The organism is Vibrio methylphosphonaticus, assembly GCF_023634655.1.
GTDB lineage: Bacteria > Pseudomonadota > Gammaproteobacteria > Enterobacterales > Vibrionaceae > Vibrio > Vibrio methylphosphonaticus.
The window spans coordinates 57,672-173,014 of record NZ_JAMKMS010000009.1 but is presented as its reverse complement, the minus strand read 5'-3'; the positions used below and the strand labels follow the sequence as shown (position 1 = coordinate 173,014).

The window sequence follows — 115,343 nt, the reverse complement described above, 5'->3', positions numbered from 1 at the left end:
TCGAAGACTGTTCGAGTAGTACCTCAGGTGACCCTTTCACCTCACCACCCGACTCGTTAATGTTGAAGCTTTCTTTACGCAGGTAGTCATTCACCTCCGTCACCTCGGCAAAACGAGTAAGTTGATTCACACTCACGGTAAAATGGTTAGCACCAAAGCCATGCGCTGCAAGCCATGACGCATATTCACTCTCTTTGGCTAATGTTTGGTAATCTTCAGAGCTTAACGTCCACATACGGCCGCCAAACAAGAAATCATCAACCACCAATTGCGAACTCTCTACTTGGCTTACCAACTTCGTCACGATAGCTTGCAGCTTCGCTGAGCACTGTTCAACGCGAAGCTCACTGATGAATACTTTTGGCAATCTCTCGTCACGGTGTTGTAGATGAATCGCAGACAGCTTTTTCGCTGCAAAGTCATACTCACCCGCTTGTTGATAACCAAGCTTAAGAAACGGTTTTGCTAATGTCTCAATACCCACAGGCGAGAGGTTGAAGGTACGCAACGCAATATGATCATTGATCAGCGCCTCTCCCTCTTTTAACAACGCCTGCACTTTTGCCGCTGATGGGCATAATCGCTGAGTGTAGTCTTGCCACAACTGTGAAAATAACTGTTCTGCCGTCATCTTTCGCTCCTTAAAGATCGAGACCAGGGCTTAATGTCGCAGGCAGCACGGTTTGCTCCCCTTCCATCGACGCCATTGGGTAAGCGCAATAATCTGCCGCATAGTAGGCGCTTGGTCGTAGGTTCCCCGAAGCACCCGGACCACCAAATGGTGCATCACCACTTGCTCCCGTCAGCTGACGGTTGCGGTTTACAATCCCTGCGCGAATATGGTCCACAAAATACAACCACTCATCGTCATTGGTTGAAATCAAACCTGCCGATAAACCAAATCGAGTGTCATTCGCCAGCTCAACGGCTTGCGGTAGCGTTTCGTAACGCACAAGCTGTAATAACGGCCCAAAGTATTCCTCATCCGGTAACGTCGCTATTGCCGTAGCATCTATCAAGCCCGGCGTCACAAACGCGGCCTGTAACTGCTTCGATTCTACTAAACTCTTACCACCTAGCGATTGCAGTGTCGCTTGAGCCTGCATAATGTGCTGGGCGGCCTGTATCGAGATTTGCGGCCCCATGAAAGGTGCTGGAGTAGCAAAGGGTTCATCAATTCGAATCTTGGCTATCGCGGCCACCAACGCATCAACGAGTTGGTCTCCATTATCGCCAAACGGCACATACAAGCGACGAGCACAGGTACAGCGCTGCCCAGCACTGATGTAGGCAGATTGGAGAATAGTGTAGACCGTCGCATCAAGCTCACCATAGGCATCACTCACGACCAACGGGTTATTTCCGCCCATTTCCAGCGCCAACATTTTGTCTGGCTGACCAGCAAATTGACGATGCAATACATGACCCGTATTCGCGCTACCGGTAAACAACACCCCATCAATACCTTTGGCGTCAGCCAAAGCAATGCCGGTTTCTTTGCCGCCTTGTACAAGATTAATCACGCCATCTGGTAACCCGGCTTCTTGCCAGAGTTGCATGGCAAGCTCGCCCACTAATGGGGTTTGTTCTGAAGGCTTAAACACCACCGTGTTGCCAGCCAATAGTGCCGGAACAATATGTCCGTTAGGCAAATGCCCCGGAAAGTTATAGGGACCAAAGACCGCCATGACACCCAATGGACGGTGGCGCAGTACGATTTGGTTGCCCGCCGCCTCACGCTGCGAACTGCCCGTTCTGTCATGGTACGCGCGAATTGAGATGGCAATTTTACCAGCCATTGCTCCCGCTTCCGTTCGGGTTTCCCACAATGGTTTGCCCGTTTCTTTGGCAATCGCGACCGCAATGTCTTCACTACGCGCTTTTAGTTTTTCCGCAAACGCGAGAACCACAGCTTCACGCTCTTCAAATGAACGCTTTTTCCAGCTCACAAACGCTTTTCTAGCTGATGAGACGGCTAACTCTACCTGTACTGGCGTCGCCGATTTCCCCTGCCATATCACCTCATTGTTATACGGTGACAGCGAGTCAAATTGCTCACCAAGTCCTGCGATCCATTGTCCTGCGATCCATTGCGTCATCGAAAGTTCCTTAACATAGTAATTAGTGAAGAGCCTGCACCTCAGAGGTTACATCGTGATAAATACGACAAGAGATGCAGTAACGCGCGTTATTGAGCCAACATGCGAACCATATCGCCTTCAGAAAGGTTCAAGGCGTCAGCGACATCCGGTGCTAGCAATACATGCTGACTTTCAGCGTCATAAGCCGCTTTTGCCGCGGTCGCTCTAAAGTGTTCAAAAGACGTATTAGCAATAAGGTAATCTTGCGAACTGGCATGCTCAGCAATGGTGACCTTGGCGCGGAATGAGTTCCGAATCGCCTGAATGTTCTGTAAGTCACACTCAACCGTCGGACCTGCGTCAAAAATATCGACATAGTTACGACACGTGAAGCCTTCTCTTTCCAGTAACTTCAAAGCAGGTCTAGTATTGTCATGCACTTGACCAATCACCGCTTGCGCCTCTTTGCTTAACAGATTGACGTAAATGGGTAGCTTCGGCATTAAATCTGCGATGAAGCCTTTCTTACCGATACCCGTTAAGTAATCTGCCATGGTAAAATCAATGGAGAAAAAGTGCTCTTGCAGCCATTGCCAAAATGGTGAGTTACCTTCGGCATCAGACACACCGCGCATCTCGGCAAAAATGGTTTTTGAGAAACGATGTGGGTGTTCAGCCATCATTAAAAAACGAGATTTAGACATTAATCGTCCATTCAGTCCCGCTCGATAATCCGGTCGTAAAAATAACGTACAGATCTCACTACAACCGGTGTAGTTATTGCCAAATGTCAGCAATTTCACCACGTTATTCACGCCTAGCTTAGGAGAAGAGTGCACGACCGTGCTGATGTGATAAGAATAGAATGGCACATCCCAACCTATCGCCCCTTCAATTCCCGTGGTACCAGCCACCTCGCCAGTGTCACGATCATAGCCCACCATCAAGTAACCTTCGTCCGTCGGTTCTGAGACATCCGGTTTACTAAAACTGTACTCTGAGTGAGTAATTCGATTGGTAAGAAGCTCTTCATTAACAGGAAGAGAAGTAAAGCCGTGACCAGACTCAACCGCACAAGTGTGCAAGGCATCGTAGTCAGATATCGTAATAGGACGAACAACAAGCATCAATAATCCCTCCGACGCAAACTCTCTTGGTACATCCACACCCAAGAGAGCCATTTAAATACAAGTTAAGCTAACGATTGTTTAGAGTAAGGTACTAATCGCCTTATCTAACTTCGCTAGACCTGCTTCAACTTCTTGTTTGCTGATGACAAGTGATGGCGTAAAACGAACCACATTCATTCCCGCAACCAGTACCATCAAACCTTGAGCACCTGCCGCCACTAATACATCACGAGCGCGGCCTTGCCACTGTTCATTGAGCGCAGCACCAAGCAATAGCCCCTTGCCACGAATTTCGCTAAAGATATCGTATTTTGCATTAATGGCTTCTAATCCTTCACGGAACCACGCCTCACGCTCAGCAACACCGGCGAGCACGTCAGGGGAAGACACCACATCTACCACAGCTTCAGCCACGGCACACGCTAACGGGTTGCCGCCATAAGTTGAACCGTGCGTACCCACTTTCATATGCGCCGCTAACGCTTTTGTCGTTAACATGGCACCAATAGGGAAACCGCCTCCTAGCGACTTCGCCGTGCTAAGAATATCAGGCGTGATACCTAGACCTTGATACGCGTAAAATTGCCCGGTACGACCGTTGCCCGTTTGTACTTCATCAAAAATAAGCAGCGCGTTGTATTTATCACAGAGCTCACGAACCGCCTGTACGAATTCAGGTTGTGGCGAAATAATCCCACCCTCACCTTGCAACGGCTCCATCATAATGGCGCAGGTCTTATCCGACATCTGTGCTTCTAGCGCGGCAATATCATTGTAAGGAACATGCTGTATATCACCGGGTTTAGGACCAAAGCCATCGGAATACGCGGCTTGTCCACCTACGGTAACGGTAAAAAACGTTCGGCCGTGAAACCCTTGGTTAAACGCAATGATCTCTGATTTTTCCGGACCATGAACATCCACAGCCCAACGACGCGCCAGTTTTAATGCTGCTTCATTGGCTTCCGCGCCAGAGTTAGCAAAAAACACACGCTCAGCAAAACTGACTTCGGTTAATTTTTTGGCTAGGCGCAGTGCCGGCTCATTCGTCATGACATTACTTAAGTGCCAAATTTTATTCGCCTGCTCCGTCACGGCATTGACCATCGCTGGGTGACAATGCCCCAAACAACTCACCGCGATCCCACCAGCAAAATCAATATACTCATTACCTTGCTGATCCCATACGCGTGCACCCTCACCCTTAACCGGGATCATTTCCATTGGGTTATAACAAGGCACCATGACCTCATCAAACCATTCACGGGATACTGTTTTTTCCATTGTCATAACACGTTCCTTTTAATTACTGCGCATGAGAAAAGGGGGCATCATATTCACGTAAGGTCTATTACAAATATAGAACGAACCTTCACGCTTTCTAGTGAAGAAAAAACTTCTCACCACTCCTCATAGATGCAGCATTGTATTTACAATTATTTAACCAACACAATAGCAGAAAATGCTTTTCCACCATCACTCGACTCAATCAAGGCATAATCCATTGCGTATTTATGCGTTATTTTTGAATTTAAATGAAGTGTTTTTTCATGATTTATCAAATAAATGAACAGGGAGGGCTCTGTCACGACTTTGTATCAGAATTAGCGAATAGTTTTGCATCTTCATAAGTAAAACTGATGAAGGATAAGAAAAGATGAAAGGGTGATCTTGATCGGAAACTAAGCGTGTAAGAAATTACTCAGTAGCTCATGACCTTGTTCTGTTTTGATGGATTCAGGGTGAAATTGTACGGCATGAATGTTTAGCGTTCGATGTTGGTAGCCCATAATTTCATCAAAATCACCATTGGGAAGCTCAGTCCACGCGGTAACATCAAAACAATCTGGAAGCGTATCTCGCTTCACAATAAGTGAATGGTAGCGGGTGACGGTCAGCGGATTATTAAGCCCGGCAAACACACTGCGGTTGTTGTGCTTAATTGGCGACGTTTTACCGTGCATCACCTGACGAGCACGAACAACATCGCCGCCAAAAACTTGCGCAATCGCTTGATGACCTAAACACACCCCAAGAAGTGGCAACTTTCCAGCAAAATGTCGGATAGCATCCAGTGAGATCCCGGCTTCATTAGGCGTACAAGGGCCCGGTGAAATGACAAGGTGAGACGGGTTAAGTGCTTCAATTCCAGCAATATCAATGTCGTCATTGCGCACGACTTTAACGTCTACACCCAATTCACAGAAGTACTGGAATAGGTTGTAAGTAAAAGAGTCGTAGTTATCAATGATGAGTAGCATAGCGCTCGCTGTAAAATCGAATTTGCCAAAAATAAGGCGGTATTTTGCAACAAGATGGCAGAAAGGCAAGTAAAAAGAGGAAGAAAGGCAGCAGTAAAGCCTATAACAACTTTACCGCTGGTTGGTGCTAATGTCGTATACGTCCTTGTCGATATCGTTTACATCGATATTAACGCTGTTTCGATAGATATTAAGGAGGTTACTGTTATCGCTATGGGCGAGTTACGAAACCCACCGCTTTGTAAGCGTTTGCCAACGTCACCGCTGCGCGCTCTGACGCCTTCTCGGCGCCTTGACGCATTACGTCATCCATATACGCGCGATCAGCACGAATACGCTTATATTCGCTCTGGATTGGCTCTAACATCGCCACCAAGGCTTCGCCTACGTCTTTCTTAAATGGACCATACATTTCCACGCCAGCATATTGCGCTTCAATTTCAGCAAAAGACTTACCCGTCGCGGCCGAATACAAACCCATTAGGTTAGAGATACCGGCTTTGCTTTCCCAATCGTGAGCGATGCGAGGTGGCGTTTCTGCATCGGTTTGTGCCTTGTTGATCTTCTTCAGAATCGACTTAGGCTCTTCTAGCAAGGTAATCACGTTCTTACGGTTATCATCCGACTTCGACATTTTCTTCGTCGCGTCTTGCAAGCTCATCACTCGTGCATTCACCGTTGGGATATACGGTTCTGGAACCGTAAACAGTGGCGCTTCTGGCGTATAAATATTATTGAAGCGCGTTGCGATATCTCGCGCTAACTCAAGGTGCTGCTTTTGGTCACTTCCTACTGGCACTTGGTGCGCGCCGTAAAGAAGGATATCGGCAGCCATCAATACCGGGTAATCATAAAGGCCAACGTTAACATCATTCGCGTAGCGTTGTGACTTGTCCTTAAACTGAGTCATACGATTCAGCTCACCCATTTGGGTATAACAGTTAAGAAGCCAACCAAGCTGAGCATGTTCCGGTACGTGAGACTGGACAAATAGCGTGCTCTTCTTAGGATCAACACCAACCGCGAGACAAATTGCCAATGCATCTAACGTCGCTTCATGCAGTGCTTTAGGGTCCTGACGAACCGTAATCGCATGTAGATCGACCACGCAGTACTGACAATCATAATCGTCTTGCATCTGTTGCCATTGACGTAGAGCACCCAAGTAGTTACCGATACTTAGTTCACCTGATGGTTGAACACCACTCAATACAATGGGTTTGCTCATAACTATGATTCCTTCGACTTCTTAATGAGATAATTCGGATAATGAAAAACCGCGTAATATCTTACGCGGTTTTAGCAGTGTACCCATTAGCCAATTTTTTGCTATAGCCATGAGGACTTTTTTATTGCTCTGGAAGGGAATTAGGCCCGAGCACCGTCTTCGACGCTAATTTACCGCGCTTAGCACGCCATGATTGACCGCATTTAGGACGTCAGCAACATCATCGGCGACAAAGTCTGGTTTCGCATTGGCAATAGGTTCACCGTGGTTATAGCCATACGTAAGACCAAATGCCAAGCAACCAGCATTGCGCGCAGCCAAAATGTCATTTTGTGAATCGCCAACCATCAACACTTCACCTGGTGACACTTGCTCTTGCTCCATCAGCCAGTTCAATGCCACTGGGTCAGGTTTTTTCTTAGGGAACGCATCGCCACCTAATACATACTTGAAGTATTTTTCAAGCTGATGCTGCTCAAGTAACTCTGGAACAAATTTAGACGGTTTATTGGTCAGCAAAGCCACGGTGTAACCGTTCGCCACTAAGGTATCCAATGTGCTTTGAACATTGGCATACAGATGACTCAGCTTATGGCCACTGGCGTGATAGAAATCGTCAAACAATACGCGCGCTTTCTCGCACAACTCTGCCGGAAGTTCAGGATTAACGCTAACACTCTGACTTAATGAGCGAGCAATCAGCACATCCGCGCCGTTGCCAACATAATCACGAACTTGCTCTTCGGTCACGCTTGGATAACCCAATGCTTGTACCGCTTGATCAGCCGCCAGGGCAAGATCAGGCACACTGTCGAGTAGCGTACCATCGAGATCGAAAACAACTAATTTGATAGACTGCATGACATACTTCTCTTAATTACTGCTTTACTTTCGCAAGCTCTGCGCGCATTTCATCAATAACTTCTTTGTAATCAGGACGATTGAAAATTGCAGAACCTGCAACAAACATATCCGCACCTGCTTCTGCGATTTCACGAATGTTATCCACTTTAACACCGCCATCAATTTCAAGACGAATGTCACGACCAGACTCGTCGATCAGACGACGAACCGCACGCAGCTTATCAAGTGTTGAAGGAATAAAAGATTGACCACCGAAACCAGGGTTCACTGACATCAACAAAATCATATCGACTTTATCAAGAATGTAGTCAAGGCAAGTTAATGGCGTTGCTGGATTAAGAACCACGCCCGCTTTACAGCCATGTTCTTTGATAAGTTGTAGCGTGCGATCGACATGCTCTGTTGCTTCAACATGGAAAGTAATCATCGATGCGCCCGCTTTCGCGAACTCTGGCACTAGGCTATCAACAGGTTTCACCATCAAGTGCACATCGATCGGCGCGGTAATACCGTAATCACGCAAGGCTTTACAGATAGGCGCGCCAAAACTGAGGTTAGGCACGTAGTGGTTATCCATCACATCAAAATGGACAACATCTGCGCCAGCGGCAAGGACTTTCTCTACGTCTTCACCAAGACGAGCAAAATCAGCGGATAAAATGGATGGCGCAATTAGAAAATCTGTCATACCTGACCTCAATAGAATGGATTAGCGAGCAATATTTGCGCGCAATTCTACCGAAGCCAGTGACTAAATCCTAGCGCTTATCCAAATCCGATATCATTTTTGCTGCAATCTCGGCGTTAGGATCAGGTTTGATTTTCGCTTCAGGCTGGGCTTTAGCTTCAAATAACGCTAGCAGCTCATCCACTTTATTACGTCCCGAGCCGTTACGACTAATGGTTCGTTTCACTTTCACCACGTTCAACTGCGCACCATGATAAAGGCGACGTGTGAGCGTAGTATCGTGATTCGAAATCAATACCGGAATGTGACGATCAAAGGCAGTATGTTCGGCAATATCCGCGAGCGCGGCTTGGTCATCTAATGAAAAGCCATTGCCCGCATACGAGGTAAAGTTGGCGGTATTAGATAACGGCGCATAAGGTGGATCGCAATATACGACGCTGCCTTTACGAGCACGACGAAAGGTTTCAGGATAGCCTTCACAAACAAACGTGGCCTTCTTGGCTTTTTCCGCAAAGAAAATCAGTTCTTTTTCAGGGAAGTAGGGCTTTTTATAAGAACCAAATGGAACGTTGAATCCGCCCTTCTTGTTGTAACGACATAAGCCGTTAAAACCGAAGCGGTTCATATACAAAAAGGCAACAGAACGAAATAGCACATCATCGCTTTGATTGAAATCAGCACGAACCCCAAGATACACCTCTTTTTGGTTATGCTCAGGTGTGAAGAAGCGTCTTGCCTCTTCAATGTACTTTTCCGGCTCAGTTTTAAGCAGGTTGTAGAGATTAATGAGATCAGGGTTGATATCAGCAAGTAGGTACTGGTCATAGTCGGTATTCAAAAATACCGAGCCGGCGCCAACAAAAGGCTCCACCAACTTTCTTGCGTCTGGCAAATGCTTTTGAATATCTTCGACTAAGCCATATTTTCCACCAGCCCACTTTAGAAAGGCGCGTTGCTTTTTCATTGCTTGCTCTATTTACTGCCACCCAAAATTTAAGGGAGGGGAATATATCATAATTCAATCTGTTATGTTGACCTTTCTCGCATCAACACCAGCTCTGATGGACGGCCGTTTTTACTCTTGCCAACGATCAATTTCACGATGAACCTGACTGAGCGATTTCGCCCAGGCGCCTAATGAGCGCAGCTCGTTAGGCATCGCTTCCGCCGCATCACGAGCCGCCTGAATACTCGTATATTGATCGTAAGTCACGATATACCATTTTTCATCATTACGAATGGTTGGGTAAACGCGTACTGGTTTGTCAAAAGTATGCTTATTCAGGAACTGTTGCACATCATCAAGATCGGTCATCGCGGAGATCTGTAGCGTATAAGTATTAGCGGCCATCGCCTTGAGCTCATCACGAGCAAACGAAAAAGTAATGGGCGTTTGCAACTCTGGAGAACTCTCTACATCCACAACCGTATTTTGCGGTAACACTACGGCTTGAATCTCTGCAGCATTGGCCACGGCTACCGCGGTATTATCCTCTAGCAGCGCATCAACGACATCAGAAGTAATCACCACTCGCTCTCCCGTTTCAGACACACCAACACTGGCTGTCTCAGAGGTCACTTGTGGCGGCAAGGCCATCGAATCATCCGTTGTCGCTTCTACCACGGGCATTTCTTTATTAGCGTTCGCAATTTGCTCTGCGGATGAAGCGTCGACCTCAGTGTCATTGGTTGAATGTTCCGTTTCTTCAACAACATCAATAGGCGTTGAATCATGCGCTGTGTCTGGCGATGTCAATAAGCTACGATAGCCCATAAAAATTATAATCATCAATACCACAACTAATGCGGCAATCTTAGTCGGCGAGCCAACCAGCGAACGAATTATCACTTTCTTTTCCATTGTTTGCTCCCCGAGCGCCAATATATCCCCTGGAATGGGCTTCGTCTTAGTAAACGCAGTTTTGATTCTTTTTTCAACACTTTCATCAAGGTAGCGCAGTACTAATGTCTCAAAAAACTGTGTCGCTTCCGAATCAGAGAGTTCATCGACTTCGAGTTCTATGGGTTTAATATCCAAACCATGGCTGAGACGGGACACTCGACTGTGCGTGGTATGGCTGGCGCTAAAGAGCACGACACTCACATTTTGCTGTCCGATAGTGTGAGTAGTCAGCACTAATAACCAAAGCTCTGCCAATAATGCCTGAGACAAATGCTGCGCTTCGTCGACAACAATAACAATGTCACACGCCTCACCTTCTAGAATACGCTCAATACTGTCTTGTAAGGTATCCGTCTCGCTGTACAGCTTATGTGGAAAGAGCTGGCGTAGAATATTACCGCGGATCACTTGATCATCTTGATGCGGGAAACATGTCACCAAAGACTGGTTCTTGCCATAAGCCCATGACTCCAAATAGCGATGGGCTAACCATGTTTTCCCCATCCCCAATTCGCCTATCACTGAGACAAAGTTAGACGAAAACTGAGTCAATAATTGCAGCCTTTCTAATAAATGGGTTTGCGAGTCTAATTCCATCACCCGCATTTCATAAGACAAACTCATTCGCGATCACTCTTAGCTTACAAAGCAAATTAGCCTCAAAACTAATGGCATAAAACCATCCAGTTCTAACATCAAGATTCGTACCTCTCTTGAGAGGTTAGGCTTTGATTAGCCCAAGATCTAAAAAAGGCTCCAAATAGGAGCCTTTTGTCGATTAATACCGCACACACTTCTAATATAAACTATTAGACGCGACAGAGATCAATCGCTTTTTCAATCAACTCATTGGGTACATCAGAAGCCACTTGCGCATCGCCTATTGTCGTCGGTAATACCAAGCGCAATTGACCAGACAGTACTTTTTTATCTCGCATCATATGACGCATGAAATCATCAAATGTCATTGACTCTGGCGTATGAACTGGCAATTTAGCTCGCTTAAGTATGGCAATGATACGCGACACTTGCTGCTCTGAAATATCACCGAGCAAATGAGCAGTATGAGCTGCCATTACGGTTCCCGATGACACCGCTTCTCCATGTAGCCATTTACCATACCCTAGTTCCGTTTCAATGGCATGACCAAATGTATGACCTAGGTTCAATAATGCTCGAATACCGGACTCTTTTTCATCTTGCGCCACGACTTCCGCTTTGATTGCGCAACAACGTGCAATCGCGTACGTCAACGCCGTTTGATCCAATTGGTATAGGCTATCTAAGTTTTCTTCAAGCCAATCAAAGAATTCAGCATCATAGATAATTCCATACTTAATCACCTCTGCCATTCCTGCAGCAAACTCGCGCTCAGGCAAAGTTTTCAAACAATCAATATCAATAATCACTGACTGAGGCTGATAAAAAGCCCCAACCATATTCTTACCTAAACTATGATTAACTGCTGTTTTCCCCCCAACAGAGGAGTCCACTTGAGAAAGTAATGTGGTAGGAATTTGAATGAAGTCAACACCGCGCTGATAGCACGCCGCAGAAAATCCAACAAGATCACCAATCACACCACCGCCTAACGCGACAACAACCACATCTCGGCCATAGTTGCCAGACAGTAGATGCGTCATGATGGTGTTAAAGGTATCGAGGGTTTTGTATTGCTCACCATCTGGAAGCTCTAGCAAAGAGGTTTGACAACCCTTGCTATCCAGTTGAGTGAGAATAGATTGACTATAAAGAGGGGAAACCGTGGTATTGGTAATCAGTACCACCGATTTTCCGTCTGGAATTTTAGAAAATTGCGCCGAGTCATTAAATAACCCGGCACCAATTGAAATAGGGTAGCTACGCTCACCAAGATTAACCGTAATCCGTTCCATGGTTTGCTCTCCTGTTCAAAGAAGGTTGTAATTAACCTTCTTCTAGCATTTTTACGATTTGGTTGGCTACCACTTTTGCACTTTGGTCATCAGTGCGAACAGTGTAGTCGGCCACATCTTTGTACAAGTTGTTGCGTTCATCCGCTAGCGATTCCAATACTTCGCGCGGATCATCCGTTTGCAGTAATGGGCGCTTTTTATCGCGGTTTGTGCGAGCAAGCTGCTTTTCAATTGTGGTTTCAAGATATACAACGATTCCGCGTGCAGAGAGACGGTTACGGTTTTCTTTACTCTTAACCGAACCACCACCAGTCGCAAGGACAATGCCTTGTTCCTCAGTCAGATCATTAATCACTGACTCTTCACGAATGCGGAAGCCTTCTTCGCCCTCGACGTCAAACACCCAAGAGATGTCTGCACCAGTGCGTTCTTCAATAACGGTATCAGAATCAACAAACTCCATATGAAGTTGTTGAGCTAGGTGTCTACCGATAGTGCTTTTGCCGGCGCCCATAGGGCCAACAAGGAAAATATTACGTTTTTCAGCCATGTTTAGCAGTAATTTACAACGTTAATTCAATGACATCGCCACAAGAAAATACCGAAAAAAAGCATCGGGAAAAGGGCTTGTGACACCGATTCCTCACAGACAAGACGTGATAAGACCCGAAATTATCAAGGTTAGGTGCCCCGAATGCAACTTTATTTTTCACTATTTTCAATAAAACCTATCTTTACAACAACTTAGTTAACAATTATTTCTGGCGTAACAAAGATCAGTAATTCACTTTTCCCCACTTTCTCATAGGTACGCCTAAATAACGCCCCTAAACCGGGAATATCCCCTAACAACGGCACTTTATCTACGCTATTGGTAATATTATGTTGAAATATTCCTCCCAGTACGACCGTCTCTCCATTATTGACCAACACTTGCGTTCCTATCCGCTGAGTATCAATAGCAACCGCCTCGCCTTCCCCTGTTTTCACCACCTGACTCGGTCTATCCTGTGTTACATTTAGATCGAGGACAAGTCTATTATCGGGCGTAATCTGAGGGGTAACCGTAAGCGATAACACCGCTTTTTTAAACTCAACCGACGTTGCGCCACTCGACGCTGCTTTTAAGTAAGGTATCTCAGTACCTTGTTCAATGTACGCCGACTTTTTATTGGTAGTAATCAGCCTGGGGCTCGAAATAATTTCTGCTTTTGATTCTTGCTGCAGCGCAGATAACTCCAAATCAAGCAAAACGTTAGAACCCAGACTTGCCACTTGGAATGCCAGACGCGCTGCGCTGTCCGACGTCGCGCCCAAATTAACATTAAGAAAGTCATCAACAAATGCATCGCCATCTTGTGGATCGTACAAACCTATCGTCCCTAGGTTGTTTTCAATCGAACCACCAATGGTGGTATCGCCACTCACTTTCGTTACCCCCCAACGAATGCCGAGTTCATCCATATTGCCCTCATTAATGGTGACAATACGCGCTTCAATTTGGACTTGCTTAACCGGCACATCTAAGGACGCGATAATGTCACGAATCACGGTAATATTGTCTGGTAACTCACGGAGCAACAATGAATTAGTTCGCTCATCAATCGCAATGGATCCGCGTTCCGATAACATGCTCACTTCCCCTTCTCCGCCCAGCATTGCTGCCACGTCTGAAGCCTTAGCGTAACTAATTTTAATAATCTCCGATCTAAGCTGCCCAATCTGTTGTGTCAGCTGGTTTTTCTCTAGCGCCATTTTTTCTTGCTGATCAAGCTCCGCTGTTGGCGCGACTAGCACCACATTGCCATTAATCCGCTTATCTAGCCCTTTCACGCGCAAAATAATATCTAACACTTCAGTCCATGGCACATCATCTAACCTAAGAGTGAGATTGCCTTGAACACTATCTGACACCACAAGATTGAAGTCATTGTAGTCCGCGAGCAACTGCAAGACATTCCTAACTGGGATATCTTGAAAGTTAATAGACGTTAGTTTTCCTTGATGTGCGAGCTGCCATTTTTTCTCATCGGTTTTCTCTTTAGACATCGGCAACAGCGTCACTCTTAACCGCCTGTTGTTCATTTCGTATGAGTAGTCCACATTACTTTTGGTTTCAACCAATAACCGTACATCCGGAGTATCATCAAACAGTTCTAACTGGTTCACTTCACTAGCAAAGTCTTTAACATCGATAATAGACAGTTGCTCAGGACGTATCTTGGTTTGTTTCAAGATAATGCTGACCCCATTGGCCATCGTTTCCACGTCGATTACGCTGCCAATTTTCTCTAAATTGACAATCACAACTCCCTGCTTTAGCTCATTGAGCTCAAAAAACACACCGTCAATCGCGTTCATTGGTTCGGCAACGACATTACCAACTGACCACCACACGATAGCCATCATCAGTAGCCCTTTGATTACATTACCCACAGTCCTTCGCACTACCACTTCTCCATTAATTCAACGCGAGCTTAACTTGCCTTTGAAACCAACACCCTAAACCGTCTGATAAGGTCTCATTAATAATGAGACCTTCTGAGGTCACTTGTTTTATTTGCCCATTATTTTCGCCAATATATTGCCCAGCAGTTACCTTCACCAATTGGCGATTCGGCAATTGCAGTAGACCCGTTAAGCCTTTTCCTTTACTCATAACCCCTTTGAGCGTGAGTTCCTCCAAACGGTATTGTTCTAAGTTACCTTTCCCCCTAGTTTTAGGCTGCCAACACGCTTGATTATTGGCAGGTCTTTGAGCTTGAGCCAGCTTGGGTAAATCAAAAGGCGTCCCCTGTTTAGCGTAGGTAAATGGCACGGCATCAAAAGAATAACGAGGCTGAAGCTGCGCGACTTCAATGACAATTTCTGCCTCCGTCTTTGCGACAAAGTCTGCTAAAGAGTCATCATTGGCCTGACAGCCGAGTAACCCCAAAGACAGTAGCACCCACCGACTAGTTCTCATGCTTTTGCTCCTGATTCAGCTCGCCCTGTTTAAACTGATAGGTATAAGCCCTAACCCGAAAGTGCAACGTACTGCTCTCTTGGCTCACCCTCTGCCACTCCGCATTTTCAAGCAATATAATTCTCGGCAGTTGAGCAATGGCCTGCGCGTAATCGCCGATGTTGTTGTAACTACCGGTCAATTCAATATCGAGAGGCAACTTCAATAAAAAATCCTGAGAAACACGCTTCCCCCAATCAATTCGAGTAAACGTTAAATCGTGATTCAATCCTTCTTCATTCATCGCCGCCAATAAACTGGCTAGCTCTTTTTGCTCGGGCAGTTGTTGCAGTAAAAAATCATAGTGGCTATTAAGCTCATTAAGTTGCGCTTGCATCAGCGGCAGCAACGCGGCTTTTTTAGCAACCCGACCCAGTGTTTGCTTCAACTCCTGCTCTTGCTGTTTATAATGTTCCAGTTCGTCTAGCGCTGGTTTCACTATAAAAAATGCCCCTGCAATGAGCACCATTAACAGCAATAGCAGAGCAACCAGCATTTGGGGAACCCAAGGCCAATCAGGCATTTCATCCAATTCCAAGTCGGCAACGTTCATCTCAACCCTCCCCATCAATCATCCGAGCCTCTAAAGCCTTGTCGGTTAACGCACCCGAATCGAGCTGAAAAGAAATACTGAAAGACTGATAACGTTGCCCAAAGCGTTGATTACCATGGACAATGGAATGCATGTCGACGTTGAGTAGTAAACCTGAAGTTTCAAATCGCTCCAACATTTGGGCGAGCTTAGCCGTACTGCTGCTAATACCACTAAGCTTGAAGCTCGTTCCCTCCATACGAACTTTGTCGACATACACACCGTTCGGTACTAACGTCGGTAACGCATTCATCACTAATGTGGTTTTATTACGCTGTATTTGCAGCGTTTCCACATAACCAAGGCGCTGCTCTAATGCGGTATGCGATTGGGTCACTTTCGCCAATGACGCAATGTCTTTTTGGTAATCCGACACTTTTTGCTGAAGATAACGCTGCCTCGTTTGCTGAGTCTCAATTTGCATCGACACATACCACATAGCCGCTTGCACCGCCGCAGCAGCGATAGCCACCGCAACAATGAGTGCTACGACAAATCGCTGGCGATGTTGGTGGCGCTTTTTCTCACGCCAAGGAAGCAGGTTAACCATCTCCATTTAATGCGTCTCCATCCATTGACTGGCGTTGTAAGCCACCCCTAGCGCGACCGCAAACGAACCACTTAACAATGTGGTTTCCTTGCTACTCACCGCCACCGCATTGTGCAGCGCTAAAGGTCGTACTGGCATCCCTAACTTACGTTCAATGAAATCAACAAATTGTGGCGCATTAGCATGCCCACCACACACCAATAACCCCTCCATTCCCTGACCGCCCGGTAAAGAACGATACAGCTGAATTTGTGACATCACTTTGCTGGCGACCTGCTCAAATGCCTGCTCTGCTTCGCTTTTTTGCTTCACGACGTTCGCGAGTTGGTCATGCTGACGAGTGGTGTCATAAAGCCATTGCTTTGCCATCTCTAGCGGCATCGTTTTTGGTGGACATAACGCAGCTTGTTGCCTCCCGATGTCCAATATCCCCCAGCCATCGAATACGTCTTGTTGATGGCTCAACATACCCTGTAGACCACGAAGTGCGTTGATATTGGTGTCCATGTACTGCGGTTGATAACCCAGTTTATTGATAGTCTTACTCCAATTATCAACAAGAGACTGTTTCACCACATACACTCGATAGGCTTCGGTATGTCCTTCTGATATCGGTGATGCCTTATAAAAATCGAGCGCCAACTCCTCAAGTGGATAAGGCGTTTGGTGGCTCATCGCTTGCAACACGGCAAACTCTTGTTCTTGCCCCACCAATCCCTTTTCAATTGAAATGATTTTGCTGATTACCGCGCTATCAGGAATGGCGAGCGCCGCTTTTTTCCTAAAAATAGGCGGCAGTTTCTTAAAGTTTTTGAGATTTTTTACAGTTTCTTGATGCTTTAATGTGTGAGAATCGGAGAAAATAGCGTCAGAGCCTGCTAATTCGAGATGATTGATGACGGTCAACGTGGCACCATCCACCATCAGCACAACGGCTTTGGCACTGTAATGTCCAATATCAATGCCTGTAATCCATTTCTTAGTCATAAGAAATAACCTCAACAAATACAATAACCATGTGAAAAGGTTGAGATTGACGCCCAAATAAGCGTTAATTAACCCTATAGGTAGTTTTTTGGACTAGAGTACAAGTAACGGCCTACCCATAACCTTAATCAATCAGGGAATCTCCGGTGAAGTTCATAAAGAGACTGTTGGTATTTGCATTTATTTGCATACTCTTTGGAGTGAGTACAATTTTTGGGTTTTACTATTACGTAAAACCAGAACTGCCTGACGTCGCAACACTGAAAGACGTTCAGCTCCAAACCCCCATGCAGGTATATAGCCAAGACGGGAAGTTGATCGCGCAATTTGGCGAAAAACGACGCATCCCGCTTTCCTATGACGAAATCCCACAGGATTTAATCCATGCATTGATCGCAACGGAAGATAGCCGTTACTACGACCACTTTGGCTTTGATCCCATTGGTATTACGCGAGCCGCTATAGCGGTTATTGCTTCCGGCAGCGCTTCACAAGGCGCGAGCACGATTACTCAACAGCTAGCCCGTAATTTCTTCTTATCCAATGAGAAGAAAATCATGCGTAAAGTGAAAGAAATCTTCATTGCCGTGCATATTGAGCAGCTGCTAAGTAAACAAGAGATCATGGAGCTGTACGTTAACAAGATATTTCTTGGCTACCGTTCCTACGGGTTTGGCGCCGCAGCCCAAGCGTATTTTGGTCGTAATCTTGACCAATTGACGCTGAGTGAAGTTGCCGTGCTAGCTGGGCTGCCAAAAGCACCCTCGACCATGAACCCAATCTACTCAATTGAGCGTGCCACTCATCGCAGAAATGTGGTCCTTGCTCGAATGCTAAGCGAAAAATACATCACGCAAGCACAGTTCGATGAAGCCAGAGAAGCGCCTATTATTTCACAATACCATGGTGCTGAAATCGAACTTAGAGCGCCATACGTGGCTGAAATCGCTCGAGCTTGGATGGTCAACCGTTACGGTGAAGATGCCTATGAATCCGGCATGCGTATCACCATGACCGTCGATTCTAAATTACAGAAAGCCGCGCACACTGCTGCCATCAACAACCTTTTGGCCTACGATGAGCGACACGGTTATCGCGGCGCAGAAAAAGTCGTTTGGAAAGCAGATCAGCCAGCAATGTCACCTGAAGATATGACCAAGTATCTACGCAGACAGACAACGTATGGTGAACTGCGTCCTGCTATTGTCACCGAAGTTAACGCCAAATCTATTAAGGTTTGGGTGAAGGGTTACCAAGAACAAAGCATAGATTGGGATAACATCAAATGGGCGCGTAAGTTCAGAACTGACGATCGTCAAGGTGCGGCACCGAAATCAGCGGGTGACGTAACCGCAGTCGGCGAGCAAATCTGGGTACGCGCAAGTCACATTGATGATGCGGCTGAAGACGTCACGGATGTTGAAGCAACAGAAAACGCAGAAGCGATCCCAGACAAAGCCATTACATGGCGTTTGAGCCAAGTCCCTAATGCCAATACGGCTTTCGTGGCAATCAATCCAGAGAACGGCGCCGTCCTTTCTCTAGTGGGTGGCTTCAACTTTGTTCACAGCAAATTTAACCGTGCGACACAATCTGTCCGTCAGGTCGGCTCAAGTATCAAACCATTTATCTACGCTGCGGCGCTTGATAAAGGCATGACTCTGGCAAGCTTGGTGAACGATGCGCCAATTAACAAATGGGACAAGAGCGCCGGCACCGCATGGCGTCCAAAGAATTCACCCCCGACTTATACCGGTCCAACTCGACTTCGTATCGGCCTAGCCCAGTCTAAAAACGTTATGGCTGTCCGTGTGTTGCGTGAAGTGGGGCTGGATGATAGTCGTGAATACTTAACTCGTTTCGGATTTGATAAAACGAAGGTGCCACGTTCAGAGACAATCGCTCTGGGTGCAGGAAGCTTAACGCCGATTCAAATGGCGCAAGGTTTCTCGGTCTTTGCTAATGGGGGCTACTATGTTGAGCCTTACTACATCAGCCGAGTAGAAGACCCATTTGGTAAAGTCGAGTTTGAAGCACACCCTAACGTCATTTGCCAAACCGACTGCTCTCAAGTACCAACTCCAGAGACATTCTCATCAAACAGTGATGACGAAGCCCCGAGTATTGAAGAAGCGACCAACGCCACGGCCCTTGAGCCTATCGACATGGCTAGCTTCAATGAAGAAGATGTCAATGCAAGCGAACCTAATTACGCACCACAGGTTCTGTCCGAGCAAACAGCATTCCTCACTCGTGAAATGCTATACAGTAACGTATGGGGGGGAGGAAACTGGCGCGAGGGTACGGGTTGGAACGGAACCGGTTGGCGAGCTCAAGTGTTAAAACGTCGTGATATTGGTGGGAAAACCGGTACCACAAACGATTCTAAAGATGCGTGGTACAACGGTTATGGCCCAGGTATTGTGGCCACGGCTTGGGTTGGTTTTGATGACCACCAAAGAAAGCTTGGTCGAACAACCACCAACAGCAACCTAGGCAAAGAGCAAATTTCCGGCGCGGAAGCGGGAGCGAAAACGGCACAGCCAGCTTGGGTCGATTTCATGCGCATTGCTTTAAATGATAAACCACAAGCCTCCAAAGCTATCCCTAATGGGATATCACGAGTGCGCATTGATCGTGACTCTGGGTTGTTATCAAACAAAACCGATTCATCATCTATGTTTGAGTACTTTGAGATTGGCACTGAACCAAAAGAATACGTTCAAGAAAGTCTCACGGATACCTTGTATTCCAGTGATACCTCGGAAGGGGAAAGCCTGTTTTAGCGATAATATGTTTCATCAAACACCGCCAAAACTAGTGCTTAAAAAACAATCATTAAAGCCCTCATTCTGAGGGCTTTTTTTATGCGATATCCTGCCCCGTTAACGGGCAGAACCGAGTTGGCGTACCATGAAAGTTCAGCCTATCGTGCTGAATCAGGCTGGTTATAAATAGCTGGCGATCGCCGCCGCTATTTTTTCAAAACGAACCCGTAACGGTGAACCAGGGCGATAAGCCAATACTAAACTTCTTGAAGGCGTTGGGTTAACCGCCTTAACGTAGCACACACCATCCTTCTCACGCTCTTTAGGCAGTGAGAGGTCAGGAAGCAACGTAATGCCAGCGCCAGCTGCCACCATGTTTCTGAGCGTCTCTAGGCTGGTTGCTTTAAAGCGTTCATCATCTTTTGCTCCCGCCGCAAAGCAAAATCCAAGAGCATGATCTCGCAAACAATGTCCGTCCCCTAACGCCAATACTGTACGTCCCTCTAGGTCATGCATATCCACTTCAAGTTGCTGAGCCCATTCATGGCCACAAGGTACCGCTACGCTCAGAGGCTCGTTATACACTTCAATTTCTTTAAAGTGTGCCGTTTCAGCAACCGAGGCCAAAACAAGGCAATCTAACTTGCCTTCTTCCAACTGCCTAACTAGCTGATGGGTTTGCGCCTCATGAAGAAAAAGCTCGAGTTCGGGATAGGCTTCTTTGAGTTGTGGCACAATTTTCGGTAATAAATAGGGACCGACGGTCGGAATAAATCCTATGTGCATCGGTCCGGTCATTTCACCGCTTTGACCCGCCGCCATTTCTTTGAAGGTTTTGACTTCCTTCAATATACGCTTGGCTTGCTCAACTAACTGCAAACCAGAATCGGTGAATAACACCCGTCGGCTACTACGTTCTAACAATGACGTACCAATTTCGTCTTCCAGTTTGCGTATCTGCCCACTTAATGTGGGCTGGCTAACAAAGCACGCCTCTGCCGCTTTTCGAAAATGCTTATGCTCAGCCAATGCTACCAAGTATTCAAAGTCTCGAATGTTCATTGCAGTCCTAGATAGAAAATAACTATCAATACCATAACAATAAACGATTGGAGCTATCAACGTATTTTTTTGATAATGGTCTCAACGAAACAGAGCAGTACAAGCTAAGCTCTCTAAGAATTATAAACAAATTCAAATTCACGAATTTTTAAGGACATCATTATGTTTGCATCAAAAGAAGGTCAAGCGGTTCCACAAGTTACCTTTCCAACTCGCCAAGGCGATGCATGGGTTAACGTGACAAGCGACGAGCTATTTAAAGATAAAACCGTGATTGTATTCAGCCTACCGGGCGCATTCACTCCAACATGTTCATCAAGCCATCTACCTCGCTACAACGAGTTGTTTTCAGTATTTAAAGAACATGGCGTAGACGAAGTGGTGTGTGTCTCTGTCAACGACACCTTTGTGATGAATGCATGGAAAGCCGACCAAGAAGCAGAGAACATCACTTTCATCCCAGATGGTAATGGCGATTTTACCGATGGTATGGGTATGTTGGTTGAGAAAAACGACATTGGGTTTGGCAAGCGTTCATGGCGCTATAGCATGTTGGTTAAAAACGGCGTCGTCGAAAAAATGTTCATCGAACCAAATGAGCCAGGCGACCCGTTCAAAGTGTCAGATGCAGACACCATGCTTAAGTACATTGCTCCAGCCTACAAAACGCAAGAATCCATCACGGTTTTCTCTAAGCCTGGTTGCCCATTCTGTGCGAAAGCGAAACAAAACCTCATTGATCACGGTCTTCAATATGAAGAAGTGATTCTAGGAAAAGACGCTACTACAGTAAGTCTACGTGCCATTAGTGGTCGTACAACGGTTCCTCAAGTCTTCATCGGTGGTAAACACATCGGTGGTAGCGAAGAATTAGAAGCTTACCTAGGGTAATCCTTGCGACCCACTCAAAGGCCTTGCGCACACGAGTGGGTCAGCTTCCATCTGTTATTTTATTGGCGCTAATACTGTGCTCCACCACTTCTGCTCAGTCTACTAATGTTACTAAGTCTACCTATGTCACTTACTCTAGCTATGCGACTTAGTCTGCCTATATTACTCAGTCTACCTATATTGCTTGGTCTGCTACGTTGCTTAAAGGGATACCGTTATGAAACAGTTAAATGTCAATGTCGCGATTATTGGTGGCGGCACCGCCGGTTTAGGCGCTTATCGCGCGGCTAAAGCCCATACCGATAATGTTGTCCTAATCGAGGGTGGCCCTTACGGCACAACCTGCGCACGTGTTGGTTGCATGCCCTCTAAACTGTTAATTGCTGCGGCGGAAAGCGTACATCAGATCGAAAAAGCACCAGGGTTTGGGATCTACCCGCAAGGTGAAACCCTAATCAACGGCAAAGAAGTCATGGCTCGCATAAAAAGCGAACGAGACCGATTTGTTGGCTTTGTGCTCGAAGGCGTCGATGAGATCCCAGCAGAAGACAAAATTTCGGGTTATGCCAATTTCATTGATGACCACACACTAGTGGTTGACGATCACACTACCATTACTGCAGATCGCATTGTTATTGCGACAGGGTCTCGCCCTGCCTACCCGGCGATCTGGAACGATCTTGGTGATCGACTTATCGTGAACGATGACGTGTTTGATTGGGACGATCTTCCAGATTCAATCGCCGTCTTTGGTCCAGGCGTGATTGGGCTGGAGTTAGGACAAGCATTACATCGCCTAGGAGTAAGAACCAAAGTATTTGGACTTGGTGGACAGGTCGGCCCGTTGACCGACCCCGATATTATGAGTTACGCCAAGCAGGCATTCCAAGAAGAGTTTTACCTTGATGCAGACGTCAAAGTCGACAGCATGAAGCGAATCGACGGTGACAAGGTTGAAATTCAATTCATTAACCTGGATGGCCAACCTGACACCTTTGTTGTCGATTATGTATTAGCGGCAACAGGCCGTCGCCCCAATGTGGATAAATTATCACTAGAGAATACTAGCGTTATTCTAGATGAACGTGGCGTGCCAACCGCTGACCATTACACGCTTCAGACATCGGCAAATACGATTTTCATTGCTGGAGATGCCAGCAACCAAATCCCGTTACTGCATGAAGCAGCCGATCAAGGACGTATCGCCGGCGATAACGCGGGTCGCTTCCCTGATATTCGAGCAGGGCTCCGAAGAAGTGTTATTTCCGCGGTATTTTCCGACCCACAAATTGCCATGGTTGGGGAAACCTTCAAGCAACTAGAAAAACGCTTCGGTGGTTGTGGCTGCTTTGCAACAGGTGAAGTATCGTTTGAAAGCCAAGGGCGCTCTCGCGTGATGCTGCGAAACAAAGGCATACTGCATGTCTATGGCGAGCAAGGCACAGGACGATTCTTAGGGGCCGAAATGATAGGGCCAAATGCCGAACATTTAGCTCACTTACTGGCTTGGGCGCATCAAAATAAAATGACGGTATCAGAAATGTTAGACATGCCATTTTATCACCCAGTGATTGAAGAAGGTGTACGTACCGCATTACGAGATCTCAATGCTAAGCTGCACCTGGGTCCAGAAATGATTAAGCATTGCTTAGATTGCGGTCCTGGTTGTTAGGCAGCCTTTCACGGCGAGTGAGGTCGCATCACTTCCTCGTAGGATAAGCAGACCTTTGGCATAAGATTTACCACTGCATACGATTCAAAATGAAATTTTCAGAACGCTAAAAAGAAAAAAGCCCCAAAGTCAAATCTGACTTGGGGCCTTCTTAGATTCTTCTAAGAAAAAGCAGTGGTACTTTAATAGACCGGGCTTTTTCTCATTTGTTCCCATAAAAATGATCTTTTTTTAAAACTTTTTCGATCTTTTTATTAAAACTCTATTTTTCAATTACTTAAGCAACATTCATTTTTGCGATAATTTGCTCAGCAAGGTTCACTTCTAACGCCACTTCATCACACGCATGTTGTCTTGGACATTGATCGCAGTCTTTCAGCACTTTCTCAGGCAATAATGTTTTCGACGTTGGTATGAAGTCATGCTTCATAAAGAACTCCGGAGTACGAGTCAGTACGAAGACTTTCTTAATGGCCATCTTTCGGGCTTTCTCAACTAAGTGCTGAACAATCGCGGTACCTTGACCTTGACCCTGCCAGCCTGCTTCCACCCCTAAGGAACGCACTTCCGCTAAGCCTGAATCATAGACATACAAGGACGCACAACCCGTGACCTCTCCATGATGCTCTGCAACTGCAAAGGAACCAATATCGCGCACTAATTCGTTGCGGTTTCTCGGTAAATTTTCACCTTGATTCGCCCAATACGCCACCATACTTTCTAGCGCATCAATATCAGTGAGACGAGCCGAACGAACTTTCACCGCTGAGTTATCTCGAGAGCTTAGACGTTTCTCTGCTTGGTCAACGGCGTACGCAACTTGTTGAGGGGCTACCCCACCCAAAGCGTTACGCTTCTCAAGACAACTTTCAATGGTCAGAATATCGTAAACATCTTGCTCAATAACTGGCGAGAACTCTTGCAGTTCAGCAATGGAGAGCTCTTCTAGTGCACAGCCTTTGGCAATAGCGCTGACAACCGCGACACCGACAATGTGGTGAGCTTCACGGAAAGGAATGCCTTTTGCTACTAAGTAGTCAGCCAGCTCTGTCGAGTTCGCGTAGCCTTGCTTTGCCGCTTCTAACGTACGCTCACCATTCACTTTAATGCCATCGAAACAAAGTGCCGCCATTTCCATGCAATCGTTCCATGTATCGAGTGCATCAAACAGACCTTCTTTGTCCTCTTGCATATCCTTGTTGTAAGCCAATGGTAACGCCTTCACCGTCATCATCATCGCTGCAAGTGAGCCGTAAACACGCCCCGTTTTACCACGAATCAGTTCCAGTGCATCTGGGTTTTTCTTTTGTGGCATCAACGATGAACCAGAGGTCACCGTATCCGCTAATTCGATGAAGTTGGATTCACCAGAATTATAAAAAATCATATCTTCAGCTAGACGAGAAAGGTGCAACATCGAAATAGAGGCGATCGACATCAACTCCATAACATGGTCACGATCAGAAACAGAGTCTAGACTGTTGCGCGTGGCACGACGAAAGCCTAAGTTATGTGCAAGCTCTTCACGATCCATCGGATAAGCAGTACCGGCAAGCGCCCCTGATCCCAGCGGACAAGTATCCAAGCGTTTAATCGCATCCTCTAAACGAGAATAATCCCGTTCAAACATTTCTACGTATGCCATACACCAGTGCGCGAATGTCACCGGCTGAGCACGCTGAAGGTGAGTATAACCGGGCAGCACGGTATCTTGATGTGCTCTCGCCACATCCACCATTTGCGTTTGCAGTCTATCCAAACCAAGCAGCAGTTGTTGCCCCTGCTGGCGACACCATAATTTAAGGTCAGTCGCGACTTGATCGTTACGTGAACGACCAGTGTGCAGCTTTTTGCCTAAATCGCCGACTTTGCTGATCAGTTGCTGCTCAACCCAACTATGAATGTCTTCCGCATCGGAGCGTAAAATCTGCTCAGGATCTTCCATCACTTCAAGTTTCAGCTCGTTCAACGCCAATTCCAGCTTTTGCTGCTCATCAACGGTTAACACATCCACTGAAACCAGTGCCTTAGACCAAGCAATTGAGCCGACAATGTCTTGCTCAGCTAATCGATAATCAAAGCGTAATGAGTCATTAAAGTCTTTGAATCTCGTATCTGCTGCTTGGGTAAATCTTCCGCCCCATAATGCCATTGTCACTCTCCTAACTGCTCGGTATTCACTGCTTGTCTAACGATGGAATCTAATCAAAGTCAGTTTGTTTTTTTGATAGGTTCAACTTACGGCAAATTAAAAAGAAAATAAAGTAAAAATTCACTTATTTCACATAATTATTCACAAGCTGATGTGTTGTTGTTTTTTATTCCTTATAAAACAAGAAACCCACTTGCACTGCAAGTGGGTTTACCTTAATCCAAATAGCCTATATTGGCATTATTTGTTTTTTTACTTCATTATTTATTTTTCTTAACTTCATTCAATGCACGGATACGGCTTGAAAGTGAGTAAAGGCGGATGAAGCCTTCTGCATGACTTTGGTCATACACTTCATCTTCTCCAAAGGTAGCAAACTCTTCACAATACAAGCTGTTATCTGAACGCTTCTGAGTCACTGTCGCTTGACCTTTGTAAAGCTTGATAACGACTTCGCCATTTACGTCTTGCGCTAGCTCTTCCGTTGCAGCAAGAATCGACTTACAAAGTGGGGTAAACCAACGGCCATCGTAAACAAGGTGAGACGCTTTCACGCCCAGCTCTTCACGGAATTCGAACGCCGCTTTATCAAGAACCAACTGCTCAACTGCACGCAATGCTTCCATCATGATGGTGCCACCTGGAGTTTCGTAACAGCCACGAGACTTCATGCCCACTAAACGGTTCTCAACGATATCAATTCGACCCACACCGTGCTTCGCACCCTTTTCATTAAGATAAACCAATGCGTTATACGGCGTCATCACTTCACCATCAACTGCAACCACTTCACCTTTAGCGACTTGTAGTGTCACTGTTTCAGATTCATTAGGTGCTTGCTCTGGGTCAACTGTCCACGCCCAGCAATCATCATTTGGTGCATTCCAAGTATCTTCTAAAACGCCACCTTCTGTTGAAATATGCCATGCGTTAGCATCACGAGAATAGATCTTAGTCAGTGAAGCGCTACAAGGGATATTACGCTCAGCTAGGTAATCTAAACACTCTTCACGGCTAACCAGATCCCACTCACGCCATGGCGCAATAACATGCAAATCAGGGGCAAGAGCCGCAAACGCACCTTCAAAACGTACTTGGTCATTTCCTTTACCCGTACAACCATGACACAACGCATCCGCGCCCACTTTACGCGCCACTTCCACTTGCGCTTTAGCAATAATCGGACGAGCCATTGACGTACCTAGCAGGTACTTACCTTCATAGTACGCGCCCGTTTTTAGTGTTGGGTAAATGTACTCCGCAACCATCTCTTCTTTTAGGTCAGCGATGTAACACTCTGAAGCGCCTGATGCCTTGGCTTTTTCTTCGATGCCATTCAGCTCTTCTTCACCTTGACCCACATCAGCGACAAACGCCACGACCTCACAGTCATAGTTCTCTTTTAGCCACGGAATGATCACAGAAGTATCAAGACCGCCAGAATAGGCTACAACAACTTTCTTTACGCTTTTCTTGCTCATGGTTCTTTCTCCTAGTGTCCGAGCCTGAATTGGCGGTCAGTATCTCGGGTTTTAAATATAGTTTTATCTTTATTCATGTTACTGCGCGGCGAATGGCCACTCAGTCTTAATTCGGGACGAATTGTGTGCCGATGCTTTTACCAGCAAACAAATCATTTAATTTTTCTGGGTAACGCCAAGTTGCGACTTCGATAGGACGACCTAATTCACTGGCTGCCTGCAACGCCGCCTGAACTTTCACAATCATGCCGTCAGTAATGACATGCCCAGAGATTAGGGCGTCAGCTTGGTCTTGAGTCAGGCTTGGTAATAAATGTCCCTTGCCATCCAACACGCCGCTCACATCGGAAAGTAATACCAACTCAGCGTCTAACGCACCAGCAACTGCTACCGCCGCTTGGTCGGCATTCACATTCATTAATTGACCATGATTGTCTAAGCCGATCGAACTAATAATAGGCAGCGCACCGGTTTTTAAGATGGCTTGCAATACCGCAGGGTTTCCTGGTTTGGCATTGCCAACGGCACCAAGTTCAGGATCGAGTTCGGCTACTTCACATAGGCCGCCATCTGCAAGACTTAAACCCACTGCATTTAAACCCGCTTTAATCGCATCACCTTGCAGCAATTTGTTCGCGGTACCCGCAAGGGCGCCAGCAATCAGAGGAATTTGATCATAAGGGGTCACGCGCAATCCTTGTTTCTTCTCTGTCGGCAGATTCAGTTTCTGCATCAGTTCGTCAACAAGATAACCTCCACCATGCACAATCACGATGTCGCGTTGAGCTTGTTTTTTATAGTTTGAAATCGCGACAAACAGTTGATTCAACGTCTTGGTACACGAAAGTGCCGCACCGCCTAATTTAATCACCAATGGTAATGGCGTAGATTGTTGTTCCATCATACTCATGCTTCTCTCCTCGCCCTATACCAGCGACGTCAGCTGGGAAAATTGGTTTTTAATATTTAGGCACTGCATCGCTTGGCTTGAAGCACCTTTAAGCAGATTATCGATCGCCGATACGACAATAATATGTTGACCTTGTACCTTCCAGCCAATATCACAAAACGGAGTATTCTCCACGTCTTGAACTCTCGGAATCGTGTCACCTTTAAGGCGCACGCATGGTTGGTCGGCATACGCGGCGTCAAATGCTTGTTGAACTTGTTCAGCCTTAACGCCATCCGCGAGCTTCATGGTAATCGTGGCCAAAATACCACGTTTAAAATTGCCTAAATGAGGATTAAAAATCACCTCGCAACCCAAATGCGTCGCCATTTCAGGCTGGTGTCTATGAGTAAACAATCCATAAGGCTGCAAGCTCACTTCACAAAAGCTATTGCCCGTTGTCGCCTTACGACCCGCTCCAGTCACACCACTTGTGGCATTAATCACCGGCCACACTTGCGTATCAATTAGTGTCGACTCAACCAAGGGCTTAATCGCCAACTGTGACGCGGTTGGGTAACAGCCTGGCACTGCCACCAGTTGCGCCGCTTGAATCTCGACAGCATTCCACTCTGCAAGACCGTAAGCCGCTTTATCAAGCCACTGCGCATGCTGGTGTTCAAAACCATAATACGTGGTATAGAAGTCATCCCCTTTTACACGGTACGCACCAGATAAGTCGAACACCTGGCAACCTTGCTCAAGAAAGACTGGTGCCAAATCATGACTGACTTCATGAGCCGTTGCTAAAAACACCACATCACATTCATTGGCCACTTTTTCTACGTCAACAAGTGGCTGGATACGGTCATCCACAATGCCCGCTAATTTGCCATGGACCTGTGAAACCAATTTACCTGCATCGACACTATTGGCGGACACGTATAAACCTGATAGCGTAAGCTCCGGGTGTTTAGTGACCATCAGAGCCAGTTCTGCTCCTGTGTAACCGGTGGCGCCAATAATGGTGGTTTTTAGCATCTATCTACATCCGTTTCAGTTAGACTTGAACATATCAATCATTGACTATAAATCTAAAAAAACAGTCAATAAATGATTTTTTATTCATTAATTTTGATTTAATATGTGTTTTACCGTCTTATAGTTAATCTGTCAACAGTAGAAGTGAAGATAATATGCAATTGCCAACGTTCCTAGAGGTCTACAAAGGCCTAATCAGCACCCCTTCTATCAGCTCGACTGACCCAAGCTGGGATCACGGCAACGAAAAAGTGATAGAGAAACTGGCCACCTGGATGAAAGATCTCGGCTTTCAAGTTGAAGTAGAAGAAGTTGAACCAAACAAATTCAATATGATTGCCAAAAAGGGTCAAGGCGAAGGGGGGCTGCTGCTAGCTGGTCACAGCGATACCGTACCTTTTGATGAAGGGCGCTGGAGCTTTAATCCCCACGATCTAACCGAAAAAGACAATCGCTTCTACGGCTTAGGCACGGCGGACATGAAAGGCTTCTTTGCCTTTATCTACGAAGCGGTGAAAAAGATCGATTGGAGCAAACAAACCAAGCCTCTCTATGTTCTCGCAACGTGCGACGAAGAAACCACCATGCTTGGTGCACGTCACTTTACCGACACCGCCCCTTTCAAACCAGATTATTGCATCATTGGTGAGCCCACTAACCTTGTGCCTATCCGAGGACACAAAGGGCATGTCGCCAACGCCATTAGAGTAACGGGTAAATCGGGTCACTCATCTGATCCTGCGCTAGGCGTCAACGCCATCGAAATCATGCACGAAGTGATGTACGCCATGATGAAGCTGCGCGATAAATTGGTCAAAGAGTACCATCACCCTGGGTTTGCTATCCCTAGCCCGACTCTAAACCTCGGTCACATCCATGGTGGTGATAGCGCGAATAGAATCTGTGGTTGCTGCGAATTGCATTACGATGTCCGCCCACTGCCGGGAATCAGCCTAGATGGCTTAGACAACATGTTAAGAGGCGCGCTAAAAGAGGTCGAAGCGAAATGGCCAGGGCGTCTAACCATCACCGCCCTCCACGAGCCAATACCTGGCTATGAGTGCGATCACCAACACCCTTTCGTGGGTGGGATGGAGCGCTTATGCGACACCCCGTCAGATACGGTGAATTACTGCACTGAAGCGCCATTTTTACAAACGCTGTGTCCAACGTTGGTACTAGGCCCCGGCTCGATTGATCAAGCACACCAACCCGATGAGTTTCTTAGCTTAGACTTTGTTGACCCAACCATCGAGATTCTCGCTAAAGCCATTAACCAATACTGTTTTGAGTAGCGATATTTTGGCTACACAAAAATAATATGTAATAAATTTTCATTATTACTGATTAAGTGAGTGTTGTTGTACGATTATTCAACAGCGCTCATTTTCAACAAAAACAATCAAACTTATCGCAATATGATAACCACAACCTTAGTGGGAAAAGTCGCACAGTATTAACAGGTTAAAGGTTAGTGTGCGCTTTTCATTCCAATACGATTATTGCAAACATGGATTACTTTATTTGACTACGCCTAGCATTTTTCGCTAGATTGTTAAGCTGAAACGGAATAATGGATGTAGTTAAATTACAAGGCAGGATGACTATGAACGAAAAATACGCCCCATTGAAAAGCAATGTTAGGATGCTTGGGCACTTGTTGGGAAATACCATCAAGGAAGCACACGGAGAGGCGATTTTAGAGAAGGTTGAGAAAATTCGTCAACTTTCCAAATCCGTTGTACGAGCAGGCAATGAGGCCGATCGTGAGGTGTTAATCGATGAGATTAAAAACCTGCCTAACGAGCAACTAACGCCAGTCGCTCGTGCATTTAACCAATTCCTCAATCTCACCAACATCGCGGATCAATACCACACGATCTCACGAAGCTGTGAAGCCGATGTCTGTGAACCCGACCCTATCTATACGTTGTTTTCAAAATTAAGCCAAGAGAACATCAGCAAGCTCGATACGGCACAAGCCGTTCGTGACCTTAATATCGAGCTCGTACTCACAGCGCACCCAACAGAAATCACTCGTCGCACCATGATCAATAAACTGGTGAAAATCAACGAGTGTCTTTCTAGGCTTGAACTCAGTGAGATTTCAGATAAAGAACGAAACAAAATCGAACGCCGCTTAGAGCAACTTATCGCACAAAGCTGGCACTCTGATGTCATTCGTCAACAACGCCCTACCCCATTAGATGAAGCGAAGTGGGGCTTTGCCGTCGTCGAAAACTCACTATGGGAAGCCATTCCTGAGTTCCTACGTGAAATGGATGACCGCCTGAAGAATTATTTAGGTGAAGGACTGCCGATTGATGCTCGTCCTGTTCATATCTCATCATGGATGGGCGGTGACCGCGACGGAAATCCGTTCGTGACGCACAAGATTACCCGTGAAGTCATGCTACTCTCTCGCTGGAAAGCCGCGGAACTGTACCTTCAAGACTTCCAAGAGCTCATTACTGAGCTGTCTATGGTGAAATGTAACGACCACGTCAGAGATCTCGCGGGTGAGCAACATGAACCTTACCGTGCGATTTTAAAACCAGTGCGTAAGCTACTGGTCAATACACTGGAAGTGTTAGAAGCACAAATCAATCACCAAGAAGTGCCAAACAAGCCCATTCTTGAAGACAGTGCGCAACTATGGGAACCCCTAATAGCGTGCTACCAATCACTGCGTGAAAGCGGTATGGCCATTATTGCTGACGGCTCACTTCTTGATACAATCCGCCGCGTTAAAGCGTTCGGCGTTCACCTGGTCCGCTTAGATATTCGTCAAGAAAGCACCCGTCATTCAGACGTCATTTCTGAGTTGACTCGTCACTTAGGTCTGGGTGATTACGACCAGTGGAGTGAACAAGATAAGGTTTCTTTCCTTATCAACGAACTCAGCTCTAAACGTCCACTGCTACCTCGTGACTGGGAACCGTCAGAGCCTGTGCAAGAAGTGTTAGATACGTGTCGCGTTGTTGCCTCCCAATCACGTGATGCTTTTGGTGCCTACGTTATTTCGATGGCACGCACAGCGTCAGATGTTCTGGCAGTACACCTTATTCTGCAAGAGTGTGGCTGTAAATTCCGTATGGATGTGTGCCCACTGTTTGAAACGCTTGAAGATTTGAACAACTCAGAAGCCGTAATGAAGCAGTTGTTTGAGATTGATTGGTATCGCGGTTACATCCAAAATCACCAAATGGTGATGATTGGCTACTCCGACTCAGCGAAAGACGCGGGCGTAATGGCCGCTGGTTGGGCGCAATACAGCGCGATGGAATCATTGGTGGAAGTCAGTGAAAATGCGGGCATTGAGATCACCCTCTTCCATGGTCGTGGTGGTTCTATTGGTCGTGGTGGTGCACCTGCGCACGCTGCACTATTGTCCCAACCGCCTAAGAGTCTAAAGCGCGGTCTACGAGTCACCGAGCAAGGCGAGATGATCCGCTTTAAACTCGGACTCCCTGAAATTGCCATTAACAGCTTCAACCTTTATGCCAGCGCGATTCTAGAGGCAAACTTACTGCCGCCACCAAAGCCTAAACAAGATTGGCGTGACCTAATGGAAGTGCTATCGCAAGTGTCTTGCGACGCTTACCGTCGTGTTGTTCGTGATGAGCCAGATTTTGTCCCATACTTCCGTCAAGCAACACCAGAGTTGGAGTTAGGTAAACTTCCGCTGGGTTCTCGTCCGGCAAAACGTAACCCTAATGGCGGCGTAGAAAGCTTACGTGCTATCCCTTGGATTTTCTCTTGGAGCCAAAACCGTCTCGTACTCCCAGCTTGGTTAGGCGCGGGTGAAGCGATTCAATACTCTATTGATAAAGGTCATCAAGCCCTATTAGAAGAAATGTGTCGCGAATGGCCATTCTTCTCTACGCGCTTAGGGATGTTGGAGATGGTGTACACCAAGTGCAACATGGAAATATCACGTTACTATGATCAACGATTAGCTAACCCAGAGTTATTACCATTGGGCGATAAGCTACGCGCACAATTACAGCAAGATATTAAAGCCGTATTGAACGTAGAAAATAACGATCACCTCATGCAAAGTGACCCTTGGGGACAAGAGTCTATTCGTCTGCGTAACACCTATGTTGAACCTCTCAACATGCTGCAAGCGGAACTGCTCTATCGCACGCGCCAGAGCGAAGAGACAGAAACTGAGTTAGAAGAAGCACTCATGGTTACTATTGCCGGCATCGCAGCAGGCATGCGAAACACCGGTTAAGCAGTGTAATATTTCAAAAGAAAGACAAAAGGTCGCATCTTGCGGCCTTTTATTTTGTTAAAGCATCTTATTGAGTCTTTTGTTAGTTCTTTTCTAGTGACACTAGCCTCTATTCCACTTAATGCTTATAAAGTTCTATATAATTAAATTTCGTTGTCCGATAAAAATAATAAAAGTATCTATCGACAACATAGGTTGTGTGTTCATACAACCTTCTAGGTGACAAAGGCTTATATAAGGCGACTGTGTTAACCACACAGACCATGCTTTTTACACAAGACCATTCTAACTTTTCAACCAATGAACGTTAGCTTTGGACGCGTCACAATTTAGATGACAGTAACAAGCGCCATAATTACTATTAAGTTATTGATCTGGATTTTTATCATGTCACTACCACACGTTATCCTTACTGTATTAAGCACTCGCGACGCGACTGGCTACGATATTACTAAGGAATTTTCTGCAAGCATCGGATATTTTTGGAAAGCGAGCCACCAACAGGTGTACCGTGAATTAAACAAAATGGCAGACAAAGGTCTTGTGACTTGCAAATTAGAGCCACAAGACGGCAAACCCGATCGCAAGGTGTACTCCATTACCGAATCTGGACGTGGCACACTCAGTGACTGGTTTGAACAACCCACCGTTCACCCTACTGTTCGCGACGAGTTTTCAGCGAAACTTGCCGCTTGTGCAGTTCAACCTTCAGCGGCATTTCGCCTGCAACTAGAAGAGCTTATTGAAGACTCCAAAAAGCTAGTGGCACACTATCGTGAAATCGAAGCGGCGTACTACGCAACGCCGAGCACGCTAGACACGCACGCGCGTTTAGAGCGTCTAACATTGCGTCGTAACCTGTTCTCGCGTCAAGCTTGGTTAGACTGGGCGGAAGAGACGTTGGTCGAGCTTGAAGCCATCGCCTAACGCCATATCTGAAACGAGAGCTTGGCCGGTTCAATACGTTCCAGCTTAAGCCAGTAAAAAATTAAGCCCACAAAAACAAAAAAGCGCCGGATTTTCATCCCGCGCTTTTTTTAATGTTTCGATCTCACGACGTTAGCAATGCGTGTGCACTTACCAAGCCATGTATGGGCACTATCCAAACCAAGTATGGGTACTATACCCCTTGTGGGCGCACACCTAGTGTGTGGCAAAGTGCGTACGTCATCTCTGAGCGGTTAAGCGTGTAGAAGTGGAAATCTTTTACCCCTTCTCGGCTCAGCGTTCTAACCATATCGATGGCCTGACTTGCTCCTACTAACTGGCGCGTCGTGGGATCATCATCTAAACCTTCAAACTGCTTTTGCATCCAGCCTGGCACTTTCACTTTATTCATTGCTGCAAAACGAGACGCCTGCTTGAAGTTCGACACCGGCAAGATACCCGGAACGATTTCGGCATCAATACCTGCCGCCACACAGCGATCACGGAATCGAAGATAGCTTTCGACATCAAAGAAAAATTGAGTAATCGCGCGGTTCGCACCAGCATCAATTTTTCGCTTTAGATTCAGCAGATCAGACTGAGCACTTTTTGCTTCAGGGTGCACTTCCGGAAAAGCGGCTACCGAAATATCAAAATCATGACGCGACTTTAGTAGCTCTACCAAATCAGACGCATACATGTCTGGCTGACCACCGCCTTCAGGGATGTCACCACGCAACGCGACAATGCTCTGAATACCATTCGCCCAGTAGTCATCGGCAATATCAATCAGCTCGCTACGAGAAGCATCAATACACGTTAAGTGAGGCGCAGCAATTAAGCCTGTTTCATTCTTGATTTCTTTAATGATGGAGTGCGTACGATCTCGCTCACCCGAGTTAGCACCATAAGTCACAGAAACAAACTTAGGCTTAAGTGCTTTCAAACGATGGACAGACTTCCAAAGGGTCTCTTCCATATTCGGTGTGCTTGGCGGAAAGAATTCAAAAGAAACATTAATATTGTCCGAAAGCTCAGCAATATTTTGGTTTAAGGCATCAATGTGCCCAGCATGCGTGTATCCCATGGTTTTCTCCCTAAATTGCCAAAGTTGGTTATCCCAGCCAACCTTAGACTAAAACTTGTCTGTCATTAAAAGTGATAAATCTAAATCTGTAATTCTTTTTGACGTTTAGACGTCTATATGTCTGTAGAATGAAATGAATGGCATTTAAAGTCAATAGCATCACAATGAATTTTTTTCATGTTGAACGTTAGAGAAATTGAAGAAGCGTGGCATTAGAAACAAAATCCCCCCTGTCTATAAAAATAAAAGGGGGATTGAACAGAGACAGCAATGAAATGAACAAACGCAGCAATTAATTTAGCGCAAGCCGGTTAATTTAGCGCAAGCCGTTAATTTAGGTAAGCAACGACCGATTTCGAACACGCTACAATCGATTTAGAAGAAGCTCGATATTAAGTTTAAGTCCGATTGAATCGCTCCCGCCGTTACTTCTCGTCCTGCGCCAGGGCCGCGGATCACCAGTGGGTTGTCTTTATACCACTTGCTTTCAATCGCGAAGATGTTGTCACAGGGGAGGAGGTTTGCGAGCGCATGCTCTTTGGATAGTGCTTCAATGCCCACACGAGCCTTACCAAAGCGATCTAAGCGCGCCACATAACGCAACACCTTATCTTCTCTCTGTGCTTTCTCTAGGCGCTCTTGAAGCAATTCACTCAGCAACCCAGACTGCTCAAAGAAGCCATCCAGTGTCAGATCTCGTAATGCCTCTGGAACTAAGGATTCAACCACGACACTATCAGGTTCAATATCCAGACCTGATTCTCGAGCCAAGATAACCAGTTTTCGCATCACATCTGAGCCATCTAAATCTGAGCGCGGATCGGGTTCAGTCAACCCTTGTTGCCACGCTAAATCGACCAACTCAGCAAACGGAATCGTGCCATCAAATTGCTGGAATAACCATGACAACGTACCAGAGAAGATACCCGATAGCGCCACAATATCATCACCACTTTCGCGTAAATCACGCACCGTATGATTAATCGGTAAACCGGCCCCTACCGTCGCATTATACAGCCAGTGACGGCTGGTTTTTGCGAAAGCATCTTGTACACGATGATAGTCAGCACTTGGTGCCGAACCCGCCACTTTGTTTGCAGAAATCAGATGAACACCATGCTCCGCGATGGAGACGTATTTTTGTGCCAACACCGGACTTGCCGTGACATCCAGCACAACGGCTTCATCGTAGCCATGCAATGCCGCTATTTGCTTAAGCCAGCGATCCCCTTCATGGGCAATCGCTTCATCTTTGTAACGCTCGAGTACTGTCAGTTCATCGAGACCGTTTTCATCAAACCAATAGCTTTGACTGTCGACCACCGCCACAAGATCAAAGCTCATACCACGACGTTTTTCGAGTTCAGGTTTTTGCTGTTTAAACAGCTCCAACCAAGAAGAACCGATATTACCTTTGCCACATAAGGCGACAGCAACACGCTTCTGAGCTTGAAAGAGTTGAGTATGAACCGATTTTACCATCGGCATCACATCGGATTTACGCAGTACTGCGGCTAAACTCAAGCCTGAGTCTGCTTCACAGAAAAACTCCACCGGAGCATGTTTCAACTGCTGGTAAAACCCAAAACAGTGATTGGCATTCTTCGTGACACCTGCACCTACTGCCGCAAGCATGGCAAAGCCTTCTTTCAGCTTAATTTCCGCTTCAATCGCGAGATCTTGCAATTCATTGAGCGTCCCAGAAGCAATCTCTGGGGTATACGCTAGACGCAAGCGTGATTGATCGGCTTGCGCTTCAAATGCCAATGGTTCAAGTTGCGCTCGTTTCAAGCCATTTAAGACTTCCGCTTTGGCACGTTCGAAATCATGGCCATTCCCAAATGACAACTCAATGAGTAACACTTCTTCAAGCGAGGTTATGATTTTCGCCCCGCGTCCAGAGGCTAAAACTCGCTCTATTCGCGTAGAACCTGATTCCGGTAAGTAACTGCAACGCAAGTTCAAATCCATGGTGCTTTGCGCCACGGGTTGAAGCGTACGACTGTGCAATACAGGCGCGGCTAAGCGTGCTAATTCGCTCGCTTCATCTAAACGTAGTAACGGCAATAAACATGCGTCAGACACAACTCGAGGGTCGGCGCTGTAAACACCCGCCACGTCACTCCAAATCGTCACGCTCGCCACTTCCGCTAACGCTCCAATCACAGTCGCGGAATAATCCGACCCATTACGACCAAGCAAGACCGTTTCGCCTTCACTATTTTGCGCCATAAAGCCGGTAATGACGACGCGATGATGCGCATGCTGAGCCAGTGTACTTTTTATCAATGGGTAAGATTGCGCGCGATCCACCTCAGGTTGAGCGCCAAACTCTGCACGCAAAAAGGCACGAGCGTCTTGCGCAACGGCTGGTAAATCGTGCTGTCGCAGCAATGCCGCCAGCAATCGAGACGACCACACCTCGCCGTGACCTAACACGGCGGCTTTCTGAGCTTCGGTTAGAGGCGCAACGTGTTCGCCTAGCACACTAAATTCATCCGCTAGCTGCGCGCGTAGTACCTCGGCATCTTCACCTTCAATTAACGCCTCAACCAATTCCAACTGAAATTGTCGTAGCGCTTGCAGATGTTCATGAGCGACGCGACCATCTTTGTTTAAGGCATCTAAAAAATCGATTAAGCGATTGGTCGTTTTTCCCGCCGCGGACACGACGATAAGGTCGTCTGAGTGAGAGTAATCTTTTAGAATCGATACCACACGACGATAGCACTCAGGGTCAGCAAGGCTGCTGCCACCAAATTTATGTAATTGCTTCGTTGTTGGTACGTTAGTATTGCTCATCGCCGTCTTTACCCTTCAAACGTTCTTGCTTTATCAAAAGCTTGTTGTAAGTCTTCAATTAGATCTTGCGCATCTTCTAAGCCGACAGACAAGCGTAATAATTGTTGTGACACACCTGCTTCTGCAAGCGCCTCTTCACCCATTGCACGATGCGTCATAGAAGCTGGGTGGCAAATCAAACTTTCCACGCCGCCTAATGACTCAGCAAGAGAGAAGAGCCCAAGTTGGCCAACAAAGTATTTTAGCTGCTCAAAGCTACCGGCAAACTCAAAGCTCAGCATGGAGCCAAAACCCGATTGCTGCTTTTTAGCAATCTCATGGCCTGGGTGCTCTGGTAGGCTTGGGTGATAAATAACGTTGACCAAAGCTTCATTTTGCAGGAACTCGAGAATCACTTGTGAACTCTCTTCATGAACACGCATACGCGCGCCCAACGTACGAATACCACGCAGCGTCATATAACTATCAAACGGTGTGCCCGTGGCACCAATGCAGTTACCCCACCATGCCAACTCTTCAGCATGCGCTTCGGTTTTAGTAATCACCACACCACCAATCACATCTGAGTGACCATTGATGTATTTGGTGGTTGAATGAATAACAAAGTCTGCACCCAACTCTAAAGGCTTTTGGTATACCGGTGTCAAAAAGGTGTTATCAACGGCCACCAGCGCGCCAACTTGTTTGGCTTTTTCACAAACTCGAGCAATATCCACTACACGAACTAGCGGGTTAGAAGGGGTCTCAAGTAAAATAAGCTTGGGCTTTTTAGCTATCGCGGCATCTAATGCTGCTTCATCACCTTGGTCGACAAATTGAACCTTGAAATCGCCTTTTTGAGCGCGAGTATTAAATAAGCGATAAGAACCGCCATAGCAGTCATGTGGCGCAACAATAAGATCGTCTGGTCCAAGGAATGCCGATGCCCATAAATTCAGTGCGGATGTCCCACAGTTGGTCACCACCGCCCCTTTGCCTGACTCCAATTCAAATAACGCTTGCTCGAGCAAGCCTCGGTTGGGGTTACCAGAACGGGTATAATCGTACTTAGGCACGTCGCCGAAAGCGGGAAAGCCATAATTGGTAGAAAGGTAAATAGGGGGTACGACAGCGTGGTGCTGAGTATCTGACTCGATACCCGTTCGTACCGCGATGGTCGCTGGCTTCCGATTGCTCATAGAAACATCCTTTATTAACGCGCGCAAGGTGAAGACTAAATAGGGTTTTAATCATGCTTGAACCAACAGGGAAAAGCATCAATCTTTGAAAAAATTAACAGTCCGTTAAACTAAGCTCCACTTTACTGTCCATTTTGTGAGACGTCAACACTTCTAGACGTCTATATGTCTTTGCTTATGGCAGTAAATGCCGCTAAAATTGCACCTTTCTTATTAAACAAATTTACGATCAATAAACGAAGGTGTGCAATGGCAGATTGGAATGGCGAATACATTAGCCCTTACGCGGAGCACGGCAAGAAAAGTGAGCAGGTTAAGAAGATCACGGTATCCATTCCGTTAAAAGTGCTAAAGATACTGACGGATGAAAGAACTCGCCGCCAAATCAATAATCTACGCCACGCTACCAATAGCGAATTATTATGCGAAGCGTTTCTGCATGCCTATACCGGTCAGCCGCTTCCGACTGATGAAGACCTGAGAAAAGACCGCCCAGATGATATCCCTACGGAAGTAAAAGCGATGATGACGGCGATGGGAATTGAGTTCGAAGCGTTTGATGAAGAATAAAATCTAGAAACTGGGTCCTAGGTCCTAGGTCCTAGGTCCTGGGAAAAATAAAAAAACGTTGCCCTCTCGAGCAACGTTTTTTTTGAAGTAAATTCCAGGAACTAGGCACCTTTTATTCTAAAAGCCCTAATATCCCCAAAACCCTACTATCTCCAAGGCCTCGCCGACCTACTCTGCCATATAATTTTCAGGCATTTCAATTCTTGCCACGCCGGACTCCACTGCCGCGACCGCGACCGCTCTTGCTACTCGCGGTAACAAACGTGGATCCATTGGTTTTGGAATGATGTAATCTTTGCTAAATGACAACGCCGAGACGCCAGCGGCATCTAATACTTCTTGTGGCACCGGCTCTTTAGCGATTTGGCGAATCGCTTCCACAGCGGCAAGTTTCATCGCATCATTAATTTCGCTGGCTCGTACATCAAGTGCGCCACGGAAAATGAACGGGAAACACAACACGTTATTGACTTGGTTCGGGTAGTCCGAACGACCAGTCCCCATAATGAGATCATCGCGAACTTCATGGGCCAGTTCTGGCTTAATTTCAGGATCAGGGTTTGAACATGCAAAGACAACTGGCTTTTCTGCCATGAGTGTCAATGCTTCTGCGGGCAGTAGATCGGGACCGGATACACCTAGGAAAAGATCGGCACCTTCAATCACATCTTCAAGAGTACGCTTATCGGTGTTATTAGCGAACATCTGTTTATATTCGTTTAAACCTTCACGGCGCGTGTGAATCACACCTTTACGATCCAGCATGTAGATCTTTTCACGCATCGCACCACATTTGATCAACAGCTCCATACACGCAGTAGCGGCCGCGCCCGCACCCAAACATACGATCGTGGCTTCATTCAACTCTTTGCCTTGCAGTTCAATCGCATTCAGCATACCAGCCGCAGTAACAATCGCGGTTCCATGTTGATCGTCATGGAAAACAGGCACGTCACAACGCTCAATCAAGCGACGCTCAATTTCAAAACAATCAGGGGCTTTAATGTCTTCTAGGTTGATACCACCAAAGGTGTCAGAAATATTCGCAACCGTATCAACAAACTCATCGATTGTGCGATGCTTCACTTCAATATCAATAGAATCTAGCCCAGCAAAACGCTTAAAGAGTAACGCCTTACCTTCCATCACAGGTTTCGAAGCCAGTGGTCCTAAATTACCCAATCCTAAAATCGCAGTACCATTTGAGATCACGGCGACCATATTGCCTTTCGCCGTGTATTTATACACGTTCTCTGCGTTTTGCGCGATTTCTCGCACCGGCTCAGCAACGCCAGGGCTGTAAGCGAGCGCAAGGTCTTTGGCAGAGTCTGCGGGCGTAGTCAAAGCGATTTCAATTTTCCCAGGGGTTGGGTAGGCATGATAATCCAGAGCTTGTTGACGGAATTCATCGATTTGGTGGTCATCGGACATGGTATGTGATCCTGCTGTTTCAAATATGAAAGACTGAGTGTGATGGTTTATTGTTTTAGTATACCCCGCTTTAGAAGCGTATTTCGCTCGCCTAAAAGGGGGACAAGCGCGCGCATGTTATGTTCAGTGCGTCGCAACTTTGGCCAATCATACTACGCTAGTTGTCAGCAGTTTTGAACGGATACATCGGTATTTATAGTAGTGGTCAGTCAAGCTATAACAGCACGCTATACATTAAAGGGGGATTTTGGAGTCAAAGTTTTGGAAACAAGGAAGGAAGAAAACAGCAAAGAGAAATAACAAAAACAAAAAAGGACGCCGAGGCGCCCTTTTCATATCTACGAAAGTAAAATAATTACTTGCTAGATAGTGCGCCGAAACGCTTGTTGAAGCGATCAACACGACCACCAGTATCAACGATACGTTGCTTACCAGTGTAGAATGGGTGACATTTGTCACATACGTCTAGGTGAATTGAATCTTTCGCTAGAGTAGAGTTGAACTCAAATGTATTGCCGCAAGAACAAGTTGCTGTTACAGCTTTGTATTCTGGGTGGATACCAGCTTTCATGGGGAAACCTCAAATTTAGGCCGTGTCGCTATCCGAATCTTTGCCGGACACCACACGTAGTGAAAAAAATACCTGTGTTACCGCTTTGTACACTCAAAGGTGCAAATAAGCCATACCATCAAGGCGCAGTATAGTAATGAATAGTCGAGATTGAATCAACTAAAATTGCCACTTTTTTCGCCACCTTTAGGTGGGTTCATTCAGTTTATTCAATTAACTGTTTATCGAATCCAACATAGCTAGGTAGAATAGTCCTCTATTTTATCAATACCGACCTTACTATGCGCCCAAACGTTGCTCGTGTTGCACTGCCCGTGCCACTAGATAAACAGTTCGACTACATTGTGCCAACTCACCTCTTTCCTGTGGTGGGCGGACGCGTATCTGTGCCATTTGGACGTCAAACGTTAGTCGGTATTGTGACTCAATTCAGTCACCAGTCGGACTTTCCCATTGATCAACTCAAGCCGATAAAGGCCGCACTTGATAGCCGCCCAATTTGGTCACAATCATTATACGACCTCATCACTTGGTGTAGCCTTTATTATCAACACCCTCTAGGCGATACCCTGCACAACGCCCTACCTGCTGCGCTGAGAAAAGGCAAACCCGCAGAGTTTGCAACGACTGTCGAATGGCAATTAACAGAAGCAGGCAAAAATCAGTTAATGCATGGCTTTGGTCGCGCGGTAAAACAAGCCAAAGCGATGCATTTTCTAGAAAATGGCCCCTGTTCGCATCAAGCACTATTGGATAATGACATTGGCAGCACAGTCCTCAAAACCCTAGATGAGAAGGGCTGGGTTTGCTCCCATGAAAAACAGGCGCCAACGCTCAAGTGGCCAAGCGACTTGACCAACACTCCGCCCGATCTTCGACTCAATGAAGAACAAGCCATTGCGATTGCCTCGGTAAACAGTCAAACCGAATTTGGTTGCTACTTACTAGAAGGCGTAACCGGTTCAGGTAAAACGGAAGTCTACCTGAACATGATCAAACCTGTACTTGAACGCGGACAACAAGCGCTCGTGCTCGTGCCTGAAATTGGATTAACGCCACAAACAATAAACCGCTTTCGTAAGCGTTTTAATGTGCCTGTTGAAGTCATCCATTCAGGACTTAATGACAGCGAGCGCTTAAACGCTTGGCTCAGCGCAAGAGATAAAGTTGCAGGTATCGTCATCGGTACACGCTCTGCATTGCTCACGCCTTTTGCTGATCTTGGTATCATTATCGTTGATGAAGAGCATGATACCTCTTATAAACAGCAAGACAGCTTACGCTACCACGCCCGTGACGTGGCGGTGATGCGTGCTAACAAAGCACAGATCCCCATTATTCTGGGCTCTGCAACCCCATCATTGGAAACCTTGCAAAACGCACTCAGTGGCAAATACCATCACTTAGTCTTGAGTCAACGAGCAGGACTTGCCGTCCCTACCACCAATAAAGTGATCGATGTAAAAGGTCAGTATTTAGAGAGCGGCCTTTCTGCACCGTTAATTGCACAATTGCGCCGCCATTTAGACGCGGGCAATCAAGTGATGCTCTTTCTCAACAGACGAGGATTTAGCCCAGCCTTAATGTGTCACGAATGCGGCTGGATAGCCGAGTGCAAACGCTGTGATGCCTATTACACTTATCATCAGGCTAGCAATGAAATTCGTTGTCATCATTGCGGCTCCCAACACCCGGTCATCCATCAATGCCAAGGGTGCGGTTCACATCAACTGGTTACAGTCGGTGTAGGCACTGAACAATTGGAATCTCAACTCGGCGAGCTGTTTCCTGAATATAAAACCATTCGAATTGACAGAGACAGCACGCGACGAAAAGGCAGCCTTGAAGCGGCGTTAGACGCGATAAAGAAAAATGAGTACCAAATTCTCATTGGTACTCAAATGCTGGCCAAAGGGCACCACTTTCCCAATGTTACACTCGTCGCTTTACTTGACGTGGATGGGTCACTCTATAGCAGCGACTTTCGTGCTTCGGAGCGCTTAGCACAGCTATTTATCCAAGTTGCTGGGCGAGCCGGGCGAGCCAGCAAACCAGGTGAGGTGTTGCTGCAAACCCACCACCCCGACCATCCTTTATTGCAGTCCTTACTCAATAAAGACTATCGACACTTTGCCGACACAGTACTGCAAGAACGAAAACAGGCGCAACTGCCTCCATTTAGCTTCCTGACACTGATTCGTTGTGAAGCCAATAATCCCGCCGATGTGGAGACGTTTTTACGCCAGGTTCGCTACTCCCTTGAAGCGCACCCACTGTTTGATAATAGCTGCCTAGTACTGGGCCCAACCCCAGCCCCTATCGCCAAGCGAGCAGGTAAGTCGCGCTGGCAACTGATTTTGCAAGTTCCGTCGCGGAGCGTAATGCAAAAAATCATCTCCAGTGCGAAACCGGTGATCACGCAGCTCCCTCTGGCGAAAAAAGTTCGTTGGTCAATGGATATCGAACCGCAGGATCTTAGTTAGGTCACCGCAAACGTTTACTTTTCAGCATTAGTACCAAATTTATCTGTGACTCACTTCACAACTATGATGCAATTTCTGTTAAATGGACCGTAACTTTTTGTTTGGAAATGAATAAATGTCATTAATGCGTCATGATATTCAATACCTGTTTATTCACTTTGTTTAACCTAGCTATCCTACTTAAGTTGACGACTAAATATTAAGTTAACAAACTAAATATTGACTAAAAACTCAGTAAGATTGCATAACGAAAAATATAACTTGTACAACAAAGAGATGGCGCATATCGCCACAAGAATACACTGCGAACCAAACTGTGACACAGGTAATTCAATTAAATTAGGACAACAAGAGGATAGTATTGTATGGCGACAATGAAGGATGTTGCCCAGCTTGCCGGGGTTTCTACCGCCACCGTTTCACGTGCTTTAATGAACCCTGAAAAGGTTTCATCAAGCACAAGAAAGAGAGTGGAAGAGGCGGTATTAGAAGCTGGATATTCACCAAACTCCCTAGCTCGAAACCTGCGTCGTAATGAGTCGAAAACCATCGTCACCATTGTCCCTGACATCTGCGATCCGTATTTTTCAGAGATCATACGTGGCATTGAAGATGCAGCCGTTGAGCATGGTTATTTAGTGCTATTGGGTGACAGTGGGCAATCGCAAAAGCGCGAAAACTCCTTTGTTAATTTGGTGTTCACCAAGCAAGCTGATGGCATGCTATTACTCGGTACGGATCTGCCGTTTGACATTAGTAAGCCAGAGCAAAAAAACCTCCCTCCAATTGTAATGGCGTGCGAATTCTCGCCTGAACTGGAATTGCCAACCGTTCATATTGATAACCTAACCTCTGCTTTTGAAGCAGTGAATTACCTGTCTCAGCTGGGTCACAAGCGTATTGCGCAAATATCCGGACCCGATACTGCATTTTTGTGTCGCTTCCGACAGCAAGGTTACCAGCAAGCGCTGCGTCGCGCGGGGGTACCCATGAACCCTTCTTACACCGTTAAAGGGGACTTTACCTTTGAAGCGGGCGCGAAGTCCGTTCGCACATTGTTAGCGCTTGCCGAGCCACCAACGGCAATTTTCTGTCACAACGACATTATGGCTATTGGCGCGATGCAAGAAGCCAAAAAGCTTGGCTTACGTGTTCCACAAGATTTATCCTTTGTCGGCTTTGATGATATTCAATTCGCCCAATACTGCGATCCACCGCTTACGACCATTTCACAGCCTAGGTATGAAATTGGCCGTCAAGCCATGTATACCATGCTTGAAGTATTACAAGGTGTTGACGTTAGAGCGGGCTCTCGCCTACTGGATACCGAACTTGTGATACGTGACAGTGCGGCTCCTCCAAGAATCATCTAACCAACCATTTGCTGACTTGCAAGTTGACCTCGTGGTATTTACCATGAGGTCAGTTATTTACTTCAACATTAGAAGTGTCATCAGTGGCAAACCGAGATTACGTTAGACGAGGCAAAGGTGCGAATACTGGCCGTCGTCCTACAAAAAAGAAACCAACAGGTAAGAAACCATGGCGGAGCGGACTGCTTGCCATCGTTTTGACGTGCGGATTTGGCTACGGCTTATATTTACTAAACCAAGATCCAGAGCCAGAAAAGCCGACACCACCTGCGAAAACAGTCAGCAAGCCTAAACCAAAACCGGCCAAACCTATACCACCGCCTCCAGAAGAGAAGTGGGACTACGTTGACTCCCTGCCAAAGCGCGAAGTGGAAGTGAAAGCGAAAGAGCAAGTCGTCTCTGCTATCCCTTACATCATGCAGTGCGGCGCGTACAAAACCATGGCGCAAGCTGACGCTCGTAAACTGGATATCGCCTTCCAAGGTCTCTCTAGCAATATTAGAAAGAAAGAGAACAGCAGTTGGTACCGCGTTGTCCTTGGGCCATACAAGCTCAAACGCGATGCCGAGCGAGATAAGCACAAATTACAACGCGCTAAGATAGAACCATGCGCGATTTGGAAAGAAACGCAATAGTTCTATGGTTCTATGGTTCTATGGTTCTATGGTTCTATGGTTCTATGGTTCTATGGTTCTATGGTTCTATGGTTCTAGCAAATCACGCTACGGTTTGAACTGCAAACCGTGATGAGCTAAAAATCTAATCAAGAGCATTACTCCAGCCCTCTCTGGAGTAATGTCATAAACAGAACTATCGCTCCTAAAGAAAAAGTCCGCCGTTACACACGGTGAGTCACATAGAAAAAAGGGCCACAGGTCCATAGAACCATAGAACCGCTTTTCCAATAACCCCACCTCTTCCCTTGAAATTCTTTTCGCTCGTCCGCATATCCATTTCATACTGGAAATAAAATCTATAATTTATGAGGCATACACCGTGACTACTATTGTATCTGTACGTCGAAATAACAAAGTTGTAATTGCTGGAGATGGGCAAGTGTCCCTTGGCAATACCGTAATGAAAGGCAATGCCCGTAAAGTTCGCCGCCTCTACAATGACAAAGTGCTTGCTGGCTTTGCTGGAAGCACTGCGGATGCCTTCACGCTATTTGAGCGCTTTGAAAGCAAGCTGCAAATGCACCAAGGTCATCTCACTAAGGCCGCGGTAGAACTCGCGAAAGATTGGCGCAGCGATCGCGCCTTACGTAAGTTAGAAGCATTATTAGCGGTCGCGGATGAAACAGCCTCGCTTATCATCACCGGTAACGGCGATGTAGTTCAGCCAGAAAATGATCTTATCGCCATCGGATCAGGTGGTAACTTTGCTCAAGCTTCGGCCATGGCCCTGCTTGAAAACACCGATCTTGACGCACGCGAAATCGCGGAAAAGTCACTCAAAATAGCGGGTGACATTTGCGTATTCACTAATCACAACCACACTATTGAAGAACTAGAAAGCGGCGACAAATAACGCCATAAAAACAAGAATAGTGTCCAAAATTTGTAAGGAATAATAATGTCTGAAATGACCCCCCGTGAAATTGTTCACGAACTTAACCGCCATATTATTGGTCAAGATAATGCGAAGCGTTCAGTCGCCATTGCACTGCGTAATCGCTGGCGTCGTATGCAACTTGAAGAAAGTCTGCGCGTTGAAGTTTCACCAAAAAACATTCTGATGATCGGTCCTACCGGTGTCGGTAAAACCGAAATTGCTCGCCGTCTTGCAAAATTAGCCAACGCGCCTTTTATCAAAGTAGAAGCAACGAAATTCACAGAAGTGGGTTACGTGGGCAAAGAAGTCGAAACCATCATTCGTGATCTGACCGATGTGGCCATTAAAATGACCCATCAGCAGGCAATGGAAAAGGTGACGTTCCGCGCTGAAGAGCAAGCCGAAGAGCGTATTCTTGACGCCCTACTGCCACCAGCACGCGATGCTTGGGGTCAGAATGAACAACAAGACAACACGGCTTCCAATACTCGCCAAACGTTCCGTAAGAAACTTCGCGAAGGTAAGCTCGACGACAAAGAAATAGAAATAGATATCGCTGCATCACAAATGGGCGTGGAAATCATGGCACCTCCTGGTATGGAAGAAATGACCAACCAGCTACAGAGCATGTTCCAAAACCTAGGTGGCGACACCACGAAAAAGCGTAAGCTAAAAATCAAAGATGCCTTTAAAGCCCTAACTGAAGAAGAAGCTGCAAAGCTAGTGAACCAAGAAGAGCTGAAAGAACAATCCATCTACAACGTTGAAAACAACGGTATTGTCTTCATCGATGAGATCGACAAAATCTGTAAGCGCGGCGAAGCTTCCGGTCCTGACGTATCACGTGAAGGGGTACAACGTGATCTGCTTCCATTGATCGAAGGCAGTACCGTGTCAACAAAACACGGCATGGTGAAAACGGACCACATCCTTTTCATTACCTCGGGAGCCTTCCAAGTGGCTAAGCCATCAGACCTGATCCCTGAGCTACAAGGCCGATTGCCAATTCGAGTTGAGCTTGAAGCACTAAGCAGCAACGACTTTAAGCGTATCCTTACCGAGCCAAAAGCATCGTTAACAGAGCAATACACTGCGCTAATGAAGACGGAAAACGTCGACGTCTCTTTCACCGAAGACGGCATCCAACAAATTGCCGACGCGGCATGGAAGGTCAATGAAACAACAGAAAACATTGGTGCTCGTCGACTGCATACGGTCATGGAGCGCTTGATGGATGAGATTTCATTCGATGCGACAGAAAAATCTGGCGTAAACTTAGTCATTGACTCTGCCTACGTCACCTCACGCCTTGGTGAATTTGTTGATGATGAAGATTTGAGTCGATTCATTCTTTAGACAATAGCGAAACACGGCAATAACTACGGTAGTGCCTGCAACTACCGTAGTTATTGCAACTAGCGTAGTTATTGCACCTAGCGTAATTATTGCAAATACCGTTGCCCTAACCATTACTAAAACCCAACCACTACCGTCATCCCCTTGAAGAAAGCAATCTCCTACCGCAAGTGACTCACCCCAAACGATAGGGTTGTGTGCAGAGGCTCCATCACCACAAATCTTGACTCAAGTCCCTCCAGTAGGGGTTATGACTCGTAACAAGTTGATTCTTCCAGGCTTGCTCCCAGTGTTCTAATTGCTTCTCTCTAGAAAGAGCTTCCTCCATGCTCTCAAAGCGCTCGTAATGAACTAGCTGATTCACGTTGTACTTTTTAACAAAACCACCTGTAACACCATTTTTATGTTTCCACATTCTTTGCTGTAGATCGGATGTTACACCGATATAAATGACACTGCGTGCTTTTGACGTTGTGATATATACGCACGGTTCTTTCATTATTTGTCTTCCCTTACGTCGCTGATAGTGCTTAATCAACACCATGCTAACCCTATTCACGCCATAAAATTCCAATGCAGTTCACGCCACAATCAAAACCATACTATCTTCATACTAAAACCTCATTTTTTATATGCACTTATGACACAGCGTTTTTTCCCCTATACTAAGCCAAACTGTTAATTGATAAGCCGACCATGAATCACTCCATCCGTATCTGGCTTGATGCCGCCAGACCAAAAACTTTACCGCTTGCACTCGTCTCGATTATTACAGGAAGTGCACTCGCATTTTCAACAGAGGGAATGTCTTGGAGTGTCGCCTTACTCGCGCTCGTCACCGCCACCTTGTTACAAATATTGTCGAACTTAGCCAACGACTATGGCGACGCCGTTAAAGGGACAGACAACGAAAACCGCTTAGGCCCGATGCGCGCGATTCAATCTGGCGAAGTGACGCAGCAAGAGATGAAAAAAGCCATCCTCTTTAATATTGTGCTCACGGTATTCGCCGGTCTTGGGCTCATCTTTCACGCCTTAGATTCACTGCAAAACATTCTCGCCTTTATCGCTCTTGGCGTACTGGCCATCATTGCTGCCATTGCTTATACGGTGGGCAATAAGCCCTACGGGTATGTCGGCCTTGGAGACATCTCTGTTTTCATCTTTTTTGGCTTACTTGGCGTTTCTGGTACTTATTTTCTGCACACCGGCCACATCGACTCATTACTAGCGCTGCCAGCCATTGGTTGTGGATTGCTCGCGGTCGCAGTGTTAAATGTCAATAATATGCGCGATATAGACAATGATAACGCTTGTGGGAAGCGCACCGTTGCTGTTCGTTTGGGTGCGCAACGAGCCAAGTGCTACCATACCTTACTGCTCAGCTGCGCCCTCATTGCCTTTGCTTGGTACTTAGTCGCTCAGTCCATCACACATTCTGCCCCGCTTTGGGTGATTCTGCCCTTTGCGCTGAGCGCTATCGTTGTCGGACGTCATGCTAGTGCCGTATGGCGCGCAACTGAGCCCGCTCAGATTGCCCCTATGATGCCCGTCGTCGTAAAGTGCTCACTGGTCACTAATATCTTGTTTTCTGGAATTGTTATAGCTCAAACTCTGATGACTTAATTGCGCCTTGTCATTGCATTGACTTAGTCAGCCGATATACTCGAAACATACCCTTTGCTAACTGAACAGAAGAATCGCCATGGAATACAGTACTTCAGCACTATGTGATATCTACCTAGACCAAGTCGACGTGGTCGAACCTATGTTCAGCAATTTTGGCGGTCGTGCCTCCTTTGCTGGTCAAGTAACGTCGGTAAAATGTTTTGAGGATAACGGCGTGATCCGCGACATCCTAGAGCAAGATGGCGTAGGTCGAATCCTATTAATCGATGGCGGTGGTTCACTGCGTAAAGCACTCATTGATGCAGAAATTGCAGCGCTGGCGGAAGATAACGAGTGGGAAGGCATCATCGTCTATGGCTGCGTCCGTGAAGTCGATGAACTTGAAGAGATGAACCTTGGCATGCAAGCATTGGCTTCTATCCCTGTAGGTGCGGCGCAGAGCGAAATTGGCGAGGTTGACGTACCAGTCAACTTTGGTGGGGTAACCTTCCTACCAGAAGATTATGTGTACGCAGATAATACAGGCATCATCTTGTCTCAAGAGCCGCTTGATGTGAATTTAGAGATAGACGAAAAGACGTAGAAGAGTAAATCGCAAAGCGCGGTATCCGCTTTAACAAACCCTGTGCCAACACAGAGATGGCAAAAATTGAATCAAAAAAAACGAGAGCCTATCGCTCTCGTTTTTTGTATCAGAAGCCACTAGCCACTAGCCACTAGCCACTAGCCACTAATCGTTACCAAATAAATCTCGGGTGTAAACCTTTTCAGCCACATCCTCAAGCTCTGGTAGCATACGGTTAGAGATGATGACATCAGCCTCTTGCTTAAACGCAGCCACGTCACGAATCACGCGTGAATGGAAGAAATGCTCTTCTTCTAATACTGGCTCGTAAACAATCACTTCAATCCCTTTGGCTTTCAAGCGCTTCATGATGCCTTGAATACTCGACGCGCGGAAATTATCCGAGCCCGACTTCATGATCAAACGATAAACGCCCACTACTTTAGGGTTGCGCTTCATAATCGATTCAGCGACAAAGTCTTTTCGGGTACGGTTAGCGTCTACGATCGCACCAATAATGTTGTTTGGCACTTCTTGGTAGTTTGCTAGCAACTGCTTGGTGTCTTTTGGCAGGCAATAACCGCCATAGCCAAATGAAGGGTTGCAGTAATGCCCGCCAATGCGAGGGTCTAACGCTACCCCTTCAATGATTTGACGAGTATCTAGGCCTGCTGCTTCTGCATAAGAATCCAACTCATTAAAGTAAGCCACACGCATCGCAAGATAAGTGTTAGAGAATAATTTTACCGCTTCCGCTTCGGTTGAATCAGTAAACAGCACATCAATGTTCTCTTTTTGAGCGCCTTCAACCAACAGTTCAGCAAAAATTTTTGCGCGCTCGCTGCGCTCACCAATGATGATACGAGAAGGATTCAAGTTATCAAACAACGCACTGCCTTCACGCAAAAACTCTGGCGAGAAAATAATATTCTCTGACCCCAACTCTTCACGTACACGCACCGTGTAACCAACTGGAACCGTAGACTTAATCACGATAACTGCGCTCGGGTTCACCGCAAGCACATCTTTAATCACCGCTTCTACGGAACCGGTATTAAAGTAGTTAGTTTGCGGATCGTAATCGGTTGGCGTCGCGACAATGACATAATCGGCATTAGAGTAAGCCAATGTTTTATCCAACGTCGCGGTAAAATTCAGGTCACCACGTTTGAGAAACGCTTCAATCTCAGTATCGACAATCGGAGACTGACCGTTACATAACAGCGCCACTTTTTCTTCATTAATATCGACCGCCACTACCTCATGATTTTGAGATAGGAGCATCGCATTTGATAGGCCTACGTAGCCTGTTCCTGCAACAGCAATTTTCATAGTTTCATCTTACACATTGGTTTGGACTACATTCAATCCAGTTATAGTTAATTCGCTTGATTCGCTTGATTCCAAACTAAATCACCAATGCCATCTGTTGGTACAAACCCAGTCGGAGCTTCCAACATCAAGCGTCTTAATGCTTCTTGGTCAAAATTGTCGGCGGCTTGCTGGATTTCGTCAAGTAACGCTTTGTATTGCTGAGCATCCATCGAGATTTCATGCGCCATCATAATACGGTCATGGCTCGTCTTGGCGACATTATCGCCAATTAATAGCTCTTCAAACAGTTTTTCTCCAGGTCTCAAACCTGAATAAATCAGCTCAATATCACCATCCGGATTTTGCTCGTCTTTGACTTCCAGACCAGATAAGTGAATCAGATTTTTGGCAAGGTCAGAAATTCGAACTGGCTCGCCCATATCAAGCACAAATACATCGCCACCCGTTCCCATCGCCCCAGCCTGAATTACTAACTGTGCCGCTTCTGGGATCGTCATAAAATATCGAATAATATCCTTATGTGTCACCGTAACCGGCCCGCCCCCTGCTATTTGAGACTTAAATAATGGGATAACAGAACCAGATGAACCAAGCACATTACCAAAACGCACCATTGAAAAAATCGTATGATGTGAACTTTGATATTCTTTTGCCAATGACTGAAGGCCTAACTCAGCTAAGCGCTTAGTCGTCCCCATAACGTTAGTCGGACGAACCGCTTTGTCTGTAGAAATCAATACGAAAGAGTCCACGCCTGCTTCTATCGCAGCTAACGCTGTTCGATAAGTGCCAAGAATATTATTCTGCATCCCTTCAGCAACATTATATTCTACCAAAGGAACATGCTTATAGGCTGCCGCATGATAAACCGTTTTAACTTGATACGCGGACATGGCGCGAACCAATCTAGCTTGATCTTGTACGTTGCCGAGAATCGGCACAATATCAATGTGTGGTGCTAACACACGTAGTTCACGATCGATACGATATAAAGAGTACTCTGACAACTCAAATAAAACCAAAGCCGTAGGTTGATGCTTGATGATCTGACGGCAAAGCTCTGAGCCAATTGAACCACCAGCACCCGTCACCATCACCACTTTGGTTCTATTGTTTTTTTCCAAGAGATCTTGATTTGGTATAACAGGATCTCGTCCAAGTAAATCTTCAATCGCCACTTCTTTAAGCTGGTCAATTTGATATTCACCATTAACGATATCCGTAAGGTTAGGAATGGTCATCACTTCTACTGGATACTGGGATACGCTTTCAATAACACGTTTACGTTCATTTTTTGAAGCTGCTGGCATTGCCAATAGTACTTTTTCGACTTTTTCTTTTCTAATAAGCTTACTTAAATACTTTTTCCGAAATACTGTGACGCCTTGGATAGTGGTCTTGTGTATTTTTCGGTCATCATCGATAAAGGCGACAACGCGATACTCTTCGCCCTGTGAAATCAAATTATACAGCTGCCTTCCAGCACTTCCTGCTCCGTAGATAAGAACAGGTGTTCGTCCTCTAACAATCAAATCAGAAACCAACATTCGAACCAGTAATCGAGCTCCGCCACTTAATAACACTAAAAAAGTCACATAAATAATAGGCACAGAACGAGGCAAAAAAGCCTGAAAATAATGGGAAAAAAGGACAATTGACAGCGATGAAATGATGGCACCAAATGCAATGGTAATGACAGCGTGTAAACTCAAGTATCGCAAAACCGCGCGATACAAACCTGTATTAATAAACGTTAGCACCGTCACACCAGACACGGCAGCTAAGACAAACCAATAGTCTACATCAAACCAAAACTCATCGAGATAGCCCATACGGGCATAGAATGCACCCCAAAAGGAGAGGGAAATAAACAATAAATCAAAGGCAACACTCACGGCTCTTTTTAATGGCCTTGGCATCGCCCATATTGGGTTAAGAGAAAGCACTGAGGCTCCTTACTATAAGTGTATAACCAAAAGTATGGTCTACTTAGAAACGCGGTCGCCCATGCCTTTACCTGTTGCCGTTGCCAATATATAACGGAAATAATGGGATAACGTTAAAGTATCAATCATTTTTTTATCCGTTTTAGCTAGCAATTCTGGCGTCGACATATCAATGTTGCTCACTTGCGCCAATCCAGTCACACCCGGTAATACTCCATAAACACCCAAAGCATCTCGTGCTAAGATGAGTTCTTCTTGATTGAACAAATTTGGACGTGGGCCGACTAAACTCATCTCACCTTTCACGACATTGATTAGCTGAGGCAGTTCATCAATTTTGGTTTTACGCAAAAATGCACCTAGCTTAGTAATCGAGCTACGGCTTGCTAAGTGACTCGCAACAGATTCTGTTTCCATCGACATCGTACGAAATTTAATAAGATTAAAGGGCCTTTTGTTTCTACCTACACGTTCTTGGATAAAAATTGGCGATCCTGTATCAAAGAAACCAACTATCGTAACAATCACCAAGATTGGCCATAAAAATACCAACCCAAAAAACGCGATTAAAAAATCTAAAAGACGTAACATCACTTTCTCGCAAAAATTGTGTGCGTAATCATTAAAGGCTCTTACTCATTAGAGCAAGGCTTTGCTCCATCGAAAAAGGAGGCGTCCAGTCTAACATACGTTCATTTTTATGAATATCAACTTGTAACGAGCCTGCAAGCCGCTCAATTATCGCTGACTTTCCTGTTAATTTCCCTACTAATTTAAATAAACTCATTGGCACTGGAAGCATCAAAACCTTACGGCCTTGAGCACTCGCAAGTAGCTCAATCAGTGTACGAGTCGATACGTCTTGCCCATCGGAGACTAAGAAAACTTGGTTAGCTGCATTAGGGTGCTCAAGACAGACTTCAATAAGGCTCAATAAATTGTATATAGACACTAAACTACGACGATTTTCGGTCACACAACCAAAAGGTAACGGCCAGCCTTTCCCTGCGATCTTATATAGCGAAGCAAAGTTAGCCTTCACTCCAGGTCCATAAACTAAGGGAGGACGAATGATCACAATCTCCATGCCAGTTTGGTCTCCCAGCTCTAAAAGCTGTGTTTCCGCTTCTGATTTTGATAATCCGTAATCATCTTGTGGTGCTCGAGCACCATCAGCAGTAAAAGCCTCTGACGTGGTGGCTTCACCGCTCACTTTTATCGAACTAATGAAAATAAAACGTTTTACACCCTGAGAAGCGGCTTGTTGAGCAAGCTCAAGCGTGCCAACGGTATTAATCTTTCGGTATTCATCCAATGGGTTACTGGAATTGTCTTGCATGACATGAGCGCGTGCGGCGCTATGAACAACAACATCAACGTTAGCAAGTTCCAATTTTTCCGTTTCAATATCTTGCAGCTGTCCTTTTACATATTTCCCTTGCCAATCGATTGGGCGCTGACGACCAAAGCAGGTTACCTCATGCTTAAGGCTAAATGCAGAAAGAATATGGTGACCAACAAAGCCACTTGAACCAGTAAGAAAAACTTTCATCATATTCGCTATTAGTCTCTAGGTTCTTCGTAAATGACATCAAATGATGCAAGTACACTGTTATAATCAAATTTCGCCTGGGCCATGATACGACTACGTTTCCCATACAGGCTTCTTAACGCGCGGTCTTCAGCTAGTTGCTGGATAGCATCAGCAAGCGCACGGGAATCTTTGACAGGCACGAGTAAACCATTTGGTTCTCCACTGTCAATCAACTGCCGACATCCTGGTGTATCACTGGTGATGATCGCTAAGCCACATGATGCAGCCTCAATGAGCGATTTTGGCAGTCCCTCTCGGTAAGATGGCAAACAAGCGATATCTGCAGCTTGATAGATATTTTTTATATCTGTTCGATGCCCAAGAAATTCAATTAAACCAGCGTCATGCGCAGCAATAAGCTCAGACTCCTTAAGTGAGGAAATATTTTCATCGTCAACACCACCCACCATACGTAGCAGTACATCAACTTGACGCTCTTTCAATAATCGAGCTGCTTCAATAAACTCTCGAGCCCCTTTATCTTTGAGCATTCTAGCTAAAAAGACGACAACGGGTTTCTCATTTTTAGCATCAGCAGGAACAAAGTATTGGGTGTCAATACCGGCCCCGTTAACCAGTGCTGCACGCGATTCAGGTACAATGTCATCATTAACAAATAGAGCGCGATCATCATCATTCTCAAATACGACAGTAGCTTGACGCTGTGAAAGAACAAACCGATAAATCGACTCAACGACACGCCATAATAGACGAGCTTTTGGGGTTTCAGCGAGAGACAGCGAACCAAGTCCAGTAATCGAAAATACAGATCGACGTGGTCGAATACTTTTAAAGATCTTCGTTATAAATCCGCTATACAGCACTGGCTTTATTGTGAACGCATGAAGAAATTCAGGCTTAATTTTCTTCAACAGCTTAAATAACGTCCATATAACTTTGAGCTCGTTAATTGGATTAGTACCGTCACGAGTCACACCATAGTTGTGATAATGAAAACCTAGCGCTTCATATTCTTCGCGCTTTTCTTCATCACCGGTAATGATGTGGACCGTATAGCCTTTCTCTAAATTGTGTTTTGCCAAGCGGATAAAGTGGGAATGGAAAAACCAAGAGACGTTCACAATATATACGACGTTCAAATTAAATTAACCTTCTCTGTATGATATTGATTATCACTTAATTCCTAGTAATCTCAATCGAGCAAATCTTAGAATATTTGAAAAAAGAGTAATGTAGATATATTTTTCCTTTTTCGACTCTATCAAAAATTGACTGGTCGCCATTAGTGACCTCAAAGCAAACGCTCTTTTCCCGGCATGTTGTCCTAAAGAATTTGCCATTACACGATATCTAACTAAAGAAGACCCGAGATGCATCAAATGACTCGCTTCTTTGTTCATTACCGTTAGCCAAAGCAGATAATCTTCACACGTATTCATTTCTTTGCTTTCGTTAAAGCGAGAGCTACCTAAAAGTTCTTTAGAAACAACAACAGATGAAGTCGTGATTGTATTTCGAAACAAAAGCGCCTTTAATCCGTAGGAACGATTCTTTTTGGGCTTCTGACGACTCGCCTTACTAAGGAATTCAGATTGCTCATCGATATAGCGAGAATTGGTGCAAATAAAGTTTGCGCCATGCTCAACATAACACGTCACTTGCTCTTCCAGTTTAGAAGACTCCCAAACATCATCCGCATCGACAAAAGCGATGAGCTCGCCATTTGCTTGTTCAATACCGTCATTACGTGGGGCAGCGGGGCCACCAGAGTTTATCTTTCTCTTGAGTACATTAAACTCAGGGAACTGACTACAGAACTCATTAACAATAGCAATACTGTTATCCGTTGATGCATTATCTACAACAATTACTTCATAATGAACATAAGTCTGGCTTGCTATCGAACTCAAAGTCTCACGGATATAACTTTCGGCGTTGTACATAGGTATAACAATACTGACGACAGGATTAGTACGCATTATTTGCTCTCAGCAGTGATAGGATACTTATAATTTCTTCATCAACTTTATCCTCAAATGAATAGTCAATGAAAGACATAAGCTTATCATTAGATACCGTCAAAGGCATTGGCCGTGTAGTGTCGGAATGGTTAACTTCGAGATCGATGTTATTTACTCCTAATTGACGGCGAACTCGACTTGCCAAATCGAGTACTGATAATGTAATGCCAGATGATAGGTTTAAAACTTCATTTCGGACAGCACTGTGGATTAACTTATCAACCACTCTAGTTACATCACCCATCCAAATGAAATCCCTACGCGCAAGCCCGTTACCTAGCAGCACAATTTTACTTGTTTGGAATGCTTGTCGACAAAGATCATTAAGGACCAGGTACCATTTATTAGTACCGATTATGCTCGGACACCCGTAACTATTTGTTAGCCTCAAAATCACATAATTAAGACCAGAAACTCTTTGGTGTTTCTCAATATATTTTTCAGCAAAGTAATGAGTAAGACCATAATCATTCGCAGGCCTTACCTCACTTTTTTCGTCCACGAAACCATCACTCGCACCATATACATGGAATGTACTGAAATAAATTAACTGCCCAACCCCGTGGCGGTTTAATGCTTGGCATAAATTATCCGTACCCAGAGCGTTGATTAACAAAGCATCCTTTGCATAGTTTTCCTTGAAGTGTTCGTTAAAGCTTGCAGTATGAATACAAACATCATAGTAACAATCAATCGCGTTACGAAGTAACTCTAAATCGGTAAGATCGGCTTTAATAAAGTTATAATTAGGATGTGTAATACTGAACGATTCATTTCTCGACAGCACGCTAACCTGGTGATCATCAAGAAAATGCTTGGTTAGCCAGCTGCCTAAATTTCCAAGGCCACCAGTGATGAGAATCTTCATTCACAACTCCAATCATATTCTATGCTATCAATCTGCTGGCTAATGCTTTCTTCAGGGGCGTGCTCAATACTCGCAATGTTAAGAAGTAAGTTAAGATCAGTGCCTACACCTTGAAATGCCAACCAAACACCTTGAGGTACCGTTAACCTACCGTAGTTATCTGGATTAAGGATAAAGTGACTAAATTGCCCATGAGTCCCGGAGTTAGGTCGGTCGTCATAAATGACAAATTTAATAGACCCAACCGGAACTATTAAATTAAGCACCATCTCACGATGCTTCTTCCACCCTTTAATTTCACCATTAGTGATACTACTAAAGTAAGCTTCCCCAAAAGAAGTAAAGCTCGGTTCGGAAACTTTAAGACCTCGAAGAATATCTCCTTTAGGGTGCTCAATTCGTAATAAGGGAGTATAAACGACACCATCAATCATCTACTTACTCCATGATAACGCTTGATCAGTCGCAGACTGCTGGTACTCATCAATTTGTTGTTCAGTGAACGCCATCATATCAGCAGTACCTTCATAGAACTTAAAATACCACTCACTAACAAATTTGATACACTGCTTATAGTTAAGATTTGCCTCCCAATGAAGGTGAAACAATGCCTTATCACAATTGAGCTTTAACAACCCCGCTTCATGAAAAGGAATGTTATCAGTGACTTGGTACGCTTTTTCTTGGCCATCAAAATTCCAGAATGCACTCAGATCAGAAAGCAAATCCACAACAGTATGATTTTGCTCTGATTTTGGACCAAAGTTGTACTGTTCTCCATGATGTTTAACATCATTATCTAGCGCCTGCCCTAAAGCCAAATAACCACTTAACGGTTCCAAAACATGTTGCCACGGACGGGTCGCATTAGGGCACCTGATCTCAACCAAGCGCTTTTCACTCCACGCTTTCATACAATCAGCGACGATCCGATCTGCTGCCCAATCACCACCACCGATCACATTACCGGCACGGCCAGTTGCTAACCGAACTTTGCTATCAGGGCTTGAGAAAAATGAGTTTTGATAAGCATGAAAGATGACTTCAGCGGCACCTTTCGAACCACTGTAAATATCTTTTCCACCAAGATGATCCGTTTCTTTATAACCCCAGACCCACTCAACATTTTCATAGCACTTATCACTCGTAATAATAACTGCGTTACAACGTTCGTTATATTGTCTAAGCACTTCGAGAACATTCGCTGTACCAACTACATTTGATGTAATTGTCTCTAGAGGATCGCTGTAAGAAAGAGAAACAATAGGCTGTGCCGCGAGATGGAAGACAAAATCAGGCTGAAACTCTATCAAGATAGATTTTAAAGTCTCCAGATCGCGGACATCCGCAATATGGTGCTCGATTTTTTGATCAAGTTTCAACTCCTGGAACATTGAAGGATCTGTTGGGATATCCTTGGACACTCCACAGACTTTAGCGCCTAACTTCAAAAGCCACGCAGTCAGCCAAGTACCTTTGAAACCAGTATGCCCTGTAACAAGGACTTTCTTATCTCTATAAATATCTGCAAACATTGTCATTACCATGTTTTCCATTTAGCTTGGTTGCTCTCAAACATTTCATTGAGTTTTTGTTTATCATTCAGAGAGTCCATACACTTCCAGAATCCCTCATGTTTAAACGCCATTAACTCTTTATCTTGCGCCAATTTCTGTAGCGGTTCTTGCTCAAATACAGTGCTATCACCACCGGTGATGTAATCAAAAACATTGGGGTTACACACGAAAAAGCCCCCATTAATCCATGAACCATCGCCCTTTGGTTTTTCAGCAAAATTTTCTACTACTGAATTATTAATCTCCAAAGCACCAAAACGACCATCTGGCTGGACTGACGTCATCGAAATAGACTTACCATGAGATTTATGAAATTCAACCAACTTCGTGATATCGACATCCGACACACCATCGCCATAAGTCAGCATAAACGGTTCATTACCGATAACATCTTGTGCTCGTTTAATACGACCACCTGTCATAGTATGCAGGCCAGTATCCAGAAGCGTTACCTTCCAAGGTTCCGAGGTGTTTTTATGAATCTGCATCTCATTTGTAGAAAGATCAATCGTAACATCGCTTTGATGCAAAAAGTAATTAGCGAAGTATTCTTTGATGTAATAGCCTTTATAGCCCAACAGAATAACGAAGTCGTTAAACCCATGCTGAGAATACATTTTCATTATATGCCATAATATTGGCTTTCCACCGATTTCAACCATCGGCTTTGGGCGGATATCTGTTTCTTCACTTAATCGAGTGCCAAAGCCACCAGCAAGTAATACGACTTTCATATAAACTCCAAATAGATATAATTACTTAATGTGTTTCTTGTACAAACCTAAAATAACCATAAATTTAAACGTAAAGTTTGAAAAGAAGGTTTTTCGATAGAAAGGTCCCCACAATGATATTTTAATTCTTGTCAATATATCAGAGTCGAGCAATCGCATTTTACTAACTATTGCACGAGAGCTTTCATAATCATCAAAAAAACTTAATTTTTCTAACTTAACTGCCTCGTCAATTATTGAATTTTGATAAATAGAGGCATTTATGTTCTTCCTGATGCTTGTTATTTTTTTAAAAAGACTACGCTTCGCTCCAACGACATTATTTTCATGTTGCCGATAAAGAATATAAGAGTGTTCATCCGCAATAATATTCCCCGTAATTCCAGCTATATAGACAATCCAAGTATCATGCATCATAACGCCATACTTTTGTACAACAGGTAAACTCATGGATACAAAGTGTTTTAACCTTTCATTGAAGAACATTGTACACCCTGCAACTGATGCTTCACAGAGTGTATTAGGCAGATCAAGCTCTCCTAACTTGGGACTCATCGACAGAAATTTCAATTCGTGATCGACATTTTGAAGACGACTACAATACAAAGCTGGTGTGCCTCGCTCATTCAATGAGCTGAGGCAAGACTCTGCTTTTAGTAGCTTGTCTTCTAACCACACATCATCTTGATCAGCAAAACAGTAGTAATCGTATCCATCAATTTCGGTAAGCTTAGTTAAAAAACTAAGCGCTGGCCCGAGATTTTGGCCAAGCTCTACTTTGATATTCTCGGGATATCTTCTTGCATAATCCAATAAGATAGCTGCTGTTGCATCCGATGAACCATCATCTCTAATATAGATAATTTTCTTTCCTGGCCAGTTGCAACTAAGGATACTATCTAACTGCTCTGAAATATACTTACTTCCATTATAAGTAGACATGATTACTGCTAATTTCACTAATCAATCCTTAGATGCTTTGGGTTTTAGACGAAAGCCAAACTGAAGATAACGAGTATCCCCCCCTAGCATAAGAAAAAAGGGCCAATAAACAATCGACTTAATCCAACGCTTAGCATGCGAATTTGAATTCACAATAGAATTAATTCCGCGCATATCCTCAATCTCAAACTCAAGATCTGCAAACGTCCTCTTTAAACTTTTTTCGGTAAAAAAACGTACGTGAGTCCTGTCTAGAACTCCAAAATCTTGATACTTCCAATCTTTATTGAGCAAAAGCCCTTTTAAATTATCTAAATATCGAACATTGGGAATGGAACCAGCAATAACACCATCAGGGGCAAGCTTCGTTTTCAATGATTCAATAAAGCCATTATGATCGTATATATGCTCAATCACATCATTGCAGACAATCAAATCAAAGTGTTTATCAGGTATTCCTTCACATACTTCATCGTAAAAACCATTAATGAAACGATCTTGCTGGTTAACAAGGCTCTCTTTCGCTAATTCTATTGATGCCGAATCTGGTTCAACTCCCCAATATTCGATATTAGTATCGAGATTTTTCCTAAAAATGGCACTACCACAGCCAATTTCTAGAACTCTTTTGTAATTTTTTGGTAGAAAGCCGACGACTTCTTCGCGGCGATGCATTCGGTAATCATCCTGAAATTCGTTCACTCATTAACCTCTAATTTTTTTAAATCTTTTATTAATCATTGATAGAATATTCACACCACATTCTATTCTCATGTAAGCAACACAAAATACAAAGATAAAAATAGAATACATAATAGAAAAATTCAGACCTTGATAAAGTAAATTATCAGACATTGTAACCGAAGCCTTTTTAAGACCGAATGAAAATGCAACCATCACTACCAATGAATATATTTGATACCAGAATCTATACTCTGTCTCTTGAATTCTATTTATGAACCATAAGCCAACATTAACCATGATAATCTGAACCAAGACCATTTTTAAGGATAATGCTATTGATCCTGAAGGGAATATTCCGCTAGATATTAATCCATATGAAACGATAATACTAATCATCATTCCGGCAATACCAATCTTCATGTAAACTTTTGTTTCTGACATTGCATAGAACATTACACCGACCAATTGTCCCAAACTTTGATGAATAGGAAAAAACAGCATAATAGAAAACGGTATTATCGCATCAGAATAATCAAGCCCAATCAATTTAGTTATAATCACGTCAGACCAAGGCATCAAATATGCCGCAATACATAACGAAGATAAATATATTGTTTTAGTTGCATTGAAAAATAGTTCATTTACTTTAACCTTATCATTATTCCCTTCTGCTTCTGCGATTTCCTTCCATATCACTTTAGAAAGCGAAGCGGAAAATAATATACTTATCGCCGCAATTTTACTGGCCACTGAAAAAAAAGCTTGTTGTTCAACACCGTTATACTCTTGCAAGAACCAAGCATCTAAGAATTGATATAGGAAGTTGAATATTGAGAAAACAATCAAAGGTTTACAATATGTCATAAACTCATTTCTAAATTGATTGATATTATATTGAAGATTTTTATCCAAAAATGAACTGATATTTTTTTTAAGAAAAAAAGCCAGAAATATGTACGCAAAAAAATAAACAAGTATGGTAGAAGCAAAAACTAACATTGGCTTAGCTTGCCCGTTGCTAGCCAAAGTATATACTACTGACATCATCACCAAAGAAATAACAACATTAATTTTTTGTACGTAAATCGTCTCTCTAAATGACTCAGCAACTTGACTGAACGCATTCCACAAGTGATATTGAAAAAAAACAGCAGTAAAAGATGTAATAAGAATGGCTTTTTCATCTGTAAAAAGAAACCTTTCAATTATATTATCTGGCACAAAAATAAATAATAAAAGTAAAAATATTACATACTGAAAACAAATCAAAGAAGCATAATATTTAAAGAAGATATGCGACCTTTTCCCTTTAGAAATAAAGGTATAAAAAGCACTGGATGTTCCTAGATCAAATAGAGATATTGATGCGATAAAACTAGCTAGAAGAAAACTATACTGACCAAAAACCTCACTCCCCATACTTTTCGCCAAAATCACTCCTACACTAAAAGAAGTGATTGCTTTAATTATATTGGCAATAAATGTAATGACAAAACGACTAGAAATGCTATGAATGTTCAAAGTGACCTACCTAATTCTCATCGTCTTTTGCTTTGTACATATTCGAGTAATACATCTATATTATCTTTATCTATAGAATCAATAGAGTTAATGTAATCTTGATATAGCATTCTATATTTATCTTTTGAAATTGATATGGTGTGATTTTTATCAAACTTTTCTTCCGTGGAGATAATCTCACAGCCAAGAGCGTGAGCATAACTTTTTAGCATCCACCTCTCTCTATCAATCAATATTTCATCATCTAACATTATCACTGGTTTATTGTAGATTACAGCATAATTAAGAGCAGTACTATAATGTGTCAAACACCACGCGCAATCATGAACGAGCTGGTTAGTAGTTTTATCAAAAATAGCTCGTTTACCAATATATTTTTTGTATGCTAGGTGATCTTTCATTCGAGGATGCGGAGAGATCAAAACACGAAGACCAAATTTATTTTCAACTCGGACTAAAAATGCTTCAAGTCGAGCAAAGTATCCATCTGCTTTACTTTCAATATTATAGCCCATCTTTTCATTGTCACTATGGAATGGTAAACACTGATCTATTAGAAGAATATAAGGTGTTGAATTATCCTTATTTTCAGTTACTTGATGAAATGCTGAAAACCCATCAAAAGACTGCCCTTGAATAATATCAGTTTTAGCCCCCACACCTAAATAGTTATCCTTAGCCTTTATTCCTCCAGACTGAACAAAATCATAGTTATATTTTGGTCTTCTATAGGTCCAAACCTTGAATAGTTGAGCAGCTATACTTTTAATCGACTTACCAGAAATTCGGTCTAGAATAGATTTTTTTTCTATAGTTGAGGCTGGTTGAGCCCCCATCAATTGAATTCCGACTAAGTTAGAGTTATTCATTGCGAGTTTATGCAACTTGACCTTGGCATTACCATTGAAAACTATGATGTCATTTTCATCAACATTGTGCATTAGCTCCTCATAGTCATTGACGGTATGGCATATAGAGCGTTCTACATTCTCTGGTGTTATAATACTAGATATACCATCAGATGAATTCCATTCTATTTCACTAATGTCGACTATATGTACGGAAAATCCTAAGTCTGCTAGCTTTTTTATTCCGAAGCTAAAATACTCTCTCTCAGAGACTCTAACAATACTCACATACCAAAACTTAAATTTACTCACGTAATGTATAACCCTAGAAATAAATAATTAAATAGTAAAGCCATCATCAATCACTATATTCTGACCTGTAACATATTTAGAAGAATCGGATAGTAAGTATATTACCGATTCTACCATATCTTCCGCTTTTAACATTCCAGTGCCATTTGTTTGTTCTTTATAAGCTTGTATAAATTCTTCTGGTTGTGAATCTATTAGCCCTCCAGGACTAATACTATTTATTCTAAACTTGCTATTTTTCACGTAGGCACATATATACTTATTTAAATGCAATATGGCTGACTTTATTACTGCATACTCAACAGGCATAGTCATCGATGTACCATCATATATTTCGAACTTTGGTGCAATTACACCATAAACCGACGATACATTCACGAGAGCGAATGAGCTATCATTTCTCATAAAGTACTTGGCACATTGTTGAGAAAAAAGAAATGCCGAGCCCAAATGAAGGTTTATATTTTCATTGAAGCTATCTAAGGTAACGTCAAAAAAATTCCCACCATAGGTGGCATTCCTAGGATATGTGCAGTTAACTGCTCCAGAAACGTTTTCCACATTTTCCCAAAACTCTGATAGCATCCTACTATCATTAATGTTGAGTTCTTCTGTATGAATGTTTTCTTCTGAAATTGCAATGCCTACGCTTACAAACCTTTCCTTCATAGCTGCGACATTAATATCAAGGGCTATCACCTCACCACCAGATTTCAAGATTCCTTTGACTACCTGAGCTCCTAAAAGGCCACCAGCACCAACAACTACTATCTTTTTTTTTGTAAGCAATTCAGCCATCCTGCTACCTATCAAACTTTCTATAAATGTCTTGCTGCCTATCATCAATGAATGGGAAATTTTTCCTTATAACTTTCACGGTTTCCAGGTCAATTTCAAATAATTCCCATTCATCTGTAGAGTGTGCAGACGTGACTCTATCTCCTTGAGGATCAAAAATGGCTGAAGATCGTTCATACTTCAAACCTTTTCCATCCTCCCCTGTACGATTAACACCAATCACAAAACCTTGAGTCTCTATCGCTCTAGCTTGTAACAACGCCAACCACTGATTTGTCCTGGTTGAAGGCCAGTTAGCAATGTTTACAATCGCTGTCGATTGATGTCGATACGCTTGGTAGATTTCGGGGAAGCGGAGATCAAAGCAAATTGTCGCGCCAATAGAGATTCCCCCGATATCAAATACCTTTAAGGCCTTACCTTTTCTTATATACTCACTCTCTCCTGCATAGGAAAATGTATGTATTTTATCATAGTGCCCAAGTAAGTGACCTTCGGAGCCTATAGCTTGAAGCCTGTTCGTAACACTTCCGTCCTTCCCTTTTGCAAGGAAGCCATATAAGTGTTCTGTATTAGTTCGCTTACTTAAGCCAGAGAAAAACACCTCTGCTTCAGATGCTCCATCGACCAACTCTGGCAATGCGGGATTATCAATAGAAAAGCCTGTTAACGTTAGCTCTGGGTAAATGATCAGATCTACATCCGGACAGGTTTGCTTAATCTCATAAGAAATTCGTTCACAATGAAACTTATTGGCTGTTTTGTCTTCCCACACTTGATCCAGAGACACCAAAGCAACTTTCACTAGTTAACACTCCGAAATACGGGCTTTATCGCATCCCCTACCAACCACTCATCAACAGAGCCGGCATCTATTGCTTTTTTATAAACAGAAAAAGCATGCTCCAATGCAACCTCAGTTAATTTGAGTTCCGCCTCTCCATGACGTTGGCACAGAGCTATCCAAGGCATTAATACGCCATTTTTTATCATTTCTTGAGAAAAAAGCGTTCGAAACTCTAGACTTGCCTGCCCATCGGGACCATAAGTCATGTACCAGGGAGAACAAGAAACGCCACCAGCAACAAAGTATTCACCAACACCCGCTTCTTTTGCTTTTCGGTTCATTAGCTGAATAAGCTTTTCACCGTATTGCCACAAATGCTCTACTGTATTGTTTTCTTTTAAATACTCCACTGTTTTCACAAACGCACCCAAACCACACATCTCCGCCCCATGCGTGGTAGAAAGCAAAAATAAGCGCTCTGTTCCCAGCTTTTCGATAGAGCCAAGTTCCATGATTTCCCGCTTACCACCAACTGCAGCAACAGAAAAACCATTCGCCATCGCTTTGCCGAAAGTACACAAATCTGGTTCAACATTATAATAATGTTGCGCACCTTTAATATCCCAACGAAAACCTGTAATCATTTCATCTAATACAAAGACAATTCCGTGTTTATTACACAACCTTTGTACATCATGTAAAAAAGTTTCTCCTTCTACTTCCCTAGAAGGAGCGGGGTGAGCCATCGTACTAGGTTCTAAAACAACACACGCGATCTCATCAGGGTATTCTTTTATTAACGTTTCCAACGAATGAATGTCATCATAAGAAAACATTTTGGTTTGATCTATGACCTCTTGAGGAATACCTTTCTTAATCACCGTAGAGCCAATAAACCAATCATCATAAGAAAAGAAAGGATGTTCGGCACAACGAGCTACAAGCTTACGGCCAGTATAAGCACGCGCCAGCTTTACAGCAGCTGAGACAGCAGTTGAACCATTCTTGGTAAACTTCACCATTTCAACAGAATCAATAAGGTCGATAAGTAGCTCAGCAGCCTCTAATTCGATCACAGACGCACGAGTAAGGTTGTTACCATTCTTAATTTGCTCGAATGCTGCCATATCAATAGCATCTTCTGCATAGCCAATATTTACTGCCCGCAAAGCCATACCATAATCCAAATATGATTGGCCATTGGCATCAAAGCAATACGCGCCTTCACCTTTAGAAAAGATTTCAGGAGCATTTTCAGGATATTGATCATAACCTCGAGAATAAGTATGTGCTCCACCAGGTATCGCTTTTAATAGACGTTGCGTATAACTTTTCATTTGTTACCTTCTAACAAGCTCAATATTTTTCAAAATGGTTTCGATAAAAAGAAAATCAATAAGTGTATCGACCTCATACCGTTTCCAAGAGTCACTCAAGTAACCCATTGTGTTTCCATGGTAGAAATTTTTTTTATTTTTGTATGTTTCAACATCTGAAATATACAAACTACCATCGAAACAGTACGCATCATCGATATCTTGTCGTCGTTTTGGGGTTTCAAAGTCACCACCAAAATACTTTTCAATTTTTCCGGATGGCAAAGTCTTAACACAAAATTCTGGGTGGCTATCTTCAACTAGAGAAATTCCAACTATCGCTGTATGCTCACTTTCATGCAATAACAGTAGAGCCCTATCGATATCTTCTGTTTCCGTTAGTGGGGATGTCGCTTCTAACAGCACGATATAATCATATTTCGATTCTTTTTCACAAAAACTTAAAGCATGCAAGATAGCATCAGAAGAAGGTGATGAATCTGCAGCAAGATGCTTAGGCCTCATGAATGGGACTGTAGCTCCAGCGGCTTTCGCAGCTTCAGCGATAAGTTCATCGTCTGTGCTCACAACAATTTGATCAACATACTTTGAACTAAGAGCGGCTGAAATAGGCCACGCAACCAATGGTTTACCTAGCAAGGGTTTAATATTCTTGCCCGGAAGCCCTTTACTGCCTCCACGCGCAGGAATAACCACTAGGACTTTTTTATTATCAATCATTTATACTATCCCAAGTGAATGAATATCTGTTTGAGCACGATTAAAATCATCCATTCGGCCAATATCTAGCCAATATTCATGGATAGGAAACATAAAGATGTTGTCCCTCTCATTCATATGTCGTTCTAGTAGTGTGGGCATATCAATATGGTAGTTTTCAGGAACCGATTGGATCACTCGTGGTGATACAATATAGATCCCCGCATTTACGAAGAAACGTTGAATAGGCTTCTCAACCATACTGTTTATTTTGTTCCCCTCACCATTAATCACACCATAAGGGATTTGGTAATCATATTCACGAACACACATGGTTGCATCGGCTTTGTTTTCAATATGAAAATCCAACAAACGCTCAAAATCCACCTTTGTAAGTACATCACCATTAATCATAATCAACGGCAAACCCTGAGGTATGTCATCAGGTAGCAAACCTAATGCTCCCCCCGTACCAAGAGGCTCATCTTCATGTACGTACGAAATACTAATACCCAAATCACTACCATCACCAAAGTGTTGATGGATTTGTTCAGGCATATAGTGAGTTGAAATATAAAAGTTACTAAAGCCTGCTTTAATGAAACTTTTAATCACCGTTTCTAATATCGGCTTGTCGCCAACTTTTAGCATAGGTTTAGGGCAGTTATCAGTCAGAGGACGCAAGCGAGTACCAAAACCACCAGCCATAATAAACACTGGATTCTGATATCTTTCTTTGCTTAATGCGCTATGTAGAGTCTCCAACCCAACAACTTGATTGTCTTGGTCAAGCAGCGGCACGGAAAGAATTTGCTTACGCTCCATTAACTCCACAAGTTTTTCTTTTGAAGTGCCTTGTAAAGCAGTTATTGGGCTAGTGTTCATCACCTCGGCAACAGAATCTGTTAGCATTAAGTCATTAAGAAGACCACGTCGGATGTCACCGTCAGTCACCATTCCTCGTAATTTCTGATGACTATCGATGACTACAGCCACACGCAATGCTTCATTATTAATAATCTCTAGTGCATGCTTGATTGTACTTGTTTCAGTAATTAACGTTTTCTGCCAACAATGACTCATGATCTACCTTTATTTTTATAAGTTCTTTCTGATTAGGGCTCTAGCGGGATATGCCGTAGTATTAGCGGCTAAAGACTTTGAAAGGTTGACACCAGATCCTACGACAGAACCTTGACCAATAGATAGCCCTTGAATAACTGTCGCACCCGCACCTATATAAGCATTTTCTTCCGTCACTACCTCACCACACAGAGTGGCTCGGGGGGCTATATGATTGTATGCACCTACATTACAATCATGCTCTATCAGCGCACCCGTATTTACAATGCAGTAGGGGCCAATTTTAACCCCTGTTTGCACTATCGACATTGGTAGTATTTGCGCTCCAACCTCTATTTTTGAATAGGGCGACACTAACGCACTGCTTGATATGACCGTTTCAAACTGATAGCCCAAAGAGAGAAAGTATTCATTAATTTTTCGCTTCAAGCCAGACTTGGGCATCATACCAACCCCATTGACTAACCGTACTTGGTCATTGGGGAAGCTGAGGACGTCATCATCATCTTTCAGATGCGTTATACCTGAAAAAACTGCCCTTTGGCTTATATCTTCAGGGCTCACAACAGCAAGAACTTCTCTTCCCTGCTGCAAAAGTATTTCCATTAAAACGGACGCATGCCCCCCACCACCAATCATTACGATAGGGTGCACTGATTGGTCACTCAACGATAAGCTCTCCAACACCATAATCTTGACTAGCTTTACAACCAAGTAGCTTCCAATACTGATATGGAGAAAGCCCATTACCAGGTCGCTTAATAGTTAAATTTGACTCATCCAACACGTCTCCATTCTTAATTGGCGTTGCTGCAACTAAGCTTTTACGTACCACTGCTTTATTTCTTACTTCAGATACTGTTGGTGTTTTAACCCCCGTCCCTAAAGCCGTTTCAACTTGACGAATAGCCTTCACCATCGCTTCCAATTCTTGAGGCTCAAGAGAAGCTTTATGATCAGGGCCTTCCAGATGCTTATCTAAAGTAAAGTGCTTTTCTATCAAAATCGCACCTCGAGCAACTGCAGCTATCGGAATAGTAATGCCTTCACTATGGTCTGAATATCCAGCGGGTAATTCAAACGCCCGAGCTAGAGTATCCATTGCTTTTAGGTTAATTTCCGCCATTGGTGCGGGATATTCCGTTGTACAATGAAGAATAGTTACTTTATTTTGAAGCGCTTTTTGCCCCTCTACAGAGGCATAAGCCTCTTGAAATGCCTCTAATGAAGGCTGCGCAGATTCACTAGCAATGAAGCCAAATGCCATCACACCCAAAGCTGTTTCAATCTCAGATAGCGTCGCCATACCTGTGGATACAATAAGATCGCACCCAGTCCTTGCATGCTCTAAAACCAAGGGGGCGTTGGTTAACTCACCGGACGGCAGTTTTAACCGCTTCAATCCTAAGTCATTAACTAAAAAGTCTAAGCTCTCAAGATCAAATGCTGTCGATAAAAACTCAATTCCTAATAAACCACAATGTTCAACAAGCTTATGGTGTGCCTCATAAGACAATTCCAAACGGCTCAGCATGGCCAGTTGAGACTCTTGTCTTTTAGTATTCACCACTTGGTAATCGGCTTGCTTTGCTTCTTCAGTAACCAAGTTCTTCGCTTTAAATGTCTGAAATTTGACAATATCAGCGCCTGCTTTATGAGCAGCCTCAATAAGCTTAATCGCCAAACGCTCATCACCATTGTGATTTACGCCGGCTTCAGCAATGATTAATGTCATAAAACCTCCTTTAGTAGCGTAAATGCCTCTGCCGCTTCCGAATTGCACTGCACACCACGAACATGAGCTAAAGCCTCTAGCGCTTTTCTCGAACGAGGAAATGGAAAATCGTGCACTTCAGATTCAAATATCTCTAAAATATCTAATTTTTTATTGAGGAATTCTGCAATGTCAAAGAACACCGTTGGTTTAAAGCCTCCATCCTCTGGCTTCATACCAAAATCAGTTTCAGACATTGTTTCATAAGCCAGGACTTTTTTGACAAATGGGTAACGGAAAGTTTTAGTTGCAGACATCACTGCATCAAATACAATCTCATGATCACTGTGAGCATCATTTCGATAAACTGTAAATACCATTTCAGGCTTAACATCATTAACCACTTTACAAATAGGCCCAATCACATCACCTTTAGGTAAGGTTTCTAGCCGAGCTGGCGGGAGTTTAAGCTCATGAATCGCAGCGAAACCATATGCAGCAGACACCTTTCGTATTTCTTTGTCTCTTACTTGAATTTGAGTATCCGTAAATCCTGATAAAGGGGTCATTCCTGTAACCAATAACCAATGAACCTCATATCCTTGCTTAATTAGCTTCAGAATAGTCCCACCGCAGCCTAAAGTCTCGTCATCCGCATGAGGGGCAACCACTAAGACTCGCTTCATAAGTAATCTCCTACGTCTATATCACACGGCTCTACCCCGTAGAGCCAAATAGCTTCACTGCCAGCAGTTTTAACCAACAACCCGTCGATGGTTTTTGACAACACCTTTCCTGGTTCAATGTTGATAGGATAAGACTCAGGAGAAATAGAGCTACTCTGAACTATATGATGGGCTTCATCAAAGAGAAACTCTGCGCCAGGGTATGGCGGCGCTAAAGCTCTAATCAAATTGTGGATAGACATCGCACTCATTCGAAAATCAATCGTCCCGTCTTTTCGACCTCGTTTCCGCCAATACGTAGCTTGACTATGTTCTTGCTCAGTGAACGTCACAGTACCACTGACAAGATTAGCACCAACTTCTGTTAATTGTATTTGCGATATCTGTATAATTTTCTCGTATAGTCTAGTCGCATTATCACTAGATTCGATAGTTACTGGAACTTGGCTAACTATCGGGCCAGAGTCCGCCCCTACGTCCATAAGAAAGAATGTAGATGCTGTCTCTTCTAACCCAAGAGCCAATGCCCAAATTATCGGGTGTCGACCTCGATTGCTAGGCAGTCTGGCTGGATGAAAACCTATGACACCCAACCTAGGCAGAGCTAACATTTTTTCACTTAGTAAGTAGCTCCAACCAATACAGAAAATCACATCAAGATCGAACGTTTCCAAAAATCCGACTGAAGCTTCCCGATCCTTTGGGTTCTCTATGTGGAAAGGTATACCCCTCTCCACACATAATGACGTTAAGTCACAAAAATCCGCATTAACGGCGGATTCTCCTCTTGTAACTACAGCCGCAACGGTTAGCCCTTTTATCTTGACCAATGTTTGTAACGCAGCTCGACTTGAGTCAACGCAGCCAATAAAGCCTACTCGCATGATGCTCGCCCCAGCTTTATATCAAAGAATGACTTATAGACTAAGTCATCTAAACTTTCAGTAAGAATAGTATTAAGAATCTTATTCGAACTGTTCCCCTCACCATACGGGTTTTGCGATTGAAGACATTTATCTCTAAAAGAATCGCTTAATGACTCAGTAATTGCAGCAAGAATAGAAGTCTTATCACCATCACAGTTAATGACCGTATCGCCAGCAAGCCGGCCCTTTTGGCGGTTACCAATATTAATCGTTGGTACCTTAAAAGTAGGTACTTCAATTAATCCACTGGATGAATTACCAATAACCAAATCACAATGCTTAAGCGCACTAAGGTACCTAAGTTGCCCAAGCGATTGAACAAGCAAAACGCGACCGTGCAACTCAACCTTAAACTCTTCCAGTAATGCTATTAATGATCTTCCATGCGTGTCTGCATTTGGATAAGTAATCAAAAATTTATAGTCAGGATATTGACGCAATGCTTCAAGAAGTTGCTCTAAGTCTTTAACAGCACCGTCTCTACTCAGAGTCACCGGGTGATAGGTAACAACCATAAACCGAGTATTAGTCACATCAAAGTCAATGGATTCAGATAACGCTTTACGAGACAGAAGCTTAAGAGCCTTAATACTATCTATTCCAGGCGCACCCACATTGAAAACATGACTAGGTTGCTCACCTAATTGTATGACTCGCTGTCTATACTCTTCCGTGGCAGTAAAATGCAAATGAGACATCTTTGTGATTGAGTGACGTACTGCCTCATCAATTAACCCTTCTGTCGTTTCACCACCGTGAATATGAGCAATAGGTACTTGTGCGACCATCGCGGCCTGACAAATAGCCATAGACTCAAATCGGTCACCCAAAACCAATAATAAATCAGGCTTTGTTCTCGCTAACGCATCAGCAGCGCCGATCAATGCCAACCCCATCGATTTTGCAATACCAACAGGCGTGTCTGAAGACAACAAAAACTCCAGTTTTTCAGTGACCGGAAACTTATCTGCCTCAATTTGATTTATCGTTTTGCCAAATTCAGGAGATAGATGCATACCGCCTACATACAATTGGAGTTCAGCTTGAGTTGACTCAGCTAATCCCTTAATAATCCAGTATAAAAGTCCATACTCAGCACGAGTCCCCGTAAAAACCGCTATTTTTCTCATATTATTAAATCTCTGTTGGCGTACTTGGAAGATTGATTAAATGCGCTTCCAAAAATTCAGAATAGGAAAGATCGCCACATATTGAATGTTCAAACATTGGCAAACGGTGCATTAATTGCCAAACTGGCCGAGTCATCACGCCTAAGCCATTAGTCTCGGCTAGAACTTCGTCTCTACTTTCCTTATCTGGGCAAACAACGGCATTTAGCCAATAATTAGATTTAGCGTATGCGGGTTCAGTAACAAACTTAAAATCAGAGCCGGAAAAAAGGTCACTATAGCCTGTCGCTATTTGTCGCTTTTGCTGAAGGTAGCGTTCAATCACTTCCATCTGTGCACAACCCAATGCCGCATTTAAATTAGGCATGCGATAATTAAACCCAGGCTCATCATGAAAGAACTCATATATATGTGGGACTTTTGCAGTCGTGGTGACATATTTCGTACGTAGCCCTAATTCTTGGGTCTTACATAGAACCATACCACCACCGCCCGTCGTGATAATTTTATTACCATTAAAGCTCACTGCTCCAAATTCACCAAACGTACCGGTATGCTTACCCTTGTAGAAAGAACCTAGACTCTCTGCCGCATCTTCTACTAAAGTAATATTCCACTTCAAACAAACAGCAACCAGTTCATCCAATTCCACTGGATGACCAAATGTATGCATAGGAACGACAGCTTTAATTCTTCGACCTGTTTGCTTATGAACACAGCCCGTCTCGGTTACCTCTGCATATTCACTTAAAAATGTATCTACAGCCTTCGGACAAAGCCCTAAGCTCACAGGGGATGCATCGACAAAAATAGGCTCAGCCCCCATATGATAAAGAGCATTGCAGGTTGCTACAAAAGTTAGAGCTTGTGTAATAACAAGATCGCCTCGTTGAACATCAGCCATGTACAAAGCCGCATGCAGTGCTGCAGTACCATTAACCGTCGCTACCGCTTTGGGCGCTCCTGTATACGCTTCAACCCTTCGCTCAAAGTCATCAACAAATTTACCAACGCTAGAAACAAAAGTACTTTCAATCGTTTCCATTACGTAAGCTTTTTCGTTGCCATTAAACGTTGGTGCGTGCAACGGAATGAATTCGTCGGTTTTATAGGTATCTCTTACAAATTCAACTATAGATGTCGCTTTCATTACTTACTCCGCTTACATCTTGCTATCTAGGTATTTGCCGGTTTCTTTGTGCCCAAAATCAGGGAGCATGGTAAAAAAGAGTTTTACAATTTCCTCCTTGGTCCAAGCTCGTTCGCCTTTCATCTTTGAAATACTGTTTTCAAATAAGCAAAGTAGCTCTTGCTCATAAAAAGGGTCATTTTTAATAATGCCTAAATTTGCAAATCGAGACATGTCCAACTCTTCTTTATCCGTGAAAAACTCTTCGAAGTCTTTTTCGCCCGTAGTATCACTCGACGTAAATAAACAAGGCCATTTACCCTGTGCAGGAAGAGTTTTTGCAAGTTCTCGCGCTTCATCTTCTGCTTCACACAAGTGAGGTTCGAAACCACGTTGCTCAAGGTACTTTATCGCAATATCTGCAAAAGAAATAAGATGCAGGGCTTCACTTAATTTAGGAAAAAAGATGTCGCGGTTTTCACCAAAAATACAAGACATCAAGCAGAGTTCGCCAGACTCTTGCGGAGTCACGAAATAACGTTTGATATCATTTGGGGCAACTATCGGTTGATTTTTCTGAATACGCTGATTAAAGCCATGCAGTAATGAACCGTCTGAAAACGCTACGTTTGCAAAGCGCGCGGTTGAAATCGCTATCTGTTCACTTTTACGCATCAGGAACATTTCCATAATACGTTTAGACGCTCCCATCATATTGACAGGGTTGGCAGCTTTATCAGTGGATACGCAAAAATACTTTTTCACGCCAACATCAATCGACTGTTGAATGGTTTTATCAGTATTAAACACATTCACATCAATCATTCGCATTAAGGTAAAAGGATCTTTTTCACTACGAACATGCTTTAACGCAGAAAGGTTAAGTACATAATCATATTGCCCATCCGCTTTGATAAAGGCATCGTACTCAACAGAGCCAATATCAAGAGCAAACGTTTGAAAGTCACCATTAATATAACCATACGAGCTGCGAACATCTCTTACCAACTCAACCATATTATTTTCACTGATGTCAACAATATGAAGTTTTAAAGGGTTGCGCTTAAAAATCTCTTTCGTTACGGCCTGGCCAATAGAGCCAGCGCCTCCTAACACCAAAAAACGAGACTGAGAAACTACTTCAGAAAGCTCCTTTTCGCTATCACTAATATCGTTTGCAAATAGAGGTTGAGTTCTGCCAATTAATTTCAAAATACCAGTCATCATTTCTTTCCCATAATTTTTTATTACAGCAATACATTGCCAGATAAACCTGAAGCGTCGCCATCTTTTTGAGACAAAGACAAAACAGTCGATGAATCAATAGGCCATTCAATCCCAATCTCCGGATCATTCCATAGAATCGAATGCTCCGCACTAGGGTTATAGTAATCCGTACACTTATACACAAATTCCGCTTCGTCACTCGTCACGTAAAATCCATGCGCAAACCCTTCCGGCACCCAAAGCTGACGTTTGTTTTCAGCAGATAGATACACACCAACCCATTGACCAAACGTTGGCGAGTCTTTGCGTACATCCACCGCTACATCAAACACTTCACCGGAAACAACACGCACTAGTTTTCCTTGGGTATTTTCAGTTTGGTAATGTAGGCCGCGCAGAATTCCTTTACTGGATTTTGAGTGGTTGTCTTGCACAAACGGAGTTGGCTTGCCACCAGTAACGAGCTCTTCAAATTTCTTTTGCTGCCAAGTTTCCATAAAGAAACCACGCTCATCACCAAACACTTGTGGTTCGATGATTTTAACTTCTGGGATATTGGTATCGATAACTTTCATTATGATTTACACCTAGCTATACGCTTGTATATTTTTTAGAGCCTGATTCCAGTCACTTGGTTTAATACCAAAGGCGGCTTCGATTTTACTGCAATCCAAACGTGAGCTTGCAGGGCGTGGTGCAGGAAGTGGGTATTGGTCTGCAGTAATTTCATTCACAACAGGCACCGAGCCTAACGCGCAGTGCTCACTCGCAGCAGTAAAAATCGCTTGGGCAAATTCATACCAGCTAACATGAGGTGCACCGGAGAAGTGATACACACCAGAAATATCCGCGGCGCCACGCTGAAACTCGTCCATCATAGTAATGAGTGCAGTTGCAATGTCACCCGCGTAAGTCGGGCCACCGAATTGATCACCAATAATGCCAAGCTCTGAACGCTCTTTGCCTAATCTCAGCATGGTTTTCACGAAGTTGTTACCATGCTCACCAAACACCCAAGCGGTACGTAAAATCGCATAGTTTGAGCAAGTATCAGACACTGCTTGTTCACCGGCTAATTTACTTTGCCCATAAACACTGGGAGGGTTGGTCACGTCTGTCTCTGCGTAAGGTTCAGACTTAGTGCCATCAAACACGTAGTCGGTTGATATGTGCAGCAATACCGCGCCACACAGTTCTGCGGCCTGCGCTAGATATCGCGGTCCGTCACGGTTAATTGCGTAGCTTAGATCAACTTCCTCTTCCGCTTTATCGACCGCCGTGTGAGCCGCCGCATTAATAATAGTGTCCGGTTGAAGCGCTTGAATAACAGCATTAACCTGCTCTTCGCTAGTAATATCAAGATCCGCCCTATCATAAGCCACCACCTCGACATCCGCTCTTGGTGATAACTGCGTGACTAAGCAATGCCCTACTTGACCATGTGCGCCAGTTATTAATACCTTTTTCATCTTCGCTGTCATCGTGACGCCTTCTTGCGCTTTTCTTCAACCAGGCGCGCTAAATACTGACCGTATTCATTTTTCATCATGGGTTTTGCGATGCTGAGAACGTCATCATCACTCAGCCAGCCATTGCGCCAAGCGATTTCCTCCAGGCAGGCAATTTTCAAGCCTTGAATATTTTCAATGGTTTGAACAAAAGAAGACGCTTCATGCAAGCTTTCATGCGTCCCCGTATCAAGCCATGCAAAACCACGGCCTAACAATTCAACGTTAAGCGAGCCATCTTCAAGGTACCTTTGGTTTAGCGTAGTAATTTCTAGCTCGCCACGCTCAGAAGGCTCAACTTGCTTTGCCCACTCCACGACACGGTTGTCATAAAAATACAACCCGGTAACAGCGTAGTCAGATTTAGGTTGCATCGGCTTTTCTTCAATCGACACCGCTTTCATGTTGTCATCAAATTCAACAACACCAAAACGCTCCGGGTCTTTCACTTGATAACCAAATACACTCGCCCCGTGCTCGCGACTCGCGGCATTTTTTAGGGTTTGCGAGAATGATTGACCGTAGTAGATATTGTCACCTAACACCAAGCAAACTGAGTCGTCACCAATAAACTCTTCACCAATAATGAACGCCTGCGCTAACCCATCCGGGCTTGGCTGAACTTTATATTCAAGGTTGATACCGTAATCGGAACCATCACCAAGTAGACGCTGAAAACCAGCTTGGTCTTCTGGTGTAGTAATGACCAAAATGTCACGAATACCGGCAAGCATCAGCGTAGAAAGCGGGTAATACACCATTGGCTTGTCGTAAATAGGAAGGAGCTGTTTAGAAGTGCCGCGAGTCAAAGGGTACAAACGAGTGCCTGAGCCACCCGCGAGAACAATGCCTTTCATAGAAAATTTGGTCCTTGCTTCTTGGTGCTAGGTCCTAGGGAGGAGCCTTAATACATAGCACTTAAATGAATGAAGTGAGTTATTTGGTACCTAGGCGTTCGCCAGAATAAGAGCCATCTAAAACGCGACTCCACCATTCTCGATTATTCAAGTACCACTCTACCGTTTTACGAATACCCGATTCAAAGGTTTCTTGCGGCGTCCAGCCAAGCTCGCGCTCAATTTTTGACGCATCAATCGCGTAACGCACATCGTGTCCAGGGCGGTCAGTGACATAAGTAATAAGGTCTTGATAGTGAGCAACACCGTGGGGTTTATTCGGAACCAATTCTTCTAACAAGGCACAAATGGTTTTTACGACGTCAATATTGGCTTTTTCATTATGACCGCCAATATTGTAGGTTTCGCCCACCACACCTTCTGTCACCACTTTATAAAGGGCACGCGCGTGATCTTCCACAAACAACCAGTCGCGAATTTGCATGCCATCACCATACACAGGGAGAGGCTTACCTTCTAAGGCATTCAAAATCATGAGTGGGATCAGTTTTTCTGGGAAGTGGTAAGGCCCATAGTTGTTAGAACAGTTCGTCACTAAAATAGGGAAACCGTAAGTTCGCCCCCACGCTCGTACTAGATGGTCAGAGCCTGCTTTGCTTGCCGAATACGGGCTGCTCGGTTCATAGGAGGTCTCTTCGGTGAAGAGGTCATCCGTCCCTTCTAAATCGCCATACACCTCATCGGTAGAGATATGATGGAATCGAAAAGCAGCTTGCTTGTCGCTGTCTAGCGCTTTCCAGTATTGACGAGCTACTTCGAGTAAATTAAAGGTTCCAACGAGATTGGTTTGAATAAACGCCGCAGGGCCATCGATAGAGCGATCAACGTGCGATTCCGCCGCTAAGTGCATCACGGCGTCAGGCTGATGTTCAGAAAACACACGCTCTAACGATGACAAATCACAAATATCAACCTGTTCAAAGACATAGCGCGTATTGGATTCCGTGTTAGGCAAAGACTCTAAGTTACCCGCGTAGGTTAACGCATCGACATTCACCACACTGTCTGCCGTGTTAGCTAAAATGTGTCGAATAACCGCGCTGCCAATAAACCCAGCACCACCAGTGACCAATATTTTCATACACTACCTTATCATTAAGCACGCTACCGCCCTTGGGTTACGCTCCCAAAGGCAATATTCCTGCGATTTAATACTGAACCTTAGTGTTTAAATTAAACGCGACACCCAAGGTTAAACTGCCCAAATTGTACCTGACTTCACTGCTGAGTGCGATAGATTATCCCTAGCTTCAAAGCCCCCAGAACCTCACTATCTAGCTGATAAGTTTAGCTGAAGGAAGCCGCTCCGTCATTTTCCGAACTAACGCCTCTTTGCCCTGTGTTTCACCATGGATCAGGTGCAATTGTTTCAGATATTTTGAGCAGCCAACCGCGAACTCAACCAAATCGTGTTGGTCAGCATGAGCCGAATAACCAGACATGGAATGAACGCTTGCTTCTACCTCAATGCGACTGCCATCAATCCATACCACCTTGTTACCTTGCTGAATCTCTCGTCCTAGCGTCCCTTGTGCTTGATAGCCACAAAACAACACATCGGTTCGTTTATCAGGCAAGAGGGCCTTTAAATAGTTCATCACTCGTCCGCCTTGGCACATACCGGATGCCGACACAACTATCGCCGCCTCTGCTGTTGACGCCAATCGATTAACCACTCTCTGGTGCTCTCGATGACTATCTACGATAATACATTGGGGAAAATTCAACGGTTGGCGGCCTCGTTGTAGTCTACCTTTAGCCTCTTGAGCCCAGAGCTTACGATACTTGCGATAGGCTTTTGTGACCTTCACGGCCATAGGGGAATCAACGATAATCGGTAGAGCAGCGCTCAATTGGTGTTGATACAGCAAAGACTCGATATCAAACAGCAGTTCCTGAGTCCGGCCAACACTGAATGCAGGGACTATAATGGCGCCACCATCTTGTAAACTGCGTTTAATTATAGCGAGTAGTCGCTCACTTCTCTGTTCAATGCTCTCATGCTGTTTATCACCGTAAGTCGACTCCATAAACAGATAATCAGCTCGCTTAGGCGGCACTGGATCAGGCAATAACGGCGTACCACGAGGACCTAAATCTCCCGAAAACACCGTAATCTCATTGCTAGGTAACTTAATTTCCACATAGGCACTGCCTAAGATATGCCCCGCAGGGTTAAAACGTACATAGCTAACATAGCCCTTACCCGCCGACTTAATGGGGGTCCATTGGTGATAAGGCTGTGGCTTTAACTGTTTACGGATCAACTCAATAATGCGTGTCCGTTGTATTTTTCTCAGACCCAATTGCAACTTAAGTCCGTCCTCTAACATAAGTGGAACCAGATAAGCGGTGGCGTGAGTGCAATATATAGGACCGCGAAACCCTGCTGCCAACAGCCAGGGAAGCCTACCGATGTATTTTTCTCAGACCCAATTGCAACTTAAGTCCGTCCTCTAACATAAGTGGAACCAGATAAGCGGTGGCGTGAGTGCAATATATAGGACCGCGAAACCCTGCTGCCAACAGCCAGGGAAGCCTACCGATGTGGTCAATATGAGCGTGAGTAAGCACTAACGCACGAACGTGACTCAGGGGGAAATCAATACTTAGCGTACGCTTGGCTGCGTCACCACCTTGAAACAAGCCACAATCAATCAGTATCGAATCCTGCGCTATCTTCAGCTCATGGCATGATCCCGTCACGGTATGCTTGCCTCCATGGTGAATCACACTCACTTTCCCTGTTAACTGCATTCGTCACTCCTTGATTGATGTTCAAAGCGTGTACTGTGGCGCATCTTCCTTTTTACTCAAACAATGCCATGACGCTCTACGTATTGGCTCGCACTATCTCATACCAAAATCCAACTCCGCCTCCCCACAGCCACACTATATTCAAATGTCATTCTATTAGGTGTCAGAGTCATTTGACTCTGACACCTAATAGAATGACACCAAGGGGAGCAACATGGGCCGTAAACACAGAGTCGTAGCAAAAAACATCACACAACACATCACTCAACGAGGACACAGCAAAAAATCATGCTTTTACGATAACGCCGATAGACTCGAGTACTTAAAATTACTCTTAAAAGCGAAAGCCAAATATCCCGTAGATATCCACGCCTGGGTATTGATGAGTAATCATATTCATCTCCTTGCGACCCCAACAGAAGATGACGCTCTAGTACGTATGATGCAATCGCTGAATACTCAGTATGTTCGATACTTTAACCGCAAGTACTCGCGCTCTGGTTCTCTATGGGAAGGAAGATACCGCTCGTTCCCTATAGAAACAGAACGCTACATGCTCGAAGTGTACCGATATATAGAACTTAACCCTGTTCGAGCCGGTATTGTCATGGACCCTAAACGCTACCTATGGAGCAGCTACAAAACAAATGCATGTGGAAAAACAAGTGTATTGGTGACGGCTCATTCCCAGTATCTCGCGCTGGCAAACACCCAAGAAAAAAGAATCCTCGCCTATAACGCCCTTTTTGACCTTGCTATCGAAAGCCACCCTAACTTTGGTATCAGAGTCGAAAACTTTGAGTCAAAAACTTTGGTGTCAGAGTCAAATGACTCTGACACCCTGCTTGGCTAGACAACAATAGCCAAAGACGTTACATTAACAATTGCGCAACAACTGTAACAAGTGCCGTGTGGTGAATAACTCATACTGTGTCGGCAATACTATTTAGGCGATAGCCATCGTCTCATCACAGACCGTTATCAAGGAAGATTTATGGAATGCAGCTCTCTTACGTTATGGGTCGAACTACCCGAAACCCGATTTGCTCTTGCTTGGGGGCCAATAGAAGATCCCAAGGCGTCTAATCTTTGCTGGAAAGGCATTGAAAACGACACCGCTGCCACTTCAAACGCTAGTCAATTCGTGCTGGAACTTAAAACCAAACAAGGCCAGCTCAAACAAAAACGCTTAAACGCTCAAGACGTCTCAATGCTCATTGAACGCTGGAAAACAATAGAAGTAGAAGCACTCACAGGGCAAGACCTTGACTTACATTGGTAAGAAATCATACGGTTATGCAACACATCACGCCCTGTTTATTTATTGGGCACAACCTCTAATTGATAGTGTTATAAATTAGAGGTTCATTCCACTTTTGACGATCTCAATTAATGAATCGATTCTAGCTGCCGTATTCTATTAATGTCGCTGATTACAGCATTAATCATTAATAGCAAACTGCTTCAAGGATGTGAGCAGTTACTAACAATCGGGAGTTCATCATCAATGGGGTTTGCACTTACACTACGTTATGCATCATTTCGCCACAAAAATAAAAGCGTTGGGCGATTCATTGAGCTTGCTGTTGTGGCCGTCGCTATGGTCGCGATTGGTTCATTACTGGCAACTGAAAATATCCAAATTATCCTAGCTTCACTTTGCGCACTTTTCTTTTGCATTGGATCATTCTGGTTTTTCAAAAAATCTGACGACATGCGTCGAACCATGGCGGACTAGGTTTTAGGTTGCAGGTTTCTAGGTTCTAGGTTCTAGGTTCTAAGAATCGGGGATAGAACGCGAACACACCACAATCAAAACAACCACGTATACGAAATCACGTGTTAATAAAGCCAGAACTATAAATCGCCTACAAAAAAGCCAGCGACTTCACATTCCGTCACTGGCTTTTTTACTACGTGGTACTTTTTATATGATACCTATCGCTCTCACAGTATTTAATCGCATCACCGACCTACTGCATGCATTAGAGCACTGCAACATACACTAATGCATTAAAATTAAAGCGCCGCTTTTTTCGCTTCCGCAACCCAAGCATCAAACTGGCTTTGGTTAGCTTTAATCCAGCCATTCACGTGTGATTCAATATCCGCGGTGCTGTTTTTGCCGTTGCTCATCATCATATTTTGCGCACTCACATCGTTGATATTCAGCTTAATGATTTCAAACAGTTTCGCCGCCGCTGGGTTTTGCTCTGCAAATTCTTTATTAGCGATGATGTTCATCGCATTCATTTCAAAGCCGTAGTTTTTACCGTTTGGTAACGTTGTATCCACGCCCTTACGCTCACCCGGTAATGCAGAGAATGGCACTTCAAGCCATACCACATCTTTATTTGGCACCAATACGCCACTTACCCAATACGGTGTCCACGTGAAGTAAAGTACCGGCTCACCGTTCTTATAACGTGAAATCGTATCAGCGATGATCGCCGCATAGTTACCTTGATTGTGGCTCACGGTATCGCGCAGTTTAAACGCGGTCAGCTGCTCTTCAATCACCATTTCACAGCCCCAACCTGGGTTACAGCCTGTTAGGTCTGCTTTGCCATCACCGTCTGCATCAAACAGCTTGGCAATTTTTGGATCGTTTAACTGGCCAATATTAGTAATGCCGTATTGCTCGGCGGTCTTTTTATCAATGAGGTAACCTTGCGCTGCGCCACTGATGTATTGACCTTTACGGTAGAACTTTTCATCGCCCCCCGCTTTCGTGTACTTGTCGCCGTGAAGCGGGAACCAACCCACCGCTAGAAACGTCGCGTCGCCTTTAGCAATAGAGGTATAACCTACGTTATAGTCCACTTCTTTGGTATTTTTTACGTCGTAGCCCAGCGCTTCAAGCGCACGGTTAACGATCAATGTTTGAAACGTCTCTTCGGCAACCGTCGACTGTACAGGCTGAACACTCACACCCTCGCCCGGTAGCTTTTCAGCCCAAACGTTGCTTGATACCGCTAAGGCAGACACAACGCCAACCGCTAAGCTTTTCTTCCATGAAGTTTTCATTTATTTCTCCAAAATTTCAGTTTTTTGAGTACGCTTCTGAGTAAAAAGTGTTAATACCAGTGCCGCAGGTCCGGTGTGATACCAGCGCAACTTAGTATTACCCGCATTGACACCCAACACCTGAGTGATGCGATCGAGTAAAATAGCTAAAATCACAATGCCAAGGCCACCCACGGCAGCTAGGCCCATATCTAAACGGCCGATGCCACGCAGCACCATTTGGCCTAATCCGCCCACCGCGATCATGGAGGCAATCACCACCATAGACAGCGACAGCATTAAGGTTTGGTTCACGCCCGCCATGATGGTTGGCAGTGCTAACGGCAATTGAATTCGATACAGCATTTGCTTTCTGCTGGCACCAAAGGAATGGCCGGCTTCAATCAACTCTTCTGGTACTTGCTGAATGCCTAAAATGGTTAGACGAACCACCGGTGGCAGGGCAAAAATAATGGTCACGACCACACCGGGTACGTTACCGATACCAAATAGCATGACGATAGGCACCAAATAGACAAACGCCGGCGTGGTTTGCATCGCATCCAAAATAGGGCGAATAAATTTAGCCGCCGTATCACTGCGCGCCAGCCAAATACCGAGCGGTAGACCAATGAGCAGGCAGAAGAAGACCGATGTCATGACCAACGAGAGTGTCACCATCGCCTGAGACCAAGCGCCAATTAGCCCGATAAAGGTAAAAGACACCGCCGTAGCAAGACCTAACCTTAAGTTGGAAAATTGCCACGCGAGTAAAAACAACAACACCAGCATGAACGGCGCAGGCGTAGACACTAAGGCTGTTTCAAATGAGCTGAGAATAAAGTCGATAGGTACACGAATGGCTTGAAACACCGGACGACCATGTTCCACCAGCCAGTTTAATCCCGATTCAACCCAGGTATCGACGGGAAGCACCGCCTCTTCAAAGGGGTTTAAAATATCAAAAGGGGTTTCTTCTACCGTTTCGCTGTTTAACCAGTCGTTTGTCGCTGGCGACTCGCTACTTTGACCCCATGGATCCGCCGCAGGCTGGCTTGCAGGCTGTGACCACGGATCATTATTTGTTTCTGATGACATGATTTATCCCTTATCTAATGTCTGAAGCAGTCGTGATTTCGTCACCACACCAAAGTAGTGACCGCTTTCATCCACCACAGGCACCGAATAAGGCACACTTGCCACTACACCCAAAATATCGTTGATAGGTTGGTTTGGCTTGAGGGTTAACCCCGTCTCAAGCTGAGCACTCACTAACGTGCGATTTTCTTTATGCGCGAGGCGCAACGAGTCAACTGACACAATGCCAGAATAGTGACTGGTTTTTTCTACGACGATGCCGTAATCCCTGTCGTTATCCATAAGGATTTGCAGTGCTGAGGCGGGGCCATCATGCTCGGACTTTTTAAAGACCGCAGCAGGCTTTTTGCGGGCGATGTCTTTGGCTGTGAGCACACTGGCCACATTCACACCGCGGAAAAAGGCTTCCACGTAATCATTGGCAGGGTTGTTTAGAATGTCATCTGGAGTCCCCACTTGAACCACTTCGCCGTGCTGCATAATGGCAATGCGATCACCAATGCGCATCGCTTCGTCCAAGTCATGAGAAATAAACACAATGGTACGCTTGTCATCATTTTGTAGACGAATCAGCTCATCTTGCATTTCGGTACGAATCAGAGGGTCGAGTGCGGAAAACGCTTCATCCATCAATAAAATATCGGGGTCGCACGCCAAGGCTCTAGCGAGACCAACACGCTGCTTCATACCACCCGACAATTCATCCGGGTATGATTCTGGGTAAGCGCCCAACCCTACGCGCTCCAATGCGCTTAATGCACACTGGCGGCGTTTATCTAATTCAATACCCGCAAGCTCTAAACCGAAGGCAGCGTTTTCAATCACCGTCATGTGAGGCATGAGGGCAAAGTTTTGAAACACCATAGAGATATTGTTGCGGCGTACTTGGCGAAGTTCTTCTTCAGAGATGTGGGCAATGTCTTTGCCCTTGAGTAGCACATTGCCACGAGTAGGTTCGATGAGTTGGTTAAGCAGGCGAACTAATGTCGATTTACCAGAGCCAGATAGCCCCATGATAACAAAAATCTCGCCTTCATTAATGCTAAGAGAAACGTCGTTAACACCAATGGTTAAGCCGGTTTTTTCAAATACTTCATCTTTGTCTGCGCCTTCATTGATCATTGAAAATGCGCGGTCAGTGTCTTCTCCAAACACTTTGTACAGTCCCTTAACTTCCAGTATGGGATCCATGTCGTTCGTCCTTTTAAGGTGTCGCTATCATAATAAACGATTAGTACTCTAAGGAATTTACCTTAAATAATCAAGATACATCATTCACTTCAACTGTATAAACAGGCATTCAACAAAACATTATTTGGTATTTGCATCAATTTAAAATATTGATTACTAGACATAAAATATAAAAAACAGCTAGCAAGACCGTAAGCCACCATTTCAGCCAATACCGCCATCAGGGTACGAAAATTAATTTCATGACATTGCTCTCACATTAAAAACCAACCAATAGTTCGAGCACGAAGCAATTTTCACTCACGCCAGCTCAGGCAGTGAGGAGGCGGCAAGAATCACGACATCACTCTAAGATTTGACTTCGCTCACCGATGATTCGACCTGTGTGAATGGCACTCGCGATGTGGGCAATAATAGGGCTGGGGTTATGGTGTTCATCGGATAAAAAGTAGCTATGGCCAATTGGTCGATCAAACTGGCTATTGAAAGCATCGCAGTCCACTTCCACCACTTTTTTAGGCAGCTTACTTAACGTTTCTGGTCCCGTCATCCCTAAACGACGAGACATCGTCAGGTGCTTCAAATTCGCCACTTTCGATGCCGACATCGCTAAATCGTCACTGGCGTAATACACCACCACGTTTTTTGCTGAGTCCACAATATGTCGCCCATTTTCACCTTGCTCTAAGCACTGATTTTTAACATCCGCGGCCACCATAAAAACATGTCTAAATAGCTGTGGCATGCCCCCTAACCGCTCATCATTAACCCAAGTATTCATGGCGTTCAGTAGCACTCGGTTACCCATAGAATGGGCAAGCACATTCATTCTTTTTACACACGGGAACTGTTGCTGCGCCTCTCGGCGACGCCAACCATCAAACTTATAAAACAAACGCGCGAAGGCAACGGCTGAATGATCCGCGGCTTTTTGGTCATCCCAATAGTCATCCATAATGGCACTCGGACTATCGTCATCGCAGGGCCAAATAATTGGGATAACCAACACCAAGCCGGGTTGCTGTTTATCAAGTAATGCCTGCAGCTGAGCCGCTCGCGTAAAAACGCCATTACTCTTGCTGTCGTTATCCCTATCTATCGTATCGGCTTCATCACAGCAAGATGACTCCATATTGTTATTAAAACCATGCAAGTAAAACAAAATTTGCGTGGTATCTGGAAGGGCCTTTAAGCGAGCAAAGAAGGACGTGGATAGAATTTCCGTATAGTCGCCCACGTCATGGCGCTCACAAAAGTAGAGCCATTTGGAGATATCGGTATTTTGATAGTTAAATGAAATGACGCGGTTCTTTTTAGAACGCGCAGATTGATTAGGGATGCGATTAGTGATGAATAACATGGGATTCTCTCATAGTAATATTCATCAAAGGGTAGGAAAGAAAACGATGTTGAAATGAAGGAAAGACGTGATTTGCGAGTGAGAAAACAATCATTCAGTAAAACTCACTATCATGATGCTCTGTCCAACCCAAGGTGTCAGGCTCTTAAAGTGTCCACTTAAGGTGTCAGAGTCCCAGGGTGTCAGAGTCATTTAACTCTGACACCTCAAGCTTGACATCTCAAGCTAGGATTCCTACTTTAGTTTAATTCCATAGGTTTCAATATGGGTGAGCAACGCTTCAGAGTGAATCTTGTGTTTCACTAGTAAATCCACTTTAAATGGTAATGATGATTGCTCTAAACGATCTTGCAATGTCGCGATGACACTCAAAGAGATAGCCTCGCCCTCAAGCGCAATATCGATATCGGAACTGTCTTTGTAATTACCCATCGCCCTAGAGCCAAATACCCACGCATGAACCACTAACGCATTGTCCAAAATGACATCACTTATTAACTGATACTGGTGTGGTTTAAGACCAATAGAAGACGACTTAAACGAATGGTTACTGACCACTTTTCGCCTCGAGATAGTGAGTAACCTGCGCAATCACCGGAGAATAAGAGTCCAAAATAAGCTTTTGAGCTTCCAATACGTTCTCTTCATCATATGTATGCGACAACAGATTACGCTTTATTAGCGCCTCTAACAGAGTTTCACATTGCACAGAAGATAGGTGCTTAGCCTCGAGTGCCGTACGGATAACGCTGCGCGGAGACGCGACATCAAACCCTTCAAACTCAAGCAAATCTTTTAGTGTTTTCCAGGTTAACTCAAAAGAAAACTCAAACGTTTGCACAAGCCCCGCCAACTCGAGTTCATTGTAATGCTCTTGCGCACACGCTCTATTAAGCCTGTGTTGTGCTTTTATCAAATTCTGTAATCGTTGCTTCCAACGTTCTGGATTTGAGGTCATCGTCACCACCTAATTAAATAATCACATGCCATTCAACATCGAGCCTTAAATTACCTAATCGTGACTAAAATGTCATGATCTCTTTCAGCACAACCCAATTTTATAGAAGGGTAACCCAAGGTGTCAGAGTCATTTGACTCTGACACCTTTAGAGCCTGACTCCTTGAATTTAACTCATCACGTAGATAGTAGCAGTGACTACAATAATCGACCTAGATCTCAAAATTGAACATTGCTTCCATTTTTTATCTCCCCATCAAAAAAACAGAGAACGTGACCTAGCCTTTTTATTCCAGATAGTTACCACCTTTTAGCTCTTGCTTTAGCCATCAGAGTGGCTTGTAACTCTAAAAAAATCGATTAACATTTAAACTCTAGCAGCAGTGGCGATCGATTAACATTTAAACTCTAGCAGCAGTGGCGAATGATAAAATCTAAATAAACTAAAAGTCACTTATCAACGCCTTTACTCGTCTCGTCAGCGAGTTGACACACTGTTTACTGTAAAGAACTGAGCAACGGCAACATTTTTAGCCATGACTCATTTGTAATTAATCAGTAACCATAGTGAGTCAGACTGTCTCCGGTAGTACTAGAGCTAATAAAGCAATAAGCAATAAGCAATAAGCAATAAATTAGACACGGAAGTTGGATAGAGTATGGCTTGGCAAATCATTAGCGTCTTCATTGGCACGTTTTTAGTGCTGTTTTTCAATCATAGACTCGCCCCTGCTGTTGGCTTAGTCGACAGCCCCACAAATCGTAAACGCCATCAGGGACAAGTTCCACTGATTGGCGGCCTTTCCGTGGGCATGGTGATCAGCCTGATGCTGCTGTTTTCTCCCAATATTATTGCGCATCAAACCTTGTTAATCATTACCATGCTTGTACTTTTACTGACAGGGGTGCTTGACGATCGCTTTGACCTATCTTGCCGTATTCGGTTGCTGGTGCAGGCAGGCCTTGCTGGTAGCGTGGCCATACTCGCCGACATTCAGTTACTCACCTTCGGCAATGCTTTTGGCCTTGGCTATGTTGAATTTGAATTCCTGGCGATACCCATGACCATCATTGCCGTCATCGGCGCCATTAATGCCTTTAATATGGTCGATGGTATTGATGGCTTACTGGGATCATTAGCCATCATTACCTTTACTAGTTTAGGCATTTTATTTTATCTAGAAGACAACCTTGCTCACCTGCAGCTTTGCTTACTGTTTATTGCTGCACTGCTACCGTATCTCGCTTTAAACTTAGGTTTTTTTGGGGCACGCTATCGCATTTTTATGGGCGATGCAGGCAGTATGATGATCGGATTCGTGGTGATTTGGCTCCTGTTTACGTTAACGCAACCTACCTCTGATGCTAATTCGCTTTCTCACGCAAGTAGCCATGCTATCTGGACTTACTCTAGCTCTCAAGAATTGAGCGTACGTCCGGTGACGGCGCTATGGCTTATTGCCGTACCACTTATGGACATGGTCGCCATTATGTGTCGACGCATAAAAAAAGGCCACTCCCCAATGACCCCTGATAGGGGCCACCTGCACCATATCTTTCAACGTATCGGTTTTAGCTCACGCCAAACCTTGGTGCTTATTTCAGTGGTTGCCAGCTGTTTTGCTTTGGTGGGTATTGCGGGCGAGTTGTCTGGGGCGGCGGAAAGCACCATGTTTTATCTGTTCATAATGGGCTTTGCTCTCTATTACTGGTTACTCAGCAAAATATTTAGAATCACGGCATTTATCCGGCTTATGCGCAGAAAAAATCACGCCCCAAGCTATGAAAGCGAGCTGTAACATTCATGACACAAAGCAATCCTCATACCCAATGTAATACTCTTAGATTCGATGCTGTTAAGCTAAACAGAGCCACGCTCAACAGCCCTAAACACAATTATGTTAACGATGATATCTAACCGTCGTAAGTAAGCATTTTACTTCATATTGCATGGTAAATACGGTACAATTTAGGCGTCAGATAACTGACACTAAAACAACTAAAACAACTAAAACAACTAAAACAACTAAAACAACTAAAACCTTATAACTCAGTGGCTAACATGATCTCAACACTCGGCTTTGTCTTTATCACAGCGTTTATAACGCTCTTCTTTGCGCGTCGGCTGGCCAAAATGATTGGCTTAGTCGACAAGCCTAATGCACGCAAGCACCATCAAGGGGTGGTACCTCTTGTTGGGGGCATTGCTATTTGCACAACCGTAACGTTAACGGTATTACTGTTTAACGTCCCTATCGAGCATGCGCAACTCTTCCTTTTCTCTATCTGTGCCCTGACGGTTTTAGGTGCATTAGATGATAAATACGACATCAGCTTTAAAGCCCGCATGTTGTGTCAGGCGCTACTGTCATTAGCCATGATGCACTTCGCCGACTTAGAGCTGCACACCCTCGGGGATATGTTTGGTTTAGGCCACACAGAGTTAGGTGGCTTCGCCGTGCTAATTACCGTACTGGGTGTGATTGGCGCCATTAACGCTTTTAATATGGTCGACGGGATTGATGGTCTGTTAGGCGGACTGGCGATTGTTTCTTTTAGCGCGTTGGCTTTTTTACTGTATCAAGAACGCCATCATGAACTTGGTTTGCTGTGCCTTATTTTCATCGTGGCGGCCATTCCTTATATTGGAATGAACTTAGGCTTACTTGGGCGAGAGCGTAAAGTCTTTATGGGCGATGCTGGCAGTATGATGATTGGTTTTACCGTCATATGGCTACTCCTAAGCAGCAGCCAAGGTGAAACGGGTACCATCATGCGCCCGGTTACTGCCCTTTGGCTTATTGCCTTACCTTTAATGGATATGGCCGCAATTATGATTCGACGCGTACGCCGTGGCGATTCCCCCTTCAAACCAGACCGTGAACATTTACACCACATTTGCCAACGCTTGGGGTTAAGCTCTCGCCAAACGCTTTTGGTCATTTGCAGCCTAGCCTCCCTGCTTACAGGGTTTGGTATTTATGGTGAAATGGTACAAATCCCAGAGCCAATTATGTTCTACGGCTTTATTGTGTGCTTTATTGCCTATGCACTATGCCTGTCACACATCTTTAAGGTAACACGCTTTATTAGAAAAAAGCTGGGAAAGCCCGAAGCGCCCGAGTTTGCTGAAAGCAAATAGGTCCGCGGTAAAAACCAAAAAAGCGAGTAAAGGGAATTCACCTCTACTCGCTTTTTTGATCACTGGACCTACCTAGCATGGCTAGAGGTTAGAAGACTTCATTAAACACTTGGCTTAGCAGGTGCGTCCGTTCAACGGCCACACTCTACGGTGTAACTCAATAGAACCTTTTTACATCTCGATAAGATTTCTCATGAGATCCCAGTGCCATAAGCTCTAACGTTACCGTATCATCCTCATAGCTATAGCCAAGCAAGGTGAGTTGCTTCACCATTTTAAACTTATGGACACGAAGAAAAGAGAGGTCACCTTTCTTTTCTTCGCCTAAATACGGATCTTTCATTAACTCTCTGATAGCGTTATCGAGATCACTTTTTTGGTTCTTGTGCAGCTTTTTTACCGCTTTCTTAAAACTAGGCGTTTGAAGTACAGTGGTGATTTTAGTCAAAGCGGTAAGCCTCTGACTTACCTGCCTCTTTTTCTGCTTTCGCAATAATGGCTTGCTTAACAAATTCATAAGGCAGGTCTGGGTTATCTTCCATCATTTCGCCAATCTTCGCCCAATGCTCAATCTGCTTGGGTGTGGTTCTGTTGAGTGCTTTTGCCATAATCGCCGCTTTTTCAAAAAGCGCCTGATCGATACGAACGCTTGAAGTTGCCATAATAGAGCCTCGCCAATAGATTTAAGTCGCTACAATTGTAGTAATCCGCCACAAAAGCTGCAAGTGGAACCATTACTTTAAGATTGGCAAATAACATCCATTAAGGACTTGCCTGACACCCATGCCCGGTTTGTATGCTGCGCATAACTCATCAGTTCTTGAGCTGACCCAACAGCGCAACGAAATTTGCCTCCGAAGCTTTCTGAGAGTTTAAGCCACTCTTCAGCATTCATATTTAGCCGTTCAAGAATCGTATTATGACATGGCGGAATATAACCACGCTTGTTTGGCCGCACCACTTGGCCTAAAGCTTCCACTAGCGATAAATAATCCAACAAAGAAAATTCAATGCCACCCATTTTAGAAAACACTGAGGGCCGCACTTCTCGCTCATTACCTAAAAAGCCTACTAAGCCTTTCGCAGGTAAACGGGTAACCTCTCCTCGCCCCGCATCCCCTTGACACGCTATCGAATGAATGCGCTCATAAATGGAAGTAAATTCAGAGTCTTCAAGGGATTGCGCCATATCAGCGCGAACAGGATTTAAATCCACATAAGCCATGCAGCTTAGCAGCGCTTTTTCATCCAACAACGCCTGAGACTTAAAGCGCCCTTCCCAGAAGCGGCCTTTACACCCTTCTTCTTTATTGGCCTCGCGGGCGATAAACTCGTTAAGGTTACGCATAAACCACGAGATATCGGTTAAGCGCTCACGCCATTCGTCAATAAGCGCCAGAGTTTTGTTAATTTCAGCTTTGGACTTTAGCTCACCACCAAGCCAGCGGCTTACCAACAACGGCGCTTTGTATAACGTCGTCCACCGCTGCGCGACTTCTTGGTGACTCCAAGACTCTGCCGAAGCCGTATTCACATGCAGCACTAAATGATAGTGATTGGACATAATGGCATACGCACACACATCAATGGCAAACACCTGACTTAGCAAGCGCATGCGTTCTACCAGCCAGAGCCTACGATGCTCAAAACTTTTTCCTGAGTAAGCATCTTCGCCACACAAAAAAGCACGGCGCACACACCGTGAAATACAGTGATAATGCGCCGTGTCTTGAAGGGAAACTTGAGTTGAGCGAGCTTGCGTCATCCGAACCACCAAGGTGAACTAAATCTAAACAGATAAAGTAAGCCTAGTTGGAGATTGGGAGGGCGTCAAATACATGAGTGTCCTGTATTTTCTCGTTGAAATGAAACCGTAAAACAAAACCCAACGATGGAATGAAAAATGCCATGTGTTGGGAATCGCTCTTAAATACTTGTAACCATTCAGTTTGAAGTGTGGTGATGGGCTACATTTTCAAGCCTTTCAGCTAGCCAAACCTTGATGATTGACTGTCGTGTAACACCTACTCGACTTGCTTCACGGTCTAGTGACTCTAGCATCCAGGCAGGAAAATCAACATTGACTCGTTTCTGTTTTTGCATTGGACGTTTAACTTTAGATAAATCTAGATCACCTAAAATATCATCGTCACTTTCAAATTTGGCATCAAACTCATGCGCTTTCATATAAGTTCACCTCCGCTTTGCGTGAACGTCTGACTGAAATGATTCTAAGATTTAACCCACGATATGTAATGACACTAGACCAATGCTTGCCATTAAGCATACCGATAGCTAAATATCTTGGCTCATCGCTTGTATTTGCAGGGATTTCGATAAGATCAGAATCGTTCCACAAACCTTGGGCAGTATAGAAATCAATTCCATGTTTCTCAAAGTTTGACCTGCTTTTATTTTCATCAAATTCAAATTTAACCATGAGTAAAAACTACACCCTTTTTACTCATTTGGCAAATTGTACATTAGCTGAAGATTTTGGGAACGGCTAACGCTGATTAGACGGCTACGAACCAAGGCAGAGTAATTGTCGTTCAATACTCAGCTGATGGCTAAATCGCAAAAGTTGTTGGCGAAGTTGAAACAAATACATGGGTGTCATGTATTTACTTAGCAAGCGCATGCGTTCTACCAAAACTTTTTCCTGAGTAAGCATCTTCACCGCACAAAAAAGCACGGCGCACACACCGTGAAATACAGTGATAGTGCGCCGTGTCTTGAAGGGAAACTTGAGTTGAGCGAGCTTGCGTCATCCTAACCACCGGGGTGAACTAAATATAAACAGATAAAGTAAGCCTAATTGGGGATTAAGAGGGCGTCAAATACATGGATGTCCTGTATTTTTTCTCCCAACCATCAAACTTATAAAACAAACGCGCAAAGGCGACGGCAGAGTGATCGGCAGCTTTTTGGTCATCCCAATAGTCATCCATAATGGCGCTAGGGCTATCGTCATCACAAGGCCAGATAATCGGGATGACCAACAGCCGGGTTGCTGTTTATCAAGCAACGCCTGCAGCTGAGCCGTTCGTGTAAATACGCTATCGCTTTTGCTCTTGCTCTTGCTAATGCTTTTGTTTTTGCCATCGTTATCTATAGCAGTGGCAGTATCACTAACAGCAAAAGACGACTCCATATTGTTGTTAAAGCCATGCAGGTAAAACAAAATTTGCGTGGTATCTGGAAGCGCCTTTAAGCGAGCAAAGAAGGGAGTGGATAGAATTTCCGTATAATCACCCACGTCATGACGCTCACAAAAATAGAGCCATTTGGAGATATCAGTATTTTGATAGTTAAAGGAAATGGCGCGGTTCTTTTTAGAGCGCGCAGATTGATTAGGGATGCGATTGGTGATGAATAACATGGGGTTCTCTCATAGTAATATTCATCAAAGGGTAGGAAAGAAAACGATGTTGAAATGAAGGAAAGACGCTATTTGCGAGTGAGAAAACATCATTCAGCAAAACTTCCTATCATGATGCTCTGTTCAACCCAAGGTGTCAGAGTCATTTGACTCTGACACCTTGAATTCGACACCTTGAGATCTGTATTCTTGGTACACCAGATTAGTCTGTAGGAAATTTTTGCTTCTGATGTAGAATTCGCATGATGCGGATAATTGAGCCTTCAACCCAATATGAAACCATCATCGAAACTTCAGGAATAATTAGTAGTCTTCCTCGAACTCCGTCACGTTGCACTCCCATTAAAGGTTGCTCAAGCAAGTTTTCAACTTTGTCGTCAATAATATTATCGGTTCTTTCAGCTACATCAGGATTAAAGTCATAGAGAAATTCAAAGATCTTCTCTCGATCATTAAGGGATTCTTCTTCCCATAAGATCATTGCTTACCTCGGCTACGAATTCTCGCTTTACGGGCTTCCATTCGAGATTTGGCTGAATCATTGTCAATAAATACGGCTTTACCAGAGTCATACTTTTCAAAAGCAAGTTTTACTTGTTCTGTTAACCAAGCATCATGAGATAATGTTTTTCTTTGATGCTCTGCCATTTGTTCTGTCAGTTCACGGCAAGCATCACTAAGAGTACGGCCTTGGCTCTCAGCCAATTGCTGAGCTAGACGTTTTGTTTCGTCATCAACGCGAAATTGAATTCTAGTATCCATGAGTAGCTCCCTGAAAAATATTGTACACACAAATGTTAGCACTAGTGCGTTAGATGGACAACTAACAAACTAAATCACCAATCTCATCTATTGGCTTAACGTCAAATACAGTAGTAACTTGCCACAAAAATTGTAAGTGAAGCCATACGGTGCCTTAAGGTGTCAGAGTCATTTGACTCTGACACCTTAAATTTAATTCATCACGTAGATGGTGACGGTAACCTACAATAATCAACCTAGTTCTCAAAATTGAACATTGCTTCCATTTTTTATCTCCCCATCAAAAAAACAGAGAATGTGACCTAGCCTTTTTATTCCAGATCCAATGGTTTAGGGGTATTGGAAGCAACCTAAAAATATCTGCATTTATTGAGCGATGAGGTTCAATACCTACGATATCTCCAAGATCAATACTGACTTAACACTCAAGCCCTGCCGTGTATTGTGCATACAAAATATCTGCAAAATCCGCTTCGGTTAATATACCAAGCAAAAGATCTCTGACGGCATCAGCAAGTAAGGCGTTGTCGATGACAATTTCAAACTCATTAAGTGACAAGTATTCGAGTGCAACCATCAGCCCCGTACGTTTATTTGCATCGGAAAGGGCGTGAGCGGTGGCAATGCTTGCCGCATACTTTGCTGCAATATCAAAAACATCTTCCAGACCATCATACACGATCGCATTGTCAATTCGACCCAGTGCACCTTGAAGTTTTGCTATATCCACCTCACCCTGCAAGCCAGGCTCGGTCGCTAAAATAAACGTATTAATTTCAATAACTCGCTCGAATGGAAAGCAAATAATATCCATTACATATCTGCAAGTTTCGTGAATGTCTTACGATGCATTCTTAGCGCTAACTTGGCTTCAGAAAGCACAATTTGACGCCCCTGCATACCACTCAAGTCTAACTGCTTGGTCGCTTTTAGTTTCGGCCTTTTTACTTGTGGTACCCCATAGACCGTTAAGTCTTTGCTCATAACACTTTCTCTGCATACGAATCTCATATATTCATTATACTACCGTTTTTACTTCGATGCTCTAAGGCTTTTTAACCTCACTTAACCATCACCAAGACCAACACTGTAAAAAAGCACCTGAGACAGTTGATCTCAACGATCAGGCTTTTTGAGACGAAAAGGATCACGTTAAATTGTTGTAAGTCAATGCCTTACGTAAGAAAGCCAAGGGTACGGCGCCTTAGAGGCGCACTTAGAATACCGAAAAAACCTCATTTAAATTAGCAAATTGCAAGAAAGTGGAATGATAGCCTGAGACACAATAGTGGCGATTGAGGGCGATTTGAGACAGTTTGAATCGCAGTGAACATTGCGACCTGCTTGTACCGACGCAATAAAAAAAGGCGCTCAATGAGAACCCCAAGTACGCCCTTACGCCGTCCCTGCCCCCAATCCATCTTCAAGTTGCCCACCGAAGTATATTCACCGCTTAAACGATGCCGCATGCAAACATTGTCTCCTCTAGGATACAATGTTATAGTTTAAGCAGATTTGATACTTAGAGATTGCTATGCCGGAGATAGATGCATTGCTTGGCCTTTCATTTTGTTTGTACTTTTTTGATAACAAGCAACATAAAACACCTCACATTCATATCAAATATGGCAGTTATGAGCTAATCGTAGCAATTGAAACAGGTGAAAACTTAGAAGGTTATTTGCCAAACAAGCAACGAAAACGAGCAGAATCACACATTGAAAACAATCGAGAAAAACTGATGACCATGTGGGAAAAAGCAGTTGCTGGTATTAACCCAGGTAAATTATAGGTGACGTATGTTAAAAGTAATTGATGTTGATTTAGTCGCTGATTTTACGCTTGAGCTTACTTTTAGTGACGGCTATATCGGTGAAGCAAACTTAACTGAGTATTTTCAAAAAGAAGCATTTAGCCATGTGACTGATTTTAAAAAGTTTGCATTAAAGGCTGACGGATCCCTTGATTGGAGTGGTGTTGAATTATCAGCGGCAACGTTAAAGGAAATCACGGTTGGCCGTTATACTGAATCGGATTTAACGCCTTTTGACGTTAAAGAAATGGAAAGAGTAATCAAGCAGGCATCATGGGATTCAATGCAAGAAGGTCGAGCTGACATTTTGCAAGCGGCCATCCGCTCTTATGTCGAGCAATTTGGTCACAACGCTGTCATTGAGCGCGCAGGTATTAGAAGTAGAACGAGTGCTTATCGTTCATTAAAACCTGAAACAACACCCAGTTTTCGCACTTTAGTTCAATTAGGCCATGCCGTTATTGAATTAGCTAAAGATAGAGTGCCTACTTATTTGTAGGCCTTTTTACTTTGTCCGTCTACATATTGATAAGTGTTGCGGTCCAAAAATGCAACAAAACTCAAGCTCGTCTATATCTCCCTATCCCCATCAATTGAGGTACCTAAGAATACTCTTGGACAGCACCGAAACTGGATAGAATTTAAGAATGGAGCATCAGTAGCAGCTAAGTGAATGTGCTTCACTTCTTCTGACTTCAGGGTTGGTAATGTATTGGGATGATCATAAGCTTCATCACGACCAAAGAATGAAGCTCACTTTCAGCAAGTGCATCAATTCAGTTCTTATGTTTACAAACTCGAATATTTAATGACTGACTCACTCTTGAAACTCACCCAACGTATTCTCATCAAGTTATGTTAATGCTTGAGCATTCAGGTTTGCAATGACTTCTAAGTGGGGGATCTGATCTCGGACTTTCTCACTCAGTCAGTCTGAGGAGGTTAAGACTTTTGATGGGCTGAAGGACTCAATGAGAGAGCATGTATCAAACTCGCTTAAACGTAGCGACTCGACCAAGTTGTACCGCCATGACCGCAAGCTTAAGTTTAAGTCCACAGCATCCTCAGAGTCACGGCGTGTAATGATTGTTGTATCTGCATCATTAACTACACCGTCTAAAAACGCTTTAAGACCATTTCTCGCCTCAGTAAAAGATACGATTTTCATAAGGACCTCAACATGGACAGTTCCTTGAACATTCGCAATTGATAAGGCTACTCACTGAAAACCCTTACAACCAATCACCGTCTGCTGAAAAAAAGTTGTGTGGATCAATGCTCATCAACTGTTCATGAAAAAGCGCTGCGTCCGCTCGTTCTTTCAAATGCTGCTTGATTTGTTTCACTGTTTTCACCTCTTGGCATCGCTGACTCAGCGCTTTTGCCTCTTGCTGCAACGTCTCACGGTATTGAGAGAGGTGCCTTTCTCGGGAGGCTTTATTTCCTCCTCCAAATTTGTGCCAAATAATGCTCTTTAAGTCATCACCATGTTTCAACTCTTGATATTCTTGATTTAACTGCGCGACTTTCTCTTTAAGCGTCGCCTCTAAATGCGCAAGCAGCTGGTCATCCATCACCATTTCATGATCAGGTAGATATTGCTGCGCCATCAAGAGCAGCGCAACCACATCTTTTTCTTTCTTCGCTTGTGAAAGCTGCTGCATCAACGCGCTCTTTTCTGCTTTTTTTGCCTCATCGGTCTCTTTATCAGGGTGCAACTGCTTAGCCAATTGACGGTACAACTTTGTCATCTGCTTATCGTTATACAGCGCTTTGCCCACTGATGAGGAAGGTGCATCAAATTGATGATAGGACTCTTCATCCGAAAAGAAGTCCTCAGCTCCCCAGTCAATGTCCTCGTCTTCACCACCACCCTCTGCGTCCATTTTTTCTGCTAAAAGCTCTTGTAAGTAACGTTGAAACTTGTGCGGCTCACTCACCATCTCCATCAGCTCTTCATGAGACAATCCAACATCATCACCTATCATCATTTCAAGCTCTTGACGAAATGCTTCAATTACCTCAGCAGGAATGTCATCTGGTACAGGTTGATTTGAGACGTCAGTAAACAGCGCCTGGTTAAATGCTTCGCGCAGATCGTTGGTGTTTACTGGGTTGAAAGGGTTAGATTCTAAAATCGACAACTCTTCTTGTAGCCAATCATACAAAGCCTCACGCTCTGCACCTTTAATGGTTTTACGCGGTATGAAAGAGATCAAGTGACCAATCCAAGACTCGGTGGCAACACAGACTGCGTGCTCAGAGGCCTCCGTCGAGGTTTTAAACTCTTGATAGAACTTATCAAGTTTTGCTTGATAACGCTGATTGCGCTGACGCTTCTTGTCGATATCATGCCAAAGTTGGTTGAGTTTACTTTTCTTTGGGGTAGCCGACTGCGTTGCCGTTAAAGAGGTGAGGGTTATTGTCGTCATATTTCAAGATCCTAATGGTAGTGGGAAAACTCTAACGCTTTTTTCCCAACAATTCATTCATTACAGCGCTAAAGCTCTCTCATTGGTTTTCAGACCTTATGAAAGCCTCTCTAAAGCTTCCAGAGCATAAGTGATCCAGATTTAAGCGTACCACTACACTCGTGCTATAAAGGACACCGTAAACGTCGGATCAAAATGCACCTAAGAACACGTTAATCAATTGGCATTGCATAAGACAATTCATGGATGAGCGCCCTGAATTGTGACTCCTTATTCTCCGGAATGATCAGTTGATCTTTGCCAACTCGTTGACACCATTTACTCAACTGAGGGGCAGAGGCGATATTGTTTGCGGTTGTTTCTGAGTTGCATCTTAGCAGTAACACTGGGCCGACCGCTTTTACGGCTTGCTTATTTTCATCTAGCGTTTTAAACAGATTTTCTATCTCCGTCGGTAGGTAGGGCTGCTCATCCCTAGCTTGGATAAACGCTTGCAATTCTTGTAAATCACCGCCGTTTTCAATGTATGCGAGCATCCTATTTTTCGATAATTGCCAAACATCATTAACAAGCTCATCGGCGTAATTGATAAGAAAGACTCTCTCACTCAATGTTGGAGAGGATAAGAACTGCATTCTTAGCTTTGTCAGCAAAAGTACCGAGGTTTTCGTATCGGGTGTTGCGGTGTGATCCGCGGTAAGGCCGAGTATATAAGCACCGAGGTCGGTTAGGCGTAGGTACTGCAATCCGTCATACATGGACAGGTAATCTAAATCAAACTGTCCGATACTGTTGTAATATTCATCACTCGCTTCTTCAGGATCAATATAGGCAATATCAATCATGCCTAACGAAGCAAAATACTCCATCATTAAACAGCGCGTATGAGCATTGGTCAGTGATGCCTCCTCATAAATACGCCCATAATGCGCATCGCCGATGTATAAAAATGACGTATCTTCTGTGACTAAGTAATCGTGTCCTTTCACAGCCATCAATCTCATAAAGTCGGTAAAGGCGATCCACTCCCCTACTGGACAGGCTTTCAGGGTTTCAGTGCACGCCTCTCTTCGACTTTCTGGCGTGGTAAAATACCGCTGACCTTTGCCTTTCTGCCCTTTGACCTCTTGAATACGCGAGAATTCGTCAAACTGACTGTTCTGTTGCCAGTCCCAAAACAGTTGCTTCATGGCATCACTGTTTTTTTGTTGGAGCGTCGCGGTTTTCAAGTTAACGTTTAACTGGCCATGACTATCCTTTATCCAAGAAGACGCCCTCAATACCTGCACCCAGCCAAACGCTTTTATTGTCTCTAATGATTCCCCAACACTTTCTGAATACGGTTCATTGAGTTGACTCGATAGTTTCTTCAAAAGCGCTTTTGATGGCATGCCTGTCTTTGCACTTACTTTTAATTTCCTATCCTTGATGAAGTTAATCAGAACATTAAGCTCACTCTCTGTATGCTGGGAGGACTCTAATATCATCGTTTCTGCCGCATCGAAAGAGGCGATATCAATGATAAACTCAGGGGGAGGCGGGATCATCGGCTTCAGGCATACCAAAATATCGTCTGGGATCCGCACCGCTGAACCGTATCGACGTTCAGGATAAAAAAATGGCGCTAAGCGTTGGTCTTGTTTATCACCACCACGCCCGTATTTGCTCCATCCTTTCGTGCTCGGTGAGGGTAATTGATACTTCTCTCGAAACACAAATGCGTCCATGTGACCATGATGATTATGCACGGCTTCTTGCAGGCAGAGTTTCTGGGTATCTCCTAGGCAATCCCATATACGTTTAATCGTTTCTGAGTCAGTCAGTAGGGTCTGAAGCTTACTGACCACTTCCGCTTTGCGGTTCGGAGTCGAGCAGGAAAATGGAAGGAACTTAAATCTTGCTTTAAGATCTTCCGCGTTTGCATGCTCTGCGAGATCCATTAGGTTATTCATTGTCGAGTTCTTTATGATGGTTTATCCACCATTATGCCAAGGAGATGTGTTTTTTCATACCTAGGCACACTTCGCACCTCATGGTTGCTGTCTCTCATGTACTTAAACTCAAGACAAGGCCATCCTGATTGTACAATTCAGCCCCATCGGAACGAATTTGCCCACGAATGATCAACCTTGATGTCATGGAACACACTTTATCGTCCTCTGGTAGACGCATGCAGACCAGCTCGCTGTCTACCCTAGTGGTCAGTGTTCAGCGGTGGGCAACTCCCAAATCGGCAGCTTAATAATACCTGATTACCCATGACTTTCAGCTTGATTAGAGTATGCACTCAGCTACACCAGATTTCTGAAAAAGGTCATGGGGTTGCTAGGCTCATCAATGAAGACGCCACCGATGCCCGATAGGTTACTTAAGCTACCAGAGACGCTCTGGTGATGAGCTACTACCTATATGCAAACGGCAAAAATTCGTTAGTGTCGTAAGACATGAGTTCTAAAAGGCGCGTATTGATGAATAGCGTCTCTCGACCCGCAGTCTTTGACTCCAAAACACCTAACTCCTCTAGTGACTTGAGGGTGGCTATCGCAGCTTGTCGAGAGCGGTAAAGCCCTCTATCAATCAGATCTCGCGTTCTCAAGTAAGGCTTCTCAAATAAAAGCTCAACTAACTCATGTGAGTACGTTTTTTGAGAAGACGCTTTGATGTGCTCCGACGTTTGCTTTTGAAGCTCTACAATCGCGTTGACCTTGTTGATTGTCCATTGAGAAGTGATTGTGATGGCATCAAGCATAAAGCAGATCCAAGACTCCCAATCGCCCTCTTGGGTAACTTTCAGCAATAGCCTATAGTAATCCTCCTTGTTTTGCATGATGTAGCGGCTCAAGTAGAGGATCGGCTGTGAGAGCAACTCGTTTTCGATGAGGAATAGAATGTTGAGTATTCGTCCCGTTCGACCGTTACCATCTAGGAATGGGTGGATTGCTTCGAATTGATAGTGAGCAACCGCCAACGCAATTAATGGATCTACATCATGATCATGGATATAAGACTCCCAATTAGACAGTTTATTCCTTAGGTTATCCTCGCCCACTGGTGGAGTGTAAATGACCTCACCAGTACGTTGATTCTTTAAGTTCGTTCCTGTGACCTTGCGGACGTCGACTTGTTTATCGATGAGCTCACTGCAAATATCGATTGCCGTATTTGTATTTAGAGGACGCGCATTCTCCCCTGATACGGATTCGAACCCTAGGAACAGAGCTTTTTTGTATCTCAACGCCTCTTTGGTTGCAGGATCGGCACTTGATGAATCCGATTCATGCTTAAACAGCGCATCCGTCGTGGTCACAATATTTTCAATTTCAGAACTCGACTTCGATTCTAATATTGGGATTAGGTTAACCAATAGGTTTTGGTTGGCGAGAAGCCTAGCAACCTGATTCAACGCGGATAGTGCTCTCGCGGCAGGTGTCACTTTCTTCAGGATTTTTACAGTCTCTATACCATCGACAGGTAGCGGAGGGATATCGTAAGGAACTTCTGGATTAAACATTCAATTACCTAGCGTAGTGTACTTAGCTTGATAGGTTAATTTTTTAGTTAAAAACTAACATGTAGTGCATTGTAGGTTATCTAAACTGACAGTTAAAGTGTATAGGTTAATTATTTCTAGAATTTTTAACATATCGTCCGTGACGTGTTAATTGGATTAACACGTAATTAGGATAGGTTAAATTTACTCCTGATCACCCATGACCTTTTGCAGAGATCTGAAATCCATTTCAGCATGAGACATTATCACAACTCACAAAGGCCATTTGAGACAGCGTTCAGCGCAGTGGCCAACTTAGTGGCTCGCTCTTGCCGCTTCTAGCTTCCAGAAAAGAAAAAGCGCCAAAAAAACGGCAGTTACATTGACTTGTCGTACTGAGTACCATCACGGTATTCAACACCACTACGAGACCCACTGGCTTAATCGTATTAAGCGTTCAATGAAAAGCCATAGGCCCATTTTTCCTTCAAATATCACTATCAAGACACCTTTTATTTAAATATAAGATCTATTGCATACTTACAGCTCAATTATTCGCCACTCACCTCTTGACGTTAAATGTCCATTGACACCTATAATAAACCACAAGATATAGATATGAAAAATCCAGAATATACTATATACAGTATTCACATCTATTTTCGTCCAGCGATGCGACCAACAGGAGTGTGCTTATCGTTACTATCAAAAAAACAACGCATTTCACCCTGTCATTATGGTGCGGCGCCTTAGAGTTTTTTCACAATAAAGCAAAAAGCCATTTTAAATCAGAAGATTACATCTAGGGCAATTTGAGCCTAAGACACCCAGCGTTGCTATCCACTCTGCGCCGACTCAATGAAAAGGCGGTCCATGTCCACGCCAGACCAACGCCATGAAATAGCACACTATGGCTCCCCTAACCACTTCATCACGGCCATGTCTTTACCCTGTCGCTACCATAGATTCAGCGCCACCGTGACGATACTCAACACCACCACACCAACATACGCAATGCGCACTAGGTGGCGCTCACACCACGCCACATAAGCGTCGATTTTTTGCTCCATCGTTTTCATGCTCCTCACCTCACTGTTTCATGTCCGTATCAAGTCCTATCACCTTCGCGATGCCGCGTCTAACCACAGGCTCAATCGTATTTTGAACGTTATGAAAAGCCATCGGCCAGTTTTTGCCTGCAAATCTCATTAACAAGACAGTTTTTGTTCGATTATGGAATGAACTGCACATTTATCGCTCAATTATTCACCAACCACCTATTGACGTTCAATGTCCATTGACACCTATAATAAACCACAAGATATAGATCTGAGAAGTTCAGAATATACTATATACAGTATTCATATCACTAGCCTGACCAAGAATATGACCACAAGGAGTGTGCTTATCGCTAGCATCAAAAACGTCTTACTTTCACCATGTCGTTATGATGATGACGCTTTGACGACATCGCTGCGGCTCGGTGACCACGCCCTCGACATTCTGATTTTCGATAGGATGGGGGGTGATTTTTGAGCTATATTGCGAGCGAAAAAAGAAAAAACCGAAACAAACAAAGCGGCGCCCCTTACCCTGAAGCTAAACTCACGATCACGTCACTTGCCCGAATTTTCAAAAATTTAAATCGCCGCCACCTCCCGATCCAAAAACGAGAAAAGTTCTTTTTTGTGTTTATCTCTTTGTGGCTCACAGGCGAGCTCGCCGCGTTAAGAAAACAAGACAACAGCGCCAAAATTTCCGACTACACCCTGCCCGATCTTTTCCGCCAACCCGCTTATAAAGCGTGCCGACAACATGCCTTTCGAACCGTCATGCACGAGTCCACGTCTTGGGTTGAATACGCCGTGGCTTACCCAGTAAAAAACGACATCGTCTATTTGTGGCAACCGGTCCCCTCTCGGCTCAATCCTTTTTTTCAGCGGTTTGTTTCCCAGCGCGACTACGAGCGCCCCTTTTTAAACCCACGAGAAAAAGGCGAACTCAAAACGATGATTGAGCGGCGTTGGAAACAACATGGATTGGATGACTTAGAGCGGTCTGTGGGCAGAAAAGATAATCTGATTAACTATTTCAATATATGCGTTCAAAACGACAATGGCCTCTCCGCACTCCCCAGGCATGTATTGTCTCATCAACATCATCGGGTCCATCACGACCATGCACGGTCTTACCAACAAGAAACCAGTGACCGACTACGAGCCAAAATTTTTCGAGCCCATGAGCGCTACCTTGAACGCTTAGTGTTTGAAATAAGAGCCTTACATTTTGAAGAAAAGTTTACCGTAGAGAGACGCACAAAAAACCGCTCAGAGACAGAAAGCGTCTACTTTGTGGATACCACATTACTACACACCGTCCCTTTGGCATTAACCGCCCAGACCATCAGGCAACTCCAATATCGCGAAGGCGAATCCAAACCCAGTTCGGCGCACTCGCCTGTCTTGATTGGAAGCCAGCGTAGCGTTGATGTGGTGATCCTAGCGAGCCTATTTCGCCAACTGGAGAATGATATCCATTCATGCGCCATCGCCATCCAAGAAGATAACGCCCTTGAAGCATTCATCGCCTATTACAACTTATGCACCTATCACCTCACGTTGTGTTTTTTGATTTGCACGGGTGTTCGCCCCACCCATCACATCAGTATTGAATCTGCGCGTTACTTTCCCGGGAAGAAAGCCACCGTGCGCGATAAGGGACGCTACCGTGAAATACTCATCTGCGATTATCTTGCCGAGCAGATCCATCAACATCAGCGGTTGCAAAAGAGACTCACGTCACTTTTACCTGCGCACGCCCTCGACTTAAAAAAAGACGTATTGTGGTATCTGATTGATGATAACCACAAAGCGCACTGTGTCTCAGCTTGTCTATTGCGCCAGTTTTTAAAACAAAAAGGCGCAACCTTTGTGGCCTACTCGATACGGCATGCCTTTGCTCAATACGCACTCGAACACGTTTATCCTTCTTCTTTAAGCAACGCTCAAATCGATAGATTGATGGGGCACGCTAACATCGGGGAAAACCTCGGCAATGACCATGTCTTCCCCCTCCACCGCCAGCAACTCCTACAACACGTCAATAGCATTGCCCCAAACTTCAACTTACAAAAGGTGCGCTATGTCCGATAACATATCGCGCAGCGCGCCTTCGAGTCGTCATCAAGACGACAATGCCGACACAAACGTTCCGTCAGATCTCTTGCGCTCCCTCTCAATCAACCACATCGTGCATTACGCACAGCAAAACCACGCCTTGACGCTCTCAGAAGAGGCCATCGAGTGGGTCATCAACCGCTGGCCAAAGGCTCAAGAAGCACGCCGTCAAGTAACAAAGACAACATTACGTGATCTCAGGCGGCAATGGACACACCAAGGTGCGACACTCAAATCCAACTACCAACGCGCACTGACCGCCATTTTGCTCTATCTCTACCATGTGCTTGGGTGGGAAATACCGCAAGCAGAAGAGAAAAAGCTGGTCGATCATGATGCCAAGCTCTTTGAAAACATTACCGCTCACGCGCACACGGCCTACCGTCTTATTCAAGGATACAACGCGTTATTAGAGATCCTCTATAAAGAGAGAGTCTCGCTTAGCCAAGAGCAGGTGGCCTTAATCGTCGCGCTAGACGTCGCCCCTTTGCCTCTCGACTATCTCCATCACATCACCACGTCGCCAGAGTGTATTGAAATCGTCGATGGTCATCTCTATCTACGCTTGAGACACCTCCAAGGCCATCAAAGTAAAAACCAGCAAGACAAGGAAGCAGAAAACGCCTCGTTTACTCGCTATCATTTACCGCTCTTCGTTTATCGCACCTTAACCACATTCTATGAGCAAAACGCGGCAACGCTTTCTCATCAATCGATGGGACTCAATCGGCTTACAGACCGACTTCACACCTTAATAGGTCAACTGACCCATGACGTCGAATCATCAGCCGTCGCTGACTCACGAGTCCATCCTTGTTCAAAGGCGCAGCTCCATTTTCTCTTGCAAGCCGTCTGGGTTTACCGTGACGATGTGGTGCCGACGCTGTTAAAAGACATCGCCTACCCAACAAGACACGTGGCCTATGAGCGGCAAAGCCCCCGCATTGCCAATCAACAAAAACAGCTCGATGATATTTACACGCAATCCTGGGATGACAAGTGGTATGAAAAAGTGGCGCCCGGCAGAAAAGAGCAATGGCCTCACCAGCAACTCTTAAATGTGTATAAGAAAAACAAAACAAAGCCAACGGGATACGAAGTGACGAGATGGCAAAGACACAATGTCTTGCCTCAACTGGCGGGCCTATTTGTCAGAAACCTCATTCTCTATGGCGGTGAGCGGGTTCAACACCTCAGCGACAACACCCTGACTCAATATTCAGGATTAACGAAGATACTCAAGTCGTCCCCACTAAGCTTTGAATCCAGCCAAAACCATGATGAGCTGATGGCTTGGGCACACCGCACGTATGCAACGCTCACCACGCCCAGTGCACAACAAAAACTCCACCGCTTCTTTAAATTTTTAACGACGCAAGATTTAACTGATCACATCAATTTACGCGAGCTGCAAACTCCCACCGTGCCCATCAATGTGGATGCCAATTTCATCTCTATTGACGCATTGCACCAGATTGTTCATGCCTTACTCCGTCATAAAAACGGGCATTTCTTGCAGCGTTTATTTAGTGCCTGTGCGGTCATTCTTGCCTATTTTGGCAAACTCAGACGAGGGGAAATCGCACGACTAAGAATTAAAGACATTTGGGCGGCTAAGACCATCACCTCGAAAGATGGTCACGATGACAATCAATGTTTTACGCTGCACATTACCCAGACCAATGAAGGAAAACCGAAAAGTAAACACTCACGATTGGTGCACATCTACCTTCCGCCCGAATTTGCCACGCTCATCCGCATGTGCATCAAACTCAAGCCGAGACTGTCGACTCGCGGGGGCATTGTCAGCCGCTCCCCACAAATGCCACTCATTGGTTTTGAAAATGAAAGCATGACGTCAAGGCAACTGCATTACTTGTTGCCGGCCACAAAGGCAATCAAAGCCATTTGTGGCGAAGATGTCCGGTTTCATCATTTGAGGCATTCGGGCGCCTTTGTCTATCTGCTTCAAAGCCTACATTTTATCAGCCATGCCACGGATACTGATATTGGGCTTCCCCCAACACTGCACGCATTGATGACCCAAGAGGTATTAAAAGAACAATTTCAACATTGGCAAGAATTGCAGGACACGCTTAGCCTCAATGACAATGTGTTGTTTGAGGAATTCACTCGAGAGATCGGGCATAAACACTACGCCACGACGCGTAAACACTATGTCCACGGCATTGACTGGCTCTACCCATTTTATCGAAAATCGGGGAATCCAAAAGAAAATAAGCGTTACTCTCGAGCCGAGCTGTGCTGGCTATTGGGATTAAAAAAAGGATCAAACGATCTCTCTCGGCGCATCGCGGCGTTAGACGCACACTACGCACAGCTTTCAACGAAAGAAAAGAAACACTATACATTGTCATTCTCTGAAGAGGTTCTTCGCAACCACTTATTTCCTCAAAAGCCCAACGCCAACCCTATCGCCGTGGAGACATCACACTTAAACACATTGTTAACGGAGCTAGTAGATCATGAGTTAAGGGCTAACCAACCGGATTGTCGTCCTTTTCCGAGCGTTCAACACAGCTTACTTAAAACGCTGTTTTGTCGGCAGTTCAACAATAAAGGCCAGTTCCTCTTTTCAGATATCAGCACGATATGGGCGTATTCCAACAAACATAAGCCTGGGGTTTCGCGCAAAAAATGGGAGAAAGCCATACGTAAAGTGAAAAGGTTGGAGCTGATTGACAGCGATGGAAAACCGCAGATTTTCATTAAAATGAGCACCAATCAACGAGATGGCAGCCTATTTCGAGAGGCCTTTAAAACGCCCGAACTTCAGTGCTTTCAAGCCACCTTTCACCTCATGGCAAATGGAAATACCACCCCGACACGACAAGAGAACAGTATCCGTGAACACTTTGCTGATGAAAAAGACACGGTCATTGTCACGAAAAAAAACAAAGGGAAAACAGATCTTCATATCACACTCTCCCTTCGAGATAACCTCACACTCGCACCGCAAACCGTGCATCACATCTATGAGTATCTAATTTATTTCCAGCGCCACACACACCACAAACATCCTGCATGACACAGAGAAATACAGCATCGCTTAATCACTATCGATACATCATAAACCCACAAAGGACAGAAAATGGAAAAGAAGATAGTTCAACTGCATATCAACCCAAATGCCGCCGCAACCCTACGACGCATTCAAAAGCAGCTCATTACCAAAAGCGATGATTTTTGCGTGAGCTTTTGTTTTGACGTTAAGAAAAACCAATGCAAGATGGTTGGGGGGCATGCTCCTGAATATGCCTTTGCCGCGCAGGATTTAAATGACGATATCCAAACGCTCAATACACTGCGCTCATTCTCACTCTCGGGCGATGTGTTTGAAAACTGGCTTCGTTCGGCCTCCAACCTTCAGGGCCTCACAGGAGAGAACTTCATTACCCTAAACATTGAATACCATTCAAAAGAGTCCAATCCCTCTATCATTATCTACGATACCAAAGAGGTCTCTCTTGCTGATGAGCAAAGCGATACCGATGCCATTCTTGCTCGCGCTTGTCGCCGTCAAATTAAAACGCATCACCCATTTGAGGCGCACAGACAATTTATTGATTCTGACACTCAGCGCGGCTATCAAAAAATCACCAAATCCACTTGTCAAAATCTTATCCATGAAATAAAACCGCATTTACCCTTCCAGATGATTGAGTTTGATCCGGGAACGAAAGAATTAAAAATCATGCGAGACGATCGCATCGACATCAGTGAGACAAACCTTAACATCGAACTCGGGCAATCGTTTATTTCATCTGAGCACGGCGTTGATTTGCTTGGTCATGCTATCAAAAATACGGCCGATAACGATATCCTTATCCAACAAGAAAACGACCGGCTCATCATTAAAACATCAGAGCAATGCTCGGTACTATCGCTCGCGGCAATTGATGAGTTTAAGCAAAAAGTGGCCGATAGACTTGACGTATTGTCCACCTTTACTGTGGACATCCGTCCGTTCAAGTTCGAAGTTGAAGAGTTGCGCAAATTCAAGGATGTTCGCTCTCAAGACATTGCGTTTTTTGTGATAAAGCAAGAGGACTCATACTTAGTGGCGCAAGTTAAAGGTGAAACGCATACCAAACCCATTTTGGTGCCTAACTTATCCATGAAAAGCCAAGAGCAGCTCATTGTACAGTTTCATTTAAAAGAGTTTATCGATCTAAAAGTACGTAATCTCACCGAAATGAGAGAAATGAAAGTCAGCGTCTACAAAAATAGTCGACTCGAGACGTATCTGGGATTCTTTGACCATGCAAAAAAGCATATTCCGACACAATCCCTCTCTGTCGAACTGATTAGCAATGTGAAGAAAATCCGAGCCATAAATAAAATAATTGAGGATCATAAAAAAGATAAGGGTTTGGTTAAAAAGGAAAAAACCGGAGAAAACCACACCTTAGACTTAGAGGCGATGTTTTAAATGCGCAGTACGGCGTAGAGGTCGGCACACAAAAATACTCAAAACCACTGGACATTAAAACAGTACAAGCCTACAGTAAATGGTGAAACTTTATACAGACAGGGTGACGCGTTCATGTGAGTATGAAATCGTGATACTCACCCGAGTTTGAGAAGAGTGAAAATGCAGTTGGGATAGGAAGGCGGCAACCTCCCTACCCCGTACCGGCTGCGAAGACTTAAACCCACCCCAGCCGATGGCTCGATTCTAGCGAATTCCATCGGTCAGGGACAGATCTATTTGATGACAAACGTTAGCCGCATTGCGGGTAATGATTCATTGAATCGATCGTACACTGATGGAGGCCACTATGGCTCACATTCGCATCCGCCCCAATGGGCGTATTCAGTTCGATTTGCACTTGTATGGCCAGCGCTTTCGCGAAGGCACCAAACTCATGGCAACCCCGAAAAATCTCCGGTTGGCTCAAGCGACGCTCAAGCAAATGAACGCCGAGATTGACCTTAATACCTTTCAATACCGAGACTATTTTCCAGACAGCAAAAAGGTCGATCTGTTTGAGCGATTACAGCGCAATAAACATCCCGACCGACTCTATCCTTTTTTCAATGACTTTGCGGCAGAATGGTTTGAACGCAAAAAAGGCGCGTGGAAACACAGTTATCAAAGCGTGGTATGGAATAACTTGACGAGTTATCTCATCCCTCACTTTGGCAATACCTTAGTCTCAGAAGTGTCACTGTCTCAAGTTGATTTTTTTCGCCAGTCATTACAAGACATGCGCAAACCTAACGGCGACAGAAAGCTCTCGAATAAACGTATCAATAACCTCTTGTGGCCACTTATCGCCATAATTAGTTTGGCATCAGAAGAGCATCAATTTGCTTATCCCTTTAGGCGCTATCGCTCATTAAAAGAAGAAAAAGCCGAATCAAAACCGCTGACCAAAGAAGAGGTCGACTGTTTTTTGACTCATTGTGACGAGAGCTGGAAGGATTATTTTCTGCTGCGGTTTTTAACGGGGATGCGAAGCTGTGAGGTGCACGGACTGCATTGGGAGCACATCGATTTTGAGTATCGATTGATCCGTATACGACAAAACTTTGTTAACGGGGAGCTGTGTGATGTGAAGACGCAAAAATCGCGGCGTGAGCTGAAGATGAGTGACCCATTGTGCGCGTTATTGCAACGGCAATGGGAAAGAAGAACCGACAGTCCTTTTGTTTTCCCTTCCCAAAATGGCAATGGACTGAGCACTCAATATGTCAGTAAGCACATCTGGCACCCGATTTTAAAAAAAGCGGGATTAAAACCACGACGAGCGTATGAAACCAGGCATACCTCAGCGGTGCTGCATATTTCTGCCCATGAAAATCCGTTGTATATTTCACATATGCTCGGTCATAGCGACACAAAATTACTGTTTGATGTTTATGCGCCGTATGTGATGAACGCCTCGCGTCAGGATGGCAAAGCATTCGATGCCTTAATGGGAGGGCTCGCCTTATGATGTGTGATTTTAGTCAGCCTCGCCACTTTTACGAAAGCCAACATAACCTTGAGTCTTTAGCCGCCTTTGCGTTGGGTGCGCAGCACCCTTCTATTCAAGCGATTTTGTCTCAAGGTAATGCGATCCCGACAAGCCTAGAACAGCAAGACAAACTGGAAGTGGCCGCCAAATATTATTGGGAAAGGGCGCAAGGCAACAGTAAATTGATGCATTCTGTCTCCCAACATACTAAAGCACTGTTGGGATCTCGCAATATCATGTTTGAAGATATATCACTTCATATTGCTCACCCAGAACTGCCGCTTATCAAATATTATGACGCCCTATTGGCAGCAAAAGGGAAGATGGATAAAGACAAAGTGTGGCGACGTCACCTTGTGTATTGCCGCCCTCTCTGTCTTGCGCTGTATGAGCACTCACGCTCACCGCATGCTGAGCTGTGTTATAACACGAGCTCTGTCACGATAAGCAACACCGAGGATAAGCAATGCTTTTGCTTTACCTACAAAGCCTCCTCACGGTGTTTTCATGCTGGAGAATGGCGCTACTTTTTACTCCCAATGCCTTGGGCCTCGTCACAATCAACGAATCGATGTGATTAAGCGCAAAAGAAAAAGCGGGTAAGCGATTCATTACCACTTACTCGCTTTTTAACTCTCAATGACACAAGCACTAGATACCCTGTGTTCTCCTGAAAACTTTACTGTCACATAAGCTAAGGTTAGCCCAACCGTATTAGCCATCAAATCGTAAGCAGACGCCGTTCTTGTTGGTTGCATCCCTTGCAAAAACTCACTTTTTACTCATTTGGCAAATTGTACATTAGCTGAAGATTTTGGGAACGGCTAACGCTGATTAAACGGCTACGAACCAAGGCAGAGTAATTGTCGTTCAATACTCAGCTGATGACTAAATCGCAAAAGTTGTTGGCGAAGTTGAGGGAAATACATATGCCCTGTATTTCCCTCAACTTACACAGAACTATTCCGTAATTCATCCGTACAAATTGTATAAGTTCAATACTTGCACTATAATTGCCATTGTTACGGAATATATCCGTACGTAGGAGGTTCTATGGCAACAGCACGTTTAGATATTCGCCTTGATGAAGAGATCAAGGCAAAAGCAGAAAAAGCATCGGCTTTGCTTGGTCTTAAAAGCCTTACAGAGTATGTCGTTAGGTTAATGGACGAAGATGCAACTCATGTAATTGAAGAACACGAAAGTATCGTTGTTAAAGATAGTGTTTTCGATGAATTTATGACGGCATGTGATAAAGCAAGAGCGCCTAATCAAGCTTTACTTGAAGCAGCAAAATTCACAGATGAGAGTGGCATCAAGTGAGTTGGGGAAAAGAGTTCGTTGAACTTAGTAAATCAAAACATGATCGTAACTCGTTTGATTGTGGTGAGTCAGAGTTAAATACATTTATCAAAACTCAAGCAGCAAAACACATGCAAGTTGGTATTAGCCGAACTATGGTTTTACCAAGCTCTCAATCATTGATTAATCAAAAGTACGCTATTTGTGCTTTTTATAGCGTAGCGCCTAGCTCAATCAGCCGAGAGACGTTACCTTCTAAGCTAGCGAAAAAGTTACCTAGATATCCAATTCCTGTTTT

The 115,343-nt window shown here is 44.4% G+C and carries 106 protein-coding genes and 4 pseudogenes (2 of these 110 cut by a window edge); 28 read left to right on the top strand and 82 right to left on the bottom strand.

All coding sequences use genetic code 11. From position 1 onward, the window contains the following. The 17 genes from M9196_RS12750 to pilM all read right to left on the bottom strand — a co-directional run. Positions 1 to 631, bottom strand: partial view of a DUF1338 domain-containing protein gene (locus M9196_RS12750; RefSeq protein WP_250617908.1) — the 5' portion only. The gene continues 161 nt to the left of window position 1, outside the view; the window shows 631 of its 792 coding nt (coding positions 1-631); its start codon is at positions 629 to 631; the stop codon falls past the left edge of the window. Between the two features lie 10 nt (positions 632 to 641). Beyond that, a complete protein-coding gene (astD, locus tag M9196_RS12745; RefSeq protein WP_250617907.1) occupies positions 642 to 2,099 on the bottom strand; it encodes a succinylglutamate-semialdehyde dehydrogenase in 1,458 nt (485 codons plus the stop codon). Positions 2,100 to 2,188: 89 nt separating this feature from the next. Further along, a complete protein-coding gene (astA, locus tag M9196_RS12740; RefSeq protein ID WP_250617906.1) occupies positions 2,189 to 3,208 on the bottom strand; it encodes an arginine N-succinyltransferase in 1,020 nt (339 codons plus the stop codon). 81 nt (positions 3,209 to 3,289) lie between these two features. Continuing rightward, the gene (locus M9196_RS12735; protein WP_250617905.1) at positions 3,290 to 4,501 is read right to left on the bottom strand and encodes an aspartate aminotransferase family protein; all 1,212 of its coding nucleotides are present in this window, start codon (positions 4,499 to 4,501) and stop codon (positions 3,290 to 3,292) included. Positions 4,502 to 4,893: 392 nt separating this feature from the next. Next, positions 4,894 to 5,472 (bottom strand): aminodeoxychorismate/anthranilate synthase component II, encoded by a 579-nt coding sequence (locus M9196_RS12730; RefSeq protein ID WP_250617904.1) that lies wholly within the window; start codon positions 5,470 to 5,472, stop codon positions 4,894 to 4,896. A gap of 211 nt (positions 5,473 to 5,683) precedes the next feature. Next, on the bottom strand, positions 5,684 to 6,700 hold the full coding sequence (trpS, locus tag M9196_RS12725; protein WP_250617903.1) for a tryptophan--tRNA ligase: 1,017 nt from the start codon (positions 6,698 to 6,700) through the stop codon (positions 5,684 to 5,686). Between the two features lie 165 nt (positions 6,701 to 6,865). Then, positions 6,866 to 7,561 (bottom strand): phosphoglycolate phosphatase, encoded by a 696-nt coding sequence (locus M9196_RS12720; RefSeq protein ID WP_250617902.1) that lies wholly within the window; start codon positions 7,559 to 7,561, stop codon positions 6,866 to 6,868. Positions 7,562 to 7,577: 16 nt separating this feature from the next. Continuing rightward, a complete protein-coding gene (rpe, locus tag M9196_RS12715; protein WP_250617901.1) occupies positions 7,578 to 8,252 on the bottom strand; it encodes a ribulose-phosphate 3-epimerase in 675 nt (224 codons plus the stop codon). 70 nt (positions 8,253 to 8,322) lie between these two features. After that, complete coding sequence (locus M9196_RS12710) at positions 8,323 to 9,219, bottom strand: Dam family site-specific DNA-(adenine-N6)-methyltransferase (RefSeq protein ID WP_250617900.1); 897 nt, start codon at positions 9,217 to 9,219, stop codon at positions 8,323 to 8,325. Between the two features lie 111 nt (positions 9,220 to 9,330). Next, positions 9,331 to 10,782, bottom strand: a complete 1,452-nt coding sequence (locus tag M9196_RS12705) for an AAA family ATPase (RefSeq protein ID WP_250617899.1) — start codon at positions 10,780 to 10,782, stop codon at positions 9,331 to 9,333. A 185-nt stretch (positions 10,783 to 10,967) separates the two neighbouring features. Continuing rightward, a complete protein-coding gene (gene aroB, locus M9196_RS12700; protein WP_250617898.1) occupies positions 10,968 to 12,053 on the bottom strand; it encodes a 3-dehydroquinate synthase in 1,086 nt (361 codons plus the stop codon). A gap of 31 nt (positions 12,054 to 12,084) precedes the next feature. Further along, positions 12,085 to 12,603 (bottom strand): shikimate kinase AroK, encoded by a 519-nt coding sequence (aroK, locus tag M9196_RS12695; protein ID WP_102469717.1) that lies wholly within the window; start codon positions 12,601 to 12,603, stop codon positions 12,085 to 12,087. A gap of 194 nt (positions 12,604 to 12,797) precedes the next feature. Further along, the gene (locus M9196_RS12690) at positions 12,798 to 14,489 is read right to left on the bottom strand and encodes a type IV pilus secretin PilQ (RefSeq protein WP_406707683.1); all 1,692 of its coding nucleotides are present in this window, start codon (positions 14,487 to 14,489) and stop codon (positions 12,798 to 12,800) included. Positions 14,490 to 14,514: 25 nt separating this feature from the next. Beyond that, positions 14,515 to 15,018: a pilus assembly protein PilP gene (locus tag M9196_RS12685; protein WP_250617897.1), complete on the bottom strand. Its 504-nt coding sequence runs from the start codon at positions 15,016 to 15,018 to the stop codon at positions 14,515 to 14,517. Further along, a complete protein-coding gene (gene pilO / locus M9196_RS12680) occupies positions 15,008 to 15,610 on the bottom strand; it encodes a type IV pilus inner membrane component PilO (protein WP_250617896.1) in 603 nt (200 codons plus the stop codon). The genes M9196_RS12685 and pilO overlap by 11 nt, the downstream gene beginning before the upstream one ends. 1 nt (position 15,611) lies before the next feature. After that, complete coding sequence (locus M9196_RS12675; RefSeq protein WP_250617895.1) at positions 15,612 to 16,205, bottom strand: PilN domain-containing protein; 594 nt, start codon at positions 16,203 to 16,205, stop codon at positions 15,612 to 15,614. After that, positions 16,206 to 17,186, bottom strand: coding sequence for a pilus assembly protein PilM (pilM, locus tag M9196_RS12670; protein WP_250617894.1), 981 nt, complete (start codon positions 17,184 to 17,186; stop codon positions 16,206 to 16,208). It abuts the gene before it with no gap. Positions 17,187 to 17,332: 146 nt separating this feature from the next. Here pilM and M9196_RS12665 point away from each other — a divergent pair, with 146 nt between their 5' ends. Next, complete coding sequence (locus M9196_RS12665) at positions 17,333 to 19,972, top strand: penicillin-binding protein 1A (protein WP_250617893.1); 2,640 nt, start codon at positions 17,333 to 17,335, stop codon at positions 19,970 to 19,972. Between the two features lie 162 nt (positions 19,973 to 20,134). On the opposite strand, the gene oxyR is transcribed toward M9196_RS12665, so the two are convergent. Beyond that, a complete protein-coding gene (gene oxyR, locus M9196_RS12660; RefSeq protein ID WP_250617892.1) occupies positions 20,135 to 21,016 on the bottom strand; it encodes a DNA-binding transcriptional regulator OxyR in 882 nt (293 codons plus the stop codon). 162 nt (positions 21,017 to 21,178) lie between these two features. On the opposite strand from oxyR, the gene M9196_RS12655 reads away from it, so the two are divergent. Further along, positions 21,179 to 21,907, top strand: coding sequence for a redoxin family protein (locus tag M9196_RS12655; protein WP_250617891.1), 729 nt, complete (start codon positions 21,179 to 21,181; stop codon positions 21,905 to 21,907). Positions 21,908 to 22,124: 217 nt separating this feature from the next. Beyond that, positions 22,125 to 23,579 carry a dihydrolipoyl dehydrogenase gene (locus M9196_RS12650; protein WP_250617890.1) on the top strand — a complete coding sequence of 485 codons (1,455 nt, stop codon included), beginning with the start codon at positions 22,125 to 22,127 and terminating at the stop codon, positions 23,577 to 23,579. Between the two features lie 277 nt (positions 23,580 to 23,856). Here the strand turns inward: M9196_RS12650 and argH are convergent, their stop codons facing one another. The 4 genes from argH to argC form a co-directional block, all read right to left on the bottom strand. Next, the gene (gene argH, locus M9196_RS12645) at positions 23,857 to 25,731 is read right to left on the bottom strand and encodes an argininosuccinate lyase (RefSeq protein ID WP_250617889.1); all 1,875 of its coding nucleotides are present in this window, start codon (positions 25,729 to 25,731) and stop codon (positions 23,857 to 23,859) included. A 260-nt stretch (positions 25,732 to 25,991) separates the two neighbouring features. Next, positions 25,992 to 27,212, bottom strand: coding sequence for an argininosuccinate synthase (locus tag M9196_RS12640; protein WP_250617888.1), 1,221 nt, complete (start codon positions 27,210 to 27,212; stop codon positions 25,992 to 25,994). Between the two features lie 106 nt (positions 27,213 to 27,318). Continuing rightward, positions 27,319 to 28,113 carry an acetylglutamate kinase gene (argB, locus tag M9196_RS12635; protein ID WP_406707682.1) on the bottom strand — a complete coding sequence of 265 codons (795 nt, stop codon included), beginning with the start codon at positions 28,111 to 28,113 and terminating at the stop codon, positions 27,319 to 27,321. 24 nt (positions 28,114 to 28,137) lie between these two features. Beyond that, complete coding sequence (gene argC / locus M9196_RS12630; protein ID WP_250617887.1) at positions 28,138 to 29,142, bottom strand: N-acetyl-gamma-glutamyl-phosphate reductase; 1,005 nt, start codon at positions 29,140 to 29,142, stop codon at positions 28,138 to 28,140. Positions 29,143 to 29,297: 155 nt separating this feature from the next. Here argC and argE point away from each other — a divergent pair, with 155 nt between their 5' ends. The 3 genes from argE (at position 29,298) to M9196_RS12615 (ending at position 34,309) form a co-directional block, all read left to right on the top strand. After that, positions 29,298 to 30,437, top strand: a complete 1,140-nt coding sequence (gene argE / locus M9196_RS12625) for an acetylornithine deacetylase (protein WP_250617886.1) — start codon at positions 29,298 to 29,300, stop codon at positions 30,435 to 30,437. 311 nt (positions 30,438 to 30,748) lie between these two features. Beyond that, entirely contained in the window at positions 30,749 to 33,382 is a 2,634-nt protein-coding gene (gene ppc, locus M9196_RS12620; RefSeq protein ID WP_250617885.1) for a phosphoenolpyruvate carboxylase, read from the top strand. A gap of 387 nt (positions 33,383 to 33,769) precedes the next feature. Beyond that, positions 33,770 to 34,309, top strand: a complete 540-nt coding sequence (locus M9196_RS12615) for a PadR family transcriptional regulator (protein ID WP_250617884.1) — start codon at positions 33,770 to 33,772, stop codon at positions 34,307 to 34,309. A 193-nt stretch (positions 34,310 to 34,502) separates the two neighbouring features. On the opposite strand, the gene metF is transcribed toward M9196_RS12615, so the two are convergent. The 3 genes from metF to M9196_RS12600 form a co-directional block, all read right to left on the bottom strand. Beyond that, entirely contained in the window at positions 34,503 to 35,396 is an 894-nt protein-coding gene (metF, locus tag M9196_RS12610; protein WP_250617883.1) for a methylenetetrahydrofolate reductase, read from the bottom strand. Positions 35,397 to 35,771: 375 nt separating this feature from the next. After that, positions 35,772 to 38,198 carry a bifunctional aspartate kinase/homoserine dehydrogenase II gene (locus M9196_RS12605; RefSeq protein ID WP_250617882.1) on the bottom strand — a complete coding sequence of 809 codons (2,427 nt, stop codon included), beginning with the start codon at positions 38,196 to 38,198 and terminating at the stop codon, positions 35,772 to 35,774. 8 nt (positions 38,199 to 38,206) lie between these two features. Beyond that, positions 38,207 to 39,376, bottom strand: a complete 1,170-nt coding sequence (locus M9196_RS12600) for an O-succinylhomoserine (thiol)-lyase (RefSeq protein WP_250617881.1) — start codon at positions 39,374 to 39,376, stop codon at positions 38,207 to 38,209. Positions 39,377 to 39,625: 249 nt separating this feature from the next. On the opposite strand from M9196_RS12600, the gene metJ reads away from it, so the two are divergent. Continuing rightward, positions 39,626 to 39,946 (top strand): met regulon transcriptional regulator MetJ, encoded by a 321-nt coding sequence (metJ, locus tag M9196_RS12595; RefSeq protein WP_250617880.1) that lies wholly within the window; start codon positions 39,626 to 39,628, stop codon positions 39,944 to 39,946. Positions 39,947 to 40,114: 168 nt separating this feature from the next. Here the strand turns inward: metJ and M9196_RS12590 are convergent, their stop codons facing one another. Beyond that, a complete protein-coding gene (locus tag M9196_RS12590; RefSeq protein WP_250617879.1) occupies positions 40,115 to 41,377 on the bottom strand; it encodes a malic enzyme-like NAD(P)-binding protein in 1,263 nt (420 codons plus the stop codon). 355 nt (positions 41,378 to 41,732) lie between these two features. Next, on the bottom strand, positions 41,733 to 41,948 hold the full coding sequence (rpmE, locus tag M9196_RS12585; protein WP_102469698.1) for a 50S ribosomal protein L31: 216 nt from the start codon (positions 41,946 to 41,948) through the stop codon (positions 41,733 to 41,735). A gap of 281 nt (positions 41,949 to 42,229) precedes the next feature. Here rpmE and priA point away from each other — a divergent pair, with 281 nt between their 5' ends. The 5 genes from priA (at position 42,230) to hslU (ending at position 48,714) form a co-directional block, all read left to right on the top strand. Then, positions 42,230 to 44,431 (top strand): primosomal protein N', encoded by a 2,202-nt coding sequence (gene priA / locus M9196_RS12580; RefSeq protein ID WP_250617878.1) that lies wholly within the window; start codon positions 42,230 to 42,232, stop codon positions 44,429 to 44,431. A 365-nt stretch (positions 44,432 to 44,796) separates the two neighbouring features. Beyond that, complete coding sequence (cytR, locus tag M9196_RS12575; protein ID WP_250617877.1) at positions 44,797 to 45,804, top strand: DNA-binding transcriptional regulator CytR; 1,008 nt, start codon at positions 44,797 to 44,799, stop codon at positions 45,802 to 45,804. Positions 45,805 to 45,887: 83 nt separating this feature from the next. Further along, a complete protein-coding gene (locus M9196_RS12570; RefSeq protein ID WP_250617876.1) occupies positions 45,888 to 46,439 on the top strand; it encodes an SPOR domain-containing protein in 552 nt (183 codons plus the stop codon). A gap of 361 nt (positions 46,440 to 46,800) precedes the next feature. Then, positions 46,801 to 47,334, top strand: coding sequence for an ATP-dependent protease subunit HslV (gene hslV, locus M9196_RS12565; RefSeq protein ID WP_250617875.1), 534 nt, complete (start codon positions 46,801 to 46,803; stop codon positions 47,332 to 47,334). Between the two features lie 45 nt (positions 47,335 to 47,379). Next, positions 47,380 to 48,714, top strand: coding sequence for an HslU--HslV peptidase ATPase subunit (hslU, locus tag M9196_RS12560; protein ID WP_250617874.1), 1,335 nt, complete (start codon positions 47,380 to 47,382; stop codon positions 48,712 to 48,714). 211 nt (positions 48,715 to 48,925) lie between these two features. Here the strand turns inward: hslU and M9196_RS12555 are convergent, their stop codons facing one another. Continuing rightward, positions 48,926 to 49,213 carry a GIY-YIG nuclease family protein gene (locus M9196_RS12555; protein WP_250617873.1) on the bottom strand — a complete coding sequence of 96 codons (288 nt, stop codon included), beginning with the start codon at positions 49,211 to 49,213 and terminating at the stop codon, positions 48,926 to 48,928. Between the two features lie 197 nt (positions 49,214 to 49,410). Here M9196_RS12555 and M9196_RS12550 point away from each other — a divergent pair, with 197 nt between their 5' ends. Both M9196_RS12550 and rraA read left to right on the top strand, forming a co-directional pair. Beyond that, positions 49,411 to 50,340: a 1,4-dihydroxy-2-naphthoate polyprenyltransferase gene (locus M9196_RS12550; protein WP_250617872.1), complete on the top strand. Its 930-nt coding sequence runs from the start codon at positions 49,411 to 49,413 to the stop codon at positions 50,338 to 50,340. Between the two features lie 79 nt (positions 50,341 to 50,419). Further along, positions 50,420 to 50,926 (top strand): ribonuclease E activity regulator RraA, encoded by a 507-nt coding sequence (rraA, locus tag M9196_RS12545; RefSeq protein ID WP_250617871.1) that lies wholly within the window; start codon positions 50,420 to 50,422, stop codon positions 50,924 to 50,926. A gap of 147 nt (positions 50,927 to 51,073) precedes the next feature. Here the strand turns inward: rraA and M9196_RS12540 are convergent, their stop codons facing one another. The 32 genes and pseudogenes from M9196_RS12540 to M9196_RS12385 all read right to left on the bottom strand — a co-directional run bounded on the left by M9196_RS12540 (position 51,074) and on the right by M9196_RS12385 (position 81,949). Next, a complete protein-coding gene (locus M9196_RS12540; RefSeq protein WP_250617870.1) occupies positions 51,074 to 52,240 on the bottom strand; it encodes a nucleotide sugar dehydrogenase in 1,167 nt (388 codons plus the stop codon). Positions 52,241 to 52,287: 47 nt separating this feature from the next. Next, complete coding sequence (locus M9196_RS12535) at positions 52,288 to 54,189, bottom strand: polysaccharide biosynthesis protein (RefSeq protein ID WP_319946347.1); 1,902 nt, start codon at positions 54,187 to 54,189, stop codon at positions 52,288 to 52,290. A 39-nt stretch (positions 54,190 to 54,228) separates the two neighbouring features. Then, the gene (locus tag M9196_RS12530; protein ID WP_250617869.1) at positions 54,229 to 54,780 is read right to left on the bottom strand and encodes a sugar transferase; all 552 of its coding nucleotides are present in this window, start codon (positions 54,778 to 54,780) and stop codon (positions 54,229 to 54,231) included. A gap of 31 nt (positions 54,781 to 54,811) precedes the next feature. Continuing rightward, on the bottom strand, positions 54,812 to 55,744 hold the full coding sequence (locus M9196_RS12525; protein WP_319946346.1) for a UDP-glucose 4-epimerase family protein: 933 nt from the start codon (positions 55,742 to 55,744) through the stop codon (positions 54,812 to 54,814). An 8-nt stretch (positions 55,745 to 55,752) separates the two neighbouring features. Continuing rightward, a complete protein-coding gene (locus tag M9196_RS12520; RefSeq protein ID WP_250617868.1) occupies positions 55,753 to 56,883 on the bottom strand; it encodes a glycosyltransferase family 4 protein in 1,131 nt (376 codons plus the stop codon). Between the two features lie 33 nt (positions 56,884 to 56,916). Next, a complete protein-coding gene (locus M9196_RS12515; protein WP_250617867.1) occupies positions 56,917 to 57,723 on the bottom strand; it encodes a glycosyltransferase family 2 protein in 807 nt (268 codons plus the stop codon). After that, positions 57,713 to 58,633 (bottom strand): NAD-dependent epimerase/dehydratase family protein, encoded by a 921-nt coding sequence (locus tag M9196_RS12510; protein WP_250617866.1) that lies wholly within the window; start codon positions 58,631 to 58,633, stop codon positions 57,713 to 57,715. The genes M9196_RS12515 and M9196_RS12510 overlap by 11 nt, the downstream gene beginning before the upstream one ends. Beyond that, positions 58,630 to 59,067 (bottom strand): dTDP-4-dehydrorhamnose 3,5-epimerase family protein, encoded by a 438-nt coding sequence (locus M9196_RS12505; protein ID WP_250617865.1) that lies wholly within the window; start codon positions 59,065 to 59,067, stop codon positions 58,630 to 58,632. Before M9196_RS12505 ends, M9196_RS12510 begins: the two co-directional genes overlap by 4 nt. Continuing rightward, positions 59,068 to 60,168: a CDP-glucose 4,6-dehydratase gene (gene rfbG / locus M9196_RS12500; RefSeq protein WP_250617864.1), complete on the bottom strand. Its 1,101-nt coding sequence runs from the start codon at positions 60,166 to 60,168 to the stop codon at positions 59,068 to 59,070. Positions 60,169 to 60,173: 5 nt separating this feature from the next. Next, the gene (gene rfbF, locus M9196_RS12495) at positions 60,174 to 60,944 is read right to left on the bottom strand and encodes a glucose-1-phosphate cytidylyltransferase (RefSeq protein WP_250617863.1); all 771 of its coding nucleotides are present in this window, start codon (positions 60,942 to 60,944) and stop codon (positions 60,174 to 60,176) included. Between the two features lie 21 nt (positions 60,945 to 60,965). Continuing rightward, positions 60,966 to 61,904: a glycosyltransferase gene (locus M9196_RS12490; RefSeq protein ID WP_250617862.1), complete on the bottom strand. Its 939-nt coding sequence runs from the start codon at positions 61,902 to 61,904 to the stop codon at positions 60,966 to 60,968. A 3-nt stretch (positions 61,905 to 61,907) separates the two neighbouring features. Continuing rightward, positions 61,908 to 62,588: a class I SAM-dependent methyltransferase gene (locus M9196_RS12485; protein ID WP_250617861.1), complete on the bottom strand. Its 681-nt coding sequence runs from the start codon at positions 62,586 to 62,588 to the stop codon at positions 61,908 to 61,910. 3 nt (positions 62,589 to 62,591) lie between these two features. Continuing rightward, positions 62,592 to 64,091, bottom strand: coding sequence for an MATE family efflux transporter (locus M9196_RS12480; RefSeq protein WP_250617860.1), 1,500 nt, complete (start codon positions 64,089 to 64,091; stop codon positions 62,592 to 62,594). A 17-nt stretch (positions 64,092 to 64,108) separates the two neighbouring features. Continuing rightward, on the bottom strand, positions 64,109 to 65,251 hold the full coding sequence (locus M9196_RS12475; RefSeq protein ID WP_250617859.1) for a hypothetical protein: 1,143 nt from the start codon (positions 65,249 to 65,251) through the stop codon (positions 64,109 to 64,111). Between the two features lie 27 nt (positions 65,252 to 65,278). Then, a complete protein-coding gene (locus M9196_RS12470; RefSeq protein WP_250617858.1) occupies positions 65,279 to 66,049 on the bottom strand; it encodes an oxidoreductase in 771 nt (256 codons plus the stop codon). A 4-nt stretch (positions 66,050 to 66,053) separates the two neighbouring features. Further along, entirely contained in the window at positions 66,054 to 66,854 is an 801-nt protein-coding gene (locus tag M9196_RS12465; RefSeq protein ID WP_250617857.1) for a nitrilase-related carbon-nitrogen hydrolase, read from the bottom strand. Next, positions 66,854 to 68,173: a glutamate-1-semialdehyde 2,1-aminomutase gene (locus tag M9196_RS12460; RefSeq protein WP_250617856.1), complete on the bottom strand. Its 1,320-nt coding sequence runs from the start codon at positions 68,171 to 68,173 to the stop codon at positions 66,854 to 66,856. Before M9196_RS12460 ends, M9196_RS12465 begins: the two co-directional genes overlap by 1 nt. A 3-nt stretch (positions 68,174 to 68,176) precedes the next feature. Then, positions 68,177 to 68,893 carry an acylneuraminate cytidylyltransferase family protein gene (locus M9196_RS12455; protein ID WP_250617855.1) on the bottom strand — a complete coding sequence of 239 codons (717 nt, stop codon included), beginning with the start codon at positions 68,891 to 68,893 and terminating at the stop codon, positions 68,177 to 68,179. Further along, on the bottom strand, positions 68,894 to 69,955 hold the full coding sequence (locus tag M9196_RS12450) for a nucleotidyltransferase family protein (RefSeq protein ID WP_250617854.1): 1,062 nt from the start codon (positions 69,953 to 69,955) through the stop codon (positions 68,894 to 68,896). Between the two features lie 15 nt (positions 69,956 to 69,970). Beyond that, positions 69,971 to 70,624, bottom strand: coding sequence for an acetyltransferase (locus M9196_RS12445; protein WP_250617853.1), 654 nt, complete (start codon positions 70,622 to 70,624; stop codon positions 69,971 to 69,973). Next, complete coding sequence (gene neuB / locus M9196_RS12440; protein ID WP_250617852.1) at positions 70,617 to 71,690, bottom strand: N-acetylneuraminate synthase; 1,074 nt, start codon at positions 71,688 to 71,690, stop codon at positions 70,617 to 70,619. The genes M9196_RS12445 and neuB overlap by 8 nt, the downstream gene beginning before the upstream one ends. Further along, the gene (locus M9196_RS12435) at positions 71,687 to 72,355 is read right to left on the bottom strand and encodes a PIG-L deacetylase family protein (RefSeq protein WP_250617851.1); all 669 of its coding nucleotides are present in this window, start codon (positions 72,353 to 72,355) and stop codon (positions 71,687 to 71,689) included. Before M9196_RS12435 ends, neuB begins: the two co-directional genes overlap by 4 nt. Continuing rightward, the gene (locus tag M9196_RS12430; RefSeq protein WP_250617850.1) at positions 72,352 to 73,239 is read right to left on the bottom strand and encodes a methionyl-tRNA formyltransferase; all 888 of its coding nucleotides are present in this window, start codon (positions 73,237 to 73,239) and stop codon (positions 72,352 to 72,354) included. The genes M9196_RS12435 and M9196_RS12430 overlap by 4 nt, the downstream gene beginning before the upstream one ends. Continuing rightward, positions 73,230 to 74,411 (bottom strand): UDP-N-acetylglucosamine 2-epimerase, encoded by a 1,182-nt coding sequence (neuC, locus tag M9196_RS12425; protein WP_250617849.1) that lies wholly within the window; start codon positions 74,409 to 74,411, stop codon positions 73,230 to 73,232. The genes M9196_RS12430 and neuC overlap by 10 nt, the downstream gene beginning before the upstream one ends. A gap of 4 nt (positions 74,412 to 74,415) precedes the next feature. After that, positions 74,416 to 75,561: a LegC family aminotransferase gene (locus M9196_RS12420; RefSeq protein WP_250617848.1), complete on the bottom strand. Its 1,146-nt coding sequence runs from the start codon at positions 75,559 to 75,561 to the stop codon at positions 74,416 to 74,418. A 12-nt stretch (positions 75,562 to 75,573) separates the two neighbouring features. Then, positions 75,574 to 76,764: a UDP-N-acetylglucosamine 4,6-dehydratase gene (locus M9196_RS12415; protein WP_250617933.1), complete on the bottom strand. Its 1,191-nt coding sequence runs from the start codon at positions 76,762 to 76,764 to the stop codon at positions 75,574 to 75,576. A gap of 23 nt (positions 76,765 to 76,787) precedes the next feature. Further along, positions 76,788 to 77,342 carry a dTDP-4-dehydrorhamnose 3,5-epimerase gene (rfbC, locus tag M9196_RS12410; RefSeq protein ID WP_250617847.1) on the bottom strand — a complete coding sequence of 185 codons (555 nt, stop codon included), beginning with the start codon at positions 77,340 to 77,342 and terminating at the stop codon, positions 76,788 to 76,790. 12 nt (positions 77,343 to 77,354) lie between these two features. Continuing rightward, the gene (gene rfbD, locus M9196_RS12405; RefSeq protein WP_250617846.1) at positions 77,355 to 78,248 is read right to left on the bottom strand and encodes a dTDP-4-dehydrorhamnose reductase; all 894 of its coding nucleotides are present in this window, start codon (positions 78,246 to 78,248) and stop codon (positions 77,355 to 77,357) included. Continuing rightward, the gene (rfbA, locus tag M9196_RS12400; protein WP_250617845.1) at positions 78,245 to 79,132 is read right to left on the bottom strand and encodes a glucose-1-phosphate thymidylyltransferase RfbA; all 888 of its coding nucleotides are present in this window, start codon (positions 79,130 to 79,132) and stop codon (positions 78,245 to 78,247) included. The genes rfbD and rfbA overlap by 4 nt, the downstream gene beginning before the upstream one ends. A 79-nt stretch (positions 79,133 to 79,211) precedes the next feature. Continuing rightward, on the bottom strand, positions 79,212 to 80,273 hold the full coding sequence (gene rfbB, locus M9196_RS12395; RefSeq protein ID WP_250617844.1) for a dTDP-glucose 4,6-dehydratase: 1,062 nt from the start codon (positions 80,271 to 80,273) through the stop codon (positions 79,212 to 79,214). Between the two features lie 193 nt (positions 80,274 to 80,466). Next, positions 80,467 to 81,612, bottom strand: a pseudogene (locus tag M9196_RS12390) (MBL fold metallo-hydrolase RNA specificity domain-containing protein); the annotation flags it as partial. Next, positions 81,602 to 81,949 (bottom strand): MBL fold metallo-hydrolase, encoded by a 348-nt coding sequence (locus M9196_RS12385; protein WP_406707680.1) that lies wholly within the window; start codon positions 81,947 to 81,949, stop codon positions 81,602 to 81,604. The gene M9196_RS12385 and the pseudogene M9196_RS12390, both read right to left, overlap by 11 nt. A 214-nt stretch (positions 81,950 to 82,163) precedes the next feature. Between M9196_RS12385 and M9196_RS12380 the strand changes: the two genes are divergently transcribed. The 3 genes from M9196_RS12380 (at position 82,164) to M9196_RS12370 (ending at position 83,687) form a co-directional block, all read left to right on the top strand. After that, complete coding sequence (locus M9196_RS12380; RefSeq protein ID WP_250617843.1) at positions 82,164 to 82,802, top strand: transposase; 639 nt, start codon at positions 82,164 to 82,166, stop codon at positions 82,800 to 82,802. A gap of 141 nt (positions 82,803 to 82,943) precedes the next feature. Then, on the top strand, positions 82,944 to 83,231 hold the full coding sequence (locus tag M9196_RS12375) for a hypothetical protein (protein WP_250617842.1): 288 nt from the start codon (positions 82,944 to 82,946) through the stop codon (positions 83,229 to 83,231). A 225-nt stretch (positions 83,232 to 83,456) separates the two neighbouring features. Continuing rightward, on the top strand, positions 83,457 to 83,687 hold the full coding sequence (locus M9196_RS12370; RefSeq protein ID WP_250617841.1) for a hypothetical protein: 231 nt from the start codon (positions 83,457 to 83,459) through the stop codon (positions 83,685 to 83,687). A 281-nt stretch (positions 83,688 to 83,968) separates the two neighbouring features. Here M9196_RS12370 and proX read toward each other — a convergent pair whose 3' ends face one another. The 6 genes from proX to M9196_RS12340 form a co-directional block, all read right to left on the bottom strand. Next, positions 83,969 to 84,976, bottom strand: a complete 1,008-nt coding sequence (gene proX / locus M9196_RS12365; protein WP_250617840.1) for a glycine betaine/L-proline ABC transporter substrate-binding protein ProX — start codon at positions 84,974 to 84,976, stop codon at positions 83,969 to 83,971. Further along, positions 84,977 to 86,053, bottom strand: a complete 1,077-nt coding sequence (proW, locus tag M9196_RS12360; protein ID WP_250617839.1) for a glycine betaine/L-proline ABC transporter permease ProW — start codon at positions 86,051 to 86,053, stop codon at positions 84,977 to 84,979. Positions 86,054 to 86,056: 3 nt separating this feature from the next. Further along, positions 86,057 to 87,244, bottom strand: coding sequence for a glycine betaine/L-proline ABC transporter ATP-binding protein ProV (gene proV, locus M9196_RS12355; RefSeq protein ID WP_250617838.1), 1,188 nt, complete (start codon positions 87,242 to 87,244; stop codon positions 86,057 to 86,059). A 343-nt stretch (positions 87,245 to 87,587) separates the two neighbouring features. After that, positions 87,588 to 88,604 carry an alpha/beta hydrolase gene (locus M9196_RS12350; protein WP_250617837.1) on the bottom strand — a complete coding sequence of 339 codons (1,017 nt, stop codon included), beginning with the start codon at positions 88,602 to 88,604 and terminating at the stop codon, positions 87,588 to 87,590. Between the two features lie 234 nt (positions 88,605 to 88,838). Then, on the bottom strand, positions 88,839 to 89,162 hold the full coding sequence (locus tag M9196_RS12345) for a nucleotidyltransferase family protein (protein ID WP_250617836.1): 324 nt from the start codon (positions 89,160 to 89,162) through the stop codon (positions 88,839 to 88,841). Continuing rightward, on the bottom strand, positions 89,152 to 89,562 hold the full coding sequence (locus M9196_RS12340; RefSeq protein WP_250617835.1) for an HI0074 family nucleotidyltransferase substrate-binding subunit: 411 nt from the start codon (positions 89,560 to 89,562) through the stop codon (positions 89,152 to 89,154). Before M9196_RS12340 ends, M9196_RS12345 begins: the two co-directional genes overlap by 11 nt. 659 nt (positions 89,563 to 90,221) lie before the next feature. On the opposite strand from M9196_RS12340, the gene wecA (M9196_RS12335) reads away from it, so the two are divergent. Then, positions 90,222 to 91,361: a UDP-N-acetylglucosamine--undecaprenyl-phosphate N-acetylglucosaminephosphotransferase gene (gene wecA, locus M9196_RS12335; RefSeq protein WP_250617834.1), complete on the top strand. Its 1,140-nt coding sequence runs from the start codon at positions 90,222 to 90,224 to the stop codon at positions 91,359 to 91,361. Between the two features lie 263 nt (positions 91,362 to 91,624). After that, positions 91,625 to 92,704: a UDP-N-acetylglucosamine--undecaprenyl-phosphate N-acetylglucosaminephosphotransferase gene (gene wecA, locus M9196_RS12330; RefSeq protein ID WP_250617833.1), complete on the top strand. Its 1,080-nt coding sequence runs from the start codon at positions 91,625 to 91,627 to the stop codon at positions 92,702 to 92,704. Positions 92,705 to 92,861: 157 nt separating this feature from the next. On the opposite strand, the gene M9196_RS12325 is transcribed toward wecA (M9196_RS12330), so the two are convergent. From M9196_RS12325 to M9196_RS12280, 10 genes are all read right to left on the bottom strand, one after another. Beyond that, positions 92,862 to 93,152 (bottom strand): type II toxin-antitoxin system RelE/ParE family toxin, encoded by a 291-nt coding sequence (locus M9196_RS12325; protein WP_250617832.1) that lies wholly within the window; start codon positions 93,150 to 93,152, stop codon positions 92,862 to 92,864. Beyond that, positions 93,145 to 93,366, bottom strand: coding sequence for a ParD-like family protein (locus tag M9196_RS12320; RefSeq protein ID WP_250617831.1), 222 nt, complete (start codon positions 93,364 to 93,366; stop codon positions 93,145 to 93,147). The genes M9196_RS12325 and M9196_RS12320 overlap by 8 nt, the downstream gene beginning before the upstream one ends. A 77-nt stretch (positions 93,367 to 93,443) precedes the next feature. After that, the gene (locus tag M9196_RS12315; protein ID WP_250617830.1) at positions 93,444 to 94,469 is read right to left on the bottom strand and encodes a transposase; all 1,026 of its coding nucleotides are present in this window, start codon (positions 94,467 to 94,469) and stop codon (positions 93,444 to 93,446) included. Between the two features lie 179 nt (positions 94,470 to 94,648). Beyond that, a complete protein-coding gene (gene brnA / locus M9196_RS12310; protein ID WP_017051371.1) occupies positions 94,649 to 94,891 on the bottom strand; it encodes a type II toxin-antitoxin system BrnA family antitoxin in 243 nt (80 codons plus the stop codon). Continuing rightward, positions 94,878 to 95,144 carry a BrnT family toxin gene (locus M9196_RS12305; protein WP_250617829.1) on the bottom strand — a complete coding sequence of 89 codons (267 nt, stop codon included), beginning with the start codon at positions 95,142 to 95,144 and terminating at the stop codon, positions 94,878 to 94,880. The genes brnA and M9196_RS12305 overlap by 14 nt, the downstream gene beginning before the upstream one ends. A 396-nt stretch (positions 95,145 to 95,540) precedes the next feature. Next, positions 95,541 to 96,086 (bottom strand): hypothetical protein, encoded by a 546-nt coding sequence (locus M9196_RS12300; RefSeq protein ID WP_250617828.1) that lies wholly within the window; start codon positions 96,084 to 96,086, stop codon positions 95,541 to 95,543. A 202-nt stretch (positions 96,087 to 96,288) separates the two neighbouring features. Beyond that, positions 96,289 to 96,567: a type II toxin-antitoxin system RelE/ParE family toxin gene (locus M9196_RS12295; protein WP_250617827.1), complete on the bottom strand. Its 279-nt coding sequence runs from the start codon at positions 96,565 to 96,567 to the stop codon at positions 96,289 to 96,291. Further along, complete coding sequence (locus tag M9196_RS12290) at positions 96,564 to 96,848, bottom strand: type II toxin-antitoxin system RelB/DinJ family antitoxin (RefSeq protein ID WP_250617826.1); 285 nt, start codon at positions 96,846 to 96,848, stop codon at positions 96,564 to 96,566. Before M9196_RS12290 ends, M9196_RS12295 begins: the two co-directional genes overlap by 4 nt. 418 nt (positions 96,849 to 97,266) lie before the next feature. Continuing rightward, positions 97,267 to 97,662: a type II toxin-antitoxin system death-on-curing family toxin gene (locus M9196_RS12285; protein WP_250617825.1), complete on the bottom strand. Its 396-nt coding sequence runs from the start codon at positions 97,660 to 97,662 to the stop codon at positions 97,267 to 97,269. Next, positions 97,662 to 97,832, bottom strand: a complete 171-nt coding sequence (locus M9196_RS12280; protein WP_250617824.1) for an acetyltransferase — start codon at positions 97,830 to 97,832, stop codon at positions 97,662 to 97,664. Before M9196_RS12280 ends, M9196_RS12285 begins: the two co-directional genes overlap by 1 nt. A 550-nt stretch (positions 97,833 to 98,382) precedes the next feature. On the opposite strand from M9196_RS12280, the pseudogene dhiT reads away from it, so the two are divergent. Further along, positions 98,383 to 98,654 (top strand): annotated as a pseudogene (dhiT, locus tag M9196_RS12275) (type II toxin-antitoxin system toxin DhiT). Further along, on the top strand, positions 98,648 to 99,160 hold the full coding sequence (gene dhiA / locus M9196_RS12270) for a type II toxin-antitoxin system antitoxin DhiA (protein WP_021024578.1): 513 nt from the start codon (positions 98,648 to 98,650) through the stop codon (positions 99,158 to 99,160). The pseudogene dhiT and the gene dhiA overlap by 7 nt, the downstream one beginning before the upstream one ends. Positions 99,161 to 99,231: 71 nt before the next feature. Here dhiA and M9196_RS23725 read toward each other — a convergent pair. From M9196_RS23725 to M9196_RS23545, 6 genes and pseudogenes are all read right to left on the bottom strand, one after another. Further along, positions 99,232 to 99,399 (bottom strand): annotated as a pseudogene (locus tag M9196_RS23725) (hypothetical protein); the annotation flags it as partial. A gap of 262 nt (positions 99,400 to 99,661) precedes the next feature. After that, positions 99,662 to 99,829: pseudogene (locus M9196_RS12265) on the bottom strand (type II toxin-antitoxin system Phd/YefM family antitoxin); the annotation flags it as partial. A 64-nt stretch (positions 99,830 to 99,893) separates the two neighbouring features. Next, positions 99,894 to 101,093, bottom strand: a complete 1,200-nt coding sequence (locus M9196_RS12260; RefSeq protein ID WP_250617823.1) for a J domain-containing protein — start codon at positions 101,091 to 101,093, stop codon at positions 99,894 to 99,896. Between the two features lie 212 nt (positions 101,094 to 101,305). Beyond that, a complete protein-coding gene (locus tag M9196_RS12255) occupies positions 101,306 to 103,045 on the bottom strand; it encodes a hypothetical protein (RefSeq protein ID WP_250617822.1) in 1,740 nt (579 codons plus the stop codon). A gap of 449 nt (positions 103,046 to 103,494) precedes the next feature. After that, positions 103,495 to 104,604: a Fic family protein gene (locus M9196_RS12250; protein WP_161750915.1), complete on the bottom strand. Its 1,110-nt coding sequence runs from the start codon at positions 104,602 to 104,604 to the stop codon at positions 103,495 to 103,497. A 935-nt stretch (positions 104,605 to 105,539) separates the two neighbouring features. Beyond that, entirely contained in the window at positions 105,540 to 105,662 is a 123-nt protein-coding gene (locus M9196_RS23545; protein ID WP_284677168.1) for a hypothetical protein, read from the bottom strand. 453 nt (positions 105,663 to 106,115) lie between these two features. Here M9196_RS23545 and M9196_RS12245 point away from each other — a divergent pair, with 453 nt between their 5' ends. From M9196_RS12245 to M9196_RS12215, 7 genes are all read left to right on the top strand, one after another. Next, positions 106,116 to 107,735 (top strand): hypothetical protein, encoded by a 1,620-nt coding sequence (locus M9196_RS12245; protein WP_250617821.1) that lies wholly within the window; start codon positions 106,116 to 106,118, stop codon positions 107,733 to 107,735. Further along, positions 107,725 to 110,808 carry a site-specific integrase gene (locus tag M9196_RS12240; RefSeq protein WP_250617820.1) on the top strand — a complete coding sequence of 1,028 codons (3,084 nt, stop codon included), beginning with the start codon at positions 107,725 to 107,727 and terminating at the stop codon, positions 110,806 to 110,808. The genes M9196_RS12245 and M9196_RS12240 overlap by 11 nt, the downstream gene beginning before the upstream one ends. A 63-nt stretch (positions 110,809 to 110,871) precedes the next feature. Then, complete coding sequence (locus tag M9196_RS12235; protein ID WP_250617819.1) at positions 110,872 to 112,212, top strand: hypothetical protein; 1,341 nt, start codon at positions 110,872 to 110,874, stop codon at positions 112,210 to 112,212. 349 nt (positions 112,213 to 112,561) lie between these two features. After that, positions 112,562 to 113,722, top strand: coding sequence for a site-specific integrase (locus tag M9196_RS12230; RefSeq protein ID WP_250617818.1), 1,161 nt, complete (start codon positions 112,562 to 112,564; stop codon positions 113,720 to 113,722). Then, the gene (locus tag M9196_RS12225; RefSeq protein ID WP_250617817.1) at positions 113,719 to 114,324 is read left to right on the top strand and encodes a hypothetical protein; all 606 of its coding nucleotides are present in this window, start codon (positions 113,719 to 113,721) and stop codon (positions 114,322 to 114,324) included. Before M9196_RS12230 ends, M9196_RS12225 begins: the two co-directional genes overlap by 4 nt. 472 nt (positions 114,325 to 114,796) lie before the next feature. Further along, positions 114,797 to 115,066, top strand: coding sequence for a type II toxin-antitoxin system TacA family antitoxin (locus M9196_RS12220; protein WP_250617816.1), 270 nt, complete (start codon positions 114,797 to 114,799; stop codon positions 115,064 to 115,066). Further along, positions 115,063 to 115,343 carry the 5' portion of a GNAT family N-acetyltransferase gene (locus M9196_RS12215; protein WP_250617815.1) on the top strand. 265 nt of this gene lie beyond the right edge of the window, so only the first 281 of its 546 coding nucleotides appear in the window; it begins with the start codon at positions 115,063 to 115,065; its stop codon lies beyond the right edge, outside the window. The genes M9196_RS12220 and M9196_RS12215 overlap by 4 nt, the downstream gene beginning before the upstream one ends.

Bases quoted from the DNA above. Each gene is read 5' to 3' on its own strand.
- astD (WP_250617907.1), bottom strand. From the start codon at position 2,099: ATGACGCAATGGATCGCAGGACAATGGATCGCAGGACTTGGTGAGCAA.
- astA (WP_250617906.1), bottom strand. From the start codon at position 3,208: ATGCTTGTTGTTCGTCCTATTACGATATCTGACTACGATGCCTTGCAC.
- M9196_RS12735 (WP_250617905.1), bottom strand. From the start codon at position 4,501: ATGACAATGGAAAAAACAGTATCCCGTGAATGGTTTGATGAGGTCATG.
- M9196_RS12730 (WP_250617904.1), bottom strand. From the start codon at position 5,472: ATGCTACTCATCATTGATAACTACGACTCTTTTACTTACAACCTATTC.
- trpS (WP_250617903.1), bottom strand. From the start codon at position 6,700: ATGAGCAAACCCATTGTATTGAGTGGTGTTCAACCATCAGGTGAACTA.
- M9196_RS12720 (WP_250617902.1), bottom strand. From the start codon at position 7,561: ATGCAGTCTATCAAATTAGTTGTTTTCGATCTCGATGGTACGCTACTC.
- rpe (WP_250617901.1), bottom strand. From the start codon at position 8,252: ATGACAGATTTTCTAATTGCGCCATCCATTTTATCCGCTGATTTTGCT.
- M9196_RS12710 (WP_250617900.1), bottom strand. From the start codon at position 9,219: ATGAAAAAGCAACGCGCCTTTCTAAAGTGGGCTGGTGGAAAATATGGC.
- M9196_RS12705 (WP_250617899.1), bottom strand. From the start codon at position 10,782: ATGAGTTTGTCTTATGAAATGCGGGTGATGGAATTAGACTCGCAAACC.
- aroB (WP_250617898.1), bottom strand. From the start codon at position 12,053: ATGGAACGGATTACGGTTAATCTTGGTGAGCGTAGCTACCCTATTTCA.
- aroK (WP_102469717.1), bottom strand. From the start codon at position 12,603: ATGGCTGAAAAACGTAATATTTTCCTTGTTGGCCCTATGGGCGCCGGC.
- M9196_RS12685 (WP_250617897.1), bottom strand. From the start codon at position 15,018: ATGAGAACTAGTCGGTGGGTGCTACTGTCTTTGGGGTTACTCGGCTGT.
- pilO (WP_250617896.1), bottom strand. From the start codon at position 15,610: ATGAACGTTGCCGACTTGGAATTGGATGAAATGCCTGATTGGCCTTGG.
- M9196_RS12675 (WP_250617895.1), bottom strand. From the start codon at position 16,205: ATGGAGATGGTTAACCTGCTTCCTTGGCGTGAGAAAAAGCGCCACCAA.
- pilM (WP_250617894.1), bottom strand. From the start codon at position 17,186: ATGACTAAGAAATGGATTACAGGCATTGATATTGGACATTACAGTGCC.
- oxyR (WP_250617892.1), bottom strand. From the start codon at position 21,016: ATGAACATTCGAGACTTTGAATACTTGGTAGCATTGGCTGAGCATAAG.
- M9196_RS12655 (WP_250617891.1), top strand. From the start codon at position 21,179: ATGTTTGCATCAAAAGAAGGTCAAGCGGTTCCACAAGTTACCTTTCCA.
- M9196_RS12650 (WP_250617890.1), top strand. From the start codon at position 22,125: ATGAAACAGTTAAATGTCAATGTCGCGATTATTGGTGGCGGCACCGCC.
- argH (WP_250617889.1), bottom strand. From the start codon at position 25,731: ATGGCATTATGGGGCGGAAGATTTACCCAAGCAGCAGATACGAGATTC.
- M9196_RS12640 (WP_250617888.1), bottom strand. From the start codon at position 27,212: ATGAGCAAGAAAAGCGTAAAGAAAGTTGTTGTAGCCTATTCTGGCGGT.
- argB (WP_406707682.1), bottom strand. From the start codon at position 28,113: ATGGAACAACAATCTACGCCATTACCATTGGTGATTAAATTAGGCGGT.
- argC (WP_250617887.1), bottom strand. From the start codon at position 29,142: ATGCTAAAAACCACCATTATTGGCGCCACCGGTTACACAGGAGCAGAA.
- argE (WP_250617886.1), top strand. From the start codon at position 29,298: ATGCAATTGCCAACGTTCCTAGAGGTCTACAAAGGCCTAATCAGCACC.
- ppc (WP_250617885.1), top strand. From the start codon at position 30,749: ATGAACGAAAAATACGCCCCATTGAAAAGCAATGTTAGGATGCTTGGG.
- M9196_RS12615 (WP_250617884.1), top strand. From the start codon at position 33,770: ATGTCACTACCACACGTTATCCTTACTGTATTAAGCACTCGCGACGCG.
- metF (WP_250617883.1), bottom strand. From the start codon at position 35,396: ATGGGATACACGCATGCTGGGCACATTGATGCCTTAAACCAAAATATT.
- M9196_RS12605 (WP_250617882.1), bottom strand. From the start codon at position 38,198: ATGAGCAATACTAACGTACCAACAACGAAGCAATTACATAAATTTGGT.
- M9196_RS12600 (WP_250617881.1), bottom strand. From the start codon at position 39,376: ATGAGCAATCGGAAGCCAGCGACCATCGCGGTACGAACGGGTATCGAG.
- metJ (WP_250617880.1), top strand. From the start codon at position 39,626: ATGGCAGATTGGAATGGCGAATACATTAGCCCTTACGCGGAGCACGGC.
- M9196_RS12590 (WP_250617879.1), bottom strand. From the start codon at position 41,377: ATGTCCGATGACCACCAAATCGATGAATTCCGTCAACAAGCTCTGGAT.
- rpmE (WP_102469698.1), bottom strand. From the start codon at position 41,948: ATGAAAGCTGGTATCCACCCAGAATACAAAGCTGTAACAGCAACTTGT.
- priA (WP_250617878.1), top strand. From the start codon at position 42,230: ATGCGCCCAAACGTTGCTCGTGTTGCACTGCCCGTGCCACTAGATAAA.
- cytR (WP_250617877.1), top strand. From the start codon at position 44,797: ATGGCGACAATGAAGGATGTTGCCCAGCTTGCCGGGGTTTCTACCGCC.
- hslU (WP_250617874.1), top strand. From the start codon at position 47,380: ATGTCTGAAATGACCCCCCGTGAAATTGTTCACGAACTTAACCGCCAT.
- M9196_RS12555 (WP_250617873.1), bottom strand. From the start codon at position 49,213: ATGAAAGAACCGTGCGTATATATCACAACGTCAAAAGCACGCAGTGTC.
- M9196_RS12550 (WP_250617872.1), top strand. From the start codon at position 49,411: ATGAATCACTCCATCCGTATCTGGCTTGATGCCGCCAGACCAAAAACT.
- rraA (WP_250617871.1), top strand. From the start codon at position 50,420: ATGGAATACAGTACTTCAGCACTATGTGATATCTACCTAGACCAAGTC.
- M9196_RS12540 (WP_250617870.1), bottom strand. From the start codon at position 52,240: ATGAAAATTGCTGTTGCAGGAACAGGCTACGTAGGCCTATCAAATGCG.
- M9196_RS12530 (WP_250617869.1), bottom strand. From the start codon at position 54,780: ATGTTACGTCTTTTAGATTTTTTAATCGCGTTTTTTGGGTTGGTATTT.
- M9196_RS12525 (WP_319946346.1), bottom strand. From the start codon at position 55,744: ATGATGAAAGTTTTTCTTACTGGTTCAAGTGGCTTTGTTGGTCACCAT.
- M9196_RS12515 (WP_250617867.1), bottom strand. From the start codon at position 57,723: ATGCGTACTAATCCTGTCGTCAGTATTGTTATACCTATGTACAACGCC.
- M9196_RS12510 (WP_250617866.1), bottom strand. From the start codon at position 58,633: ATGAAGATTCTCATCACTGGTGGCCTTGGAAATTTAGGCAGCTGGCTA.
- M9196_RS12505 (WP_250617865.1), bottom strand. From the start codon at position 59,067: ATGATTGATGGTGTCGTTTATACTCCCTTATTACGAATTGAGCACCCT.
- rfbG (WP_250617864.1), bottom strand. From the start codon at position 60,168: ATGTTTGCAGATATTTATAGAGATAAGAAAGTCCTTGTTACAGGGCAT.
- rfbF (WP_250617863.1), bottom strand. From the start codon at position 60,944: ATGAAAGTCGTATTACTTGCTGGTGGCTTTGGCACTCGATTAAGTGAA.
- M9196_RS12470 (WP_250617858.1), bottom strand. From the start codon at position 66,049: ATGGCTGAATTGCTTACAAAAAAAAAGATAGTAGTTGTTGGTGCTGGT.
- M9196_RS12460 (WP_250617856.1), bottom strand. From the start codon at position 68,173: ATGAAAAGTTATACGCAACGTCTATTAAAAGCGATACCTGGTGGAGCA.
- M9196_RS12455 (WP_250617855.1), bottom strand. From the start codon at position 68,893: ATGATTGATAATAAAAAAGTCCTAGTGGTTATTCCTGCGCGTGGAGGC.
- M9196_RS12450 (WP_250617854.1), bottom strand. From the start codon at position 69,955: ATGAGTCATTGTTGGCAGAAAACGTTAATTACTGAAACAAGTACAATC.
- neuB (WP_250617852.1), bottom strand. From the start codon at position 71,690: ATGACATTAATCATTGCTGAAGCCGGCGTAAATCACAATGGTGATGAG.
- M9196_RS12435 (WP_250617851.1), bottom strand. From the start codon at position 72,355: ATGAAGCGAGTCTTAGTGGTTGCCCCTCATGCGGATGACGAGACTTTA.
- M9196_RS12430 (WP_250617850.1), bottom strand. From the start codon at position 73,239: ATGCGAGTAGGCTTTATTGGCTGCGTTGACTCAAGTCGAGCTGCGTTA.
- neuC (WP_250617849.1), bottom strand. From the start codon at position 74,411: ATGAGAAAAATAGCGGTTTTTACGGGGACTCGTGCTGAGTATGGACTT.
- M9196_RS12420 (WP_250617848.1), bottom strand. From the start codon at position 75,561: ATGAAAGCGACATCTATAGTTGAATTTGTAAGAGATACCTATAAAACC.
- M9196_RS12415 (WP_250617933.1), bottom strand. From the start codon at position 76,764: ATGACTGGTATTTTGAAATTAATTGGCAGAACTCAACCTCTATTTGCA.
- rfbC (WP_250617847.1), bottom strand. From the start codon at position 77,342: ATGAAAGTTATCGATACCAATATCCCAGAAGTTAAAATCATCGAACCA.
- rfbD (WP_250617846.1), bottom strand. From the start codon at position 78,248: ATGACAGCGAAGATGAAAAAGGTATTAATAACTGGCGCACATGGTCAA.
- rfbA (WP_250617845.1), bottom strand. From the start codon at position 79,132: ATGAAAGGCATTGTTCTCGCGGGTGGCTCAGGCACTCGTTTGTACCCT.
- rfbB (WP_250617844.1), bottom strand. From the start codon at position 80,273: ATGAAAATATTGGTCACTGGTGGTGCTGGGTTTATTGGCAGCGCGGTT.
- M9196_RS12385 (WP_406707680.1), bottom strand. From the start codon at position 81,949: ATGCAGTTAACAGGGAAAGTGAGTGTGATTCACCATGGAGGCAAGCAT.
- M9196_RS12380 (WP_250617843.1), top strand. From the start codon at position 82,164: ATGGGCCGTAAACACAGAGTCGTAGCAAAAAACATCACACAACACATC.
- M9196_RS12375 (WP_250617842.1), top strand. From the start codon at position 82,944: ATGGAATGCAGCTCTCTTACGTTATGGGTCGAACTACCCGAAACCCGA.
- M9196_RS12370 (WP_250617841.1), top strand. From the start codon at position 83,457: ATGGGGTTTGCACTTACACTACGTTATGCATCATTTCGCCACAAAAAT.
- proX (WP_250617840.1), bottom strand. From the start codon at position 84,976: ATGAAAACTTCATGGAAGAAAAGCTTAGCGGTTGGCGTTGTGTCTGCC.
- proW (WP_250617839.1), bottom strand. From the start codon at position 86,053: ATGTCATCAGAAACAAATAATGATCCGTGGTCACAGCCTGCAAGCCAG.
- proV (WP_250617838.1), bottom strand. From the start codon at position 87,244: ATGGATCCCATACTGGAAGTTAAGGGACTGTACAAAGTGTTTGGAGAA.
- M9196_RS12350 (WP_250617837.1), bottom strand. From the start codon at position 88,604: ATGTTATTCATCACTAATCGCATCCCTAATCAATCTGCGCGTTCTAAA.
- M9196_RS12340 (WP_250617835.1), bottom strand. From the start codon at position 89,562: ATGACCTCAAATCCAGAACGTTGGAAGCAACGATTACAGAATTTGATA.
- wecA (WP_250617834.1), top strand. From the start codon at position 90,222: ATGGCTTGGCAAATCATTAGCGTCTTCATTGGCACGTTTTTAGTGCTG.
- wecA (WP_250617833.1), top strand. From the start codon at position 91,625: ATGATCTCAACACTCGGCTTTGTCTTTATCACAGCGTTTATAACGCTC.
- M9196_RS12320 (WP_250617831.1), bottom strand. From the start codon at position 93,366: ATGGCAACTTCAAGCGTTCGTATCGATCAGGCGCTTTTTGAAAAAGCG.
- M9196_RS12315 (WP_250617830.1), bottom strand. From the start codon at position 94,469: ATGACGCAAGCTCGCTCAACTCAAGTTTCCCTTCAAGACACGGCGCAT.
- brnA (WP_017051371.1), bottom strand. From the start codon at position 94,891: ATGAAAGCGCATGAGTTTGATGCCAAATTTGAAAGTGACGATGATATT.
- M9196_RS12305 (WP_250617829.1), bottom strand. From the start codon at position 95,144: ATGGTTAAATTTGAATTTGATGAAAATAAAAGCAGGTCAAACTTTGAG.
- M9196_RS12300 (WP_250617828.1), bottom strand. From the start codon at position 96,086: ATGTTATTCATCACCAATCGCATCCCTAATCAATCTGCGCGCTCTAAA.
- M9196_RS12295 (WP_250617827.1), bottom strand. From the start codon at position 96,567: ATGATCTTATGGGAAGAAGAATCCCTTAATGATCGAGAGAAGATCTTT.
- M9196_RS12290 (WP_250617826.1), bottom strand. From the start codon at position 96,848: ATGGATACTAGAATTCAATTTCGCGTTGATGACGAAACAAAACGTCTA.
- M9196_RS12285 (WP_250617825.1), bottom strand. From the start codon at position 97,662: ATGGATATTATTTGCTTTCCATTCGAGCGAGTTATTGAAATTAATACG.
- M9196_RS12280 (WP_250617824.1), bottom strand. From the start codon at position 97,832: ATGAGCAAAGACTTAACGGTCTATGGGGTACCACAAGTAAAAAGGCCG.
- dhiA (WP_021024578.1), top strand. From the start codon at position 98,648: ATGTTAAAAGTAATTGATGTTGATTTAGTCGCTGATTTTACGCTTGAG.
- M9196_RS12260 (WP_250617823.1), bottom strand. From the start codon at position 101,093: ATGACGACAATAACCCTCACCTCTTTAACGGCAACGCAGTCGGCTACC.
- M9196_RS12255 (WP_250617822.1), bottom strand. From the start codon at position 103,045: ATGAATAACCTAATGGATCTCGCAGAGCATGCAAACGCGGAAGATCTT.
- M9196_RS12250 (WP_161750915.1), bottom strand. From the start codon at position 104,604: ATGTTTAATCCAGAAGTTCCTTACGATATCCCTCCGCTACCTGTCGAT.
- M9196_RS23545 (WP_284677168.1), bottom strand. From the start codon at position 105,662: ATGAAAACGATGGAGCAAAAAATCGACGCTTATGTGGCGTGGTGTGAG.
- M9196_RS12240 (WP_250617820.1), top strand. From the start codon at position 107,725: ATGTCCGATAACATATCGCGCAGCGCGCCTTCGAGTCGTCATCAAGAC.
- M9196_RS12235 (WP_250617819.1), top strand. From the start codon at position 110,872: ATGGAAAAGAAGATAGTTCAACTGCATATCAACCCAAATGCCGCCGCA.
- M9196_RS12230 (WP_250617818.1), top strand. From the start codon at position 112,562: ATGGCTCACATTCGCATCCGCCCCAATGGGCGTATTCAGTTCGATTTG.
- M9196_RS12225 (WP_250617817.1), top strand. From the start codon at position 113,719: ATGATGTGTGATTTTAGTCAGCCTCGCCACTTTTACGAAAGCCAACAT.
- M9196_RS12220 (WP_250617816.1), top strand. From the start codon at position 114,797: ATGGCAACAGCACGTTTAGATATTCGCCTTGATGAAGAGATCAAGGCA.